Consider the following 112,510-nt stretch of genomic DNA (forward strand, 5'->3'; position numbering starts at 1 on the left):
GCTTCAGGACGACGGAACCGGCGGCGATGCGTGAGCAGCTGCCGACCTCGATGTTGCCGAGAACCTTGGCCCCTGCCCCGATCATCACGCCATCGCCGATCTTCGGGTGGCGGTCTGCCCCTTCCTTGCCGGTGCCGCCAAGCGTAACACCGTGCAGGATCGAGACGTTGTCGCCGATACGGGCCGTCTCGCCGACGACGAGACCCGTGGCATGATCAAGGAAGATGCCCTTGCCGATGCGTGCCGCCGGATTGATGTCCGTCTGGAACATGTTCGACGAGCGGCTCTGGAGGTAGAGTGCAAAATCCCGGCGGCCGTTGTTCCACAGCCAATGCGCCAGACGGTGGGTCTGGATGGCGTGGAAGCCCTTGAAATAGAGCACCGGCTCCAGGAACCGCGTGCAGGCGGGATCACGGTCATAGACCGCCTGAATGTCGACGCGCAGAATCGTCGACCATTCCGGCCAGTCCGCCATCATCGCCTCGAATGCCTGACGCAGGACGATCGCCGGCACGTCGGAGTGATCGAGCCGCTCGCAGATCCGGTAGATCACACAGTCCTCCAGAGAACGGTGGCTCAGCACCGTCGAGTGGAAGAAGGCTGCCAGCATGGGGTCACGATCGGCGGCCACGCGGGCTTCGTGCCGCAGGCTGTCCCAGATCGGATCCATGGACTTGACAGTTTCGGTCTTGAGGACGTCGTTGTGTGCGACCATTGCCGGTCTCCTCATTCGTCTTGGAGACACATTATATAGTCGAAGACCTGATGAACTCAAATGGGGGCCGCATGAAACAATCGAACAGCTTTGCCAAAGGCTTTATCAAGGCTTTCTGTGAGGCTGGAACGGGCCTGCTGGTGCTCGACAATCCACAACGAAAAAATGCGGTCACCGCGGCGATGTGGCGGGCCATCCCGGAGGCGATCCATTGGCTGCACGCCGATGCCGGCGCCCGCGTCATCGTGCTAACCGGCAGCGGCGCAACCGATTTCTCAGCCGGCGCAGACATTTCGGAATTTACCGAATTACGCAAGGATGCACAGACCGCCCGGATCTACGAGGCCTCGAACAGCCGCGCCTTCGCCGCCGTCCGTGAGGCACCGCTGCCCGTAATCGCCGCGATCCGCGGCATCTGCTATGGTGGCGGCTTCGGGCTTGCGGCAGCTGCGGATCTCAGGCTCGCCTCCTCGGATGCGGTCTTTGCCGTGCCGGCCGCAAGGCTCGGCCTCGCCTACCCAGCCGATGCGGTGCAGGATTTCGTCCGTGGCCTCGGAAGCCAGATGGCACGACGCGCCCTCTTCACCGGAGCCGCGATGAAAGCCCCGGAGCTTCTCAATTGCGGCTTCCTGTCGGAGATGACGGAAGCGGATCAGCTTGAACAAAGGGCGCAGATCCTGGCGGATACGATTGCGGCCAATGCGCCCCTGTCGCTGCGGGCCTCGAAGCTTGCGCTGCGCGCTGTCGAGCAGGCGGACCAAGACCTGCTGCGCGAGGCAGAGATCATCGGTACGCTTACCTTCGAGAGTGAAGATTACCGCGAGGGGCGTGCGGCCTTTGCCGAACGCCGGCGACCGATCTTTACCGGGCGCTGACGGTCAGCGGCTTTCCAGCTCGGAATAGAAATCAAGCGCCGCCTTCTTGAACACCCTGTCGCCGACGGCCAGCATGTGGTCGCGGTTCGGAATGTCGAGCGCCAGGGCTCTCGGCATCAGTTCGGCGAGTTCATGGGGCGAGCCGGCGATATCGTCCTTCGTGCCGACACCGATCAGGGTCGGGATGTCGACCCTGGCGATATCCTGACGGCTGACGAGGTCGCGAGACGTGCGGATGCAGGCTGCGAGCGCCAGACGATCCGATTTGGTCTGGTCGGCAAAGGTGCGGAACATCCGGCCTCGCTCATGGGTAACATCATCAAGCGAAGGTGCGAGCAGCGCATCGGCGATCGGATCCCAGTCGCCAACACCGTCGCACATGCCGATGCCCAGACCACCGAAGACCAGCGAGCGGACGCGATCGGGGTGCTCGACGGCGAGAAAGGCGGAAATGCGGGCCCCCATGGAGTATCCCATCACATGGGCATCCGCGATGCCGAGATGGGTCAGCAGCGCCGCAGCATCGCCTGCCATGGAGGTCGGATGATAGGCTTCGGGGTCATGCGGCTTGGCACTTGCGCCATGACCGCGATTATCGATCGCGATCACCCGGTAACCGGCATCGCCAAGCGTGCGCAGCCAGCCTGGATAGACCCAGTTGACGCTCGCCGATGAGGCAAACCCATGGATGAGAAGAATCGGTTCTCCGGCCGGGTCACCATCGTCGAAATAGGCGAGGTCCAGCCCATCATTGCGGAAACGGGAGAACGGCGGCGCGTCGAGATTTATCGATCAGTCCTTGTGAGCACGGGTCGGCAACCATAGCCATCAGGACCGTGACATCAATTGCCGCAGGCCGATTTTCTGTGGTTTTTGGCAGTCTGCGGCTCTACACTTTTGCCAAGGACGGCGCTAATGTCCGCGCCAAGTCGCAAAGCAGTCTCGGAGCACATCATGGCCGGCCATACCATTCCCCATTTCCAGAACGACGGCGGTCACCGCGTGATCGAGGTCGGCGTGAAGGAATTCATGTGCACTGGCGCCTCTGTGCCGTTCGACCACCCGCATATCTTCATCGACATGGGACACGACAACGAAAAGGTCTGCTCCTACTGCTCGACGCTCTACCGCTACAATCCGAGCCTGAAGGCCGAACAGACCAACCCGCCGGGCTGCGTCTTCCACATCAAGGCGGCGTGACCGCGGCGTCACGATCGGCATAAATCATGTCCATCAAGCACGCCGCCATCGTCGGAGCCGGGGTGGCGGGCCTGACTGCTGCCCTGTCGCTTGCGCGCAAGGGCATATCCTCCGACATCATCGAGCAGGCACCGCAGCTCGGCGAAGTGGGCGCCGGCCTGCAACTTTCGCCGAACGCAACCCGCGTGCTCGACGCGCTCGGTGTGCTGAGCGAGCTTCAGCGTCACTGGTTGGAGCCCAAGTCGATCAGCCTCGTCTCGGGCAGAGATCTTCGAACGCTGACATCCGTTCCGGCAGGCGACTTTGCCAGGCAGCGCTGGGGTCACCCCTATGGCGTTCTGCATCGCTCGTCGCTTCAGCAAGGGCTTCTGCGCGCCGTCCTCAACCAACCGCTCTGCCGCATGCATCTTGGACATCGCATCCAAGGTACGGGAGCTGATGCCCTCGCCTCGATTACCGGACGCATGCCCGATCTTGTCATTGGGGCCGACGGCGCGTGGTCCGTCAGCCGTGAAGCAATCGTCGGCAGCCCCACGGTCAGCTTTTCAGGCAACATCGCCTGGCGCTTCACGATCAGCCAGGCTGCAGCACCCGCGTTTCTGTCGACGACAGGCGTGACGGCCTATCTGGGGCCGAGCGCACATCTTGTCTGCTATCCCCTCAGAGAGATCGGCGGCTTCAATCTGGTTGCCATTGCCGCCGGCACGAGGAGTGACGAAAGCTGGGCCATTGATGCCGATGCGGCTCGGCGCGCCATGTTGCTAGAGCAATTTTCCGGATGGCACCGCGATATCCGGATCATTCTTGCGGGTGCGGAACGGCCGACCTTCTGGCCTCTTTATCAGGCCTCTGACGGCAACTGGCACAATGGACGCGACACCGTCCTGATTGGGGATGCGGCCCATGCAATGATGCCGTTTTCAGCGCAAGGGGCGGCGATGGCGATCGAGGATGCGTTTTCGCTCGCAAACCATGTCGCCAAAGCTCCCCTGCCCTCAGCACTTGCTGCGTTTTCAACCGAGCGCAAGGCCCGCGCAGCAAAAGTAAAAGCGCGTGGCGAGTTTAACCGCTTCGCCTATCATGCGCGGGGGCCGGTCAGGCTCGGTCGCGACATCGTGCTGTCTCTTCGGTCGCCGGAGGCCCTGGCCGCCGATCTCGACTGGCTTTATGGCCACCGGATCGACGGCTGACCCACGTCGTTGTCAGACGGCTGAAGCGGCCGCGAAGCCCCGTTCGAGATCCGCCAAGATATCCTCGACATTCTCCAGTCCGATCTGCAGGCGGATCACAGCGCCATCGGTCGGTCCCTTGCGGATCTTGCGATCCTCCAGATTGACCAGAACTGCCAGACTTTCGTAGCCGCCCCAAGACCAGCCGAGACCAAACAGCTTGAGAGCATCCAGGAAGGCATGGGCCCTAGGCTTGATCTTGTCCGGCGATGCGGCAGGCAGGACGAAGGAGAAAACGCCACTTGCGCCCTTGAAGTCACGCTTCCAGATGTCGTGGCCCGGGAAGCTTTCCAGCGCCGGATGCAGCACGCGCGCCACGTCCTTGCGGGCTTCCAGCCAGTGCGCGACGGCAAGCGCGCTCTTGTAGTGGTGGTCCAGGCGCATGCCCATGGTGCGCAGGCCGCGCAGGATCTGGTAGCTGTCATCGGGAGAACCGCAGATCCCAAGCGTGATATTGGCCTCTTTCAGAACTGGCCAGTGCTTCGCATTGGCCGAAACCGTGCCCATCAGAATATCAGAATGGCCTGAGGGATATTTGGTAGCGGCATGGATCGAGATGTCGGCTCCGAAATCCAGTGCCCGGAAATAGAGCGGCGTGGCCCAGGTGTTGTCGATCGTCACCACGCAATCATGTTTGTGGGCCGCATCGGAAATGGCCCTGATATCCTGCATTTCCATCGTGTTCGAGCCTGGTGCCTCGGTATGCACGAGCTTGGTGTTCGGGCGGATCAGGCGTTCGATCTCGGAGCCGATCTCGGGATCGTAGTATTCGACCTCGACACCGAGGCGGGTCAGCATCGTGTCGCAGAAATGGCGGCAGGGCGAATAGACGGAATCGACGATCAGCGCGTGATCGCCCGAGGACAGGAATGCAAGGAAAGGCACCGTAATTGCTGCAAGCCCTGACGGAACCAGGATCGTGCCGGCAGAACCTTCCAGTTCATCAATGGCGCTGCAGAGAGCATCCGTCGTCGGGGTGCCGCGCGTTCCATAGGTATATCGCTGGCTGCGCGTCTCCATGGCCCGTGCATTCGGGAAAAGCACTGTCGAGGCGTGCACGACCGGCGGATTGACGAAGCCGTGATAGTCGGTCGGATCATAGCCGATATGGCACAGCTTCGTGTTGGTGCCGGCGTCGGCCAGCCAGTCTTTCGATTTGCTCATGGATTCAGGTTCCTAACGCATGCTTCCCGAGGGTTTTGGCCGCTGTCGAGAGGCTGGTCAAGTTGCACAATCGTGTGATCGGGCGGCGCATGTCTTGCTGAAGACGGCCCTCGCCACTGTTAAAAAGCCGTCATTTTCATCATTTCAGGGCAAAAACCACACATTTTTGCCTATTTGGAGGGCGTTTTTGGCAAAATCGCGCTTTTGTGGCCATTCTGCGGCATAAAGACTTGACCGTACCGGCATTTGCGAATGAGATATGAAGGCTCGCACCGGGAGGCCGCGAGCCGACGTGCGCTGCTTGATTTCGGCAGGTGGCCGTCGCTGGCATACAACAAGAGAAAAAAGGTTGGGAAAAATGAACAACAAGTTCCTGTCAGCCGCCATCGGCGCTGCGGTCCTGGGTTTTGGTGCGTCCGCAGCTTCGGCCGCGACGCTTGACGACGTGAAGGCCAAGGGTTTCGTCCAGTGCGGCGTGAACACGGGTCTCGCTGGCTTCGCTTCGCCGGATGCCGCTGGCAACTGGACCGGTTTCGACGTCGATTACTGCAAGGCTGTAGCTGCTGCCGTTTTCGGTGACGCTACCAAGGTCAAGTACACGCCGACCACGGCTCAGAGCCGCTTCACCGCGCTCCAGTCCGGCGAAGTCGATATGCTTGCCCGTAACACCACCTGGACCATCAGCCGCGACACCGCCCTCGGCTTTAACTTCCGCACCGTCAACTACTATGACGGTCAGGGCTTCATGGTTCCGAAGAGCCTGAACGTCTCGTCCGCTCTGGAACTCTCCGGCGCTGCTGTCTGCGTTCAGTCCGGCACCACGACCGAACTGAACCTCGCCGACTACTTCAAGGCCAACAACCTTGAATACAAGCCGGTCGTTTTCGAAAAGCTTGAAGAAGTCAACGCCGCCTATCAGGCTGGTCGTTGCGACGTTTACACGACCGACCAGTCGGGCCTGTATTCGCTGCGTCTGACGCTCACCAACCCGGACGAGCATGTGATTCTGCCGGAAATCATCTCGAAGGAGCCGCTTGGTCCGGCCGTTCGTCAGGGTGACGACCAGTGGTTCGACATCGTTTCCTGGACTCATTACGCGCTGGTGCAGGCTGAAGAATTCGGCATCACCCAGGCCAATGTCGATGAAATCAAGTCGACCACGACCAACCCTGATATAAAGCGCTTCCTCGGCGCTGAAGCCGACACCAAGATCGGTACCGACCTCGGCCTGACCAATGACTGGGCCTACAACATCATCAAGGGCGTCGGTAACTACGGCGAAGTCTTCGAGCGCAACATCGGCGTAAACACCCCGCTCAAGATCGAGCGCGGTGTGAACGCCCTGTGGACCAAGGGCGGCCTGCAGTACGCACCGCCGATCCGCTAAGCGCGGTCGGACCTTTGCGAGGCGGCGAAAGCCGCCTCGCGCTTTATAAAGACCACGTGATCAGATCGGCACGTGCGCTGTGGTCAGCAGCGAAACTAAGAGAATGCCGGCTGCTTCAAAAACAATAACAGTTTAGGGCTCATAGAAGCCTCGGGGATTTGGCACAGCATGACAGATCACGCCACCAGTTTGCCTGCCGAAAGGCGGAGCTTTGGCTCGCTGATCTACGATCCGAAAGCAAGATCCATCTTCTTTCAGGTCGCTACGATCGCCGTCATGACGTTCATCGTCTGGACAATTGCGAACAACACCATCGAAAACCTGGCTCGCAGCAATACCGCCACGGGCTATGACTTCCTCAACGGCCGCGCCGGTTTCGACATCGGTCAGAGTCTCATCGCCTACACGGCAGACTCGACTTACGGTCGCGCCATTCTGGTGGGTCTCCTCAACACCATTCTGGTGGCTGTGACGGGTATCATCACGGCGACCGTGATCGGGTTTATCATCGGTATCGGCCGACTGTCGCGCAACTGGCTGATCGCGAAGCTCTGCACCGTCTATGTCGAAGCGTTCCGCAATCTGCCGCCGCTGCTCGTCATCTTCTTCTGGTATTCGGGCGTGCTTGCGACGCTGCCGCAGCCGCGCGACTCGCTTGAGTTGCCGTTCTCGACTTTCCTCAACAATCGCGGCCTCGCCTTTCCGAAGCCGATCTGGGGCGAAGGCGCAGGCCTCATTCCGATTGCTCTGATCGTGGCTGTCATCGCCACCGTGATCATTGCCCGCTGGGCAAAGGCGCGGCAGATGCGCACCGGTCAGATCTTCCCGATCGGTTGGGTTGCCGCAGGTCTGATCATCGGCCTGCCCGTGCTTGCTTTCCTTGCAGCCGGCTCGCCGCTGACCTTCGACTATCCGGTCGCAAGCCGCTTCAACATGTCCGGCGGCGCCGTGATCGCGCCGGAGTTTGTTGCGCTCTATCTCGCTCTGTCCTTCTACACCGCAGCCTTCATCGCGGAAATCATCCGCGCCGGCATCAAGGGGGTCTATAAGGGGCAGACAGAGGCTGCTGCAGCACTGGGGCTCCAGCCGTCGACCACGACCCGTCTGGTGGTTGTGCCGCAGGCGATGCGCATCATCATTCCGCCGCTCACCAGCCAGTATCTGAACCTGACGAAGAATTCTTCGCTCGGCGTGGCTGTCGGTTTCCCAGAACTGGTCTCGACCGGCGGTACCACCTTGAACCAGACCGGCCAGGCGATTGAAATCGTCTCGATCTGGCTCGTCGTCTATCTCTCCATCAGCATTGTGACCTCGCTCTTCATGAACTGGTTCAATGCCAAGATGGCTCTGGTGGAGCGTTGATCATGGCACGTGATTTGACCTATATCCGCCAGGAAATGCTGGCTCCCCTTCCGCCTCCAACCTCCGATGCGAGCATCGGTGGCTGGATCCGCAAGAACCTTCTTGCCACACCGAAGGATGTTGTCCTGACCATCCTCGGCTTGGCGGTGCTTGCGCTGATCCTGCCCGGGGCGCTCAACTTCCTCTTCTTCGACGCCGTGTGGTACGGCGCCGATCGTGCCGTCTGCGCCACGATAGCGCAGGGCGGCACCCAGCCGGATGGCTGGAAAGGTGCCTGCTGGGCTTTCGTTGAAAACCGTTTCTCGCAATTCATCTTCGGGCGCTATCCTCTTGAGGAACGCTGGCGCGTTATCCTTGTTGGCGTGATGTTCGTGGCACTGCTCGTGCCACTGCTGATCCCGAAGGCACCGCGCAAGGGGCTGAACGCACTCCTGCTGTTCATCATCTTCCCGGTCGTCGCCTTCTTCCTGCTGCATGGCGGGTTCGGCCTTGCGATCGTCGAAACCCCGCTCTGGGGCGGCCTGATGGTGACGCTGATCCTGTCCTTTGTCGGTATCGCCGTGTCGCTGCCGCTCGGCATCCTTCTGGCGCTCGGACGGCGTTCGGACATGCCGGTGATCAAGGTGATCTGCGTTACCTTCATCGAAGTCGTGCGTGGCGTGCCGCTGATCACCGTTCTCTTCATGGCGAACGTGATGCTGCCGCTCTTCATGCCGACCGGCTGGACGATCGACAACTTCCTGCGCGCGCTGGTGGGTGTTTCGCTCTTTGCTTCGGCCTATATGGCGGAAGTGGTGCGCGGCGGTCTGCAGGCGATTCCGAAGGGCCAGTATGAGGGCGCGGATTCGCTCGGCCTCTCCTACTGGCAGAAGACCCGGCTGATCATCCTGCCGCAGGCGATCAAGCTGGTCATTCCGGGGATCGTCAACACCTTCATCGGCCTGTTCAAGGATACGTCGCTCGTGTCGATCATCGGCATGTTCGATCTCCTCGGCATCGTCCGCCTCAACTTCACCGATGCCAGCTGGGCTACGCCCGTGACGCCGCTCACGGGTCTGATCTTCGCCGGCTTCGTATTCTGGATCTTCTGCTTCGGCATGTCGCGCTACTCCGCCTTCATGGAGCGGCACCTCGACACCGGTCACAAGCGATAAGAACAAGGGGAAAAACCATGGCTGAAGCCACCTCGAAGAAAATGGCCGTCTCCGACACCGATGTCGCGGTCGAAATCATCAACATGAACAAGTGGTATGGGGACTTCCACGTCCTGCGCGACGTCAACCTCAAGGTGATGAAGGGCGAGCGCATCGTCATCGCCGGTCCCTCCGGCTCCGGCAAGTCGACCATGATCCGCTGCATCAACCGCCTGGAAGAACACCAGGCTGGCAACATCATCGTCGACGGGATCGAACTCACCAACGACCTGAAGAAGATCGATGAAGTGCGCCGCGAAGTCGGCATGGTGTTCCAGCACTTCAACCTGTTCCCGCACCTGACCATCCTGGAAAACTGCACGCTGGCCCCGATCTGGGTCCGCAAGATGCCGAAAAAGGATGCCGAGGAAATCGCGATGCACTTCCTGAAGCGCGTCAAGATCCCGGAACAGGCCAACAAGTATCCCGGCCAGCTGTCCGGCGGCCAGCAGCAGCGTGTGGCGATCGCCCGTGCGCTCTGCATGAAGCCGAAGATCATGCTGTTCGACGAGCCGACCTCGGCGCTCGATCCGGAAATGGTCAAGGAAGTGCTCGACACCATGGTGGGTCTCGCCGAGGAAGGCATGACCATGCTCTGCGTCACCCATGAAATGGGCTTTGCCCGCCAGGTCGCGAACCGCGTCATCTTCATGGACCAGGGCCAGATCGTCGAACAGAACTCGCCGGCCGAGTTCTTCGACAATCCGCAGCACGAGCGCACCAAGCTCTTCCTCAGCCAGATCCTGCACTAGGCGTCGTCAGACTGACGGTCGACATGACAAAGAGCCCGCCGCGACAACGCGGCGGGCTCTTTCGCTTGGACCGAGAATTGCGATCAGGGGCACCAGCTCTGCTGACGGGCCATGCGTGGCTTGGCAAGCCCTTCGGACACCAGGATCGATCCCAGCGAACGACCGTTGCGGGTCGCAACCCGCATCACGCCCGGCCCATTGCTTGAGGCCTGAGCCTTCAGGGTTTCGAGATCGAACCGCCCGGAACTCAAGAGATCCTTCAGCCGCACCTTGGCGGCGAAGCCACGATCGCGCTCCTGCTGGCAGGCAGCGGCTTCGGTGCGCGGGGCGGCAATGTCAGCCAGCACGATCTTCGTCTTTTTATACCAGAAGGTGTCGCCGCTCATGACGCAGTTGTCGAGGCCGGACGTGCCGCAGAAATAGAACTTTCCGGAGAAGTTCTCGCCTGTGAGCGCCGCCGTCTCGGTCTCTGCCGCTTGAGGCCTGGCGGCGGGGACGGCTGCCCTGGCGATGCCGATATCCGCCGGGGGCACGGGTGCCCTAGCGGTCTGTTCGGGCGGTCGTGTCTGTGCGGGCTGCGACTTTTCGCGCTCGGCCTCAGAGTTGCGCTGGGTTTCCTGTGCCGTCATGCTCTCATGCGACAGAAGGGGAACGAGTTCCTTGAGCACGACGGCGCGGTTGTCATACAGTGCGATCCCGCCGGCAACGACGGCCAGCACGACCAGCCAGGCTGTCATGCCCTGACCGCCGGATGACCGGCTCGACTTGCGGCGTTTGGCAGGGGCGCGGCGGGAAGAAGCGGTGCGACTGGACATGGTTAACCTCTCGTGAGCGGCATCATGACGCGCAAGGGTTTCCGAAAGGTTGGCAGGGAGACAGTTTTCGGAGGATGCCACCGCTGTCCTGGAATGATCCACATGAAAAGGGCGAGATGCTTGGCGGTTGCCCTCCCCGGTCTACAAAAGCCGCACGCCATCAGCCATGGCGAAACTGGCTCCTTGCAGGCAGATCTGCGCGCTGCCGCTAAAGGCTTTGCAGCTCGCAAAATGCGACATGCGGGGAATAATCAGGTGTTAGATCAGAAGGGTGACCAAATAGTAAGCCGCCCCAACTGTAAATGACATTGCCTTTGCCAGCTCGTCGTAGCTGACCGTGGACCGTGATTTCAGAAAGTCGAGGACCCAGATGTACATCGAGAAATTAGCACCCGGATTGTACATACTGGAATGAACGGAATTCGCTCGGTGGGGATAGGCAATAGTCCAGCAACCAGAGGCTTATGCCCTTGCCTCATCGCCGTCTGCTACGGCAGGCCAACACTCGAACCTTCATTCGATAGTGAATCTATGATGTGGTCGACGTTGCTCCTCGTGAACCATTCGTCTGGATCGAACGCGCCGGTGCCGCCCCAAAGCTGCATGAAAGGCACCACCAAGCGTCTCAAGGTTCCGAAATAGTCGTCGATCAAGTCTGAACGCTTCACCGTCAGACGTGTAGGAAATCTGTCTGACGCCGCTCGAAGTCCACAGTGAACCCGAAGGCCATAATCAAAGCCTCGGCCGAGCAGTCGGCCTTCTAATCCCCTGTGATCAGTGAAAATTGCCACAGTTGCAGCAGACGGTAGCTGTTCAATTGTAAGACGCACATGCACCAGAAGGGAGTGTAGGCGCATAAAGACTTGAGTAGACGTGAGAAAAGGGTTCTCCGTCTTATGGCGCAAGCGATTGTAGTCCTCTTTATAACTCTTGCAGATCACGAAAACTGAGTTCCCGTATGCGTGCCAGTAGTCAAATGACCCGAAGTAGACTCCTCGATCATCTATTCGCAAGCCTTCCACGCCTGTGAAGTCGCGACCAGCAATCGACCAAAGACGGCTGCGAGGTGCTGCGTCAGAGTTAGGAAAGACGATGAAGTGGTGCCAACCAAAGTGAGCGAGGTTCTGCATCCCATCGCTCGCGGTCCGCAATACCTTATGCGGGCTTTCAAGCGTCACGTGGCTGAAGTCATCTGCCAACAGAGCGTAGCCTAATACTACGTGGTTTTGATCAATGGTTCCAATTTGCTGATCGCTTTCGGATGATCCCAGCCGCAACGCTTTGATCTGGTCGACGAAGTCCTGTCTTGTTGCTTCAGAAAGTGCGTCAATGAGGTTCCAGTCAGGCTCCGGGTTCTCCGGCACCTTTCCAGTGGTAGATGACGCCAAAGCTTTAAGGACGGCATCTGTGACGGCTTCGGTGATTGCTTTCGTCATCGCCTGGGTGCGTGACAGGTGATCTTCTTCAGCTTCCTGGACGGCTTCCCGATCACGGTGCCGCATGCAGCGCTTCAACAGATTGTCCCATTGGAGTGGGGTTTCAATCTTCTTCGACTCGGGTCCAACGCTTCGGATGTAAACCTGGAAGAAGCTGTTCTCATCTTTTGCCATGATAGGCACCACGCCGTGAGGCGGCACGTGCACAACTGGGTAGGTGACGCCATTCTTGTACTCCGTGAAGCGGACTTCACATTGAATCGGAGGTTCAAGCCGAGTTTTGAGGAGATTGTGGATGGCATCCGACTTGTAGTGGTCGAGACCCCAGTCATCTGATGGCGGCATGGGCTCTCCGTCATCAGTTACGCCAAAATATAACCGACCGCCGCCGTGGTTCGCCATCGCGGCAACATGGCGCGCAATCTTGCCCTGGCCGTCCTTATTGCTCCTGGAGATGTCCATCCAGGCTTTGAATTCGACATGCAGCTTTTCACTGCGGTGCCTCAAGTCCTGCTCCATCTGATCGATGTCGGTCAAAACAGACATTCGGCCATATCTCCAGCATTCAACACGATGCAAAGAAGATGAGCCAGACGAGCGGTGAACCTCAATAGGCGACCACGGCAATCACCAGCGAAATGCAACGCATATAATCTGAAGAACTGATCAATCTTACCCAAGCCTACCAGGCGACAAGTCTCATGCAGTCCGGAGGAAGTGGTTATTTGACAAATCACACCAACGCTAAGCGGTCTCATCGCGCGAGATCAGCCCACTTAATTGGGAATTTCTTTATTCCGCTTAAATTGAGGTTTGTCCGCTCGGATGTGAAGCTCGAAAAGAATGGCGATCCCTGTAGGGCTCGAACCTACGACCTAGTGCTTAGAAGGCACTTGCTCTATCCAGCTGAGCTAAGGGACCGTCTTTGCGCCGCTTGAGACGGCGAGAACAGGATCAGTGCGTCCAGGGCTGCAGGCGATTGTAGCGGAAGTTGTCGGTGTAGGAGACAACCTGGCGCTTGGCTTCCTTCGGCAGGATCACCCGGTATTCGATGCCCTCGCGCTTGGCATAGGCTTCGGCCTGCTCGAGCGTTTCGAAGGTGAGCTTGATCTGTTGGCGGGTGTCGCCCGAGGTGGTGTAGCCCATCATCGGGTCGATCTTGCGCGGCGCGGACTGGTCGAATTCCAGGACCCAGAGATGGGTCTTTGCCTTGCCGGACTGCATGGCGGTTTTCGCGGGGCGGTAGATCTTCGCAGACATGGGTCTCATCCATCTCCAAGACTTCGCGGCATGATCTGCCGCACACTTCCGGGCCGCCGCATGCGGTGACCTTTGATTGCTGGTCGGAGTGGAGAGATTCGAACTCCCGACCCTCTGGTCCCAAACCAGATGCGCTACCAGACTGCGCTACACTCCGCTCCAGCAATGCAGCCGGAATACACGGTTCACCTTGCACCCGCAACAGTAAAAAAGCGGTTTTCCGGGCGCTGATTTTTCAGGCGAAACCCGGCAGGGCGGGCTGCGGGTCACTTTGGTAGATCAAGTGGCAGGACCAGGCGTGCGGTTTGGTCGAGGCCAAGCTCTGCCGCATGGCCACCGCGAATTTCGAGCACGTAGCGCACCGGTTCGCCCGATGCCACGATCGATTCGGACAGCGGCGTGGTGCGCTCTGCGATCCGTACGATTCGACCGGTCTCGTCGATAAAGATCATGTCGAGCGATTCGGGCGTGTTGGCCATCCACATGGTCACCATGCGGGTTTCGCCGAAATCGAACAGTATGCCCGTGCGATCGGGCAGCGCCGGACGCTCCATGAGCCCCCTCGCCCGCTGCTCGGCCGAGAGCGCCCATTCCACGTCGAAAGTGATCGTCTGTCCCGATGCCGTCTGAAAGGCGAGTTGCCCCCGTTCGAAGACAACCTCGGCGCTCGCGGAGACCGCAAGGTTCAAAAACACGAAAAGCGCCATCACGGCGCTTTTCATCATGATCGAGAAACGGGCCATCAATTCAGTGCGCCCGAACCGCGGGACCGGGATTGTCCGGGTGAATTTCCGCCGCCATCAGGCCCTTGTCGCCAGGTCCGAAGCGGACCAGCACGGTCTGGCCGGGGCGCAGTTCCGTCAGGCCGAAGCGGCGCAGCGTCTCCATGTGGACGAAGATGTCCTCCGTGCCTTCGCCGCGGGTGAGGAAGCCGAAGCCCTTGGTGCGATTGAACCATTTGACGAGAGCCCGTTCCAGGCCGCTGGTCGGCGTCACCTGCACATGGGTGCGCACCGGCGGCATTTGCGACGGGTGGATCGCGGTCGACTGGTCCATCGACAGAATGCGGAAGGCCTGGTAGCCACGGTCACGCTTCTGGATAAGCGCCACGATGCGCGTGCCCTCGAGAATAGTCTGGTAGCCGTCCCGGCGCAGGCAAGTCACGTGCAGGAGGACATCCTGCATGCCGTTGTCGGGAACGATGAAACCGAAGCCCTTGGCCACGTCGAACCATTTGACGACGCCGGTGATCTCGATCAGATCGACGGCTTCGCCGGACAGTTCCTCGAACTCGCCGAGCCCTTTCGATGACATCCTGTCCGCCATTTCCCCAAGCCCCTCGAAAACGCGTCACATTGCTCAGTTAACTGATTCTTGAGATTCAGATTAACATTTGGTCAACGGATCTGCGCAAGTCCTAGTTTTACATTTCACCAATTGCTTTTGCACCGCAGCCTTGCTCGAAGCTGACTGCTGTTCCATATCGTCCGGGTCAAAGGAGAACACCCATGCGCTACCTACACACCATGGTCCGAGTGAAGGATCTTGAGGCTTCCCTGCACTTCTATTGCGAGCTTTTCGGCCTGACCGAAATCCGCCGCTATGAAAACGAGAAGGGCCGCTTCACGCTGGTCTTCCTGACCGCGGAGAAAGATCTCGACAAGGCCAAGGCCGATATGTCTCCCTGCCTGGAGCTCACCTATAACTGGGATACGGAAGATTACACCGGCGGCCGCAATTTCGGCCACCTCGCCTATGAGGTCGACGACATCTATGCGATCTGCCAGAAGCTGATGGACAATGGCGTGACCATCAACCGACCGCCGCGCGACGGCCACATGGCCTTTGTCCGCTCGCCGGACGGCATCTCGATCGAGATCCTGCAGAAGGGCGAGCACCTCGCGCCGGCCGAGCCCTGGGCCTCGATGCCGAATACCGGCGCCTGGTAAAGAGCACCGCTTCGCGCAAGTTTGCGCGCCTAGTCTCCGCATGAAACGAGGGTCGCCCCGGCGGCCCTTTTTCTTGCCCGGCAAGCGACCGACGGAGACTGGACATGACCCGCATTTCCCAACCACGCAGGCCATCGCTCGGCATTCTTGCCGTCATGGGCGGCGTGCTTCTCGCGTCCTGCCAGACCAGCGCCGACGAAGTCCTGTCGTTCGGCGAGAACGCGCCTTCGGAAGAGGCCGCTGCGCCCGCCGGGAAACGGGCATTCCGAGACCCTTATGTGGTTGCCGTTTCGGGACAGGTGGCCGACACATCCGGCACGGCACCGTCCCAGATCGAGACGGATCCGCCACGGCTGAAGCGCCAGCCCGTGCCAATGGCGGCTGCCTATTCGGACATTGCCGAACCGCCGCCGGAAGTGCTGGCCCTGCAGCAGCAGGCAGGCCAGGGACCGAGCCAGGGACTGGCGCAGGCGCAGGCGCCTGCCCAAGCCCAAGTGGCCGCCAATCTCGGCGAGCTGACCATGCAGCCGACGACGGTCACGCCCGGAAGCAATAGCCTGTTCTCCGCCGCGCAGAGAACACAAGCGGCGACGGCCGTCGATCCCGCTGCCGCCCAACAGGTTGCCGCAGCCCCGGGGGGGCAGCGCGGCAGTCTCGTGCCCAGCGAGATGCCGACGCTCGGCGTCAATGCCATGCGCAAGAGCCTTTTCAGCCCGTCACCCGAGCAGCAGATGCTGATGCAGCAACAGGCTCTTGAGGAGCAGGCGCGCGCAGCAGCGGATAGCTCCCTGCCTTTGACAGAATCAGCGGCGATCGACACCGAGGAGCCGGTGCTGAAGCGACTGTCTGACCCGCGACCAAAGCGTAAGATGCTGGCCCTGCGTGAGCCCGGTGGCTCTGTGCCCGAAAGCGTGCAACTGACACCCGATCAGCTCGCGGCCATGGGCGCGGTCGAGGAGCCGGATCCGGCTGAACCGCTTCCCGCCGAAGAGCTTGCAGCGGCAGTCGAGGGCGGCCAGTCCAAGAAGCGCTGGCTGCCTTCGCTTTCCGATCTGCTGAAGGGCGGCAAGAAGAACGCAGACGTGGCGGCCTCGCCCTGAATTCAGGCCAGAGCTGCGCGACAAGTTACTCCAAACATTGGGTTTCCTGTGATTTCCGTGTGCATCTGAGCGCCTGTCACAAAATCTGCATGAAAGGTCAAAAAGCCGCTTGCGGTCTTGGAACAGCCTGACTATAAGGGCGCCACGAAGCAGACGCGCCCTTCGTCTATCGGTTAGGACACCAGATTTTCATTCTGGGAAGAGGGGTTCGACTCCCCTAGGGCGTGCCACTTCGTTTCACTTTCCCACGACATTTTGGTTCCATGCACTTCGGTATCACCGGGTAGGTCAGCGTGTTTTCTGCTGCCAGCTTGGCGGCTCGATTTTTCTCATGAAGATCGTCAAATTTCCGCTTGCGGTCACCTGAGTGCCTGACTATAAGGGCGCCACCGAAGCGCACGCGCCCTTCGTCTATCGGTTAGGACACCAGATTTTCATTCTGGGAAGAGGGGTTCGACTCCCCTAGGGCGTGCCACTTCGATCTCTCCCAAACAGTTCGGAACCTGTAGATAAACAAGCGCCAAGTGCTTGTTTGCATTTACAATCCTGCCTGACGGCAAGCCTGTGGAAAAAATCGACTGAGGGGGCCGATGGCCTCTTGCACTCGGGGCAGGTTCCAGCCATAAGGGCCCCACCGAAGCGCACGCGCCCTTCGTCTATCGGTTAGGACACCAGATTTTCATTCTGGGAAGAGGGGTTCGACTCCCCTAGGGCGTGCCACTTCGATCTCCCCGACAACAGGTCAGATCGTCTGCCTCACGGCGCCTTTGCGGCGTCCATGACGCGGAATTGCACACGCCGGTTCCCCTGCCAGTGGTCGGCGCTCAGCGTGCCCGCGACATGCACCTGGTTGCCGCGATTGTTCATCAGGAAATGGCCAAGATCGGTTTCGGCGGCGCGGAAGGCGATTCCATCCAGGCGACTGCCGTCCATGCCTTCGAGCGTGATCTTGATATGGGTCGTCCCAACGGGACGGGCGTCCTTCAACCGGTGCAGCGGCACGGCGAAGATCGGCTGCGGATGACCGGAGCCATAGGGGCCGGCCGCCTCCAGCTGATCGACGAGCGCAAGCGTCGCGCCGGAGGCGCCGATCGCGCCATCGATCTTCAGCGTCTGGTTGGCCGCGAGTGCGGCAACCTGCACGGAGGCCTGCTCTTCGAAGAAGCCGCGGAGACGACCGAGATTGGCACGCTCGACCGTCAGGCCCGCCGCCATGGCATGGCCGCCGCCCTTGACCAGAAGGCCTTCGTCAACGGCCGCGCGCACCATCCGGCCCATGTCGAAGCCGTTGATCGAACGGCCCGAACCGGTTCCCTTGCCAAGCGGGTCGAAGGCGATCGCGAAGGCCGGACGCTTGAATTTCTCCTTCAGCCGCGCGGCCAGCAGGCCGACGATTCCCGGATGCCAGTTTTCCTTGGCGGTGACGATGACGGCGGCGCGCTCGCCGGTGCCATATTCGGCCATGGCTTCGGCTTCGGCTTCCGCCAGCATGACCGCTTCCATCGCCTGACGCTCGCGGTTCAACTCATCGAGCTTGGTGGCGATCTGGTCAGCCTCCGCCGCATCGTCGAGTGTCAGCAAACGACTTCCGAGGGCAGCATCGCCGATACGTCCGCCGGCATTGATTCTCGGGCCAACGAGGAAGCCGAAATGATAGGGCGTCACGGGACCACCAATCCCGGCCACGCGCAACAGCGAGGCGAGACCGGCATTGTTCTGGTGGCGCGCGGCAATCAAGCCTTTGGTGACATAGGCACGGTTGAGGCCCTTGAGCGGCACGACATCGCAGACGGTCGCAAGTGCCACGAGATCGAGCCAGGCGAGCAGGTCCAGCGACCGGGCATGCGGATGGCCCGCCTCGCGCAGAACACGCAGCGTCGCCACCAGCACCATGAAGACGACGCCGGCAGCGCAGAGATGCCCCTGCCCCGACAGATCGTCCTCCCGGTTCGGGTTGACCAGCGCATGGCAGACCGGCATTTCGTGGCCCATCTGGTGGTGGTCGATGACGACAACATCAACCCCGCGTCGCTCGGCAGCACCCAGCGCTTCGATACTGGTCGAACCGCAGTCCACGGTGATCAGAAGGTTTGCGCCGCGCTCTATCAACTGGTCGATGGCCGCCGCGTTCGGGCCGTAGCCTTCGAAGATGCGGTCGGGAATGTAGATTTCGGCCTCAACGCCGAAATGATGCAGGAAACGGTACATCAGCGCGGACGACGCAGCGCCGTCGACATCATAGTCTCCGAAGATCGCGACGCGCTGCTTGCGGTCGATCGCTTCGACAATGCGGGCTGCGGCCGCGTCGCAATCGGTCAGCTTGGATGGATCGGGCATCAGATTGCGGATGGTCGGATCGAGGAAAGCCGGCGCCTCATCGACGCCAACGCCCCGGCCCGCAAGCACGCGGGCGACCAGTTCCGGAATCCCGTGCAACTGGCTAATGGCGAGTGCCCGGTTCTGGCCCGCCTGATCGGTGCGGGACATCCAGCGCTGGCCACTTGCGGATTGCTCGACGCCCAGAAAGGCGCGGATTACGGGATCTACCGGTTCGGTCGACATGACTGCTCTTTGCACGTGTGCAGGCGCTCATGCCCGCACCACAGGATCGGCGGCGACTGAACCGCCCTGCCCCGTTCTATTATACGGATCGAAGAAAATCACCAGAGACAGGATCGAACCTGTATCAACCGGTAGAACCCGGGCTCAAGACATCAGCCAGGCCACAAGCGCAAAAGGAATCGTCATGACGGCTGTGAAAACCACCAGCAAAACCCAATCCGACTGGGTTTCCAGCGAAACGCTGCGCGCGACCGGCTCGCTTGCACGGCTGTGCTGCAGCTGGTCTCCATCCTCCTGAGTGCCCTCTGCCAAGTCGGCCCAGGACACGCTGTTCTCGCCAACTCCCATCGAAGAGCTCCTCCCCAAGAACCCGATCGTGGCGGCAGACTACGCCTGCCTTAGACTTTTGGCGAGAGAACAAACATAGAGTTTTTGCAAATTGTCAGCTGAATAACGCCAAATGGCCGCCGCTTGATCCAGCGACGACCTTCCGAAACCTTGAAACCCCTGAATTTCCTCAGGTCTTGGGCCGCTCGATGCGGATGACCTGAGGCTCGCCGATGAGATAGCCCTCGCCCTTGATCGCTCCGACGGCCTTGCGAACGGCACTCTCCATCGTTGCGTGGGTGACGAGGATGATCGTCTGCGGGCGGTCCGGCGAGACCGGCTGCTTCGAATGCTGGACGATCGATTCGAGCGAAATCGCGTTCTCTGCCATTCTTGCAGCGATGCTGGCGAAGACGCCGGTGCGGTCCTGGACCGTGAGCCGGATGAAATAGCCGCCTTCATGGCTCTGCATCTCGGCTTGGCGATAGGGCTCGAGCAGATGGGCGGGACGACCGAGGACCGGCACTTCTTGCGCACCCGGACGGCTTTTGGCGATATCGGTGATATCGCCGAGCACGGCAGAGGCCGTGGCATTGCCACCGGCTCCAGGGCCGACCATCAGCAATTCGCCGAGAATGTCGGATTCGAGCGCCACCGCATTGGTCACGCCATCGACTTGGGCAATCACGCTGTCGAGTGGCACCATTGTCGGATGGACGCGCTGCTCGATGCCGCTTTCGGTCTTCTGGGCAACACCGAGGAGCTTGATGCGATAGCCAAGATCGGCCGCCGCATGAATGTCCTCGATCGAGATATTGGTAATGCCTTCGAGATAGATCTTGTCTGCCGAGATCTCGCAGCCGAAGGCCAGCGTCGTCAGGATCGACAGCTTGTGGGCGGTGTCATTGCCCTCGATGTCGAAGCTCGGATCGGCTTCGGCGTAACCGAGGCGCTGGGCTTCCTTCAAGCAGTCGGCAAAGGACAGGCCCTCACGCTCCATCCGCGTCAGGATGTAATTGCAGGTGCCGTTCATGATCCCATAGATGCGGGAAAAATTGTTGCCAGTGAGCGATTCGCGCAGCGTCTTGATCACGGGGATGCCGCCAGCAACTGCCGCCTCGTAGTTGAGCAAGCGCCCCTTTTCCTCGGCGAGCTTGGCGAGTTCGACGCCGTGACGCGACAGAAGTGCCTTGTTGGCGGTGACAACATGCAGACCGCGCACGAGAGCCGCACGGACCGACTGCTCGGCAGCCCCTTCGGCACCACCGACGAGCTCGACGAAGACGTCGATATCGGCTTCTCTCGCCATCTCCACCGGATCCGCATACCAGGCAATGCCATCCATCAGGATGCCGCGATCCTTGGAGGCATCGCGGGCGGAGACGGCCGTCACCGTGATCGGGCGGCCGCAGGCGACGGTGAGCGCATTGGCACGGGTCTGGAGGATACGAACAAGCGAGGCACCGACGGTGCCGAGACCCGCCACGCCGATTTTAAGGGCATTTGCCATGAGGCATTCCTGACGTCATCGAAAAGGAAGTGAGGCGGTCCTGACCGGACCGCCCGGCGCTCAACGTGGGCTCAACGGTGGGCGTTGAGCGAAATCACGTTGTGCATCGTCTCGTCGGCCGTCGACAGGAACTTCTTGATGTTGCGGGCGGCCTGGCGGATCCGGTGCTCATTCTCGACGAGGGCGAGGCGGACATATTCGTCACCCATTTCGCCAAAGCCAATGCCCGGCGCCACAGCCACATCGGCCTTCTCGACGAGCAGCTTGGAGAATTCGAGGCTGCCGAGATGGCGGAACTTTTCCGGGATCTTCGCCCAGGCGAACATGGTGGCGGCCGGCGGCGGCACTTCGAAGCCGGCCTTGCCGAAGCTTTCGACCATGACATCACGGCGGCGATGATAGACACTACGAACTTCCGCGATATCGGAACCATCGCCGTTCAGCGCGTGGGTTGCGGCCACCTGGATCGGCGTGAAGGCGCCGTAGTCCAGGTAGGACTTGACGCGGGTCAGCGCCGAGATCAGCCGCTCGTTGCCGACGGCGAAGCCCATGCGCCAGCCGGGCATGGAGAAGGTTTTCGACATCGAGGTAAACTCGACGGTGCAGTCGATGGCGCCCGGGACTTCGAGCACCGACGGCGGCGGATCGCCATCGAAGTAGATTTCCGAATAGGCGAGGTCCGAGAGCACGATGATGTCGTGCTTTTTCGCGAATGCGATGACGTCCTTGTAGAAATCGAGGCTCGCGACGCGTGCCGTCGGGTTCGACGGATAGTTGATGATCAGCGCCAGAGGCTTCGGTATCGAATGCTTCACGGCGCGTTCGAGTGGCGGGAAGAAGGTTTCGTCCGGCTCGATCGAGATCGAACGGATGACACCGCCGGTCATCAGGAAGCCGAAGGCATGGATCGGATAGGTCGGGTTCGGGCACAGGATGACGTCACCGGGTGCGGTGATCGCCTGCGCCATGTTGGCGAAGCCTTCCTTGGAGCCGAGGGTGGCGACAACCTGCGTGTCGGGATTGAGCTTCACGTTGAAGCGACGGGCGTAATAGGCCGCCTGGGCGCGGCGCAGGCCCGGAATGCCCTTGGACGAGGAGTAACGATGGGTGCGCGGGTCCTGAACGACTTCGCAAAGCTTGTCGACGATCGCCTGCGGCGTCGGAAGATCGGGATTGCCCATGCCAAGGTCGATGATGTCGGCCCCACCGGCTCGCGCGCTCGCCTTCAAACGGTTGACCTGTTCGAAAACGTAGGGCGGCAAGCGCCGGACTTTGTGAAACTCTTCCATCTTCAACCCCTGAAACCGCGCGGATGATAACCGCGGCAGGCGCGCTCGTTTTCCCAGTGATCACCCGCATCGCAACGAGGCGCGAAACCGAATGCGCGTGATGATATTCCAATCGAAGCGCTCGCAGGAAAATTTGTCGCAAATCCGGCTGCAAGCCCTGAATCGCCGACGAAATTTTATGTCAAAAACGCCCCGGTTGCTTTGCGAAAAAATCGCCGCCAGTGCAAGCCTTAATTGGCGATCTGGGCCTGCGTTTCGGCCCCATGCTGCGCCGCAAGCTTGCGCAATTCCGCAAGCCTTGCCTGATACTCGGCTTCGCTGATGGTGCCGGCCGAGCGCGCGGCGCCAAGCGACGTCAACTGGGCCTGCAGGGCGATTGCCTCTTCATTGCTCATCTGCACGTTCGCGGCACTGAGCGATCCCCCAAAATTCGGGTAGCCGTCGCGATAGGTCGAGCGCGCCTGCGCCGTATCCGGGTTGTCCGGATCTTCCACATTCACCTGCAGGGCTGTCGGAACCGACGCGACCTCAGCCGTTGCCGGTGTGGTCGACTGGCAGCCCGTGCCCGCCATCAGCGCGACGACTGCGGCGGCAAGCGCCTGCCCCGAAAGACCCGAGAAACTGAACTTCTTGTGCACCATGGCCCCGACCGCCCGCGTTCACGCGGAAAACTGACATTCCTCAAGGGCGCAATCATCCATCCTCTTCGAAAGACTATGCGCCAATCGCTGGAACTTGTAGTCGTTTTCATGCAGGATAGGCAAACACAAAAGACGCCAGAACAATCCTGGGGAGGACGGCATGGACAGGACGCGGGAAGAAGCCGAAGCGAATGCCGCGTTCGATCCGAAGCTGATCGAGCCCTACATCATAAAAGATCCGCAGGCGCTGACCATCAACGCCGCCAAGGCACTTGAGAACCTCGGCAAGGCTGCCTCCGTCTGGCTGAAACCCCGCGAGACCGGGGAAATCGTCGATCCTGTCTCAGAACCCGTAGCCGAAATGGTCAAGACCATGGGCAAGGTCGCGGAATACTGGATGTCGGACCCAAAGCGCACGCTGGAGGCCCAGACGCATCTGCTCAATGCCGTGTTCGGCGTCTGGAGCCGGTCGCTGGCGCGATTCGCGACGCCGGAACAGGCGGTCAGCGATCCCCTTCCGAAGGATAAGCGCTTCTCCGACGAGGACTGGGAGCGCAATCCCTTCTTCGATTTCCTGCGCCAGACCTATCTCGTCTTGTCGCAATGGGCCGAGAAGATGGTCAATGATGCCGGCGGGCTCGACGAGCACACGCGGCACAAGGCCGATTTCTACATGCGGCAGATCACAGCGGCGCTGTCGCCGGCCAATTTCGTCGCCACCAATCCGCAGCTCTACAAGGAGACCGTGCAGAGCAGCGGTGCAAACCTCGTCAAGGGCATGCAGATGCTGGCCGAAGACATCGCCGCTGGCGGTGGCGATCTTCGCATCCGGCAGACAGACACCAGCAAATTCGCCGTCGGCGAAAACATGGCGATCACGCCGGGCAAGGTGATCGCGCAGAGCGATGTCTGCGAGGTCATCCAGTATGAGGCAACGACCGAGACGGTGCTGAAGCGCCCTCTCCTGATCTGCCCGCCCTGGATCAACAAGTTCTATATTCTCGACCTCAATCCGCAGAAGAGCTTCATCAAGTGGTGTGTCGACCAGGGCCAAACGGTCTTCGTGATCTCTTGGGTGAATCCGGACGAACGCCACGCGGACAAGGACTGGGAATCCTATATCCGCGAGGGTATCGATTTCGCACTCGACACCGTGGAGAAGGCTACCGGTGAACGCGAAGTGAATGCTGTCGGCTACTGCGTCGGCGGCACGCTGCTTGCGGCGGCACTCGCTCTTCACGCTCAGGAGAAGAACAAGCGCATCGTCAGCGCCACGCTCTTCACCACCCAGGTGGACTTTACCTATGCCGGTGACCTCAAGGTCTTCGTCGACGAGGGGCAATTGCGCAGCCTGGAAGAGCGGATGCACGAGACCGGCTATCTCGACGGCTCGAAGATGGCGGCGGCCTTCAACATGCTGCGCGCCTCGGAGCTGATCTGGCCCTATTTCGTCAACAACTACCTGAAGGGCCAGGATCCGATGCCCTTCGATCTGCTTTACTGGAACTCGGATTCGACCCGCATGGCGGCGGCCAATCACTCCTTCTACCTGCGCAATTGCTACCTCAACAACACGCTGAGCCAGGGGAAGATGGAGCTTGCCGGAAAGCGTTTGTCGCTGAAGGACGTGAAGATCCCGATCTACAATCTGGCGACCAAGGAAGACCACATCGCGCCGGCAAAGTCCGTCTTCGTCGGCAGCAGCCTTTTCGGCGGGCCGGTCGATTATGTCGTCTCCGGCTCGGGTCACATCGCCGGTGTCGTCAATCCGCCGGACAAGCAGAAGTATCAGTACTGGACCAACGGGGCCGTCAGCGGCACCTACGAGGAGTGGATGGCGAACGCCAAGGAGACGCCGGGATCCTGGTGGCCGCACTGGCAGGTCTGGATCGAGAAGCTGGACGACGAACGGGTGCCTGCCCGCAAGCCGGGCGGCGAGGCGCTGAACGCGATTGCGGACGCGCCCGGGCGTTATGTGCTTGCCCGGGTCTGAGCACAGCGCCCACGCCGGATGATCTTCTCCCCGCCCCTGATCCCCGCGCGGCTCGTGCGCCGCTACAAGCGGTTCCTGTTCGACGCCATCCTCGAAGACGGCAGCGAGATCACCGGCTTTTGCCCGAACACCGGCTCGATGCGGGGTTTGACCGAACCGGGATCGCAGATCTGGCTGTCGCGCCATGATGCCGCCAGCCGGAAATATGCTTATGCGCTGGAACTGGTCGAAGCCGATGGCACCGTGGTCGGGGTGAACACGGCGCTTCCCAATCGCCTTGCCGAGGAGGCGATCCTCGCCGGGCTCGTGCCACAGCTCGATGGCTTCCAGACGCTGAAGCGCGAGCAGCGCTACGGCCGCAATTCTCGCATCGACATCCTGCTCGAAGACGAGGGCAAGGGCAGCGTGCATGTCGAGGTGAAGAATGTGCATTTCATTCGCGCGCCGGGCCTAGTCGAGTTTCCGGACAGTGTGACGAGCCGTGGCGCCAAGCATCTCGACGAGATGGGCGATCTGGTCGAAGCGGGAAGAAGGGCGGCAATGCTCTTCGTTGTCCAGCGCGCGGATTGCGATCGGCTGAAGATCTGCACCGATCTCGACCCTGCCTATGGCCGAGCCTTCACGCGAGCAATTGCACGCGGCGTGGAGGCCTATGCCATCAGATGCGCGCTCGACCGCTTCAAAATCGTAGCCGAAAGCCTCATCCCGATAGACGAAGACGGTCTGCGTGCTTTATGAACGGCCAGGATCCTAGATTAGACGTTTCGAAAGCCACCCTATGGTCACCTATATCGACGCGGCGACTGCGCCGCTGAAAAACACCGGCGCGATCCGGCTTTATGGCGCAGACGATTTCGAAGGCATGCGCCGGGCCTGTCAGCTGACCGCCCGCTGCCTCGATGCCCTCGTGCCGATGGTGAAGCCGGGCGTGACGACGGCGGCGATCGACAAATTCGTCTTCGAATTCGGCGCCGACCATGGCGCCCTGCCCGCGACACTGAACTATCGCGGCTACAAGTATTCCGTCTGCACTTCGATCAACCATGTGGTCTGTCACGGCATGCCGGACGACAAGCCACTGCGCGATGGCGATATCGTCAATATCGACGTAACCTTCCTGCTCGACGGCTGGCACGGCGATTCGAGCCGCATGTATCCGGTTGGCCAGATCAAGCGTGCTGCCGAACGCCTGATGGAAGTGACTTATGAATGCCTGATGCGCGGCATTGCCGCTGTGCGCCCCGGCGCCCGCACCGGCGCCATCGGCGAAGCGATCCAGACCTATGCGGAAGCCGAGCGTTGCTCGGTCGTGCGCGATTTCTGCGGCCATGGCGTCGGGCGCCTGTTCCATGACAGCCCGAACATCCTGCATTACGGCAAGGCGAATGAAGGCCCGGAACTGCGCGAAGGCATGATCTTCACCATCGAACCGATGATCAATCTCGGGAAGCCGCATGTAAAGGTGCTCTCGGATGGCTGGACTGCGGTCACCCGCGACCGGTCGCTGACGGCACAATATGAGCACACCGTCGGCGTGACGGCGACAGGCTGCGAGATCTTCACCCTCTCGCCAGCAGGCCTGGACCGTCCCGGCCTCGCCTGAGGCCGGCGGCAAGGTACCTCTTTCCGCAACTTGAACTTGCGCGCGGCGGCAGTCGTGTCACTATATCCGTGCGGCCTTGCGGCCGTTCGACCATGACGGTCAGGATTGGGGTGGCATGACGGGCAAGCTTCCATTCGCAGACGGTTCTGCACGCGGGCAAGGTGTGATGGCAGACGAGGCGGGCGACCTTTTCGGTTCGCCAGGGGCCCCTGCAGTCGATGACTTCCACGATGTCGATGAACGCAGCTTCTTTGCCGAGCAGCCAACACGCGACACGAATATCGCCAAGGCGGCATCGACGCGGGCCGCCATGCAGCCGGAGGCGCATTATCTGGGTCATCGCGAGAGACTGCGCAACCGCTTCCGTGAGGGCGGCGAGACAGCGCTTGCCGACTACGAGATCCTCGAACTCTTGCTCTTCCGGCTCATTCCGCGTCGCGACACCAAGCCGATCGCCAAGGCGCTGCTCGCCCGCTTCCAGACGCTTGCTGGCGTGCTCGGTGCACCGCCTGCCCTCCTGCAGGAGGTCAAGGGCGTGGGCGAGACCGTGGCGATCGATCTCAAGCTGATCGCCAGTGTCGCGCAACGCATGCTGAAAAGCGAATTGCGCGAAAAACAGGTGCTCTCCTCCTGGTCGGCCGTCATCGACTATTGCCATGCCGCCATGGCCTACGAGACCACGGAACAGTTCCGCATTCTCTTCCTCGACAAGCGCAACGTGCTTATTGCGGATGAGATCCAGGGACGCGGCACGGTGGACCATACGCCCGTCTATCCACGCGAGGTGGTCAAACGGGCGCTTGAACTGTCGGCGACCGCAATCATCCTCGTCCACAACCATCCAAGTGGTGACCCGACACCGTCGCGTGCGGATATCGACATGACGCGCACGATCGTCGAGACGGCGAAGCCGCTCGGCATCACCGTCCATGACCACATCATCATCGGCAAGGACGGCCATGCGAGCCTCAAGGGCCTGCGGCTGATCTGACTGAGCTGCTGCGATCGGCACCCTGCCGGCGCTTTGGCGACAACTCTCCTTCACATTCGTCTGTGATAACGAAACGGTGACGTTGCCCTGTCATACTGGCTATGGAAAATGTGCACTGCAGCATGGCAGCAGGCGAATCAGAGGCACCTCATGAACCAGTATGACTTTGTCGTAATTGGCAGCGGACCGGCAGGACGCCGCGCGGCGATCCAGGCGGCCAAGCTGGAAAAGAAGGTTCTCGTCATCGAAAAGGGCACGCGTGTCGGTGGCGTATCGGTTCATACCGGTACGATCCCTTCCAAGACCCTGCGCGAAACGGCGCTCAACCTCACCGGCTGGCGCGAGCGCGGTTTTTATGGTCGCAGCTACCGCGTGAAGCAGGAAATCAGCGCCGATGACCTCCGCCGCCGCCTGTTGATCACGCTCGACCACGAGGTCGAAGTGCTTGAACACCAGTTTTCCCGCAACCGCGTGCACCAGATGCGCGGCAAGGCGCATTTCCTCGATCCGCAGACCCTTGAAGTCGTCAAGGAGGACGGGGAAGTCGTGCATGTGCAGGCAAAATCCGTTCTGCTGGCTGTCGGGACGCGCCCGTTCAAGCCGACGCACATTCCCTTCGACGGCGTCAGCATCATCGACAGCGACGAAATTTTGGAAATCAAGGAGCTGCCGCGCTCGATGATCGTCATCGGCGCCGGCGTCATCGGCATCGAATATGCGACGATCTTCTCGGCGCTCGATACCGTCGTCACGGTGGTGGAGCCGCGCGACACGATGCTCGATTTCATCGACAAGGAAATCGTCGAGGACTTCACCTATCAGCTGCGCGACCGCAACATGAAGCTGATCTTCGGCCAGACGGTCGAGGGGGTCGAAAAAGTCGACGGCAAGTGCCGCGTGACGCTGAAGAACGGGCGTGTGCTGACTTCGGAAATGGTGCTTTTCGCCGCCGGTCGTGTTGGCGCAACCGACACGCTGAACCTTCAGGCTGCGGGGCTCGAAGCCGACAATCGCGGTCGGCTGAAGGTGAACCCGGACACTTTCCAGACCTCCGTCACGAACATCTATGCCGCCGGCGACGTGGTCGGTTTCCCATCGCTCGCCTCCACCTCGATGGAACAGGGCCGTATCGCCGCCCGCCATGCGGTTGGGGCGCCGGCGCATGATCCACCGCAGTATTTCCCCTATGGCATCTATGCGGTGCCGGAGATTTCGACCTGTGGACTGACCGAAGAAGAGGTCATCCAGCGCGGGATCCCCTATGAAACCGGGATCGCGCATTTCCGCGAGACCTCGCGCGGCCATATCATGGGCCTCGACAGCGGCATGCTGAAGATGATCTTCTCCTTGAAGACGCGCCGCCTGCTCGGCGTGCATATCGTGGGCGAAGGGGCAACCGAACTGGTGCATATCGGCCAGGCGGTCCTCAACCTCAAGGGTACCGTCGAGTACTTCGTCGAAAACACCTTCAATTATCCGACGCTCGCCGAAGCCTACAAGATTGCCGGGCTCGACGCCTGGAACCGGATGGGCGAGCTGAAGGTGGAGAAGGCAGAACGCCGGGCCGCGGAGTGACATTTCAGGTCCCAGCCCGTCGGTTCTAAGGCGAGACGAAGCGTTGCCCAGCTGCTAATGAGGCAACTCCTTCGCAGAGCTTCGAGTCGCCCATGTCCTCGTCTTTCCGCCAGATTGCGGCCAGGCCGCAACTGGTCCTCCTGTCGATCATGATCTTCGTGCAAGGCTGCGCCTATGGCGCGACCCTGCCCTATCTCGGCGTGACGGCCATCGGGGCGCTCGGCATGAGCGACCAGGCCTATTCCGCACTGACGGTGGTCGCCTCGATCATGACAGTCACCATCAGCGTCTCGCTCGGGATCCTCTCTGATGGCATGAGCGATCGCCGCCGGATGATCGCGCTTCTGGGGATTGCGGGTACGATCGGCTATGGCGCGATTTTTCTCTTTCCGACCATCCCGGTCTTCGTCATCGCCACCGCTTGCGTCATTCCCTTTGCCCAGGCGGTGCATTCGCTGCTCTTTGCCTCCGCTCGGATCGAGACGGCGGATCTGTCGCAGCAGGACGCAGCAGCGGTCAACACGGTCGTGCGCGCCTTCATGTCGGCGTCCTGGGTTGTGATGCCGGCGATCCTTGGCCTCGTCCTTGCGCAATCGGCAAACATGATTGGCGCGTGGGGCGCGGCGGCGACTTGCACTTTGTTGATCGCCACGGCGTCTGTTCTTCTCCTTGCGCCACCGAAGGAACAGAAACAGGCTGGAGGCACCAGTGGTGCAGCATTCCGTGAGGCTCTGCGTGAACTGATCAGGGCTGACATGCTGGTGCGGATGATCGCGATGGCCGCCGTGACCGGAACGACACGGCTCGCTGGCACCATATGGCCGCTCATTCTGACGCTCGAACTGGGCGGCTCCACCCGGGATGTCGGGTTCATTGCCGCGCTCATCGCCTTCATCGAGATCCCCTTCATGCTGATCGCAGCGTCGCTCCTGAAGCGTTTCAGCCTGCTCGTGCTGATCGTGGCTTCAGCACTGCTCTACGGCCTGCACATGGTGGGGTTCGCCTTCGCTAGCGAGCCCTGGCATTTCTACGCACTTGCTCTGCCGGGCGCTGCCACCGCAGCTGCGCTTCTCTCGCTGCCGATCACCTATTTCCAGGATCTCTTTCCGAGACGGCCGGGTCTCGGGACGGCCTTCATGCCGATCAATGCCTTTCTCGGCAATGCCGTCAGTGCTGCCACTTTTGCTGTGGGCGCGCACTTCTTCGGCTATTCCGGCACAGCCTGGCTCGGCCTTGCCCTGGCAATCGTCGGCGTCGCGGGCCTTCTGGCCGTCGACCGTTCACGACACAAGCACGGCTAGGAATTTCGCGTTAGAAATCGAGCCGTTCTCCGTCTTCCGGTATCAACAGGCGTTTCGTGGCCAGGGCCTGCTTGGCCGCCGTGGCGCGAATGTCGGCGCGGGAAACGGTTGCATGATCGACCGCATCGAGATGGGTAACAATGACCGTCGCATCGCCCGCCTGCCGGAGCGTTTTCATGACCATCGCCGCATCCATGACCACCGGACCTTTGCCGTTCCAAAGCGCGCCACAGCCATGGATCACAACGATGTCAGGCCGTTCACCCGCCAGCACGAACTCGACCTCCGGACAGAGGATGGTATCGCCCGCCCAATAGAGTGTCGGTTCGGATGGTGCGCTGATCAGAAAACCTGACACCTCCCCCATGTCTTCCAGCACCTCCGGCGGACCATGGCGGCCGTCGGTGGTCCTGATCGTGACATCACCGATGCGGATTGCGTCACCAATGGCCCGAACATCCTCAAAGCCCATGGCCTTGATCGCATCTCGATCCCGAGCATGGCACAGAATGGGCATGGATCTGGCCAGTCGCGTCTGAGCGACCTCGTCGAAGTGGTCGGAATGGAGATGCGAGACGAGCACCGCGTCTATGCCATCGAGAATCTCTTCGACCGGGCAAGGCAGATCGACAAGCGGTGACGGACCGCGTCCAGAATAGCTTTTGCCTGCCCCCTTGGCCGCGAGCCAGGGATCGATCAGCAACCGGATGCTGGCGAGTTCGACAGTCAGCGTCGCACTTCTGATCAGCCTGATCTGCATCGCGTCCTCCACTCCCAAACATGAAAAAGCCGCCCCGGAGGACGGCTTTCTCTGAAATTCAACCGGAAGCCCGAGATTACTCGGCGTCGCCTTCGGCGGCCTTCTTCTTCGGAGCTGCCTTCTTCTTCGGAGCGGCTTCTTCGCCTTCGGCAGCGTCGTCAGCCTTGGCAGCAGCCTTCTTCTTCGGGGCAGCCTTCTTGGCGGACTTTTCGCCTTCTTCGGCGTCGTCAGCCAGCAGCTCTTCCTTCGTTACCTTCTTGTCGGTGACGGAGACTTCAGCGAGCAGCTTGTCGATGACCTTCTCTTCGAAGATCGGCGCGCGCAGCGAAGCGGCAGCACCCGGGGTGTTGCGGAAGAAGTCGAGGATCTGCTTTTCCTGGCCCGGGAACTGCTGCAGCTGGGCGAAGAGCGAACGCTGCATTTCTTCTTCGGTCACTTCGATGCCGGCCTTTTCGCCGATCTCGGAGAGAACGAGGCCGAGGCGAACGCGACGCTCGGCGAGCGCGCGGTATTCTTCGCGAGCGGCTTCTTCGGTCGTGTCCTCGTCAGCAAAGGTCTTGCCGGACTGGGCGAGATCGGTGTTGATCTGGCGCCAGATGTTTTCGAACTCGGCGTCGATCAGCTTGGAGGGCGACTCGAACTTGTAGAGCGTGTCCAGCTGGTCGAGGATCTGACGCTTGACCTTCTGGCGGGTGACGTTGCCGTACTGGCTTTCGATCTGGCCGCGTACGATTTCCTTCAGCTTTTCAACCGATTCGACGCCGAGCTTGGTGGCCAGTTCGTCATTGATTTCGGTTTTGGCCGGGGCAGCGACTTCCTTGACGGTGATATCGAAGGTTGCTTCCTTGCCGGCGAGGTTGGCCGCCGGATAGTCGGCCGGGAAGGTTACGGTGATGACCTTTTCGTCACCGGCCTTCAGACCAACGAGCTGCTCTTCGAAGCCCGGGATGAAGCGGTTGGAGCCGAGAACGAGTTCTGCATCTTCGTCCTTGCCGCCATCGAAGGGAACGCCGTCGACCTTGCCGAGGTAGTCCATGGTGACGCGGTCGCCATCGGCAGCCTTGCCCTTCTTGGTTTCGAAGGTACGGGCGCTTTCAGCGATCTTTTCGATCTGCTCGTTGATCTCGTCTTCCGAGACTTCGACGACTTCGCGGGTGACCTTGATGCCATCGACCGACTTCAGTTCGATTGCCGGGATGATTTCGTAGGAGAGCGTGAACTCCAGGTCAGCCTGAGCCGACAGGATCTTTTCCGCTTCCTTCTCGTCCTCGGTCATGACGATTTCCGGCTGCGTCGCCGACTTTTCGCCGCGCTCGGAGAGGATTGCCGAGGGCTTGTCGCGGATGATCTCGTTGACGAGTTCAGCCATGATCGACTTGCCATACATCTTCTTGACATGGGAGGTCGGCACCTTGCCCGGGCGGAAGCCGTTGATGCGGACCTTGTCCTTCACCTCGGCCAGACGCTCGTTCATGCGCTGTTCCATGTCCTTGGCCGGAATGACGACCTTGATTTCGCGCTTCAGCCCTTCAGCGAGCGTTTCGATAACCTGCATGTTCTTACCTTCATGTCGTGGCGGCCGTGCTCGGACAGCCGGTGGTTTTCTCTGAGCACGACGCCGGAATTGATTTTCCCGGACGTGGCTGCGTCGCAATTCGTCAACAATCTGCCAAGCAAAACGGCGCCGGACTGACGGGAGCCACACCTCGGTGCTTCTCTCATCGATCCCGCGCGGCTTAGCTGGTGCGGGTAGAGAGACTTGAACTCCCACGCCTTGCGGCACCAGAACCTAAATCTGGCGTGTCTACCAATTTCACCATACCCGCGTCCAAAAGCGCATGCTGCCTTCGCGCATGGCCCCTCCGGAGCGCGCGTCTCTATAACACCCGTTTTCCCCCACGCAAAGGAAAAATGACAGTGTTGCAGGCCCCGCCGGACAGGCTTCACAGGCTTTGCAACGAGAGAATGGCGCCGCTCAGTAGAGCGGCTCCTCATAGAGCGGCTCGCCGTCCAGCATCAGGGCGCGAATCTGTGCCTGGCCGTCTTCGGAGACCCGGGCGGCAACCGAGACACGCCCCTCATTGCGGCCGTCCTCGATCGGCTTGCCCTCACCTTCCGGGACATAAAAGCGCTCTATGCCAAAGGGCACGGTCAGATTTCCGGCATTTTCCCATTCCCAGCCATAGATCGTGATCGGCTGTGAGATGAGGACAACGCTGCCGTCTTCTGCCGCCAGCGGATCGAAGGACGCCTGGGAGACGATCCAGAAGCCATCCGTCCCGGGCGTCAGGCGCACATTGAGCCTCGCCACCTCGCCGTCCTGCGGTCGGGTGCCGGCGATCGAGGTCGTTGAAATGTTCGAGATTTCATAGGTGAGGATGACATAGTCACCGCGCAGGAGATCGCGCGGGTCGACGGGGACCGTCTTCAGGAGGACTTCCGTTCCGGATCTGAGAATAGATGCCCTGCCCTCGATCATATAGCCGAGGATGGAAGTCTGGACGAGAGCGACGGCCAGGGCGACGGCGGCAAAGGGTTTCGTGGCGATCATGACTTCACCTCTGCGGCGGGACGCGAAAAACGCTTCTCAAGACGGATGACAACAAAGGCCAGCAGAGCGACCACCAGACCGGACAGCAGGAAGAAGGCAGATGTGCCAAGGATGCTGTCGATCGTCTCATAGGACAGGTAGAGTATCTCTGCGGCAAAGGCGCCGTAGGCGAGGAAGCGGACGGCGCCATTGTCCCGGCCGTCGAGCGCGATCGCCGCGATCGAGAGCGCCAGCACCATCACACCCAGAGCTGCCGTCGTGACCGCTTCAAGCGCACTTCCCTGGAAATAGGCGAAGCCGCTGAAGGCCATCACCAGGGCATAGAAGCTGCCGGAGGCGCCAAGCCGGCGATGCAGTGCCGCCAGGGGAGAGGCCGGCAGCGTCAGAGCCAGGAAGACCAAGGTGCCGGCCATGGCGACTGCGAATGCATAGAGCTCGCTGCGATCGAGGATCGTCGTCCACCAGATCCAGGCGACAAGCAGACTGTAGCCGAAGTGCTTCGCCCGGTTTGCGCCCGTCCAATAGGCAAGACCGAAGATCGCTGCCGCACCCGCCAGCGGCCACCAGGCCCAGAGGCCGTGGCTGGCGAGGTCCCAGCCGAAACTGTCGAAGCCGGCGGCAAAGGTTGCCAGCGACAGCACACCCGTCGCGACCGCGAGCGCCCCGGAGCGGAAGAGTGCCGCGGATATGGCCGTCATGACGAACCAGAGGAACATCGCGGAAAAAGTATCGCCCGAGAGGTGGTAAGCTTGACCGATCAGCGCGATCGCCCCTCCGAAGGCCGCCGCGCCCAAGACCAGCGATGCAGCCGCCAACCGGTTGGCATCCTGCGAGCGCGCAATCAGCGCGGCGATATGGAAGATCCAGATCAGGGCAATAATGCCGACGACCTTGACCAGGCGTGGTATCAGTTCCCAGTTGGCCGCAATCAGCATCAGAAGGGAGGCCGCGATCAATACGGCCGCAAACATCGACAGGACACTGCCGATGCTGAAGCGCGCGCCCCGCTGATCAACATCCGCCAGCAGCCGTTCAGCTGTCGCCAGATCGATCATTCCGCGTCCGACCCAGTCGTCCAGGTCACGTTTCAGCCTACCCCGATACATGTCTTAGTCCCCGTTATTCTCACCGCAATCTGAAACGGCAGGACTGGAAAGACAAGCGGAAGCCGGAACCTTGGCAGGGGGCATCATCGGCCCATGCAAGAACCGCATGCCTTCCATGCTCATTTTGCACTGCACAAACTCGTAAGTGTCACCTATATTCATATTCAACAGAGCGACGGAACTTCTGGCGCTTCTTCTTCGACCCGCTTACTCCTCCTCCCAAAGCGGGATCGATTGACCAACGACACTCCTCCTCCCAGTCGTTGGTCTGCAAAAATGACGCTCACCGGACCTCCTCCCCCGGTGGGCGTTATTTTTTTGCTTTACTCTTCCCCAACAGATCCATGACCGAAACCGCCGGCCATCAATGCCCGTTCAATTGGCGCTGTTTCGCCGCGTGCAAACGCACAAAAAATCATCAATTAACAAAGCGTTAAATCGATTGATATGCGCACAGCGCATGGGTGCTCTGCCGCATTATGCCTTCAATCGTTTCGCGATGCAGCATATATTCCAGTCATCGAATTCAGAGACGCGGCCCACGGCGGGGCCCAACCCAGAGGTAGACCCACATGAACATCGCTCGCTCGCTCAACAACTGGCGCAAGTACCGTCAGACCGTCACCGAACTCGGCCGCATGTCGGACCGCGAACTGCGTGACCTCGGCATCGGCCGCGAAGACATCCGTCGCGTTGCCCGTCACGCCGTCAACGGCTGATCGGTACCGACTTCGGTCGGATCCAAAATAGAAAACCCCGGATCTCCTCCCAGATCCGGGGTTTTTCTTTGTCTGCTAAGCAGTGCTGCTCAGTCTTCGCGAACGGCAACGATCACGTCGTGGATTAGCTTCAACACAGCCGGCGCATCGATCGCAGTGCAGATCTTCTGGCTCGGCAGGTCACCATCCCAATCGGAAGGACCAAAGCCACGGCCATCCGGCTTCTGGATCGTCTGGCCGTCGGCAATGCCGCCGCAGACGACGCGGATCACTCCGCTGCGGGTCTTGAAGAGTTCCGGTGCCACGACATAGACGCAGGCGCAGCTGTCATGCACGACCATGCCGTCGTCGACCAGGCCCTCGTAGAAATCGATGTAGAACTGCGAGAGGTCGAAGAGCAGGCGCGCGCGGCTGGTGCCGGCGGCGTCCCGGATGTCGGCGAGCTGGCTGCGCGTCATCACGGTCTGCATGGTGACATCGAGACCGACGACGACCACCGGCCAGCGGGCGGTCATCACGACGTCGGCTGCTTCCGGGTCGCCATGAATATTGGCTTCGGCTGCCGGCGTCACATTGCCGTTGACGTCGAAGGCGCCGCCCATGATGACGATCTCCTTGACGAGATTGACGATCTCCGGGTCTTCCTTCAGCGCGTTGGCAAGATTGGTCATGCGACCGACGGCGACGATCGTCACCTCGCCCGGATTGGCACGGACGGTGTCGACGATGAAGCGATGGGCAGGCCGCGGATCGGGATGTACATCCGTCACCTCGGGCACGCCGATATTGCCGAGGCCGTCATCGCCATGAATGAATTTCGGCGGCTCGTGGCTGACACGATGCGGGATGAAGGTTTCGCCAGCCCCGCGAGAGACGGGCGCGTCAATCTTCCATTCGCGCTTCAAGAACAGCGCGTTGCGCGTGGTCACATCGATCTCGGCATTGCCGAAGACCGTGGTGATTCCGAGGAGGTCGATCTCCGGATGATGGTGCAGGAAGAGGAGCGCCATGGCGTCGTCGACGCCCGGATCCGTATCGAAGATGACCTTATACATGGGAGAAGTCCTTTTCTTGTTGTTGTTGATCGGCGTCCGCCGGGCGGGCGCGACGATAGACCCGAAGCGTGACGACGGGAAGACGGGCGATCAGGCGCCCGCCTTCTTCTTTTTCCCGACATTGCGCAGGACATGGCTAAAGTCGGAATTGTAGAGATCGCTGTCGCGGAATTCGACATGACCGAAGACCTTGCCGACCATGATCAGGGCGGTCCGCGTGATCTTCGCCTTGCGCACCTCCTCCGCCATGTCCTTCAGGGTCGTGCGGATGAAGAGTTCATCCGGCCAGGTGGAGCGATAGGCAATCACAACAGGGCAATCCTCGCCATAATAGGGCGTCAGCGTATCGCGGATATGGGTGAGGTTGCGGATCGACAGATGGATCGCAAGCGTCGCTCTCGATTTTCCGAGGATTTCCAGCGTCTCGAATTCCGGCATCGAGGAGGCCTTCATCTCGGTGCGGGTGACGATCACCGTCTGGGCGATCTCCGGCAAAGTGAGCTCGGTCTTCAGCCGTGCTGCTGTCGCGGCGAAGGCCGGTACGCCGGGGACGACGTCGTAGGGAATGCCGAGCGCATCGAGGCGGCGCATCTGTTCGGCGATCGCGCCGTAGATCGAGGGATCACCGGAATGTACCCGGGCGACGTCCTCGCCGCGCGCATGCGCCGCCTCGATCTCGGCAATGATCTCGTCGAGATGCATGGGAGCCGTATCCTTGACGAGTGCACCTTCGGGTGCCGCCTCGACGATCTCCTCCGGCACCAGCGAGCCGGCATAAAGGCAGATCGGGCAGCGCTCGATGAGCCTGAGGCCGCGTACTGTGATCAGATCGGGGGCTCCGGGGCCTGCGCCGATGAAATAGACGGTCATGCTGCTCTCCTTAACGTTGCGGGAGCGTTACCCCCCTCTGCCCTGCCGGGCATCTCCCCCTCAAGGGGGGAGATCGGCACTGGGCATAGAATGCGCCAACGAGCCGATCTTGAATCTGCGTGAAATGCATCAACCTGAACCGAGCGCTCATGAGAACGCGGCGGTGGCCGTCGTCCAATCTCCCCCCTTGAGGGGGAGATGGCCGGCAGGCCAGAGGGGGGTACCAAGCAGAGGGAGACGACGGCGAAGGGCATGCTCACGCCTTCATCCCCGTATCGGCCTTCCCGGAATATCCGCGCGGTGTGTAAACCCAGGTCTTGCCGTCGCCGGTGGTCACCGTCCGGCTCTCCGACGAGCCGACCACCACGACGGTCAGCATGTCGACATCGTCGACGTTCAATTCGCCCAGCGGCACGGTGCGGACGTTTTCGCCCTCGCGGCCGAGATTGGTGGCGAGGATGACGGGGGTCGTGGCCGGGCGATATTTCAACAATTCATCGCGGGCATATGCGAGCTGCGTGCGGCGCTTCATCGAGACGGGATTGTAGAAGGCAATGACAAAATCGCCCTCGCCCGCCGCCTTCACCCGGCGCTGGATATGTTCCCAGGGGGTCAGAAGGTCTGAGAGCGATATGGTGCAGAAATCGTGGCCGAGCGGCGCGCCGATCCGTGCAGCGGCGGCCTGGAGTGCAGAAATGCCCGGCGAGACCTGCACTTCGATGCGGCTCGCGCCATCGGTGATGCCGCCCTTGTCGAATAGCTCGAAGACCAGCGTCGCCATGGCATATATGCCCGCATCGCCGGAGCAGACCAGGGCCACCGTCTTTCCCTCACCGGCCAGCTCCATGGCATGCACGACGCGGGCTTCTTCCTTGCCGAGATCGAAATCGTGGCGGGTCTTGCCATCGGCAAGCGGGCCGAGCAGGTCGAGATAGAGCGAATAACCGACGAGATCGGTGGAGGCAGCGACCATGCGCGACACTTCAGGCGAGCGCCAGCCTTCCGAGCCCGGGCCAATGCCGACGACGAAAAGCGTGCCACGGGCGCGGCCTGTTGTCTTCGGGTCGACGATATCAGCGGCCCTCGCAATCGCGGCTGTGGCCCCCTTGGACTTGATCTTTTCGACAACGAGTTCGCCCGACGCGCCGACGGCCGCAAGCGCTGCCCCTTCGGCCACGCCATGGCAGCCGACTTCGGCAAAGACGACCTCGGACGGGTTCTTCAGACGCGGCGCCTCGGCTTCGAGCGTAGATGCCGTGAAGAAGCGGGCCGGCACGCCGAAATGGGCGGCCACCGCATGGATCGCTGTCTCGTCTGCCTTCAGGTCGATCGAGCAGATGGCGGCAAGGCTTTCCCTCGCGAAACCACCCTTTGCGAGCGCTTCCTCAGCAAGCACGATCGCTTCTTCGGGCTTTGCATGCCGCTCGCAGCCCATGCCGAGCACCAGCGTCTTCGGGTGATAGACGAGTTCCAGCTCGCCTGCGGTCTTCTGTTGGTCGGTCACGGAGAGCGTCACGCGGGCCTCTTGTTGGAATGGAAGTCTTGATTGGGTGAGCCAGGCGGCGGTCCCCCCTCTCCCCGCCTGCGGGGAGAGGGTTGGGGTGAAGGGCAGGTCATGCGTGCCGGGCTGCTGCAGCCCCTCATCCGCCCTTCGGGCACCTTCTCCCCGCAGGCGGGGAGAGGGAAGGTCGAGCCGCACGCCCGCCCCCGCGACAAGCTCCGCCATAACGGCCTTGGCGCACTCGGGATTGGCAAGCACATAACCATCAGGCGGTTGATCGAGCGCCACGCCGAACTTGAGATCGCCGGCTGTGGTGATGGCGGCATGGGCTCCAATCGCGGAGGCAATCTGCCTAGCCAAATCATTGGCGCCGTGGTGTCCCCCGAGCAGCGGTACGACCGAGGAGCCATCCTCGGCCACAGCGAGTACCGGCGGTTCCGAGTGTTTGTCCGACAGCAGCGGAGCAAGCAGCCGGATCAAAGCGCCGGAGGCCATGACGGCGACGATCGGTCGACCGGCAGCAAAGAGCGCCTGCACATGGTCTTTGGCAGAGACAAAACGAACATCCGCCTCCACGACGCGCGAGGCGGCGCCATGCAGCTCGCCCCCGATGTCCTGCGCAATGCTACGGCCCAACGAAGCGGCTAATGCGCTCAGGATGACGACGGCGGGTGTGGCCGGGGATGCGGAGACAGGCGTCATGCGGCCCCGCTTCCAAGCTTTTTCGCGAGTGCCGGATGCCAGCGCTCGTCACCCTTGTAGATCAGGATCATCGAGAAATAGGGGGCGGTGTCCTCTGCCACATCGGCGAGCGGTGTCAGCTTCTGTTCGGCAAGGCTGACGCGCTCCGCATATCCGGCCTGGGCGGTCAGTCCGAGGCTTTCGATCAGCGCTCGGATACGGGCGAAATGCCGGCCGAGCTTGATGATTGCGACAGCACCCGACACCTCGATGCGGGCTGCAAGCTCTTGATCCGAGAGAGGACCCGGCAGTACGGTCAGCACGTCGTTGCGGGCAGCGAGCGGCCGTCCGAGGCCGGCGGCCGCCGCCATCATAGAGGAAACGCCGGGCACGACCTCTGTCGGATAACGATCGGCGAGCCGCTCGAAGAGATACATGAAGGAGCCGTAGAAGAAGGGGTCCCCCTCGCAGAGCACGGCCACATCAGATCCGGCGTCGAGATGATGCGACAGCGTCTCAGCAGCCTGCGTATAGATGTCCTGTGCCGGAAAGCGCTCGACACGCATCGGCACGATGATCGGCACTTCAAGCTGGGCGGCGGTCAAATACGGAGCCGCAATCTGGCGGGCAAAGCTCGGTCCGGTATCGGGCGCCGGATAGGCGACCACAGGGCAGCTGGTCAGGATGCGATGTGCCTTCAGGGTCAGCAGTTCCGGATCGCCGGGCCCGAGCCCCAGGCCATAGAGTTTACCGGTCATGTAAGCTGCTCCTTGCTTGGCACTTTGCCCCTCATCCCCCTGCCGGGACCTTCTCCCCGTGAACGGGGAGAAGGGGGCACGACGCCAGCCACGATGGCCTTCTCCCCGCATGCGGGGAGAAGGTGGCGGCAGCCGGATGAGGGGCAGCGGTTCAAACTCATGCCCCCTCTCCCTTCACGACCGTCCACATCGTCACCGACATCAGCGACTTCCAGCCACAATAGCGCCCGACCGGGGCCGCGCGCGCCACCTGAATTCGGCTCAGCTCTCCGCCATGGCGGCTGCGAAGATCGACGAGTTTGGCCTCACCTTCGATCGTCACCGCATTGGCGACCAGCCGGCCGCCGGGGGCAAGCGCTGCCCAGCAGGCCTCGAACAATCCCTCACCGCTGATACCGCCGCCGATGAAGATCACATCCGGGGTCTTCAAGCCGGCAAGCACCGCCGGCGCCTCACCTTCGACCACATCGAGGTCGGGCACGCCAAGAATTTCGGCATTGGCGCGGATCATTGCCAGCCGCTCGGGCTTCGCCTCGATCGCGATCGCTTTGGTACCCATGCCAGATCGCATCCATTCAATCGCAATCGAACCGCAGCCGGCGCCGACATCCCAGAGGCGGGCATTCGGAAAGGGCGCAAGCTGGGCGAGCGTTGCCGCGCGGATCTCGCGTTTGGTCAGCTGCCCGTCATGGCGAAAGGCCTCATCAGGCAGGCCCGGTACGGGCGCCAGTAGCGGGCCGTCGGCAGCGCAGTCGATCGCCAGCGTATTGAAATCCGAGATATCAGGGCAGGTCTCGGCCATTTCCACCGCCGTCATCCGGAGGATACGCTCTTGCGTGCCGCCCATATGTTCGAGCACATGCAGAACGGAAGCGCCGAAGCCGCGCTCGGCGAGCAGCACGGCAGCGGCCTGCACGGTGGAGGCGTCTGAGGTCAGCGCCAGGATGCGGGCGCGCGGCATGACGTGTCGGTTGAGGAAAGCGAGCGGACGGCCATGCAGCGAGATCTGCGTTACCGATTGCAGCGGCCAGCCGAGCCGGGCGGCGGCGAGCGAGAAGGCTGACGGGCTCGGAAGCACGAACATTTCCTCGGCGGCCACATAACGCCGGAGTGTCGCGCCAATGCCGAAATGCATGGGGTCACCGGTGGCGAGCACCGTGACCGGCGTGCCGCGCAGTTTCAGGATCTCGGCCAGCGTCTCGCGGAAGCCCGCGCCCCAGGTGAGGACGCGTTTCAGATCCGGCAGGCTCGATCCGTCGATGACCGCATCCAGCCGCTCGCCGATGACGAGCGTTTCCGCCTGCCAGACGATCGCCTGCGCCTCGGGAGTGAGGCTTTCCAGCCCGTTGTCGCCGATGCCGATGATGGTGAGCCAGGGTGTGTGGGACGCGTCAGACATTGGTGCCGAGCCCTCCCGCCAGTGCATTGACGGCGGCCGAGGCCATGGCCGAACCGCCCCGGCGACCGCGCACTGCGATATAGGGAATGCCCCTGGAGTTCGCGATCAATTCGTCCTTGCTTTCGGCGGCACCCACGAAGCCGACGGGAAAACCGAGGATGATCGCCGGCTTCGGCGCGCCGGCGTCGATGCGTTCCAGCAAACGGAATAGCGCCGTCGGCGCGTTGCCGATTGCGACAACTGCGCCGGCGAGATGCTCGTCCCAGAGATCGACCTGTGCGGCCGAGCGGGTGTTGCCGATTTCGTCCGCCTTCGGCCGTACGCGCTCGTCGTTCAGGAGGCAGAGGATCTGGTTTTCGACCGGCAGCAGGCGGCGAATGATGCCGTGGCGAACCATCTCGACATCGACAAGAACCGGGGCACCCTTTTCAAGTGCTGCGGCACCGGCCTCGAAGGCGCCTTCGGACCACCTGATATCATCGGCGAGATCGACCATGCCGCAGGCATGGATGAGGCGGATGACAAGCGGCTGGAAGACCGTGGGGAAACGGTCGAGAGCAGCTTCCTCGCGGATGGTGGCGAAGGACTGGCGGTAGATTTCGGCGGGGTCGCGGATGTAGTCGAGGGGCGACGTCATCGGGGATACCCCCCTCTGTCGCTGCGCGACATCTCCCCCACACGGGGGGAGAGTGGGGTGTGCCGTGTGGCCGCGTCAGTGACAGCCGTTACAGCGCTAGATTGAGCCTGAGACATATTCCTTTTGCCAAGAGCGTCAACGGAGGTCTCGGCGGCCACCGCAGCCTGCTCTCCCCCCTTGTGGGGGAGATGGCCGGCAGGCCAGAGGGGGGTATCCCCACCCGCGATCTCCAGTTCCCGATGCCCGATCCCGAGCACCCAGCCCTCTTCCGCGATCGATATCGCGACCTCCTCGTCTGATAACATTGGCGGTCGATCCAGCAGCGTCGCAAGCCGGCCATCCGCATCGAAGCGGGCAAAGGCCTCGGCGACGGTGCGAACCTGCGCCTGGTCCTTCACCTCGTCCTCAGCGGCCAGCGTAAAGAGCGAGGGGTAGATCTCAGCGAAAACAACGGGCTTGTCGAAAGCCTTGGCGAAACCTGTCTCGAAAGGCCAGACGGCGATGTGCTCGCCATGGCCGCTCTCGTCGAGGAAGCGAGACAGCCTGTTAATGCCGAGCAATGTCTGGCTGCCGACGGAACCATTGTAGGTCAGTTGCCAGACGGATTTCGCCCCCTTGGCGAACTGCTCCGAGCGGCGGAAGGCAAGCGGAGCCTCTGTCGGTGCAGGCGGCTTCTTGTCGGAGAGATCGGCATAGACATGCTGATGTGGCCGTCCCCAGAAGCGCGGCTCGCCGGAAAAATGCTTGGCGTTCCAGCGAGAGGCGAGATCGAAGCGGTTGTTGCGGTTATCCTCGCCATCCTCGATTTCGTCCGCGATCTTGCGCCACAGGTTACGCCAGTGTGGCTCCCCCGTCAGCCGCTCTGCGGTGCCGGCCGGATAGCCGAATGCGAAGTCGAAGCCGCAAAGCAGGCGTTGGCCTTCAGCGACCGCTGCGCTGACCACGGCCTCAAGCCGATGAATGAAGGCGTGGCGGGTCGAAAAATTCTCGATCCACTCGATCGCATGACCATCGCCCTCGCGCCGGGCGAGGCACGCCCAGAGCGAGTTCTTGCCGGTGACCGGTTGCCCGGCCCCGGACCAGTCGACGATCAGGATGCGATCGAAGAGCGGCATTACTTTTTCTTCTGCATCGACTTCGGCCCCAGCGGATGATCCGCATGCGGATAAGGCGCGTGGTGGTGATGGTGATCGTGGCCATGCGCATGGCCATGGTCATGCGCGTGATCATGACCGTGATCGTGACCATGATGATGGTGGCCGTGATCATGGTCATCATGGTGGTGATGGTGCCCATGGTCGTGCGCATGGGCGTGATTATGATCGTGCCCATGATCATGGTCGTGGTGGCCGCAGCCACAGTTCGGTCCATGCTCGTGATGCGCGGCCTTGCCCGAGGACGGGGCGTCCATGACGGCTTGCAGCTCGGCATCCGGCGTCTTGTCCTTCAGCGCCGCATACTTACCGCCGAGGGTAAAGGACGGCGCATAGTCGAAGGCCTCAGCGACCGGGACGGGCTTCAGCGGCGCCGGCTCGGCATGGCTGTGCACCGGCGTCCAGGGCAGACCATGCTCGCGGCAGAAATCGGGGTCGCGGCAGGAGGCATCGCAATCGCCCTTGCAGGGACAGTTTTCCAGGCCGCCGCCGATGCCTTCGACATGGTGGTGGTGGCTTTCCTGCGGCTGGCCGACATCCGCTTCGAAGCCGAGCACCTGTTCGCGATACTTACACATCTGGCAGTTCATCACGGCCGCGCCTTCGAGTATTTCCTTGACGCGATCCTGGAAGGCGTCGAGCACCAGCGGGTGGTCGTTCAAATAGCTCGCCTTGACGAACTGGATCTCCGGATGCCGCGCTGCGACCTCGTCGGTATAGCTGTAGATGCGCTTCACCAAAACGCCAGTGAAGAGGAAATAGGGGAAGACGACGATACGCTTGTAGCCCAGCTTGGCGGCATGGGTCAGGCCCGGTTCGACCAGCGGAAAGGTCACGCCCGAATAGCAGGTTTCGCCCCAGCCGAAGCCCATGCCTTCCCAGAGCATGCGCATGACCTTGGTGGCGTTGGAATTGGCATCCGGATCGGACGAGCCGCGACCGACGACCATCAACAGCGTCTCGTGTTTGTCGACGAAACCGAGAGTTTCGTTCGCCTCGTCGACTGCCGTCTGAATACGGTCGCCGGCGGCACGGATCATCTTCAGGTCAATGCCGAGCTTCGCGGCCGTAATTGATGACGACATCCTTGTGCTGCGCCTGATAGGTGTTGAGCACCGAGGGGATGTCGTTCTTGGCGTGGCCTGCGGCAAACAGCATGCCGGGGACCGCCAGCACGCGGGTCACCCCCTGTTCGCGCAGGCTGTCGAGACCGGCAGAAATCACCGGGTTGCAGAATTCGAGATAGCCATATTCGACCGGCATGTCGGGATTGCGGGCGCGCAGCGCTTCCGCGATCACGGCGAATTCCTTCGCCGCGTTCTGATTGCGGCTGCCGTGGCCGCAGACCATGATTCCGAGTTTTTCCGCCATGATACAAGGCCTCCCTGCTTCGTTTTTCTTTCTGTACGAAGCGCCGGACTTATCGCGCCTTTCGGCACGGTCCATGGCCTTTGGGACAGCTCCGGAATTGGCCCCCGGATTGGGTCGGCCGCACCGGACTATTTCCAGCCTGTCGAACAGGCGCCGTCGCACATTACCACGAGCTTTATCGAAGGCTTACCCAGTGGTCAAACCGGATTGCGGCGCTTTGTGTGACGGAAGCGCCAGTCCACAGAATGTCCCGTGTGCGACCCGCGCGACATGGCGTGCAAGGTTGCGTCGCCGAGGCGATTGGTCCACAACAACGCACCTTCCCTGCCCGCGTGCAAAACCTCACTTGAGTCTCTCTGTGGTCGATCTCGCATTTCAAGCCTTGCTGCTGCTTTTCCTCGCTGCCTTTATCGCCGGCTTCATCGATTCGATTGCGGGCGGTGGCGGGCTGATCACCATCCCCGCCATGCTGATCGCGGGCATTCCGCCGCTGGAAACGCTCGGCACGAACAAGCTGCAGTCGATGTTCGGTGCGGGATCGGCGACCATCGCCTATGCGCGGAAGGGCCACGTGGACCTGAAGAAGCAACTGCCGATGGCAGCCACGGCGGTGATCGGCGGTGGGCTTGGCGCCGTGGTCGCGAGCTTCGTGCCAGCCGCCGTGCTGCGCGCCTTCATGCCCTTTCTGCTAGTCGCGATTGCGCTCTATTTCGCGCTGAAGCCGAACCTCTCCGATGTCGACAGCCACCAGCGCATGACACCCTTCATGTTCGGCCTGACCTTCGTGCCGATGATCGGCTTTTATGACGGCGTCTTCGGCCCGGGCACCGGCTCCTTCTACATGCTCGCCTTCGTCTCACTCGCCGGCTTCGGCATGCTGAAAGCGACAGCGCATACGAAGCTCCTGAATTTCGGCTCGAATGTCGGCGCCTTCCTCGTCTTCGTCGCCGGCGGCGTCGTGCTCTGGAAGATCGGTTTCCTGATGGGCATCGGCCAGTTCCTCGGCGCCCAGACTGGCTCGAGGCTCGCGATGAAAAACGGCGCGCGGCTGATCAAGCCGCTGCTGGTGATCACCTGCGTGGCGCTGGCAATCCGCCTTCTCGCCGACCCGACCAATCCGATCCGGGTTTGGATCGGGGTTTGATCGATCAGTACTCCACCCCGATCTGTGCCTTGATGCCGGAGCGGAACGGATGCTTCACCAGTTCCATCTCCGTCACGAGATCGGCAAGTTCGATCAGCTCATCCTTGGCGTTGCGGCCGGTCAGCACGACATGGGTCATCGGAGGCTTTTCGGTCGCGAGGAATTCCAGCACTTCGGCGAGATCGATGTAGTCGTAACGGATCGCAATATTGACCTCGTCGAGCAGTACCATGGAGTTGGCCGGATCGCGGATCAGCTCCTTTGCCTTTTCCCAGGCCGCTTTCGCCATGGCGATGTCGCGCGCCTTGTCCTGGGTCTCCCAGGTGAAGCCCTCGCCCATGGTGTGGAATTCGCAGAGATCCGAGAAGTGCTTCAGGATCAGGTCGCGCTCGCCGGTCGACATCGCCCCCTTGATGAACTGGACCACGGCGCATTTCTTGCCATGGGCAATGTGGCGGAAGATCATGCCGAAGGCAGCCGAGGACTTGCCCTTGCCCTTGCCGGTATGAACGATGATCAGGCCCTTCTCGCCGGTCTTGGTGGCCATGATCTTGTCGCGGGCGGCCTTCTTCTTGGCCATCTTTTCCGCATGGCGGGCGAGATCGCTCTCGGCGGTTTCGATGTTTGGGTCGTCGCTCATAGCCGCACTTCCTTCAAATCCCTGGAGCCGACAGCGGCCAGCTCCTCAAGTGTAAATTTTGCCGAATTGCTCTTCGGCGTCCACAGGCCGCGCTCGATCGCCTCGATCAGGCGGTCTGCGAGCTCCTTTTGCGCCGGGGCATTCTTCTCGGCCATGAAATCGCGCACGCGCTCATCGAGAATGAAGGCCTGGTAGACGGCCTCGAAATGGTGGTCGCGGACCGCACCCGTCGTCGCTGCGAAGGCGAACATGTAGTCGACGGTGGCGGTGATCTCGAAGGCGCCCTTGTAGCCGTGGCGCATGACGCCCTCGATCCACTTCGGATTGACCACGCGGGCGCGCACGACGCGGCCGATCTCCTCCTCAAGGCTGCGGATGACGGGTTTTTCCGGCCGCGAATGGTCGTTGTGATAGACCTTGGGCCTCACACCCGCGACATGTTCGATCGCCGCCGTCATGCCGCCCTCGAACTGGTAGTAGTCGTCGCTGTCGAGCAGGTCGTGTTCGCGATTGTCCTGGTTCTGCACCACGGCCTGGATCGAGCGCAGGCGTTCCTCGAACAGGCCGCGCTCAGCCTTGCCCTCCTCGCCCGCACCATAGGCGTAGCCACCCCAGACGAGATAACTCTCGGCGAGATCAGCGCGGTCGGTCCAACCCTTCTCGTCGATCAGGGCCTGCAGGCCCGCGCCATAGGCACCGGGCTTGGAGCCGAAGACACGGTAGCGGGCGCGGCGGGCGGCTTGTTTTTCGTCCAGCCCCTCGGCCTTGAGGCTGTCGGTTTCGGCCCTCACCCTCGCTACGATCGGATTATCCCCTTCGTCTTCATCAAGCGCGGCCACGGCCCTTACCGCCTTGTCGAAGAGCGCGATCTGTTCGGGGAAGGCATCGCGGAAGAAGCCGGAGATGCGCAGCGTGACATCGACACGCGGGCGCCCGAGCACGGCTTGCGGGATCACCTCGAAGCCGGTGACGCGGCGTGAGGCCATGTCCCAGAGCGGCTTGACGCCGATCAGCGCGAGGGCCTGGGCGATATCATCGCCGCCGGTGCGCATGTTCGACGTGCCCCAGGCGGTGATGCCGAAGGAGGTAGGCCATTCGCCATGATCCTGCACGTAGCGCTGGATCAAGAGCTCGGCGGATTTCCTGCCGAGTTCGTAAGCCGCCGGTGTCGGCACGGCGCGGCTGTCGACGGAGTAGAAATTGCGGCCCGTCGGCAGCACGTCCGGCCTCCCGCGCGTCGGGGCGCCGGAGGGTCCGGGGGGCACGAAATGACCGGAGAGGCCCTTCAGCAGGCCTTCGATCTCGCCCGCACCGGATCTGACGACGGCAGGTTTCAGGCGGGTTTCGATCTCGGCGAGGACGGCGCGGGTGCGTGGCCAGTGATCTGGGCATCGGATATCACCGCAAACGAGTTTGGCGGCGAGCAGTTCAATGCGTTCAACAGTATCGCCAGCCGTACGCCAGGGGGCATCGATGAGATCGGCAAGGATCGCAGGTTTTGCCCCGGACCAGGGGGCGGACATGATGCAGTCGAGGGGGTCGAATGATTTTGGCGGCGTGCCTGGGATACTCCCCTCTGCCCTACCGGGCATCTCCCCCTCAAGGGGGGAGATGGGGGAGGTTGGCGCTCTGCCTTCCTCCGCGTCTGCGGAGGTGGATGAAAGTGCGGATGCGGATGCGGATGCGGATGCGGAGATCATCGGCAGCTGAGGCGTCTTTGCCAAGACTGCGAAATCCGCCGACATCGGCGTTCTGCCGATCTCCCCCCTTGAGGGGGAGATGGCCGGCAGGCCAGAGGGGGGTAACTCATCCCTCAGCACTTGCGGCTTACCCCCCTCTGTCAGCTTCGCTGACATCTCCCCCACAGGGTGGGAGAACAAACCAAGATCCCCCGCGATTGCCCGCTGCAAACTCGCGTCACCGCCCTCGCCCTGGCCGCGTGGCACACGCGCCAGCGCGACGACGAGATCGGTCAGCAACCGCCCCTCGGGTGCGAGCCCGAAGATGTGCAGCCCGTCGCGGATCTGCATTTCCTTGAGGTCGCAGAGATAGGCGTCTAGCTTTTCCAGCGCCTGATCTTCCGCCTCGTCCTTGGCGATGCCGGCATCTTGGTCGAGGCCGATATCGGCGATCAGCTCCAGGATCTGCTTCTTCAAGAGCACCAAACGGCGCGGATCGCCGCCCGAGGCTTCGTAATACTCGTCGACCAGCGCTTCGAGATCCTTGAGCGGCCCATAGCTTTCGGCCCGCGTCAGCGGAGGCGTCAGGTGGTCGATGATGACGGCGGAGCTGCGGCGTTTGGCCTGCGTGCCCTCGCCGGGGTCGTTGACGATGAAGGGATAGAGATGCGGGAGCGGTCCAAAGACCGCCTCGGGGAAACAGGTCTCCGACAGGGCCAGGGCCTTGCCCGGCAGCCATTCGAGATTGCCGTGTTTGCCCATATGGATGACGGCCTGAGCGCCGAATTCCCGCCTCAGGAAAGCGTAGAAGGCAAGATAGCCATGCGGCGGCACGAGATCGGGGGAATGGTAGGTTTCCTTGGGATCGATATTGTAGCCACGGGCGGGCTGGATGCCGATCATCAGCTTGCCGAAGCGCATCAGCGGCAGCGCGAAGGCGCCGTCGACATGGAAGGGATCGGCTTCCGGAGCACCCCAGCGTGCAGCCGCGCGCTCCTGAACCTCTTTGGGAAGATCCTCGAAGAACTTTATGTAATCGCTAACGGAAATACGTTCGCGAATGACCCGTCCGGCATTGGCCGCATTCGTCGGACCGGCCATCAGCGCTTGCATCAGCGCGTCGCCGTCAGCGGGCAGATCGGCAATGTCATAGCCCGCGTCGCGCATGGCGTGCATGACCTCGACGGTACCGGCTGGCGTGTCCAGTCCGACCCCGTTGCCGAGACGCCCGTCGCGGTTCGGGTAATTGGCCATGATCAACGCCACGCGGCGCTCCGCAGGCTGGGTTGCGCGGAGCTTCGCCCAGTTGGCGGCAAGTTCCGCGACGAAGCGCATGCGGCCGGCATCCGGCTCGTGGCTGACGAGATTGGCCTCGACCCGCTCGTCGAACCGCGCCTTCGATTTAAAGGAAACGGCGCGCGTCAGTAGGCGGCCATCGACTTCCGGCAGGGCGACACTCATTGCCAGATCGCGGGCGCTGAGGCCCTGGCTCGAGCCCTCCCAGGTGGCGCGCGGCGAGGATGAGAAGATCGCCTGCAGGACGACAGCACCCATCTCGTCGAGCACGGTCGAAGGCTTTTCGGCGCCCGGCGTCGAGACGGCAAAGCCTGTCGTGTTGATGACCACCGCCGGCGGGAAGCGGGTGAAGATGGCGCGCAGCGTGTCGACGGAGACCTGATCCTTGAGGCTGGAGACGAAGACCGGCAGAGGAGTGAGGCCCTCGGCCTTCAAGGCTTCCACCATGGCCTCGACGGGTGCCGTTTCGCCACTCTGGACGAGGGCACGGTAAAAGCAGAGAGGGGTTACATTCCCTCTCCCCGCCTGCGGGGAGAGGGTCAGGGTGAGGGGCTGGGCTTGCGCTGAGATTTGCCCCTCATCCGCCCTTTGGGCACCTTCTCCCCGTGAACGGGGAGAAGGGAACGCCAGCCTCTCCCATTCCTCAACCCCGATTACGCCCCTGCTCGGCCACCAAATACCGGCCTTCAACAGCGGACGTGCAGGCTCCGGCCGGTCGGCGCCACTGAGCAAGGCCTCGGCATAGGCGACGAAAGCGGATGCATTCCCCGCCCCACCTTCGGTCAAATAGGTCCAGAGAGCCTGGCGATCGTCATCCCCGCAGGCCTGGAAGGGTGCAAGCCCCTCGTCCGGCTTGTCGTCACCGGGCAGCACGACGATTGCTCCGCCGCTGCGACGGGCGCAAGCATGCAGCGCCTCCAGCGCATAGTGGAAGTAGCTCGCCCCACCCAGCGCCCTGACCACGATCAGCCGCGCATGGCGTGCCGTGCGCTCGATATAGGTATCGACCGACATCGGGTGCTTCAGGGTCATCAGGCTGGCGAGCCGCCAGGGCAGCGCTTCTCCGCCCCTCGCTTCAACGGCTGCGGCAATTGCCGCCAGCTCCGTGTCCGCCGCCGAGAGAAACAGCACGTCCCCCGGCGTCTGGCCAAGATCGATCGCCTCGTCGCCGTCGCTGATCGATCCCTTCTGGGCTAGGAGGAGATGCATGACGGCTCCCGACGAATATTCTTTGACCGGCTGGTGGTCAGAGGTTGGGATACCCCCCTCTGCGCCCTGAGCCCGTCGAAGGGCGGGCATCTCCCCCTCAAGGGGGGAGATCGGAAGCCGGAGATGTCGCGCACCTCCGGAAAGCCTTTAGCTGCAACAGCCCTGGATGTCGGGCCACGAAAAGTCGATGACGTGAGCAAAAACCCTGGCCGCCGGATGTCAGTTTGTCCGGGAACCGCCAAGCGCGCGCCGATCCGATCTCCCCCCTTGAGGGGGAGATGGCCGGCAGGCCAGAGGGGGGTAGCAACGCATGCCATCGCTAAACCGTTTCTCAACCCGCCGCCGCCTGCACGTCCTCGACCACGGCGCCGAAATCCCATTCATGCAGGCCGATCACCACAAGCCGCGTCTCGCGCTTCTCGGCTGATGTCCAGGGACGGTCGAAATAGGTGTCGATGCGGGTGCCGACGGCCTGGATGACGAGGCGCATCGGCTTCCCGGGCACGTCGATGAAGCCCTTCAGGCGCAGGATGTCGTGCTTCTCGATGACCGGCTTCAGGCGGTCGACGAACTCCGCCGGGTCCTTGATCGCGCCGAGCTTCAGGACGAAGCTTTCGAACTCGTCGTGGTCATGATGATGGTCGTGGTCTTCGCCCGAGGCATGGAGTGCCTCGTGCTCCAGCTCGTGATGTGACTTGCGGTTTTCGATGTCGTCTTCGGTGCTGGCGCCGATCCCGAGCAGCACGAGTGAAGGCACTTCGCCATTCTTCGCCTCGATCATCGAAGGCTTGCGGCTGGTGCGGCCTGTGACTTCTGCACGCACCGCGGCGATGCCGGCAGCGTCGAGCAGGTCGGTCTTATTGAGCACGATGAGGTCGGCGCAGGTCAGCTGGTCCTCGAACAGCTCCTCGATCGGGCTTTCGTGGTCGAGATTGTCGTCCTCGGCGCGCTGGGCAGCGACCGCGTCATGATCATCGGCGAAACGACCGGCGGCAACAGCCGCGCTGTCGACCACGGTGACAACGCCATCGACCGTGACGCGGGTGCGGATGTCAGGCCAGTTGAAGGCGGCGACCAGCGGCTGTGGCAGCGCCAGACCCGAGGTCTCGATGACGATATGGTCGGGCTTCACGTCGCGGTCGAGCAGCTTCTGCATGGTCGGCACGAAGTCGTCGGCCACCGTGCAGCAGATGCAGCCATTGGTGAGCTCGATGATGTCGTCCTCGGTGCAATTCTCGGCGCCGCAGCCCTTCAGTACATCGCCATCGACGCCGAGATCACCGAACTCGTTGATAATGAGCGCGATCTTCTTGCCGCCGGCATTCATCAGCATGTTGCGGATGATGGTGGTCTTGCCCGCGCCGAGAAAGCCGGTGATGACGGTGGCGGGGATCTTCTGCTGCAACATGGTTCAACCCTTCATTTTCAGCGGCAATCCGGCCGCAACGAAATAGACGTCTGCCGCTTGAGCGGCGATGGCTTGGTGGAGACGGCCGGCATGGTCGCGGAAGGCGCGGGCCATCTTGTTTTCGGGCACGATGCCGAGGCCGACCTCGTTGGAGACGAAGATGACGGTGGCCTGGAGTTCCCCGAGACTGGCCGCCAGTGCCGCGCCGTCCGCGTCGACATCACTGCCCTCCTCCATCATCAGATTGGTGACCCAGAGCGTCAGGCAATCGACGAGGATGACGCGACCGGGCTGGTCCAGCGCCTTCAGCGCGCCGACGAGATCGACGGGCTCCTCATGGGTCGTCCAGCCATCATCTGCGCGGTCGGCCTTGTGGGTCTCGATGCGGGCACGCATTTCTTCGTCCCAGGCGCGGCCAGTGGCGAGGTAAAACCTGTCAAAGCCGGTATCGCGGGCCAATCCCTCGGCAAAGCGTGACTTGCCCGAGCGGGCGCCACCGAGAACCAGGATGGATCGGGAATGGGATGCGGTCATGGGTTGCCATGACCTTCGACCGCGCGCAGACGGTCTGTGGCGCATGCCTTCAGCATGCACGAAAGATCAAACGATGCCCGGCTCCAAAAAACGGACCGGCACCGTCGGGTCGACAAGGACCCGCGGATGCAAGACGTCGCCACGACAACCTCCGTGCTGGCAACGGGGAAACCTCCCCAGTGTGGGCACCATGCCCGTGGATGGCAGGTCTCCTGGCTCGCAGGTCGTGGTCTTCGAAAGGACCGTCGGGTTCTCCTCGCCTTCCCAGGGTTTGCGACAACACGAAAGAGCGGACGATTCGTAGAGAAAGAGGCGTCCTGCCCCGGCTGATCGTGTTGCCACCCCAGTGGCTTTTCCGCTTTGCCGTTTTCGATCGGCCGGTCGCACCCTGCGACCCGTCACCACCTGAAACGGCAGAGCGGATGGAGAACCCTCGCTGCAATACAGTCGCGGGGTCGGCTGCGTTCCGCGTGCCCGGTTGGGGTCCACGCCTTCGCATTCCCTTTTGCTCTCCGGACAACATCTCTGCCGTCCGGAAACCATCCATCACGAGGATTAGGCCGAGGTCGGGCCCAAGTCAATCACGGCTGCGGCGCACGCATGCGTCATTGCGCCCGGGCATGGCTCAAGGGGTCGCCGGGCAGGTCGGCGTCACGGCGGGGTCACAGTCTGGTCGAAGGCGAATGGTGCCGACGGCTCCCTGTTCGACCGGTGTACCCTTGCCGACATCGGCGGCTCGACGGGCAGGCTGTGGCGGTGCAGCGGGGCTGACGGTCGGCGTTTCCGCAACCGGAGGAGCTGCCATTTCCTGCGGCGGCGGTGCGGGCGTGGGCGGCACGGCAACGACAACAGGCTTTTGTGGCTGAGGCACTGACGGGGTGGTGGCGGCGCGCGCATCAGGAGCCGAAGAAGCCGGCGCGGTCACCGGCGGCGGATCTGAAGCAAGCCGTGTCGACACGGTCCGGGGCGACAGCGACTTGCGGATGCGCGGCGTGGTCAAGGAGAAGGCGAAGCGAATGCGGGCGGCAATCTCTTCCGCAAGGGCGTGGCGGGCCCAGCGCGGGTCGTCGGTCGGGCTGTTGACCCGGAAACTTCCCTTGGCCACCGGCTCGCCGGTTTCGACCGAAACGGCCGTCACGGTGAAGTCAGCCTGGGCGAGACGGCGACGGGCGCCCTCGCCAAAGCCGAGACGATCGATCTTCACGAGCAGAACAACACGCTCGGCGCCCTGCGGAGCCCGGGTCGCAGCGATGGCGGAGGAAACACGACGGTCCACGCTCTCCAGCAGTTCAAGGGGAACCCGCGCATCGGCCATCACCGTGACGTTGCGGACGAAATAGACCAGAGGTCGATCGATGCTGCGTCCCTGGAAAAGCGTACAGGAGCCCAGCAGCATGGTCAGGCTCAAGGCAAAGGCGATGCGAAGGCTCTGCGCAAACATGACGACCCCGGACAGGTGATTCTCGACCTGTCCGACAATTCGCCATGTATGGTTAGTGGATGGTTAACTTTGCGACTGGATCGCGTGGAACAGCGCTGCGGCCGAGGCATATTCACCGTACCTGGCCTCTCGGCGCGCTTCGGCCTCGGCATCGGATCCCCAATGCTCGATCGTCCAGTCCTCATCGAGATGGGCAAGCGTCCAGACCTCATCGAGATCGAAGGCGCCTTCGGCAAATGCGAGTGTCAGCACCGCCGAGCCGGTGAGCGTGGTCACCACGTTCAGGCAGGAAATCCGGAACGGATCGCGATAACGCTCAAGGGCGCGGGCATAGGCAGCGACCGCTTCCTGTGGCTGCTCCTGATGCATCACGCCCTCAACGAGGAAGAAGCGGGTGCCATGCGCCGTGGCAGCCCATGACAAGACGGGATCCCAGCGGGCCGACTGGCGGTCGATCAGTTCCTTCGGGCCGTCGGCGCGGTAGCAGAGCAGATCCGTGCCGGCAAAACGCACGATCTCGGCAAAGACCTCGTCCAGGCTATTGGTCACCGCGTCGATCGCCGTATTGGCGAGCTTGGTGACCGGCATGGTTGCCGGGTCGATGTGTTCGCCCTGCCCGGCCCATTCGGCCACGACGAGTTCGGCTGCCTCGCGGGTCGGCAGCGTCAGCAGGTTCTTGGCAGGGGTCTTGACCGGCTTGCCGTCGAGCGTGATCGAGAAGCCATCCTCGCGCGCCTCGATCCCGACGCTCTCGTAGAAGCGCTTCGGCAGCGGTCGCTTCATCTGGATCTGCGCCCGGCGCACCGGGTCCTCATGACTGGGCTCCGGGATAAAGGTCCCGAAGATGTCCTGGCTGAGTTCGTCGCGCATCAAAGGCTCCTAGTGGATATAGGCCAGAAGGTCGGCGGGGCGTTCGACCACGGCATCGGCACCGGCCTTCCAGAGGTCGTCCGCCTTGGCATAGCCCCAGGACACGCCGATTGCGGTTGCACCGGCGGCCTTGGCCATCTGCATGTCGTAGATGGCATCGCCGATGACGATGGTCTCGCGCGGGGCGATGCCGGCCTCGTCACAGCATTCGGTCACCATGGCCGGATGCGGTTTGGACGGGCACTCGTCGGCCGTGCGGCAGAAGAGGAAATGGGGCTTCAGCCCATGGCCTTCAAGGATCATCTCCAGACCGCGGCGCGACTTGCCGGTGACGGCGCCGAGCCAGATGTCGTCGCGGGCGATCAGGGCGTCCAGGACATCGCGGATGCCATCGAACATGGTTTCGCCGAAACCGGAGTCGCGGCGGACATCGGCAAAGATCGCCTTGTAGTGCGCGGCCATGGCGACTGCCTCGTCGTCGGCATGCGGCTTGCCATCCATGCGGGCGATCGCGATGTCGAGCGTCAGGCCGATGATCGACTTGGTCGTCTCAAGTGCCGGTTCCGGCTTGCCGAAAGCAATGAAGGTGTGGCGCATGACTTCATGGATCAGGCCGGCGCTGTCGACCAGCGTGCCGTCGCAATCGAAGAGAACAAGCTTCATTCGGCGTCCCTGTCCCCATCCGCCTGGTCGAAACCCAGCAGGTTCCAGCTCTGCACCATGTGCGGCGACAGCGGCGCCGTTACCTTGAGGCGTCCGCCATTCGGATGTGGCAGGTCGATATGCCGGGCATGCAGATGCAGCCGCTTCTGGATACCGCCGGGGAAATCCCAGTTGTGGTCGTCGATGAAATATTTGGGATCACCGATGATCGGGTGACCGATATGCAGCGCATGAACGCGCAGCTGGTGGGTACGACCGGTGTATGGCTCCATCTCCAGCCAGGCGAGGTTCTGGGCGGCCGTATCGATGACACGGTAGTAGGAGACGGCGTGGTCCGCCCCCTCCTCGCCATGCTTGCAGACGCGCATCCGGTCGCCTTCGTCGGTCTGGTCCTTGGTGAGCCAGGTCGAGATCTTGTCCTCGTGCTTGCGCGGCACACCCTTCACCAGCGACCAGTAGACCTTCTTGGTATCGCGCTCGCGGAAGGCCGCCGTCAGCTTCTGGGCGGCGCCGCGCGTGCGGGCAACGACAAGAACGCCCGAGGTGTCACGGTCAAGGCGATGCACGAGGCGCGGCTTCTCGCCCTTCCGGCTCGTCCAGGCTTCCAGCATCTTGTCGATATGGCGGGTCAGGCCCGAGCCACCCTGCACGGCAAGGCCGGCGGGCTTGTTCAAGACGAAGACCTTTTCGTCCTCGTGCAGCAGCATGCGCGACAGAAGTTCGTGGTCGTCGCCGTGTTTCAGATCGTGGCTTGCGATCGGGCCGGTCTTCTTGGCGTCGACATCCATGGGCGGAACGCGCACGACCTGGCCGGGCTGAACGCGGGCGTCGGTCTTTACGCGACCGCCGTCGACGCGCACCTGGCCGGAGCGCAGAAGCTTCTGGAGCGCGCCGAAGCCAAGACCCGGATAATGGATCTTGAACCAACGGTCGAGCCGCATGCCGGCCTCGTCGGCCTCCACGGTGATATGTTCGATGCCTGCCATGAGGATACTTTCTACTCGGGTTCTCCACCCACTTATCCCGTGCCTTTAGTAGATTTCGGGCGGAAAGGGAAAGCCGAAATGCGCAGATGCGTTTCAGAACAGGCTGCGTCCGAGGGCAAGTCCACCGAAAGCGGCGGCCAGCGAGAGAACAACGCTCGCAAAGACATAGGCAAAGGCGGTCAAGCCCTCACCGCGTTCGAAGAGCGCCATCGTATCGAGCGAGAAGGACGAAAAGGTGGTGAAACCGCCCAGGAAACCGACGACAAGGAGGAGGCGAAGTTCCAGGGGCGCGGAAAACTTCCGGGCAATCATCTCTGTCAGAAGTCCGATCACAAAAGAACCGACGATGTTGACGGTGATCGTGCCCCAGGGAAAGGCTGGGCCGAGCAGGCGGGTCATGGCAATCCCCGTCAGATAACGCGCCACGGACCCCGCCGCACCGCCGGCGGCAACGAGCAGGATGTTGAACATGGAAACCTCCGGCTTGAACAGCCCTCTCAGCCGTTCAAGCCGGTCCAGGCCGCCGCGTCAACCCTTGGCCGACGCTAGAAACTCCGTCACGAAAGCGGACAGAGCCGTCCAGTCGGTGAATTCGTGATCTCTGGACACATCCGTGGGCGCGTTTTCATGCTCGGCCATACGCCGGATGATCCAGCGTTTGAAGAAATCATATTCGGTATAGCGCAGCGCTCCGGCTGCGTGATGGATCATGCCGGGCTTCCAGCCGCTCTCCTGCAGCAGCGTATCGGGGAAATGCGTCGCCTCCTCCCGCTCCTCCTCGAACTCGCTGCGGATCAGCATGGATACCGAAACGAAGGCGGAGGGAATGCTGTTGAGCCAGGTTGCCTCCTGGCGCACGAAGGCGGCGAAGGCCGCCGGATAGCGCGCCGCGTGGACGGGGGCGCAGAGGATCGCCGCCTCGGGATGGCCAAGCGTATATTCTCCGCCCGACGTGATATCAAAGAGAAGGGCTCTGTGCCCGGCCGCTTCGATTGTCGACGCGACCGCTTCGGCGATCTTGCGCGTCTGACCTTCGATCGTCGCGTAACCCACAAGTACGATCATCTGCCCGTTCCTCCCTTGCTTTGTATTTATCCTGCAAGACAGGGGCGGGCCACGCCTTGATCTGGCGCAAAACAGGGCTTTTTTTCGTTCACGTCCGATCAAATCTAGTTTTATTCAATTTTTCTCATTCGACTTAAAGATGCATAGATACCCGTGGTTTATGCTAATATCGTTACATAGTATCTGGAAACGCCCATGACACAGGTTGTCACAGTCTCTGCCCATACTGCGGCCTACGCAATGGAACCGGTGAAGCCGCCACAGCGCGTATCCCGCGCTACCTATGTGGAGGAACACACGCGTTTGCTCGCCCAGCAGGCGGCGCAAAGCGAAGATCTCCGGCTAAGGGCTATGGTGAACGTCGTCCAGCCCCCGGCGCTCGCCCTTTATTTCCTCACCTCGACGCAACAGCAGTTCGAGCAAGCGACGCTGAAGGAAACAATCGAGGCCTACAAGAACTCAGTCGCCTGAGAAGCTGATCCCGACGGCAAAGAAAAAACCGCGACCGGTGACGGCCGCGGTTTCGTGTTTCATGGACTGACGATCTGGATCAGTTGCCTCGTGCCGGACCGACCGGAAGCACCACGTCCACTGCACCGGCCTTTTCGAAGGTCAACGTGACATTGACGCTTGCACCTTCCTTGAACGGCTCGGCAACCTTGTAGAACATCAGATGCAGACCGCCCGGCTTCAGCTCAACCGTCTGACCGGCAGGGATGGCGATGCCGTCGTTCAGCTGACGCATCTTCATGACGTCGCCTTCCATGGCCATCTCGTGCAGCTGCACCTCACCGGCCTGCGCCGAGGTCGCCGAGACGAGCTTGTCGTCCGCTCCGCCCTTGTTGGCGATGGTAATAAAGCCGCCGCCAACAGGCTGACCGGGCAACATCGCCCTGGTGAAGCCTGCTGTCAGCTCAAGATCGCCGGCCGTAACCGTCTCGAAGCCTCCGGGATTGGTGGCTGCCATATGATCGCCATGGCCGGAATGATCTCCATGGGCACCATGAGCGCCGTGACCGTCGGCTGCGGCCTGCTCGGCGGGGGCACCGTGACCGGCATGCCCGCCGTGTGCCCCATGGCCGCCATGCGCGTCGCCTTCAGCAGCGACAAGCTTGAGGACGGGTGCCGGCCCGTCGAGATCATGCGGATCCTGACCAGGGGCTGCCACCTGGTCCCAGGCCACCTTGGCGTCGGCGCCGCAGAGCTGGACCGTCGGGAAGGCAAGACCTACCGCCGGATCGCCGGCTGCAACCTTACCGTAGACGACAAACGTGTCGTAGAAATTGTCCGGCAGTTCGCCGTTCTTGAAACGGATTTCGATCGGACCGGATTTCACGGCCTTGCCATGGTTGTCATAGCTGTTCTGGTAGTCGCCGGTGATCACTTCCACTTCCCAGCCGGGCTTCGGCATCGGCTTGGCGGAGATGAAGCCTTCCGGCAGCTTGATCTGGACTTCATTGGTCGCCTTGCCGTCGCAGCCATGCGGCACCTGCAGGGTCGCAGCGACGTAGGAGCCGATCTTGGCAGGCTGGTTGGCGAAGGTGGCGTGGGCAAATACTGCGGTCGTCGAAGCGAGCGTGGCGACGGTCGTCGCGAGAATGAGCTTGGTTATCATGGGTGCGTCTCCTTGCCGCGGTCCTTCTTGGCCGTCGGCAGTCTTGTGTCTCTGTTGAAAGCTGAATGCGATCAGGCAGAGAGCGGCGGACCGCGAAGACGCGGATGCTCCAGGAGATGGCCCGAACCATGGACCGATTCGGAGGGATCGATAACACCGAGGCTTTCAAACCGATCGATCAGCCAGGACTGGTCGGGCGGTTCGGGCAGGAGAACGGCACCCGCCAGCCGGCAGGCGTCGCAATCGGCCACCGGCGTGGCGTGCTTTTGCCCCTGATCGGCAATGCAAAGGTCGGCAAAGCTGCCATCCGGCAGCGCATAGGCAGCCGACTGTGTGTCGGCGGCAAGTGCGGCCGGGCTGCGGTGGCCAAAACCGATCGAAAGGAAGACCATGGCGCAGAAGACGCGCAAAATGATCATCGCTGGTCTGGCTTTCGGTTTCATCCTTGCCCTCTTTTCCTCCGATCCTTTATCGCGACGGCGTGATCAAGCCAAGTGGCGAGATGCCGCGCCAGGCGAACAACCGTCGGGATGCTTGCGCTGCCGCAAACACGACGCCTGAGCGACAATTATTTGTTTGGGAGCGACGCGGGCTCTTGCCAAGCCACCCCCCTGCCGGATAATGCCATAACACCTTGTTGGGAGAAGCCGGTTCATTCCGGTGCCGAAGGAGCAACCGCCCCGGAAACTCTCAGGCAAAAGGACCACAAGGCGTCGACTGCACTCTGGAGAGAGGCCCGTTTCCAAAGCGGGCCGAGCCGAAGGGATAACAATCTCAGGCACAAGGACAGAGGGGGCTCATGAACCGGCACAACCGTGCCCTGATGTGAGCGAGCGCGCGAGCGCGAACCCGGAGGCGACGTCTTGGACGATCAGACCCAACTGAAACGCACCCCCCTTTATGATTTCCATGTGTCGCTCGGCGCCAAGATGGTGCCCTTTGCCGGCTACGACATGCCGGTGCAATATCCGGCGGGCGTGCTGAAGGAACATCTGCACACCCGCGCCGCCGCTGGTCTCTTCGACGTTTCCCATATGGGCCAGGTCGAACTCGCCGCCGCCTCCGGCGTTTATGAGGACGCGGCCAAGGCCCTGGAAACGCTCGTCCCCGTCGATATCCTCGGCCTTAAGGACGGTCGCCAGCGCTATGGTTTCTTCACCGACGAGAATGGCGGCATCCTCGACGATCTGATGATTTCGCGGCTGGGCGAACGGCTGCTGGTCGTCGTCAATGCCGGCTGCAAGGATGCCGATATCGCGCATCTCAGGGCGAAGCTTCCTGCTGGCGTTCAGGTTCTCGTGCATGACGACCGGGCGCTGCTCGCCCTCCAGGGCCCCAAGGCTGAAGCCGTGCTTGCGGCGATCAATGCTGATGTCACCGCCATGAAGTTCATGGATGTTCGCGCGCTCGACCTCGGCGACATCCCTGCCCTCGTCTCTCGCACCGGCTATTCTGGCGAAGACGGCTTCGAGATCTCGGTTCCGGCTGACCGCGCCACGGACCTTGCAAAGACGCTACTCGACCAGCCGGACTGTCAGCCAATCGGGCTTGGGGCGCGTGATTCGCTCCGCCTCGAAGCCGGCCTTTGCCTCTACGGCAACGACATCGACACCACGACCTCGCCGGTCGAAGCCTCGATCGAATGGGGCATCCAGAAGGTTCGTCGCTCTGCCGGCGCCCGCGAAGGCGGCTTTCCGGGTGCAAGCCGCATCCTCGGCGAACTGGAGAATGGCGTTTCCCGCCGCCGCGTCGGGTTGAAGCCCGAGGGCAAGGCCCCGGTGCGCCCGCCGGCAAAACTCTTCGCCGACGCAGAAGGCAAAACGGAGATCGGTCACGTCTCCTCGGGCGGCTTCGGTCCGAGCGTCGAAGGCCCTGTTGCCATGGGCTACGTGCCGACCGCCATGGCCGAACCCGGCACCCAGGTTTTTGCGGAGGTACGCGGCAAGTTCTTGGCCCTGACCGTCACCGCCCTCCCTTTCGTTACACCCACTTACAAACGCTAAAAAAATCTCCGGAGAGAACTCATGTTGAAATTTACCGCTGAACACGAATGGCTGAAGATCGAAGGCGATATCGCGACCGTTGGCATCACCACCCATGCCGCCGGCCAGCTCGGCGATCTCGTCTTCGTCGAACTGCCGGAAGAAGGGTCCAGCTTCAAAAAGGACGGCACCGCCGCAACCGTCGAATCGGTCAAGGCAGCCTCCGACGTCTACTGCCCCCTCGATGGCGAAGTGGTCGAAATCAACCAGGCGATCGTCGACGATCCGTCTCTGGTGAACTCCGACCCGGAAGGTGCTGCCTGGTTCTTCAAGCTGAAGCTCGCCAATCCCGCTGACGCCGATGCCCTGCTCGACGAAGCCGCCTATAAGGAGTTGATCGCCTGATGACGACCGAATTCCAGTTCACGGATTACGATCCCTACGACTTCGCCAACCGACGCCATATCGGCCCCTCGCCGGCCGAGATGACGGATATGCTGAAGGTGATCGGCTATCACTCGCTCGACGAGCTGATCGATGCCACCGTCCCCGGGTCGATCCGCCAGAAGGTGCCGCTCACCTGGGGTGCGGCGATGACCGAGCGCGAGGCGCTCGACAAGCTGCGCGAGACGGCCAACAAGAACAAGGTCCTGACCTCGCTGATCGGCCAGGGCTATTACGGTACGATCACGCCGCCGGTCATCCAGCGCAACATCCTGGAAAACCCGGCCTGGTACACGGCCTATACACCCTACCAGCCGGAAATCTCTCAAGGGCGTCTTGAGGCGCTTCTGAACTACCAGACCATGGTGACGGATCTGACCGGTCTCGACGTCGCCAATGCGTCGCTGCTGGACGAGGCAACCGCTGCCGCCGAAGCCATGGCGCTCTGCCAGCGCAGCGCCAAGACCAAGGCCACCGGCTTCTTCGTCGACAAGGACTGCCACCCGCAGACCATCGCCGTCATCCAGACCCGTGCCGAGCCGCTCGGCTGGACGGTCACCGTCGGCGACCCCTTCACCGACCTCGATCCGACGGAAGTCTTTGGCGCGATCTTCCAGTATCCGGGTACGCATGGCCATGTGCGCGACTTCTCCGGCCTGATCGCCCGCCTGCACCAGACCGGCGCACTCGCTGCCGTCGCTGCCGACATTCTCGCACTGCTGCTCCTGAAATCACCAGGCGAAATGGGCGCAGACATCGCCATCGGTTCGACCCAGCGCTTCGGCGTTCCCATGGGTTATGGCGGCCCGCATGCCGCCTATATGGCGGTCAAGGATGCGATCAAGCGCTCCATGCCCGGTCGCCTTGTCGGCGTCTCCGTCGATGCGCGCGGCAACCGCGCCTATCGCCTGAGCCTCCAGACCCGCGAACAGCATATCCGCCGCGAAAAGGCGACGTCGAACATCTGCACCGCGCAGGTTCTGCTCGCCGTCATGGCCTCGATGTATGCCGTCTTCCATGGACCGAAGGGCCTGAAGGCGATTGCCCAGCAGGTGCATCAAAAGACGGTCATCCTGGCCAAGGGGCTGGAAAAGCTCGGCTACAAGGTCGAGCCGGAAACCTTCTTCGACACGATCACTGTCGAGGTTGGCCACATGCAGGGCCTCGTGATGCGGGCGGCCGTTGCGGAAGGCGTGAACCTGCGCAAGGTCGGCGAGACAAAGGTCGGCATCGCGCTCGACGAGCGCACCCGCCCCGCCGTGCTTGAAGCCGTCTGGCGCGCCTTTGGCGGCAATTTCAAGGTCGAGGATTTCTCGGCCGACTACCGCCTGCCGACGGATCTGCTGCGCACCAGCGAGTATCTGACGCATCCGATCTTCCACATGAACCGCGCGGAAAGCGAGATGACCCGCTACATCCGCCGGCTTTCCGACCGCGACCTCGCGCTCGACCGGGCGATGATCCCGCTCGGTTCCTGCACGATGAAGCTGAACGCGACAGCGGAGATGCTGCCGATCACCTGGCCGGAATTCTCCGACATCCATCCCTTCGTCCCGGCCGATCAGGCGCTGGGTTACAAGGAGATGATCGACGATCTCTCGGAAAAGCTCTGCGCGGTCACCGGCTATGACGCGATCTCGATGCAGCCGAATTCGGGTGCCCAGGGCGAATATGCTGGTCTTCTCACGATCCGCGCCTATCACCTGTCGCGGGGCGACACGCATCGCACCGTCTGCCTGATCCCGACGTCTGCGCACGGCACCAACCCGGCATCCGCCCAGATGGTCGGCATGACTGTCGTGCCGGTCAAGTCGAAGGACAATGGCGACGTCGATCTCGACGACTTCCGCGCCAAGGCCGAAGAACATGCGGCCAATCTCTCGTGCTGCATGATCACCTATCCCTCGACGCATGGCGTGTTCGAGGAAACGGTGCGCGAGATCTGCGAGATCACGCATCAGCATGGTGGCCAGGTCTATCTCGACGGGGCCAACATGAATGCCATGGTCGGCGTCTCCCGTCCCGGCGACATCGGCTCTGACGTTTCCCACCTCAACCTGCACAAGACCTTCTGCATTCCGCATGGCGGCGGCGGTCCGGGCATGGGACCGATCGGGGTCAAGGCGCATCTCGCGCCCTTTCTGCCGGGCCATGTCGTCACCGATGGTCGTCCGGGTGCTGTCTCGGCCGGCCCCTATGGTTCGCCATCGATCCTGCCGATCAGCTGGTCTTACTGCCTGATGATGGGTGGAGAAGGTCTGACCCAGGCGACCAAGGTCGCGATCCTCAACGCCAACTATATCGCGGCACGGCTCAAAGGTGCCTATGACGTGCTCTATACGTCGGCCTCGGGTCGCGTGGCGCATGAATGCATCATCGACACCCGTCCGCTGCAGGCCTCTGCCGGCGTCACCGTCGACGATGTGGCGAAACGCCTGATCGACTGCGGCTTCCATGCGCCCACCATGAGCTGGCCGGTGGCGGGTACGCTGATGATCGAGCCGACGGAATCGGAGACCAAGGCCGAAATCGACCGTTTCTGCGAGGCGATGCTGGCGATCCGCGAGGAAGCCCGCGATATCGAGGAAGGCCGGATGGACAAGGCCAACAATCCGCTAAAGAACGCACCGCATACGGTGGAGGACCTCGTGGGCAAATGGGATCGCCCCTATAGCCGCGAACAGGCCTGCTACCCGCCGGGCGCCTTCCGCGTGGACAAGTACTGGTCCTCGGTCAACCGCGTCGACAATGTCTATGGCGACCGGAACCTCGTGTGCACTTGCCCGCCGATGGAGGCCTATGCGGAAGCGGCCGAATAACGGTTTGCCGCATTGAACGACTGGGAGGCGTCGCCTGAAAGCGGCGCCTCTTTTCTTTGTGCCCTTCGCTGCCAGGTCATCGCGGCACAATCTCCCGAAGCTCAGCGCATCCCGGTTTGCTTTGGCCCAGGGCGGTCCCACGCTCAGAGAGAGGGCACTGTCCCAGAAGCAGACAGCTCGCTTGAGATCCCGAACAGTTTGGAAACCATCGTCATTCGGGAAGTGCTAACCGGCTTCGACTATTCTGCCCAGGCAACCACGATATGGGCAGGACCGCATGAGCATTTCCGCCATCATGGGCATTTCACTGTCAGGCATGCAGGCGCAACAGACGCGCCTTTCCACGACGGCCAACAACATCGCCAACGCGGTCACGCCCTCCTATGACCGGCTGGAAACACAGTTCACCGGTTCCAAGCCCGGTGGCGTGACGGCCTCGGTTGGGCCATCCGGCGACACGACCTTCGACGACACCTCGAATGTTGATCTCGCCTCGGAAATGCTGTCGCTGGTCGAGACGGAAATCGGCTTCAAGGCCAATGCCGCCGTTTGGGAAACTGGCGCCGACATCTGGGACGTGCTGCTCAGCATCAAGCGAGACTGATTCGTTGATGTTCCTTCGCTGACGGTCTGGCCTCCGCCGTCAGGAGCCGGTCCCGATCTCCGCAGAAGGGATCGCTGCCGCATACGTCCCACCTCAGCTTTTTTTGGGCTATCGCGCCATTCGTGAGCAAAAGTAAAGCCATGACGCCAATCATCGGTTGAAATAACTTTCGCCTGCGGGAACAGTTGAACGGCGGAATCAGACTGCACCGAGGGCACGATGGACGATCAGGCGCTGAATCAACTCAGGACAGATCTTCTGGCCGCAAAGCCCGGCGACGTGCAGCGGCTCAAAAGCCTATTCGATCACAGGCTGACCCAGGCGCTCGCGACCGTCATACCGAGCGGCTATGTCGAGGATTGCCTGTTCCAGATTGTGGAGGCACTGGAGAAAATCGAGGCCAACCCCAGCGATGAACTGAAGCTTCGGTCGTATCTATTGGGGGCGATCGAGGCGTTGCGCGACGAACTCCATCTTTGCGACGTCGATATGGATCTGCGTCAGGCCGCCGTCGGCTTCTGACGCACTGTTCTTGCGGACACCGCCGGTCCGCCGGCGATTCAATCCATCAGCAGCCGCCAGCGACACCATCTGAAGAAGATGATCGATAAACAGGACGTCGTCGCTTAAGGGTTCCTTCTGCGATACGCCCCTGATGATCTCCCGAAGACTGCGGACCTGATCCTCGACGATCGAGCGCACGTAGACGTCGGACGATGGGATTTGGCCATCCGTCATGTCATTCTCCTGCCGTTCTTGAACAGAAATTCGCTCCCGACGGGTACTCGACGAATGCCCGACATGAACGCTGCGATGGAGCGAAGGGGCTTCCGGACGTCGGTTCGAAACCGCGCCTATAGCTCGCCCTCTGATATCTATGGATCAACGGCAGATCGATCACCGTATTGCGACCGAACGGACCGATCTCGCGGGCGTCGGTATGGCGACAAGTCCGCCTCACCAACCGTTCGGGCAACGACCCACGACGAAAGCGACCGCTTTCCGCCATGAGCTCGTCATGATTATCCCGAACGGCTGCGCCACAGATCGACCAAAGCATTCACACCCCCAAAAATACCGGGATGAGAGTGCGGCATCAGCACCAAAGCCAACATAGGCAGTTCTGCCTATTTATCTGATTATACCAAGCCTGATCGATTCGGCGATCAGTTGCGCGCGATTTACAGAGTTCAACTTACGGCTTGCAGATGCAATTTCGTGCTGAACCGTTTTCTCTGAAATTCCAAGGATTTGGCCAATTTCCCAATTGGTTTTTCCTGCCGAACACCACAGGATCACCTCGCGTTCACGCGGGGTCACCTTTGCCACAGCAGCGGCATTGCGGTCGCTGGTGTCCGCCATGAATGCGCGCAACCTATTGTGCGCATAGATTGAGACGATGTGCAGCGCACCACGTTGCTCATGGGACAGATCGACCTTGCTGGCACCGAAGGTCACGATCGCCTGAAAGCCACCGACAGAGTGAAGCGGCACGCTATAGCCGTCCATCATGCCGAACTCGGTGGCCTCGTTCATGACCCGCTTGGCCGCCCGGGTCAGGGGTTGGTCGGCCAAGGCCTCCGACCAGACGAAAGCCTCGCTCGTCATTTTGGTGCGATGGATGACCGGATCAACATGGACGTAGTTTTCTTCGACATAGCGCTCGAACCAACCCTCCGGCCAGGCATTCAACATGAAGTAGGGATCAATACGTTCGTTCGGCAACGGGATTCCGGAGACGGCAAAACAATCCATGCCGAACGCGCGCGCTACTTTGCCCAAGCTGTCCAAAACCTCGCCTTTGTCGCGGGCCCGCGATGATTCGGCGATAAAATCGAACATTGCGTTCGCTGCTGCCTGCCTGTCTGACATCCACACCTCGTCATGGCCACCTGTCACATCAGTCGAAAAGACTAACATGAGCAAGCGGTATCCGATTTGATAAACATTGGATTTCGTGGGGAATTTCAGGACAGCGCTAACTTGACCACCGGCGAAAGGCACCGCGCCGCAATCTCTTTATGAAGCAGTGGCGGCCAAATTGCCCGTTCACTCTCCGCCGATCACGTAGCTGCGTTCGCTCGTGGTCGACAGGGCGATCATGGTTTCGCTGCGGGCAATCAGCCGCTCGCCCTTGAGATCGGCAAGAAATGTCTCGATACCAGTCAGGTCAGCGGTGCGGATCTTCAACATGTAGGACCAGCCACCCGTCACGTGATGACATTCCAGCACGGCGGGGTGTGATTCGGCATAGTCGCGGAAGGCAACCTGCTCGGTGTCCTGCGGCAGCGTCACCAGCATGAAGGCCGTGATCGGCAGGCCAACAGCCGCAGGGTCCACTTCCAGCGTGAAGCGCCTGATGGCGCCTGACGCGACAAGGCGGCGAATGCGTTCATTGACGGCGGACGGAGAAAGCCCTACCACATCGCCTATGCTTGCGAGCGAGCGGCGGGCATCCTCAGCCAACAAATCGATAATCTTGCGGTCACTTGTATCCATGGCCGCAGTTTATTTGTGTAAATCGATATTCCGCAAGATATTTTTTCGTATTTCAGCAGAAAATACGTAAACGAAGCTGCTAACGAGTCGCATCACTTCTCGAAACACCACAAATCTCATTGCCGATCAGGCCGTTGCTGCCTGACGCTGCTTGGCGAGTTCGGAGAGATCCGCCGCTTTCAGTTCGACCGATTCGCCGCAACCGCAGGCCGAGGTCTGATTGGGATTGTGGAAGGTGAAGCCGGAGCGCAGCGTCGTCGTCTCGAATCCCATTTCCGTGCCCAAGAGATAGAGAACGGCAGCGGGGTCGATCCAAACGGACGCGCCATCCTTCTCGATGCGGTCATCCCTCGGGTTTGGCTCCTTCACCAGATCGATGGTGTATTCCATCCCGGCGCAGCCACCCTTCTTGATGCCCACCCTGATACCCTTGGCATCGGGACCGGAATTCTCAACGATCGCCCTGACGCGCGCGGCAGCCGCATCGCTCATGGTCATTACCTGAAAGCCCATCGGCAAAGTCTCCAACAACAACCGGGTTCAAGGTCCGGCGTTTCTGCTCCGCAATGTAAGGGAGGCGCCTCGTCGGTTCAATAGCTTAGGCGGGCACCCGGCCCCAGGGGGCAGTGCTTTGCGAACATGCCCGATGCTTGATGATGATCAATCCTTGAGCACGACAGGCTCACCCGAAAAACTTGATCTTTATCAGAAGCTTGAAACGCGCCTTTGCATGGCGCTCCCCTCGATCGCGATCAAAAATATTGCAGCGCACAGCACAAAGGGATGCAAAGGCGGGCAAAGGTCGGCGAAATCCGTTGAAATTTTGACCATTCGGTAAATTAATTCCTCTGGGCCATCATAAGGTACTGTTTCAATTGCGCTTTCTAGACTGGCACGGTGTTTGCTTTATTCTCTGCGACACAAAGAAGGGCGCCCGGCGCGCCTCCAGAAGCGGAGAACGAAAAATGGAAATCGGCGTCTTTATCCCGATCGGCAACAATGGCTGGCTCCTTTCGGAGAATGCCCCGCAATACAAGCCGACATTCGAACTCAACAAGGCGATCACGCTGAAAGCCGAAGAATACGGCTTCGACTTCGCGCTTTCGATGATCAAGCTGCGCGGCTTTGGCGGCAAGACGGAATTCTGGGACTATAACCTGGAGAGCTTCACGCTGATGGCCGGCCTCGCCGCCGTCACCTCGAAGATCAAGCTCTTCGGCACCGCTGCCACGCTGATCATGCCGCCGGCGATCGTCGCGCGCATGGCCACCACGATCGATTCGATTTCCGGTGGGCGCTTCGGCGTCAATCTGGTCACCGGCTGGCAGCGCCCCGAATACAGCCAGATGGGTCTCTGGCCCGGCGACGACTATTTCTCCGACCGCTACGAATATCTCAGCGAATACACGACCGTCCTGAAAGACCTGCTGACAACAGGCCAGTCCGATCTCAAGGGCAAGCATTTCCAGATGGATGATTGCCGGATGAAGCCGATCCCGGAAGGCGAGGTAAAGCTGATCTGCGCCGGCTCGTCGAATGCCGGCATGGATTTTTCCGCGAAGTTCGCCGACTACAGCTTCTGCTTCGGTGTCGGGGTCAATACGCCGAAGGCTTTTGCCCCGACCAATGAACGCTTGCTCGCCGCGACCGCAAAGACCGGCCGCGAGGTGCGCTCCTTTGTGCTGACCATGGTTCTGGCCGAAGAAACCACCGAAGAAGCTTTTGCCAAGTGGGAGCACTACAAGGCTGGTGCCGACGAGGAAGCCATCAAGTGGCTCGGCCTGCAGAGTGCCGCCGACACCAAGTCAGGCTCCGACACCAATGTACGGCACATGTCGAACCCGGTGTCTGCCGTCAATATCAACATGGGCACGCTGATCGGCTCCTATGCGGAAGTCGCCGCCATGCTTGACGAGATGAGCGAAGTCCCCGGCACCGGTGGCGTGATGCTGACCTTCGACGACTTCCTCGAGGGCATTGAGAAGTTCGGCAAATACGTGCAGCCGCTGATGAAGAGCCGCGCCCATGTCACCCAGATGCTGGAGGCCGCCGAATGAGCGAGGCCGTTGTTGCAGGCTATCAGCCGCGCCCGGAGCTGACAAAGAGCGTCACGCTTCCCGCACGCCCCGAGCCGATCACGCTGAAGCCGTCTGAAACGGCGGTCGTCGTCGTCGACATGCAGAATGCCTATTCGACCGAAGGCGGTTACGTCGATCTCGCCGGCTTCGACATTTCAGGCGCCAAGGGCACGATTGCCAACATCAAGAAGACGCTGGATACGGCGCGTGAAGCGGGCGTTCTGGTCGTCTATTTCCAGAACGGCTGGGATCCTGATTATGTCGAGGCCGGCGGCCCCGGTTCGCCCAACTGGCACAAGTCGAATGCGCTCAAAACCATGCGCAAACGTCCCGAACTGCAGGGTCAGCTGCTCGCCAAGGGCACCTGGGACTATGCGATCGTCGACGAACTCCAGCCGCAGCCCGGTGACATCCTGGTGCCGAAGAGCCGCTATTCCGGCTTCTTCAACACGAATATGGACAGTGTGCTCAGAGCCCGCGGCATCCGCAACCTCGTCTTCGTCGGCATTGCCACCAATGTCTGCGTCGAAAGCTCGCTGCGCGATGCCTTCCACCTCGAATATTTCGGCGTGATGCTCGAGGACGCGACCCATCACCTCGGCCCCGACTTCATCCAGCAGGCGACCGTCTACAATGTCGAAAAATTCTTCGGCTGGGTCGCGACCGTCAAAGACTTCTGCGGCGCGATCGGACAGGCAGCGCCTGCCGATGCAGCCGAGTGATCATCAACATTCCAACAAGATCTCATTGAACCAGGAGAGTGTGAGAATGCCCAAGACCATCGTCGTTCCGGAAGGCACCCAGAAGCCGATCGCCCCCTATTCGCCCGGCGCCCTTGCCGATGGCGTGCTCTATGTCTCGGGGACCCTTCCCTTCGACAAGAACAACGACGTCGTGCATGTCGGCGACGCAGCCGCCCAGACGCGCCATGTGCTGGAAACCATCAAGTCCGTGATCGAGACCGCCGGCGGCACGATGGAAGACGTGACCATGAACCACATCTTCGTCACCGACTGGGCCAATTACCAGGCCGTCAACAAGGTCTATGCCGAATATTTCCCGGGCGACAAGCCGGCGCGCTACTGCGTGCAGTGCGGTCTGGTGAAGCCGGACGCGCTGGTGGAAATCGCCACGGTCGCGCATATCGGGACGAAGTGAGCGGCGGTTGGGTTGGAGGGCGGATTACCCCCCTCTGGCCTGCCGGCCATCTCCCCCTCAAGGGGTGAGATCGGAAAACCGCTGATCTCGGCACTCCTCTCAGAGCTCGGTGCTCATCGCCTCCCCATAGAGATCTCCAATGATGGCAGGACGCTACCGCTCGTCGATCTCCCCCCTTGAGGGGGAGATGTCCGGCAGGACAGAGGGGGGCACCAACGGCAAACACGCTGAAAGCAAACACGCATGCATTATGACATCCACGGCCTCACCTCCCCCGATGCGCCAACCATCCTGCTCTCGTCAGGCCTCGGCGGTTCGGGCGGCTTTTGGGCACCGCAGATCACTGCCCTCTCAGAGCGGTTCCGCGTCATCACCTATGACCATCGCGGCTGCGGCAAGACCGGCGGCGCGGTGCCCGAGGTTGGCGGCATTTCGGCCATGGCCGATGACGTGCTTGAGATCGTCGAGACGCTGAAGCTCAAGAGTTTCCATTTCATGGGTCATGCACTGGGCGGCCTGATCGGGCTGGATCTGGCGCTGCGCCGGCCGGAGCTGATCGAAAGCCTCGTGCTGATCAATGCGTGGAGCAAGGCGGATCCGCATTCCGGGCGCTGCTTCGACGTGCGCATCGCGCTTCTCGAAAACGCCGGTGTCGAGGCCTTCGTCAAGGCACAGCCGCTCTTCCTCTATCCCGCTATCTACATGGCAAACAATCCGGAGAAGATGGCGGCAGAAGAGGCGCATGCGCTCGCCCATTTCCAGGGTCGCGACAACATCCTACGACGCATCGCGGCGCTGCGCGCCTTCGATATCGACAACCGCCTCGGCGAGATCCAGACGCCGACGCTTGTCATCGCCACCCGCGACGACCTGCTCGTCCCCTATTCCCGTTCCCTGCGCCTCGCCGAAGGGCTGCCGAACGCAAATCTCGTGCTCACCGTCGCCGGCGGACATGCCGTCAACGTCACCTATCCGCAAACATTCAACAGCGCGGTGATCGACTTCCTGTCGACCCTCGAACACGCCTGAAGGAATTGCCCATGCTGGCCACCAAGACCATCGCACCTGTCGCATCTGCACCGGAAACCACCTCGCCGGAAAAGAGTGCTACCTATCGCAACGGCATGGCTCGGCTTGCCGCCGCCGTCACCATCGTCACAACCGATGGCCCCGCCGGACGCGCCGGCTTTGCAGCGACTGCCGTCACCAGCGTCTCCGACAATCCGCCGACGCTGCTCGTCTGCCTCAACAAGGGATCTTCCGCCTATCCTGCCGTCAGCACCAACGGGTTCGTCACGGTCAACGCGCTCTCGGCAGAACACGAGCCTGTCAGCCGGCTCTTCGGTGGCAAGACGCCGGTCGAGGAGCGCTTTGCCGCCGCCACCTGGGAGACGACGCCGTTGGGCACGCCGCGCCTGGTCGATGCGCTGGTCTCGTTTGAATGCCGGATCACAGAAGTGCATGACGGCAGCACCCATGACGTATTGTTCTGCGAGGTTCTCGACGTCACCACCCGCGAGGGCGGCCAGGCGCTCGTCTATTTCGACCGGGCCTATCGTACGGTCTAAGCATCTGTACCGAAACGCAAAACGGCCCGCGAATGGCGGGCCGTTTCGTTGGTTGCCTAATTCTCTCAATACCAGCCGACAGCGACCTGCGCCTCTTCGGACATGCGGTCCGGCGTCCACGGCGGGTCAAAGCTCATTTCCACTTCAACGCCCGACACACCTTCGACCGAACCGACGGCATTTTCGACCCAGCCCGGCATTTCGCCGGCAACCGGGCAACCGGGGGCAGTCAGGGTCATGACGATCTTCACCGTGCGGTCATCCTCGATGTCGATCTTGTAGATCAGCCCGAGTTCGAAGATGTCGGCCGGGATTTCCGGATCATAGACGGTCTTCAGCGCCGCGACGATATCGTCGGAGAGGCGGGCGACCTCTTCCGGCGGGATCGCCGTGTTTATGATGCCTTCGCGGACATCGGGCTTGGTTTCGGTGTCACTCATGGTGTTCATTCCTCAGGCGAAGAAGCTGCGGGCGTAATCCAGAGCGTCCGCCAGCGCATCGACTTCTTCCCGTGTGTTATAAAGGCCGAACGACGCCCGGCAAGTGGAGGTCACGCCGAAACGTGCCAGAAGCGGCTGGGCGCAATGGGTCCCGGCACGAACGGCAACGCCGCGACGGTCGATCATGGTGGAGACGTCATGGGCATGGATGCCGGCAAGCTCGAAGGAGAAAATCGCCCCCTTGCCGGGCGCGTTGCCGATGATGCGCAGCGAATTGATCGCCGACAGACGCTCATGCGCATAGGCGCGCAGGCTTTCCTCATGCGCTGCAATCGCCGGGCGGCCAAGGCTTTCCATATAGTCCAACGCATAGCCCAGACCGATCGCCTGGATGATCGGCGGCGTGCCGGCCTCGAAGCGATGCGGCGGCTCGTTATAGGTTACGCGGTCTTCGGCCACCTCGATGATCATCTCGCCACCGCCCATGAAGGGGTCCATATCCTTCAAGCGGTCCATTTTGCCCCAGAGCACGCCGATGCCCGAGGGACCGTAGAGCTTGTGGCCGGTCACGGCATACCAATCGCAACCGAGATCCTGGACATCGACCGGCATGTGAACGGCGCCTTGGCTGCCATCGACCATGACCGCAATGCCACGCTCATGCGCAATGCGGCAGATCTCCTTGATCGGCACGACGGTTCCAAGCGCGTTGGACATATGGGTGATCGCGATCAGCTTGGTGCGCTCGGTCAGGCAGCCGACAAAGGCCTCCATGTCGAAGGCACCTTCGTCGGTCACCGGGGCCCAGACGAGCTTGGCGCCCTTGCGTTCCCGCAGGAAATGCCAGGGCACGATGTTGGAGTGATGCTCCATGATCGAGAGTACAATCTCGTCGCCCTCGCCGATGTGCTTCATGCCCCAGCCATAGGCGACCGTGTTGATCGCTTCGGTCGAGGACTTGGTGAAGATCACCTCGTCAATCGAAGGGGCATTCAGGAAGCGGCGCACCTTCTCGCGCGCCGCTTCATAGGCGTCCGTCGCGGCATTGGACAGGAAATGCAGGCCACGATGCACATTCGCATATTCGTTAGAGTATGCATGGCTGATCGCGTCGATCACCTGCCGCGGCTTCTGGGCCGAGGCGGCATTGTCGAGATAGACCAGCTTCTTGCCGTAAACCTCGCGCGACAGGATCGGGAAATCCCGTCTGACGGCTTCAACGTCGTAACCTGTCCGTGCCGCGATCGTGTCAGCCATGATGCTCCAGCCAGTCGGTGATGATCTCTTCCAGGGCCTCGACGAGCGGCTCGTTTTCGAGCTCCTCGACGATTTCGGCGACGAAGCCGTTGATCAGCAGGGCGCGGGCCTTCTTCTCCGGAATGCCACGCGACATCAGGTAGTAGAGATGGCTCTTGACGATGTCGGCGACCGTCGCGCCATGGGCGCACTGCACGTCATCGGCGAAGATTTCCAACTCGGGCTTCACCGAGAATTCGGCATCGTCGGACATCAGCAGCGTGTTGCAGGCCATGCGCGCGTCGGTCTTCTGGGCATCCGGAGCAACGCGGATCATGCCCTGGAACACACCCTTGGCGCGATCGAAGACGACGTTGCGGATGATTTCCGTCGAAGTCGTGTTCGGGACGTTATGGCCGAGCGTCATGGTAACGTCGGTATGGGTGTCACCGCCCAGAAGGTTGACTCCGCGCAGCATGAAGTCGGAGCCTTCGCCCGCCGTCTTCACATGCACTTCCTGACGCACCAACTTGCCGCCGGCATTGACGATGAAGAGACGGAACTTGGCGTCCGTGCCAAGCTCGACGCGGATCTGGCCGAGATGCGTGTCGGCATCGCCTTCGCCCTGCAGGATCACCCAGGTGATCTCAGCACCCTCGCCGAGCTTCAGATCGGCGACGACAGAGGCAAGGGCTGCCGAACCGCTCTGGCCGACATGGCGCTCGATGACGGTTGCCTTGGAACCTTTGCCGAAACGGGCCGGAAACCGCAGATGCAGCTGGCCGGCTGCATGCACCGACTGCAGTTCGATCGGCGCTTCGATGTCGGCGTCTTCGGCAACCTCGAGCATAAATCCGTCGCGCACGAAAGCCCCGTTCAGGCGGCCGATCGTGTCGTCACCGTTGAAGGCGGTCAGGCCTTCGGCAGCGTCACCGTTCGTCAGCGCGTCACGATAGAGCGAAACGGAAAGGCCTTCCGGCAGGGATGCCGGCGCCTGGGCAACACCCTGCAGCACGTTGAGCACGGCGGCACCCGAAACCAGCGGATTGACCGCCTTGGCCACAGCCTGGGGCTCTTCGGCCGGAAGGGCGCGCAGCAGCGCCTTGAGGTCCGTGTAGTGGAAGGTCTCGACGCGGCGCGTCGGCAGACCCTGGCGCTTCAGCGCGTCGAAGAGGCCATCGCGCTTCAGCAGCACGGCGCCATCGCCGGGCAAGCTGCCGATCTGGTTGGTATAGGCGTCGATGATCTGGGTCTCGGCTGCGGTGAGCCGGTTGGCCGCTTGCAATGTCATCGTTGCAACTCCTTCAAACTCGGCCCGAACTCAGGCAGCCTGCCCCGTGATGTCGGCATAGCCGTTCGCTTCCAGATCAAGCGCCAGCGACTTGTCGCCGGACTTGATGATCTGGCCCTTGTAGAGGACATGGACGGTGTCCGGCACGATGTAGTCGAGCAGGCGCTGATAGTGGGTAATGACAACAGTTGCGCGGTCCGGACGCTTCAGAGCGTTGACGCCATCGGCGACGATCTTGAGAGCGTCGATGTCGAGGCCCGAGTCGGTCTCGTCGAGGATGCAGAGCTTCGGTTCGAGCAGCGCCATCTGCAAGATTTCGGCGCGCTTCTTCTCGCCGCCGGAGAAGCCGACATTGAGCGGGCGCTTCAGCATGTCAGGATTGATCTTCAGCTCGGCAGCGGCCTCCTTGACGCGGCGCATGAAGTCCGGCGTCGTCAGCTCGTCCTCGCCACGCGCCTTGCGCTGCGAGTTCATCGCGACCTTGAGGAACTGCATGGTGGCCACGCCCGGGATTTCGACCGGATACTGGAAGGCGAGGAAGATGCCCTTGGCAGCGCGCTCAGCCGGGTCGAGTTCGAGGATGCTCTCGCCGTTATAGAGGATATCGCCTTCGGTGACTTCATAGTCTTCGCGGCCCGACAGGATGTAGGACAGCGTCGACTTGCCGGAGCCGTTCGGGCCCATGATGGCGGCCACTTCGCCGGCCTTCACGGTCAGGTTCAGGCCGCGGATGATTTCGGTGCCGTCTTCGGCGATGCGGGCATGGAGATTGCGAATTTCAAGCATGTCTGTGTTCCTGTCCATCGGGCGGTTCAAGGGCCGCCTGTCGTTTCCTGTTGCGCCGCTGGGGCGCCTGTTCAATTCCGTCATCCTCGGGCTCGTCCCGAGGCTGTAGCGACCCATGACCCGGTCATGGCCCGCGAGGCACGGTCTCAGCCCTCGCTCAGCTCTAGCCGCTTTTCGATACGTTCGAGACGAAGTTTCAGCTCCGCAATCTCGCCGTCTTGTCGAGCCTCGTCCGTCATGAAGCCAGCAAGATACTGCTTCATGGCGCGCATCTCGGAACGCATGCCGACCATCTCTTCCTTCAGGGAAGAGATGTCCGTCCGCATGACCCTCAGATGTTCGAGGATGAGGTTCTCGACCTTCTCGTTCATCAGCCGACCGAACCCTCGAGCGAGATGTTGATCAGCTTCTGGGCTTCAACCGCAAATTCCATCGGCAGCTGCTGGATAACGTCGCGGACGAAGCCGTTGACGATGAGCGCGATCGCCTCTTCTTCCGGGATGCCGCGCTGCATGGCGTAGAACTTCTGGTCCTCGGAGATCTTCGAGGTCGTCGCCTCGTGCTCCACCTTGGCTGTCGAGTTCTTCACCTCGATATAGGGCACGGTATGCGCGCCGCAGGTGTCGCCGATCAGGAGCGAATCGCAATTGGTGAAGTTGCGGGCGTTTTCCGCCTTGCGGTGCATCGAGACCTGGCCGCGATAGGTGTTCTGCGACACGCCGGCCGAGATACCCTTGGAGATGATCCGGCTCTTGGTGTTCTTGCCGAGATGGATCATCTTGGTGCCGCTATCGACCTGCTGATGACCGTTGGAGACGGCGATCGAGTAGAACTCGCCCTGGCTGTCATCGCCGCGCAGAATGCAGGACGGGTACTTCCAGGTAATCGCGGAGCCGGTCTCGACCTGCGTCCAGGAGATCTTCGAACGCGCACCACGGCAATCGCCGCGCTTGGTGACGAAGTTGTAGATGCCGCCCTTGCCGTCCTTGTCGCCGGGATACCAGTTCTGGACGGTCGAATACTTGATCTCGGCATCATCAAGCGCCACAAGTTCGACCACGGCTGCATGCAGCTGGTTTTCGTCGCGCTGCGGTGCCGTGCAGCCTTCGAGATAGGAGACGTAGGCGCCTTCCTCGGCAATGATCAGCGTGCGCTCGAACTGGCCGGTGTTCTTCTCGTTGATGCGGAAATAGGTCGACAATTCCATCGGGCAGCGAACGCCCTTCGGAATGTAGACGAAGGAACCGTCGGTGAAGACGGCGCAGTTCAGCGTCGCATAATAGTTGTCGGTGACCGGAACGACCGAGCCGAGATACTTCTTCACCAGCTCGGGATGTTCGCGGATCGCTTCCGAGATCGACATGAAGATCACGCCGGCCTTCTTCAGCTCTTCCTTGAAGGTGGTGACAACGGAGACCGAATCGAACACCGCGTCGACCGCGATCTTGGAGGACTGGACGCCCGCCAGCATTTCCTGCTCTTTCAGCGGAATGCCGAGCTTCTCATAGACCTTCAGGAGTTCCGGGTCGACTTCGTCGAGCGACTTCGGACCGGCAGCCGTCTTGGGTGCCGCGTAGTAGTAGATGTCGTTGAAGTCGATCTTCGGATAATCGACGCGCGCCCAGCTGGGCTCGACCATCGTCAGCCAGCGCCTGTAGGCGTCGAGGCGCCATTCAAGCATCCATTCCGGCTCGTTCTTCTTTGCCGAGATGAAGCGGACAATGTCTTCCGACAGGCCCTTCGGGGCTTTGTCGACTTCGATCGTGGTTTCAAAACCGTACTTGTACTGGTCGACGTCGATCTGGCGGACCTGATCGATCGTTTCCTGCACAGCAGCCATGGTCGTTCTCCAATCTTGCCGGGCCAAATTCCGGCAGCTTGTTAACGTTGGGCGGTGACCCGCCATACATAAGGTTCCCGAGCCATCATTTCACCCCTCTTGGCAAGGGAAAAACGACGTCTGGCCCGGTTTTTCGCCGCCTCAGGCGGCCTGCCCCGCCGGTTTGCGGCGGGCAGCAATCTTTGCAAAGGCGCCCAAAAAGCGATCGACGTCGCTTTCCGTCGTATCAGGGCCGATCGACAGGCGAAGCGCCCCGGTCGCAGCATCTTCGCCCATGGCGGTCAGCACGTGGCTTGCACCCACCTTGCCCGATGAGCAGGCGGCACCGGCCGACAAAGCCACGCCTTCGAGATCGAAGGCGATCTGCCCGGTCTCTGCCTTCAGCCCCGGCAGATGGAAGAAGCTCGTATTGCCGACACGCGCTTCACCTCGTCCGTAGATCACGGTGTCCGGCGCCACCGACAGCATGGCTTGCTCAGCCCGATCGCGAAGTGCAGACACATGCGCATTGCGCTCAACCAGGCCCGCCGCCATTTCGCGCGCAGCAGCACCAAAGCCCGCGATCGCCGCGAGATTTTCCGTACCGGCGCGATGCCCCTTCTCCTGGCCACCACCACGCACCAGAGGTTCCGGCATCAAGGTCTCGCCACGCGACACCAACGCACCGATACCCTTGGGGCCACCCAGCTTGTGGGCCGAGAGGATCAGGAAATCAGCGCCGAGTTCAGAGATCGACAGAGGAATGCGCCCTGCCGCCTGCACGGCATCCACCACCAGCAGCCCACCTGATTTCTTTACGACGGCGGAGATCTCCTGGATTGGCTGGATAATGCCGGTTTCATTGTTGACCAGCATCACTGCGACCAAAGGCAGCCCATCTGCGGGATCATGTGAAGCAAGAGCGGCGGCAAGCGCATCGAGATCGACAAGACCCGAACGGGCAACCGGCACTTCCGTCACATGATCAGCGGCAAAGCGTCCGCCGGCTCTGACAGCCGGATGCTCGATCGCGGAAACGTAGAGCCGACCGAGCGAAACACGCGACTTGCCCATGCGGTAAACCGGCGACAGCATGTGATTGGCGGCTTCGGTCGCGCTTGCGGTGAAGGTCACATGCGCCGGCTCGGCAGCGACGAGGTGCGCCACCTCGCGGCGCGCCTTCTCGATCACGGCCCGGGCTGCCCGCCCCTCGGCATGCACGGAAGACGGGTTGCCGGGCATGGCGAGCGCATCAAGCATGGCATCGCGCGCCGCGCCCATCAGGGGCGCGGTGGCGTTCCAGTCGAGATAGATGCGCTCAACGGCCATCCTCAGTTCGGACTCCCTTACATCAGGCGGTGCATTTTCCTTGAAATTTCCGCCGGGCTTGCCTTATGACACCTTCACCCCGGATGCGACGCCATCCAGTTTCGAACGGTTCTAAACTTCGTTCTAGAAAAGCTGACTGACGCCGTCAAGTCAGCTTTCTAATTTGATGTTGACGAACCGCAAAAATGTCAGGGACCGGAACCTAATGCCCGAAGTGATTTTCAACGGCCCCGCGGGTCGTCTCGAAGGCCGTTATCAGCCCTCCAAGGAAAAGAGCGCGCCGATCGCGATCATCCTTCATCCGCACCCGCAATTCGGCGGGACGATGAACAACCAGATCGTCTACCAGCTGTTCTACATGTTCCAGAAGCGCGGCTTCACCACGCTTCGCTTCAACTTCCGCGGCATCGGCCGCAGCCAGGGTGAATTCGACCATGGCGCCGGCGAGCTGTCGGATGCGGCGTCTGCCCTCGACTGGGTGCAGAGCCTGCATCCGGATTCGAAGAGCTGCTGGGTGGCCGGCTACTCCTTCGGCTCGTGGATCGGCATGCAGCTTTTGATGCGTCGCCCTGAGATCGAAGGCTTCATGTCGATCGCGCCGCAGCCGAACATCTACGACTTCTCTTTCCTCGCCCCCTGCCCGTCATCCGGCCTGATCATCAACGGCGACAGCGATAAGGTAGCCCCGGAGAAGGACGTCATCGGCCTCGTCGACAAGCTGAAGACGCAGAAGGGTATCCTGATCACCCACAAGACGGTGCCGGGTGCCAACCACTTCTTCAACGGCCAGGTGGAAACGCTGATGGCAGAATGCGAAGACTATCTCGACCGTCGCCTCGACGGCGAACTGGTTCCCGAACCCGCCGCCAAGCGGATCCGGTAACATGATCCGGATCGTGGCCGATACAAATGTGCTGGTCAGCGCTTGTATCGGCCAGGGTCCTGCCTCGAATGTCAGGGACTTCATCGGTGGCGACCTGAGGTTTGACCACATCGAGGTCATAGAGCCCGCCAACTTGATTGAGGAGCTCAAGCTATGAGAGCAGTCACGATCAACCTACCTGAGCCGCTGGACGCACAGATCGAACAGCTGGCACAGGAGAACGGCCTAACTCTGAGCGATTTTCTGGTTGAGGTCAGCAAGGACATTATCCGGCAAGACGAGGCCCGCAAGCGCTTCCATGAACGCGCAGAGCGCGGCAAGGACAAGATCGACGCTGCCCTCGCATTGCTCCAACGTGACTAGCCTCCAATCCGGATTTCAGACTGCGATTTTGAATGACCTCACCCCTCACATTTGACGCCGTCGGCCTCGCAGGCGGTGGCAACCGATGCTACTGGCAAAGCGGCTTCCTGAAAGCCTTCAGCGAGCATCAGCCGCTAAATCCGCGTTTCTATGTCGCCGTTTCGGCCAGCGCCTATCACGGCGCGATGCATCTTGCTGGCGTCGGCGACCGTGTCAGGGCGTCCGCCTTCGCCTTTGCCGAACAGGGCCACCGCGGTGTTGATTGGGGGGCGCTTCGGCGGCGGGAATCGCCGCTCGTGGTGGGCAAGCTCTTCCGGCAACTGCTCGCAGACGCGTTCGGCGAGCAAGAACTCGCCACGCTCAAGGCGGCACCGCCGATGTTGATCCAGCTCTCCGGCCTGCCGGACTGGATGCCCGGTGCGCTCGGCGCCCTCGGCTCGATCGGCGCATACCAGATCGAAAAGCTTCTGACCGACGGCACCCATTCCAAGGCGGGCCTCAGGATGAAATTGCGCCCTACCTGGATTTCGACGCACAATTGCGACTATCCCGGCGAACTCGTCGATGCGCTGATGGCCACCTCGTCCGTGCCACCCTTCATGCCGGTCGGTCGTGTCAGGGGTCGCGCCTATCTCGATGGCGGGCTCGTCGACAATCCGCCGCTGATGAAGCTCACGGAAGTCGAAGCGAAGGGCTGGAAGACACTGCTTCTGACCACCCGCTTTGGCCGCAAGCCGCCGTCCGCGCCCAATCGCGTGGTGGTCGGCCCGAGCGAAGACATCCCGGTCGGCAAGTTCTCCGTCGGTGACGCCCCCGGCATCCGCCATGCCTATGAAGTGGGCTTGCGGGATGGGCTTGCCTTTGCGAGATCCGCATAATCGGCACGGTTCATCTCAAAGAAGCGGCAGAGCTCCCCTCGCACGGAGCGGATGCCGATGTCCCGGAAACCTGTCTTTTCGAGGATGTGTAACGAGGCCGCGTTGTCGACATGCGCCATAGCCTCCAGCCGTTGTCCGATCTCGGCCTCGAAGAACCACCCCACCAGAGCGCTGGCGATGTCGCTCGCGTAACCCTTGCCCCAGTTGGACTGGACGATCGAATAGGCAAGTTGATGGACCTGCGCGTCCTCATACCAACTGATGCCGGCGCGCCCGACGAACTCAGAGCCATCGGCCGCCAACAGCTTCAAAGTGGAGCAGCCATGGCGGTGAAAGCCTGTCCGCCACCCAGCCAGTCGCTCTCGTGCGTAGTGCCGATCCCAGGGCTTGCCGTGCCCGACATAGGCGCTGGTCTCCGGCGTACCGTGCAATTCGACAAGACGCTCTTCGTCACCATCCAACCACCGCGTCAGCATCAGGCGCGGCGTGCGCAACAACGCCGACGGTGCAAGTACGCCACCGCTCACCGGCTGCTGAACCCCTGTCGTCCCCGGAAAGGTCAGCGCAAGCCCCCGCGCCGAGCGCACGGCCAGATAGGCCCAGGCCTCCGCCTCCATGGCGTCGCCATCAAAGCCCGCCTGCTCGGCGGTCACCACCCTTGCTCCCTGTTCGCCAGCGAGGCGCACCAGATCCGCCATGATCGTCCGGTTCAGGCGCCCCCCGCCGCAGATCACGTAGGTCTTCGGCGGGCTCGGCAGATGGCCTGCGGATTTGAGGATCGCAGCCGCCGAGACAAAAGCGAGTGTGCGGGCGCCGTCCGACAGTTCGGCCTCGTGGCCTTCAGGCGGACGAAAATCGTTGCGGTCGAGCGAGCGGCGCTTGGTTCCGGTGAAAAAGGGATTGTCGAGATAGCGCTCGGCAAGCGCCACCATGACCGAACCTTCGGACGCAATTCGACCTCCGTCGTCATAGGGGATACCGGCATGGGTCTCGACCCATTGATCGATCAGCGTATTTCCGGGTCCGCTGTCGAAGCCGGTGATCGTGCCTTCGCGGTCGAGGAAGGTCAGGTTCGAAATGCCACCAATATTGACGAAACAGACCGGCCAGTCCTCTGCCGGGATCTGGTGCGCCAGCGCCTGGTGATAGACCGGCACCAGTGGGGCGCCCTGCCCGCCATGGATCATGTCATTGGCGCGCATGTCATAGACGACGTCGATGCCGGTTTCGGCTGCCAGCAGCGGCCCGTCGCCCAGTTGGACGGTGAGCGCCTCATCCGGTCGGTGCAGCACCGTCTGGCCATGGAAGCCGATGAGGTCGATCTGCTCGGGCTTCAGCTGCTGCTGCCGCAGGAAAAGCGCGACCGCTTCTGCATGACGTAGAGTCAGGTCCCTCTCCATACGTGAGAGGTCATCAGGACGTTCGTCGCGGTGCCTGATAGCCTTGGCATCTTCCAGCGCCCGCTTCAGCCGGTCGCGGAAGGCTGGCTCGTAGGGAACAGACAGAAAGCCGCCGCGCTCAACGATTGCCTCGCCATCGGTGCGAACCAGCGCCACATCGATGCCATCCATCGAGGTGCCGCTCATCAACCCGATCGCCGTCCTGATTTCCGCCATTTGCCACCTGATTCGACTGCCACTCACGCCGGACATTCATGACCGAGACGGGTGCACAATTCAAAAAACAATGCTAAAGCCCGCGCGGATTTTAAAGTGTGCCACCGAAAGACCAGAGAAACCGAAAGCAACAGCGTCATGACGAAGTTCAAGTCCGATTTCCTCCGCATCCTCTCCGAGCGCGGCTTCATTCATCAGATGTCCGATGAAACGGGGCTCGACGACCTGCTCGCCAAGGAAAGCGTGACGGCCTATATCGGCTATGACCCGACGGCATCCAGCCTGCATGTCGGTCATCTGATGCAGATCATGATGCTGCGCTGGTTCCAAGCCACCGGCCACCAGCCGATCTCGCTGATGGGCGGCGGTACCGGCATGGTCGGCGACCCCTCCTTCAAGGAGGAAGCGCGCAAGCTGATGACTATCGAGACGATCGAGGAGAACATCGCCTCGATCAAGCGCTGCTTCTCGCATTATCTCGACTACGAGAAGGGTCCGAAGGGCGGCGCCCTGATGATCAACAATGCCGAATGGCTGCGCCCCTTGAACTATCTCGAGTTCCTGCGCGATGTCGGCCGGCATTTCTCGGTCAACCGCATGCTCTCCTTCGACAGCGTCAAGACGCGCCTCGACCGCGAGCAGTCGCTGTCCTTCCTCGAATTCAACTACATGATCCTGCAGGCCTACGACTTCGTCGAGCTGAACCAGCGCTACGGCTGCCGGCTGCAGATGGGCGGTTCCGACCAGTGGGGCAACATCATCAACGGCATCGATCTCGGCCACCGCATGGGCACGCCGCAGCTCTATGCGCTGACGGCACCGCTGCTCACCACCTCGTCGGGTGCCAAGATGGGCAAGTCGGCCTCGGGTGCCGTGTGGCTCAATGCCGACCTCTTGCCGGTCTATGACTTCTGGCAGTACTGGCGCAACACCGAGGATGCCGATGTCGTACGCTTCCTCAAGCTGTTCACCATCCTGCCGATGGACGAGATCGCCCGTCTCGCAGCGCTTGGCGGATCCGAAATCAACGAAGCCAAGAAGATCCTCGCCACGGAAGTGACGACGCTGCTGCATGGCCGCGACGCCGCCGAACAGGCTGCCGAAACGGCGCGCAAGACCTTCGAGGAAGGTGCGCTCGCCGATACGCTGCCGACGGTCGAAGTGGCAGCCGCCGAGCTTGAAGCCGGCATCGGCCTGCTCGCCCTGATCGTCAAGGCAGGCCTTGCCGCCTCCAACGGCGAAGCCCGTCGCCACGTCCAGGGCGGTGCGGTGAAGATCAACGATGCCGGTGTTTCGGATGAGCGCATGGCTGTCGGCAGTGCACAGCTCACCGGAGACGGCGTGATCAAGCTGTCGCTCGGCAAGAAGAAGCACATTCTGATCAAGCCTGTCTGATCCCCGATCAGTCGATCCAGACCTCTGCGAAAAGCCCGCAAATGCGGGCTTTTCTGCATTTATAAACGGCCATTAACCCATGGCGCGTTTTTGACCAGCCCTTCAGGCCTGCCACATATCACGGCAACATCATGCACAAATGCATAGCAGTCGCACATTATTTGCACTGCACAATCTTGTTTTACACCTGTATAAGAAGCCCAATCGCTGATGCGGGAACGACCGCAAGATCAGCCACAAAGTTTGACCGAGGAAACGACCATGAACCCGATCCGCATTGCCAAGAACTGGATGAGCTACCGCCGCACGATGGCTGAACTGGGCAACCTGTCCCAGCAGACCCTCAACGACATCGGCATCACCCGCTACGAAATCCGCAACATCGCTTCGCGCTCCTTCCGTTAATCGGAACGCACGCAAAGCAGCCTGTCAGACGGCACCGCATGGTGCCGTTTTTGATTCCGCCGTCACGATTGTGATCGCAAGCCGCACGGCCATCCTCCGCACCCGATGGACCTTGCGCCGCGAGGCGTGATATGGAGCCGCCCATGACAAACAGCTCCTTCTCCCCCATTCATATCATCGGCGGCGGCCTCGCCGGCTCTGAAGCTGCCTGGCAGGTTGCACAATCCGGCGTTCCGGTGATCCTGCACGAGATGCGCGGCGTGCGCGGCACGGATGCGCACAAGACCGACGGCCTTGCCGAACTGGTCTGCTCCAATTCCTTCCGCTCCGATGACGCGACCTCGAATGCCGTCGGCGTCATCCATGCGGAAATGCGGCTGGCGAATTCGCTGATCATGGCCTGTGCCGACAAGCATCAGGTGCCGGCCGGTGGCGCGCTCGCCGTCGACCGTGACGGGTTTTCCGATGCGGTAACCGCCGCCATCCACCAGCACCCGATGATCACTGTCGTACGTGAAGAAGTCACCGGCCTGCCGCCGGAGGATTGGGACCTCGCGATCATCGCGACAGGTCCCCTCACCTCGCCAGCGCTTGCCGAGGCGATCCGGGAGAAGACAGGCAAGGATGCACTGGCCTTTTTCGATGCCATCGCGCCGATCGTGCATACCGACAGCATCAACATGGACATCTGCTGGTACCAGTCGCGCTACGACAAGGTCGGGCCCGGCGGCACGGGCAAGGACTATATCAACTGCCCGCTCGATGAGGCCCAGTACAATGCATTCGTCGACGCGCTGATTGCCGGCGACGCCGTCGGCTTCAAGGAATGGGAAGGCACGCCCTATTTCGACGGCTGCCTGCCGATCGAGGTGATGGCCGAGCGTGGCCGCGAGACGCTGCGGCACGGGCCGATGAAACCAATGGGCCTCACCAACGCCCATAACCCGACCGTCAAGCCCTATGCGGTCGTGCAGCTGCGCCAGGACAACGCACTCGGCACGCTCTACAACATGGTCGGTTTCCAGACCAAGCTGCGCTATGGCGCGCAGGCGGAGATCTTCCGGATGATTCCGGGCCTGGAGAATGCCGAATTCGCCCGTCTCGGCGGCCTGCATCGCAATACCTATATCCACTCCCCGACGCTGCTCGACCAGAGCCTGCAGCTGAAGGCCCGTCCGGGCCTGCGCTTTGCCGGCCAGATCACAGGCTGCGAAGGGTATGTGGAAAGCGCCTCGATCGGCCTGCTTGCCGGCCGTTTCGCAGCAGCGCAGCGCAAGGGCGAGACACCGAGCATTCCGCCCGCCACCACAGCGCTCGGTTCACTGCTCAACCACATCACCGGCGGCCACATCGTCTCCGACGAGGAACCGGGCAAGCGGTCCTTCCAGCCGATGAACATCAATTTCGGGCTTTTCCCGGAGCTGGAACCCGGCTCGATCGTCAAGCCGGAGGGCATCAAGCGCTTCCGCGGCAAGGACAAGACGATCATGAAGCGGCAGCTGATTGCAGCGCGCGCGCTCGAACACTGCAAGACCTGGCTTGGCGCCGCCTGAGGGCAGCGTCAGCTCGCCGTGCCCGATGCCGTATCCGGCTCGCGATCGGCATGGCTGATGAAATTGCCGAGCAACCACAGGGACACCTCCGCTGCCGTTGCCTGGTTCGAGAAGGTGAATTCGCCGTTATGGGACGGGGCGTCGAGAAATTCGACGGCGATCCCCTTGCCGTTCGCCAAGGCGCGGACGCGCACGGTTCCAGGCTCGATCAGGTGGCAGACGAAATGGTTGCGCAGGCTGCGCATGAAGCCGGCCTTGTTGTCGTGCAGACGCACGAAAACGGCTTTTCCATCGGCCGTGGCATGCAGACTGCGGATCGCCTCCTGCGGAAAGGCACGACCGAATTCGAGAAGGGCCAGCCCTGCATCCTGAAAACCTTCATCTTCCTGGCGCACCAGGCGCGACGAGATATAGGCCAGAGCAAGAATCAACGCGAAGACGATACCCCAGGTCACCATTGCTCGATCTCGCCTCCTTTTCCGCGCAGTCTACTGCAAATGCTGCTAGCAGGCGAGCCTTGCGTGAGCGTGACGACTGAAAAGCCTTACAGACGGCCGGTGACCAGGAGCTTCATCATCGATAGCTGCCTGCGCCACTGTGGAGGACGAATGTCCTGCGTGAAACTGGCTGCGCCGAGTTTTGTGGCGTGAGTCAGGACGGGCTCGGCGAGCGTCACCGGCAGATAGGCCGCAAGCAGGCTCTTGGGGAGCGGGCCGGCTGCGCGCGCCTTGCGCAGGTGATCGAGGCCGAAGCCGGCAAAGGCCTGGACTGCCGCACCCAGACGCGGGTCATCCGTCGCCGAGAGAAACGCGTCCCGATCAAGCCCAACGGAACTGAGGATCTGCATGGGAAGGTAGAGCTGCCCCCTCAAGCGATGGATCGGCATCAGCAGGATCGCACCAGCCACGGCCAATGCGACACCGGCATGTCCTGCGATCTCGGCGACACCCTTAGAGGCCTCGGCATCGAGCACAAGGGAGGCAAGCTGAATCAGAGCCGCAGCCGTTTCGCCCGCGTATCCCTCGAACATCGCGGTCGTTTCCATCGGGTCGTCGTAGAGATCGAAGATCCTCGCATCGGCCATGGAGACAAGCGGCGCCACCGGGAGCCGCCAGGTCTCCACAGCGCAGAGCAGTTCGGCGGCCACGGGATTACCGGAGGTTTCACCATGCGCGGCGCCCTGCAGCAGGTCCCGCCAATACTGCAGCCGAACTTCGCCCGGAAGCGGTTCGCGCACGACATCGCGAACACGAGCGATTTCAGCATTGTAGGCATAGAGAGCGACGACGGCCGCACGCCGATCCCCGGGTGTCAGGAGGCTCGCAAGATAGCGATCGCGATCCGTCTCCTGCAGCGTCCGCAGGCACAGCGCCTCATTGTCCGACGGAAACTCGCTCACGGTGCACCTTTCAGGGACAGAGTCAGACAGCGATCAAAGCGGCGGCAACCGGACGTTGCTCAGCCAGCATGATGTTATACGTGCGGATTGCAGCACCGGTTCCCATCGGGTCTGTGGCGATGCCCTTTGCCTTCAGAGCGGCCCTGAGGTCCGGATCAGCAAGGCGGAGCTGTCGGCCTGTGCCCAGGAGAAGAAATTCGATGCCTGTCTCAGCGAAAACGCGCGCCAGCGATGCCTGCGTTATCGGCTCTTCCTCGGTCTGCTCCCAGCCATAAACGCCTGACGGAAGCAGCAGCAGCGAGCCCCGATGCGACATATCTGCAAAGCGGAAGCCGCCGTTGCCGTAGCTGTCGATGCCGGGCCGCCCCGGGAAATGGGCGTCACGAATGGTGACGCCCTTGTCGCCGAAGCCGAAGACCATCGGATCAGGCTCCCGCCTTGGCTGGCATCTTTTCGCCCTCGGCATCATCCTGCTGGAAGGTTTCCGGACGCAGTTTGAAGGCGATCAGGACCGGACCGGCGATGTAGATCGACGAGAAGGTGCCGATCAAGACGCCCGCCAGCATGGCGAAGGTGAAGGACGCAATGACTTCCCCGCCGAACATATAGAGCGCTCCGAGGGCCAGCATGGTGCTGCCTGCGGTGAGTACCGTACGCGACAGTGTCTGGTTGATCGATTCGTCGATCAACACCTCGAGCGGCATCTTCTTGTAACGCCTCAGGTTTTCTCGCATTCGGTCATAGACGACGACGGTGTCGTTCAACGAGTAGCCGATAATCGTCAGGATTGCAGCGATACTGGTCAGATTGAACTCGATCCCTGTCAGGACGAAAAGCCCGAGCGTGAAGACGACGTCGTGCAAGGTCGCAATGATCGCTCCCAGCGCAAACTGCCATTCGAAGCGGAACCAGATGTAGACCAGGATGCCGAAGAGGGCAGCGGCCACACCGACGGTGGCAGAGAAGGTCAGATCGCTGGAGACCGAAGGTCCGACCACTTCAACGCGGCGGAAGTCATACTCGGCTTCCAGTTCGCCACGCACCTTGCTAAGCGCCGACTGCTCGGCGTTCTCTCCGCCATCCTGGGCCTGCAGGCGGATCAAGGCACTGGACTCATCACCAAAGCCCTGTGCCTGAACTTCTCCCAGGTTCAACTGGCTCAAGCGCTCGCGAATATCGGACAGATCCGCCGTTCCGTCTCGAGCCTGGACCTCGATGATCGAACCACCCTTGAAGTCGATGCCGAGGTTCATGCCCAAGGTGGCAAATCCGATCAGCGAGGCGACCGAGATGATGGCTGCCAGTCCGAAATTAAATTTGCGCGCCGCCATGAAGCGGATGTTGCGGCTGTCGAAGAAACCCGTGCGTACCCCCTTGGGAATGTGCTTCGGGCGCTTCCAGCGGTACCAGAACGCCATCAGCCAGAAGGTCAGCGTGAAGGCGGTGAAGACCGTCGTGACGATACCGACCGAGAGCGTCACGGCAAAGCCGCGGACAGGGCCGGATCCAAGGAAGAACAGAACCACGGCGGCGATCAGCGTCGTCAGGTTCGCATCGACGATCGTCGCGAAGGCCTTCTTGAAGCCGATGTCGATCGCCTGAATCAATGGCCGACCGTTCTTCGCCTCCTCTCGGATGCGTTCATAGATGAGAACGTTGGAGTCAACCGCCATACCCATCGTCAGCACAATACCGGCTATACCCGGCAGGGTCAGCGTCGATCCGAGCAGCGACAGCGCGGCGAGGATCAGGGCAATGTTCACGGCCAGCGCGATATTCGCCATGACGCCGAACGTACCGTAGAAGGCCAGCATGAAAAGCACGACGGCGATGCCGCCGATGATGCTGGCAGTGACGCCGGCATTGATCGAATCCTGTCCAAGGCCCGGTCCGACCGTGCGTTCTTCCACGACCGTCAGCGTTGCCGGAAGGGCACCGGCGCGCAGCAGAACAGCAAGGTCGTTTGCGCCCTCAACCGAGAAGTTGCCGGAGATCTGGCCGGAACCGCCAATGATGGGTTCGCGGATCACGGGGGCGGAAATCACCTGATTGTCGAGCACGATGGCAAAGGGTTTGCCGACATTTTCCTGGGTCGCCTGGGCGAAACGCTGCGCGCCGCGACTGTCGAAGCGGAAACTGACGACCGGCTCGCTGGTGCGCTGATCAAAGGAGGCCTGGGCATCGACGAGGTTTTCGCCGGAAATAAGGGCACGGCGTTCGATCAGATAGGGCACCGCCGGATCGTCGGTGGAATAGAGCACTTCCGACTGCGGCGGCGGACGGTTGTTGATCGCCTCGGTCACCGGCATGGTCGTATCGACCATGTGGAAGGACAGCTTTGCCGTCTGGTTCAGCAGGGCCTTCAGGCGCTGCGGATCGGTCAGACCAGGGACCTGGACGATGATGCGGTCTTCACCCTGGCGCTGGATCAGAGGCTCGGTCGTGCCGAGTTCGTCAACGCGTCGGCGGACGACTTCCATCGACTGCGTCACCGCAGAGGAAACGCGATAGTCAATACCGGCATCCGTCAGGGTCAAACGCAGCAGGCCGTCCTCGGCCTCTTCAAGCGCGACTTCCGTGACAGTCCCGCCCGTAAGACCGCCGACACTCACCGGATCGGTCAGTGGACGAAGCGCTTCGATGGCGGCCGGCACCTGTGCGACATCGGTGATGCGCACCTGGATCTGCTGACCCACACCCGAGAGACCGGTGTAGCGAATGCCGGCCTCACGCAACTGAGTGCGCGCGTCGCCCACGATGGTCTCAAGACGCTCTTTGACGATGTCCTGGCGCTCGAGCTTCAGCATGATGTGCGAGCCGCCCTGCAGGTCGAGGCCGAGCGTCACCTTGTGTGCGGGGAACCACGAGGGAAATGCTTCCAGTTCCTCGTCCGTGAAGGCATTGGGCAAAGCGACAAGAACGCCGAGCGCGACGGTCAACCAGATGAACAATGTCTTCCAGCGGGAAATGTAAAGCATGGAACTCTCGGATCAGGGTATCGGAAAATGGCAAAGGCCGGCGCGAGGCCGGCCCAGCGGGATCAGGCGGCGGTTTCGGTCTTGACCGGTTCGCCCTTGACGCGGACTTCCGCCACATATTGGCGCATCGCACGAACCTTCACGCCTTCGGCGATTTCGAGTTCGAGTTCCTTGTCGTCGATCACCTTGGTGACCTTGGCGACGATGCCACCGCCCATGATGACCTGGTCGCCACGACGGATGGCCGAGAGGGTCTCTTCACGCTTCTTCATCTGCTGGCGCTGCGGACGGATCAGGAAGAAATACCACACCACCATCAGCGGTGCGAAGAGCAGCAGCATTTCCAGTCCGGACCCCATGGCGCTCGGAGCAGCAGCGGCGTCCTGGGCAAAGGCCTGCGTGATAAACATGTATGACTCCCTCTTGAAGCGTATTGGTAGAGCCGCGCGGCCCCCTCGTCAGGTCGCCGGAATATAGTGAGAGAGCCCGTGAATGCAACAGAAACAGCGCCGAGGCGTACCATTTTCGAGCCCCCTACCCTTTATGCGCTGAATTCTGCGTGATACCGCCCGACGCAAGGGTTCCCGATCCCGACCGGACGACGAGGAGGATGACGATGGACGATCAGACCATGAGCGCACTTCTGGCGGAAGTGAAGCGTCTCGCCGAGGCCGTGGAGCGGCTCGCGGGGCCGCCACCAGCCGTCAATGACTGGCAGGCCGCCGACTGTTTCGTCTGGGCTCCGGCACGCCTGCATCTCCAGCCGGTCAAGCGGCCGAACCGCGTGGAACTGGGCCTGATCCGGGGTGTTGATCATGTGCGCGATATCCTGCACGAGAACACCTTGCGCTTCGCCCAGGGCTTTCCGGCCAACAACGTGCTGCTCTGGGGCGCACGCGGCATGGGCAAGTCCTCGCTGGTCAAGGCGGTGCATGCCGACATCGTCAGGACCAATGGCATTGCGCTCAAACTCGTTGAGGTTCATCGCGAGGATATCGCAACGCTTCCCGCACTCCTGGACATTATCAAGGATGCACCACAGCGCATCGTCGTGTTCTGCGATGACCTGTCCTTCGACCATGATGACACCGCCTACAAATCGCTCAAGGCAGCCCTCGATGGTGGCGTTGAAGGCCGGCCGGACAATGTGTTGTTCTACGCGACGTCCAACCGCCGGCACCTGCTGCCGCGCCACATGATGGAAAACGAGCAATCGACGGCGATCAATCCGTCGGAAGCGGTGGAAGAGAAGGTCTCGCTATCGGACCGTTTCGGCCTGTGGCTCGGTTTTCACAAGTGCAGCCAGGACGACTATCTGACGATGATCGACGGTTATGCAGCGCATTTCGCCCTGCCGCTGCCGCGTGAACAACTGCATCACGAGGCACTCGAATGGGCAACCACCCGTGGCGGTCGCTCGGGTCGTGTCGCCTGGCAATACATCCAGGACCTCGCTGGCAGGCTCAGGGTCTCAACCGATCGTCGGTAAAGCCAAATTCACGCAGAAACAGAAAGGCCCGAAGCGCGAGCTCCGGGCCTTTTCACTGACCTGGTACGCAATACTCTATTCCAGGTAAGTGATGGGGTTGACCGGTGCCGCGTCCTTGCGGACTTCGAAATGCAGCATCGGACGCTTGACGTTGCCGGTCATGCCGGAGGTCGCGATTGTCTGGCCGCGCTGGACCTTCTGGCCGCGCTGGACCGAAAGGCTGTCGGCATGGCCATAGACGGTTACCTTGCCGTCGTCGTGACGGACGAGTACCGTGTTGCCGAGTTCTTTCAGGCCGTTGCCGGCATAGATGACCACGCCGTTCTCGGCGGCCTTGATCGGCGTGCCCTGCGGCACGGAGATTGCGATACCATCGCTGCGCTTGCCGTCGATATTGGCACCGAAATTGGCGATCACGGCGCCGCGCACCGGCCAGCGATACTTGCCGATCCCTGTCAGCTCCGGAGCTGCGGTCTCCGGCTTGGCGGCAGCCACTTCCGTCACCGACTTGGTGGCAGTCGGCGCCTTGTATTCGGCTGGCTGGGCATTGGCAGGTACTGACGCGGTCTTTACCGGATCGGCAGCTGGTGCGGCCGGCGCCTGAGCGACCGCAGGCGCTGCGGCACCCCGGGCGGGTATGGCCAGCGCCTGACCGATCCGGATATTGCCGGTAGACAGGCCGTTCGCCTTCTTCAGCTCATCGACGGAAACGCCATTGGCCTTGGCGATTCGCACCAGTGAGTCGCCAGGCTTGACGATATAGGAACCGGCGCCGCCAGCAGCGTCTGGCTTGCCCGTTGCGGTCGAAGCCGCCGCCTGCTGCTTGTCGCGCGGGGTCGGCACATTCGGCAGAACGGCAACGTTCTGCTGCTGATCCCCCGGAAGCACCGGTTTGCGGCCATCTGCGGGAAGACCAGAGGCATCAGCGGCGGCGCGCGCTGGATTGGGACCACCAAAGGTGGGGATGATGACGAGCTGCCCCGGAGCCGCATCGGTGGGCTGCGTCAGTCCGTTGGCCTTCAAGATTTCTCTCTGCGGCACACCATAGCGGTCTGCCAGTGTGGCGATCGTTTCGCCGGGACGCAGCGTGACGCGGGCGGCGCCAGCGGTGGACCAACCGCCCTGCCTCGGCGTCGATCCGGTGGTCGCAGGCTCGGCGAGGACCTGGCCGGAATTGGCCGACGCCATCTGGCCGGACGGCTGCTGCGGCGCTGCCGGGAAAGGCTGCGACAGAGCGGCGGCCCGTTCGGAGTTGTTGTTGGAGGCAGCGGGAGGAAGCCCGGGGGCGGCAAGCTCGGACCGCTGCACGGATGCAGGCATGCTTGCTGCACGGGCAGAGGCCGGCGCCTCGTAAGCAGGGCTTGCCGGCATCGGCTGCGCCATCGCCTGATTCTGGCCATACATGCCGCCACCGCCAATGTTTTCGGCAGGGATCGGCGGCTGATTGCGCAGCGCAGATTGGCGGGGGATAGACGCCGTCGTCAGATTGTCCGTGGAGAAAACCGAGCTGAAGCGCGAGGCGTCGGAACTGCAGCCAGCCGCAGTGCCGGCCAGAAGGAGCGCACCGCATACACGAGCGATAGGCAATCCAGCTTTCGGCGATACACTTTTACGCATGACTCGACCCACATATGACACAACTTGATGTGGGTTCATTAAAGCGCGTTAGTATTACCGGTCGGTTAACCCCGTGGATTCGTTGTGAACGAATTCGACGATACGCATATAAAAGATGCAAATGCGGCCAGCCGCGACACTGGCCTGCGAGCCAGTCAGAGATGCTGGGCGATCTTCGGCTGCAAGGGCAGGAAGGGAACCTCGAACAGATCCTCGCGCTCGAACCGGCTGCCCGTTTTGGTCAGGCGGACCATGATACAGCGCTCGTCGTCCAACATCAGCGGTGCCAGCAGCATGCCGCCGGATACGAGTTGTTCGGCATAGAAGCGTGGCATGGACGGATAGGCGGCAGTCGAGATGATTCGGTCAAAGGTCCCCTCGCCCGGCAATCCATTGGAACCATCGACCTGACGCAGGATGACGTTGCGAATCGACAGCTGCTCCAACCGCCGTTGGGCACTTGCAATCAACGTCTTGTATCGCTCAATGGAAATCACCCGCTCCGCTAAACGGCCCAGCACCGCCGTTGCGAAACCACTGCCCGTGCCGATCTCCAGGACTCGGTGGCCAGGCTTCACTTGGAGGAGCGAGAGGATCCGCACGGCAAGATCCGCCCCCTCCATGAACTGACCGCATTCGATCGGGATGGACCGGCTCGAATAGGCATTCTGGGCATATTCGGGCGGAACGAAGCTCGAGCGTGGTGTCTGCTCGACGGCGGTCAGGAGGTCGAGATTGGTGATGCCTTCGGCACGCAGCCGCAACACCAGGGCCGCAAAGCCCTCCCGCTCGACCAAAGCCGATCTCACACCGCGTCCCCTTCGCCGAGTGCAGCCGCAACCATGTCCTGAACCGCGTAGTCCGTCATGTCGAGCTTCAGCGGCGTCACGGAAATCTTCTTCTCGCGCAAGGCATGGATGTCCGTTCCAGCGCGGAAATTGCCCTTGCGGTCGCCGAATCGCAGCCAGAAATAAGGCAGCCCGCGTCCGTCCTGGCGCTCTTCGACCGAAAGCCCGAATTCGAGCTTGCCTTGCGACGTCACCTCGATGCCCTGCACTTCACCCGGCTCGCAGTTGGGGAAGTTCAGGTTGAGGAAGGTGCCCGGCGGCAGGTCGATCTTGGAGAGTTTCCTCAGCAGATCCGGCGCGAGCGTTTCGGCCACATGCCACGGGATGGGCGAACCCGCTTCGTAGCTATAGGCCTGGCTGAGCGCAAAGGAGCGAACGCCGTGGACGGTGCCTTCAATCGCGCCAGCCACGGTGCCGGAATAGGTCACGTCATCCGCCATGTTGGCACCGGCATTGACGCCCGAGAGCACCAGGTCAGGCTTGCGATCCAGCACCTTGCGGATCGCCATGATGACGCAATCGGTCGGCGTGCCGCGCAACGCGAACTTCTGATGTCCCACTTCACGTAAGCGAAGCGGCTCCGACAGTGTCAGCGAATGCGCAAGACCGCTCTGGTCGGTCTCGGGCGCCACAATCCAGACATCGTCGGAGAGTTCGCGGGCGATCCGCTCCAGGGAGGCGAGCCCGGGAGCGTGGATACCGTCATCATTGGTCAGCAGAATACGCATGGTCACTCCGGTTGCGGCGTGATCAGGCCGCCTTCTCGATTTTCTTGATGCCGCCCATGTAGGGCAGCAGCACGTCCGGCACGGTGATGGAGCCATCTTCGTTGAGATAGTTCTCCATGACCGCGATCAGGCAGCGGCCGACCGCCGTCCCCGAGCCGTTCAGCGTATGCACGAAGGTCGTGCCCTTGCCGTCCTTGTTGCGGTAGCGGGCATTCATGCGCCGCGCCTGGAAATCGCCGCAGACCGAGCAGGACGAGATCTCACGATAGGTGTTCTGTCCCGGCAGCCAGACCTCGAGGTCGTAGGTCTTGCGGGCGCCGAAGCCCATGTCACCGGTGCATAGCGTCATGGTGCGGAAATGCAGGCCGAGGCGCTTGAGCACTTCCTCCGCGCACGCGGTCATGCGCTCGTGCTCGGCAATCGAGCTTTCCGCATCGGTGATCGAAACAAGTTCGCATTTCCAGAACTGGTGCTGGCGCAGCATGCCGCGCGTGTCGCGGCCGGCAGAACCTGCTTCCGAGCGGAAGGATGGGGTGAGCGCGGTAAAACGCAGCGGCAGCTTTTCCTGGTCGAGGATTTCGCCGGAGACGAGGTTAGTCAGTGTCACTTCCGCCGTCGGGATCAACCAGCGGCCATCCGTCGTCTTGAACAGGTCTTCCGCGAACTTCGGCAGCTGGCCGGTGCCATACATGGCATCGTCGCGCACCATCAGCGGCGAGGAAACTTCGGTATAGCCGTGTTCGGTCGTGTGCAGATCAAGCATGAACTGGCCGAGCGCACGCTCGAGGCGGGCCAACTGGCTCGTCAGTACGGTGAAGCGCGAACCGGAAAGCTTGGCGGCCCGCTCGAAATCCATATAGCCGAGGCCTTCGCCGATTTCGAAGTGCTCAAACGGCTTGTGGTTCCAGGTAGGCTTTTGTCCCACGACACGGGCAACGACATTGTCGTGCTCGTCCTTGCCGGAGGGCACGTCGTCGAGCGGGATGTTCGGGATGCGCGAGAGAGCATCGGTGAGCTCTGCCGTGAGCTGGCGCTCTTCCTCTTCGGCGGCCGGCAGCGTGTCCTTGAGCGAAGCTACCTCCGCCTTCAGCTTCTCGGCGAGCTCCATGTTCTTGGCCGCCATGGCGGCGCCGATTTCCTTGGAGGCCGAGTTGCGGCGCGACTGCATGTCCTGCATCGACTGGGCAACGGCGCGGCGCTTCTGGTCGAGCGCGATCAGGGATGCCGACAGCGGTTCGGCCCCGCGCTTGGCAAGGGCTGCATCCAGAGCTTCGGGATTTTCACGGATCCACTTGATATCGAGCATCGTCGTTCCAGGTCTTCAAGTTCGACCGGGAGCGGAGTGGCCGGCGGCCAGGTCCGGCCCCATGTCTTGATGGGTTGAACGTGGCAGGACCAGCCGGCACGTCTCAGGTCTTCTCTGCGGAGCCGACCTCGGCGAGTTGCGTGCCCGCGCGGTTCTTTTCGATGAGTCGCGCCACATAGATCGCAACCTCGTAGAGAAGGATCGTCGGCAGTGCAAGACCGATCTGGGACAAGGGATCCGGCGGCGTGACGATCGCTGCGACAACGAAAGCGACGACGATGAAATACTTGCGCTTGTCCGCCAGCCACTGGCTTTCAAGCAGACCGACACGGACGAGAAGCGACGTCACCACCGGAAGCTGGAAGACCAGCCCGAAGGAGAAGATCAGCGTCATGATCAGGCTCAAATATTCCGAAACCCGCGGGAGAAGCGAAATCGCGACGCTTCCGTCTTCCGGCGCCTGCTGCATGGCCAGGAAGAACCACATGACCATGGGTGTGAACAGGAAATAGACGAGCGATGCGCCGAGCAAAAAGAGCAGCGGCGAGGCGATCAGGAATGGCAGGAAGGCCGCACGCTCGTTCTTGTAGAGACCGGGTGCCACGAATTTATAGACCTGCGATGCGATCACCGGGAAGGCCAGCACCATGGCGCAGAAGGCCGCCACTTTCACCTGGGTGAAGAAGAATTCCTGCGGCGCGGTGTAGATCAGCTCGGTCTTCGACACATCGAGACCGGCCCAGCCGACGGCCCACTTGTAGGGCACAACAAGCATGTTGAAGAGCGGCTTGGCAAAATAGAAGCAGACAATGAAGGCCACGAAGAAGGCGCCGAGCGCCCAGATAAGGCGCGAGCGCAGCTCGATCAGATGTTCGATCAGCGGCTGGGGCTTGTCTTCAATCTCGCCGCTCATGCGCGGTCCTCACTCTTCATCTTGCGCGTCTTGGGCGCTGCCTTGACCTTGATGTCGGCCGCCGGCGCAGGCTCTGCCGTCTTGGTTGCCGACGACTTGGCCCGCACGGCCTTGGCTTTCGGCGCTTCGGCCGCAGCTGCCGGCGCGGATTTTGGCGTCTTCGCTGCGGTTTTGGCCGGAGCAGCCGTCTTTGCCGCCGGTTTGCTGCCAGAGGCCTTTGATGCCTTGGCGGGCACAGCAGCGGCAGGCGCAGGACTTGCGGGCGCTGGCGCCGGAGCTGCGACAACGGGTGCGGGTGCGGATGCGGCTGTGGCAGCAACAGGCGTTGTGTCGACTGCCGCCGGAACAGGAGCCTGTGCCGGTGCCGTTCCAGCGGCCGGCGCAGACGGAACGGGCTGTGATGCCGTGGCAGGTTGCGCCGGCTGCTGTGCGACCGGCCTCAGTTCCTGCGGTGGCTCATCGAGGCCGAACGGCAATTCGGGCAGAATGGAGTTCTCTACCCCGTCGTCCTCGGCATCGGACTTCGGCTCGAAGCGGGTCGATCGCTCCAGGTCGGAACGGATGTCCTGCCCCATCTGACGCAGAGGATTGAGCGCCTCGCGGATGCTGTTGGCCGGATTGAGCGAGCGCACGTCATCGACGGATCGCTTGATATCGTCAAGCTCCGCCTCGCGCAGGGCTTCATCGAACTGGGCACGAAATTCGCCCGCCGTCTGGCGCAGCCGCTTGGTCATCTTGCCAAAGGCCCGGATCATCGGCGGCAGATCCTTCGGACCGACCACGACGATCAGGATGACGGCGATCACCAACAGCTCGGTCCAGCCAATATCCAGCATGCAAACGGGCTCCTGATGCCACGCAAGGGCGCCTCAAACCGGCGCCGGTCTTCCAAGAAATCAACGAAGAACGGGCAGCCGAAAGGGCCGCCCGTCCGATCAGCTGACGCCGATCACTTCACCTCGTCGGCCTTGTGCTCGACCGTCTTTGTCACCGTGGGCTGGGCATTCGAAGCGATTTCCGCCTCTTTTTCGTCTTCGTCGCTCATGCCCTTCTTGAAGCTCTTGATGCCCTTGGCAACGTCGCCCATCAGTTCCGGGATCTTGCCGCGGCCGAAGAGAAGCAGGACGATCGCCAGAACGATGATCCAGTGCCAAATGCTAAACGAACCCATGCCTGCCACTCCTTAGATTTTGGTTTCCCCGATGTAGGGGCTTTCCGCTGTCTTTTCAAACACCAAAATGTCCTTCGGCTCAACCGCAATCGTGACGTCGCGCACGCCGGGCGACAAGATGTCGGCCCGGATCCGGGCGCGGACCGGCCGCTCGGTGCCGGGAACGGCAAGGTCCAGCAGCTCGACGACGCCGAGGAAGCGGCGGGCAATGATGCGGGCCGGAATGGAGCCGCCGCTTTCACGGACGGCCAGACCCGACAGACGCACGGCAACTTCAACCTCGGCCCCTTCGGCAATCGCTCCGGAATCCGCAGCCCCCAAGGGGGTCTCGACGCGTCCGCCGCGCACGCGGCCCGAGAACTCGTTGATCTCGGAGAAGAAGGCGGCCGCGAAAATGTCCTTCGGGCGTCGGTAGAGATCGTCGGAGGTTCCGACCTGCACGAGCCGGCCGTTCTTGAGAAGCGCGATCCGGTCCGCCATGCGCATGGCCTCCTCCGCGTCGTGGGTGACGACGACGGCGGTCGCGCGGGTTTCACGAAGAATTGCGAGCGTGTCAGCACGCACGGTGTCCTTCAGACGCGAATCGAGACCGGAAAAGGGCTCGTCCATCAGGAGCACGCTTGGCCGGGGCGCCAGTGCCCGCGCCAGCGCCACACGCTGCTGCTCGCCACCTGAAAGGGCATGCGGAAACTTCTCGGCATAATGGGCAAGCCCTACCCGCTCCAGGGCGGCCATGGCTTCGGAGACCGCATCCTTGCGCGGCAGTGCGGTCAGGCCGAAGCGGACGTTGTCGAGCACGCACATATGCGGAAACAGGGCGAAGTCCTGGAACATCAGGCCGATGCCCCGCTTTTCCGGCGGCAGGAAGGTGTTGGAACCGGCGACCTCCCGGTCATTGATCAGCACGCGGCCGGACGCCTGGGCCTCAATGCCGGCGGCGATCCTGAGCAGGGTCGTCTTGCCGGAGCCGGAGGGGCCGAGAAGACACAGCACCTCGCCCGGCTCCGCCGTCAGCGAGACCCCACGGATCGTTTCCTTTCCGTGATAGCGATGATGAATGTCCTCGAAGGTGAGGCGCGCGGCAAAGGTCACGCCCGCCGTGCGCTGGCCGTCTCCATGCTGGATCTTCGCTGGGTTCATTCTGCCGTCCGCGCGGCTCAGACCGGATCATCGCGGACATCCAGACCGCAGACGAGCCGGCTGGGACCGGTCACCATTCAAAAAAAAGCTGACCCTATTCGTCTGCTTCACCGCCCGGAGTCAAGAGGCCGAGTTCCTCCAGATCAAGCTGGGTGATCGGATCTTCCTCCTCGGTCAGCTCGTCATGGCCCATGGGAAGCGGGATGTTGAAGTTCGCGGGGATGCGACCGGAGAGCAGCCCTGCCCCCTTCAACTCTTCGAGACCCGGCAGGTCGCGCAGCTCTTCCAAGCCGAAATGGTCGAGGAAATCCCGGGTCGTGCCGAGCGTCACGGGGCGGCCCGGCGAGCGGCGGCGGCCGCGAAAGCGTACCCAGCCGGCCTCCATCAGCACATCCAGCGTGCCCTTGGATGTCTGCACGCCTCTGATGTCCTCGATTTCGGCGCGGGTGACCGGCTGGTGATAGGCAATGATGGCCAGCACTTCGAGGGCGGCGCGCGAGAGCTTCTTGACCTCGGCCTCGTCGTTGCGGATCGCAAAGGAGAGATCGGCCGCCGTACGGAAGGCCCAGTGATCCTCGACTTGCACGAGATTGACGCCACGTGAAGCGTATTCCTCCTTCAACTGATGGAGGATTTCGCCGGCCGAAACACCGCGCGGCAGGCGCTCCTCGATGAAGGCGGTCGAAACAGGCTGGGCTGAGGCGAAGACCAGGGCTTCGGCGATCCTCAGCGCCTCGCGGCGGTCGAGTTCGGCGCGGAGCGATGCAGAATGACCGCCCTCCTCCGCGTCAACGCCATCTTCGGGCTCGAGATCGTCAATATCGGCCAAGGGCTTACTCCACCGCTTTCAGGGCCTCGGCCCTCGGGCCGCTGCGCATATAGATCGGCTGGAAGGCGCCCTCCTGGCGAATTTCGAGGCGGCCCTCGCGCACCAGTTCGAGAGAGGCGGCAAAGGCGCTGGCAATGGCGGTCACGCGCTCCTCGGGGCTCGGCAGGTAGCGGAGCAGGAAATGGTCGAGCGCCGTCCAGTCGGAGATTTCGCCGATCATCCGGGTGAGGATGCCGCGCGCATCGGAAAGCGACCAGACGCGGCGCTTCTCGATCGTGACCTGTGTGATCGCCTGGCGCTGGCGCAGCGCGGCATAGGCCGTCAGCAGGTCATACAGCGAGGCTTCATAGGCGCTGACGGACCGCGACGGCACATGTTCGGGGGCACCCCGCGCATGGACATCACGACCGAGACGGTTGCGGTTGATCAGCCGGGTCGCGGCCTCGCGCATGGCCTCCAGCCGTTTAAGGCGGAAGGCAAGCGTCGCAGCCATCTCCTCGCCTGAGGGCCCGTCATCCTTCGGCTGCTGCGGGATCAAAAGACGCGACTTGAGATAGGCGAGCCAGGCGGCCATGACGAGGTAGTCGGCGGCGAGTTCGATGCGGATGCGTCGCGCACTCTCGATGAACAACAGATATTGTTCGGCCAGCGCCAGCACCGAGATGCGGGCAAGATCAACCTTCTGGTTGCGGGCGAGATAAAGCAGAAGGTCGAGCGGACCTTCGAAGCCTGCGACATCGATCAGCAGTGCGGGGTCGCTTGCGGCCCTCTCCTCGGCATTGTCCTGCCAGAGGCTGTCCATCGGCGTCGGCGTCGGCGTCTCCCCCTGGGATGGCCGGTTCAAGATCGTCGGCTGGACCGGGCCGCGCGCCATCAGGCGACCGCCATCAGGCTGGCGAATTCGTCGCGCAGCGCCTGCTCATCGGCATTGTCCGGCTGGCCGAACGCCGCTTCCACGGAATCGGCGCGGGCGCGTGCCTTACCGGAGAGTTCCGACACGGCAGCCGCGACCCCTGTCATCTCGTCCATATGGCCATGGCAATGCAGGACGACGTCGAGGGCGGCGGCAATACGCACCGCCCGTTCGCCGATCGTGCCCTTGAGCGCATTCATCGAGATATCGTCGGACATCAGCAAGCCCTCAAAGCCGATCGCCTTGCGCACGATTTCCTCGGTGACGATCTTGGAGGTCGAGGCCGGGTGATCGGGGTCGATGTCGGTATACACGACATGGCAGCTCATGCCCATCAATTCGCTGGCGAGCGCCTTGAACGGCACGAAATCATGGGCCTCGAGTTCGGCACGCGGCACGGTGACGACAGGCAGTTCGTGATGGCTGTCGGCCATGCCGCGACCATGGCCGGGCATATGCTTCATCACGGGCAGAACACCCCCCGCCTTCAGGCCATCGGCAGCCGCCTGTCCCATCTTCGCGACCACATGCGGATCATTCGAATAGGCGCGATTGCCGATGACGTTGGAGGCGCCTTCGATTGGAACATCGAGCACCGGAAGGCAGTCGACATTGATGCCGAGGCGATAAAGATCGAAGGCATGCAGGCGCGACATCAGCCAGGCCGCGCGCAGGCCCTTCTCGGCGTTCAGATGGTAGAGCGCGCCGAGGTCGGCGCCGGAGGGATAACGCGGCGCGATCGGCTCGCGGATGCGCTGCACGCGTCCGCCTTCCTGATCGATCAGAACCGGCACATGGGCGGCCCCACCGACCGTGTCGCGCATCTCGGCGACAAGGTCCTTCACCTGCTCCGCTTCGCCGATATTGCGGCCGAACAAGATAAAGCCCCAGGGCTGCTCGTCGCGATAGAAGGCCTTCTCGTCGGCGGTGAGACGCTGACCGAGGCAACCGAGGATCATGGCTTTGGCGGGACGGGAATGTGCTGTCATGGGAAGACCATATCGAGGGGAAGGAAAAAGCCGAAGGGATCGGGTGAAAGCCAGAGAGGCTCATACACAGGAAAAGAGGCGGAACACGGGGTTCCGCCTCTCGATGGCTTGGGTATCGGGTCTGATATCAGCGCGAAACGAGGCAGCTACCGCCGGCGGCACGATACTGTTCGCAAAGTGCCACGGCTTCTTCCCGGGAGTCCGCGACGATGCGGACGCGGTAGAAGGTGCCCTTGCCGGGAATGTCGGCCTGACGGATTTCCCAGGGCTTGCCGCCCAGGACATTGCCGAACTTGGACGACAGGCTGCGGTAGCTTCGCTGGGCATCCGCCTCGGAGGGAAGCGACGCGATCTGGACGCCGAACCCGCCTGATGGCGCCGATGCTGCTGGCGCAGGCGCTGCGGCAGCCGGAGATGCTGCGGCGACTTCGGTCTGAGCGGCGGGCTCTGCCGGTGCGGGTGCAGCCGGCTGGCCCGGACGAAGGTTGCCCTGGTCGGTCACGGTGCCGACAACATTGACCGGCTGATCGGCCGGGCGGGTCGTCGGGATCGGCGCGCGCGGAGCTGATGCATCGACGGGGGCTGCGGGAGCCACAGTCTCGGCAGCAGCCTGCACGTCGGTCTGTGTTGCGGCGGCGGCGACGTTTGTCGGAGCCGGCGTGCTTGCCGGCGCTGCCGCGTCGGTCGCACCGCCCGGGGTCACCACACGGGTACCAACGGTCTGAACCGTATCATTCGTATTTGTCGTCGGCACGCTCGGTGGTGCCAGAACCGGCACTTCAGCGGCGGTCTGCTGCGGCGCTGCAGCAGCGGTTTCGATCGGCGCAGGAGCCGGGTCAGCGGGTGCTTCCTGAGCGACCAGCGTGCCATCGGGACGCACGATCATGGTGCGCACGCGGCGCGGCGTAATCGTTGCAGGGTCCTCCGCGGCAGCCTGTTGCGGTTGACCATCGGGCAGCAGACGCGGATCCTCGGTTTCGCCGACCGGCGTCGCCATGCTCTCGTTGCCACCTTCCATCGGAAGGGTCTCCGGGATCAGCGTCCGCTGGACGACGTCCACGGGCTCTTCTTCAGACGAGATCAGGCTCGGCTGCTGGGGATCTTCGACACCATTGCCGGCCACACGATCATAGACAGCCTTGTCCTGGTTCGGCACCGATTTGCCGCCCGGATCCTCCGGAACGATCTTCACCGGCGTATCGTCAGCCGCAATGACCACGGGCTCACCGCCGCTCAACGTGCCGACAGCGCCGCTGCCAAGCCAGGCATAGAGACCACCGGCCCCTGCAAGCAGCATGATCACTGCAGTGCCAGCCATCAGATAGGGTTTCACATGACGGAAGCGGAAACCACGCCCTTCGCCAGCGATCGTGATATGGCCACGGCGTTCCGGCTCAAAAGCACCGGGTGCCGTCATGGTGCTGCGGAAATCTTCCTCCAGCGCCTTTTCGAATGCATCATAATCGTCGAGCGGTGCTGCCGAGGCGCGGGTTGCGGGCGCTGCTGCCGGAGCAGCCATCGGAGCCACACGGCTTGTTGCAATCGGGGTTGCCTGCTTCGACACCGGCGCGGCCGGTTGCTCGAACAGCGTCGCCAACTCCGCATCGATATCGATGTCATAGTCGGACTGCGCGGCCTGTGGGGCCCGCGTCTCGGCGACCGGAACATCTGGCACGTCCAAACCGACCAGAGTTTCGACAAAATCATCCTGCTCGGAGATCTCGGAGGGATCGAAACCGAAATTGTCGGGAGCCGTCGCTGCGGGACGCATCGGCTCGCTCGCCGGGACGGGCGCCGCGGCGGCAGGCCTTGTCATGGGAGGCTGAAACCCCGCTGCTGCCACAGAAGGCGTCGGCGTATAGGCGGGCTGTACCGGTTCTGGACTATAGGATGAGGGCGAGATGGCCGGCTCGAACCGAACCGGCGCAGCGGCTGGGGCATAAACCGGCGCCGTTACGGATGCTGTCGGCTGCGCCACTGGCTTTTCGGGAGCGACATCAAGGTCCGAAAGATCAAGCTCGATATCATCTAGCTGCAGATCGAATTCCTGATCACGGAACGGATCAAAATCATCGTCCAAAGCCTTCGGCGCGGGAAACTGAGAAACGGAGGCTTCAACCTTGGGGGTGATTTCGACGTCTTCGTCGAGCGCCAGCTCGTCCAGGAAATCGAAACTGAAGTCAGGCTCATCGCGCTGCGGCGCGTTCGCCATCTGCACGGGAGCTGCTGTCGGAGCAACAGATACCGCACGCGGCTCCGGCATCGCGGGGCTGTCCACGCGGACTTCAAACGCGGGCACGGCGGCCGGCACGACCGGCTCCGGCTTCGCGTCGGCCGTTGGAATTGCCTCCACCGGACCTGCGGCCCAGTCGAAGCTCGCCTTGCCGAAATCCAGAACGGCGGGTGCTTGCGGGGCTACCACCTCCGGAAGTCTCGACGTACCAAAATCCTGGAGATTGAAATCAGAGCCAAGACGCGGCTCCACCGCCACCTCAGGCTCGGCACGACGAACCGGCTGGGCGGCAAAATTGGCAAGCGGAAGACGAAGACGGGGCGGCTCCGGCTGCACAGGCTGCTGCGGCGCGACGGGCATGGTCGGCCGAACATCCGCATCCGCCACCGCAAATTCCAGCTCGTCCGCCAGATCGAAGGAAATTTCCGGCTCGACGCGCGCCATGACCAGCATGTCACGCTGAGCGCGCTGCTCGTCGTGGTCAACCACAGCCAGGTCTGGACCTGCCACATCGTCATCACCATAGGACGAGACCGGCTCGGCATAGGCGACCGACTGAGCTTCATAGGCTGAGTGTTGCGCGGGCTCAAACGCAGGAGGCGCCGGCTCGAAGCGCGGCTCTTCACGACGCTGCGGAGGCTGATAAGCCTCAGCCTCAACGGCACGCGGAGCGACCGGCTCGGGCGCAGCGAGTGGCGGCGCATAGGAGGATGGAGACGGCGAAGCCTCGTAACCCTCGAATTCGCGGATCAACTCATCTTCGAGATTGAACTCTGCAGAGCCCATTTGCGGCGCCTGCGGCAGCGAGACGACGGGCTCGCGCTTCAGCGGCTGGTCGAAACCGACAATGCGGGCGAGCTCCGCCAACGGATCATCATCGGCGAAGTCGTCGCTGTGCGACCGAATGCTGTTTGCAGCCTGCTTCTGTACCATACCTGTTCCACTCACTCACGCGACTCAACGCCTGCCAGCGCAATGTGGGGAATTGGTGACGATACTATCGCATTTCGACCGGTGCTTCGGTGCCAGTAATGGCCAGTCCCGACTTCAACACGGAGGCGACAGCATGCACCAGCCCAAGCCTGGCGATGGTTAATTCTCTATGTTTATCGTTAACAAAGCGTAATTCGGGCGAGTCCTTGCCCTTATTCCAGTGAGCATGCAGCGAGCTTGCCAGATCATGCAGGTAGAATGCAAGTCGATGCGGCTCCTGCGACAGTGCTGCCGCCTCGATAATGCGGGGATATTCGGCAAGCTTCGCGACCAGCGACAGTTCCGTCGGGTCCTCGATCTGTCCCATGACGGCACCGGCGAGGTCGAGCGTCTCGACTTCGAGGTCCGGGAAGGCTTCCTTCGCCTGACGCAGGATCGACATGCAGCGGGCATGGGCATACTGCACGTAGAAGACCGGATTGTCCTTCGACTGCTCCGTCACCTTGGCGAAGTCGAAGTCGAGCGGCTCGGAATTCTTCCGGTAGAGCATCATGAAGCGCACCGAATCGCGGCCGACCTCCTCGACCACTTCACGCAGCGTGACGAAATCGCCCGAGCGCTTCGACATCTTCACCGGCTCGCCGTCGCGGTAGAGCTTGACCAGCTGGCAGAGCAGAACGGTGAGCTTCGACTTGCCTTCGGAGACGGCCCGATTGACGGCCTCGAGCCGCTTCACATAGCCGCCATGGTCGGCGCCGAGCACATAGATCATCTCGGAGAAGCCGCGGTCGAACTTGTCCTTGAAATAGGCCACGTCGGCGGCGAAATAGGTGTAGGAACCATCCGACTTCATCAGCGGTCGGTCGATATCGTCACCGACCTCCGTCGAGCGGAACAGGGTCTGCTCGCGATCTTCCCAGTCTTCCGGCAGCTGGCCCTTCGGCGGCGGCAGCGTGCCGCGATAGACATGGCCCTTGAAGGTCAAGTCGTTGATCGCCGTGCGGATCTTTGCGGCGTTATTGGCATGCAGTGTCCGCTCGGAGAAGAAGATGTCGTGATGGACGTTCAAGGTCGCCAGATCCTCGCGGATCATCGCCATCATCGCGTCGATGGCCTTGTCCTTGACGATGGCGAGCATCTCGTCTTCCGGCATGGTCAGGAGCTTTGTGCCGTATTCATCGGCCAGCGCCTTGCCCACGGGAACGAGATAGTCGCCCGGATAAAGGCCGGCGGGGATTTCGCCGATCGTCTCGCCCAGAGCCTCGCGGTAGCGCAGGAAGGCGGAGCGTGCGAGCACGTCGATCTGCGCGCCGGCATCGTTGATGTAGTATTCCTTGGTCACCTCGTAGCCGGCAAAGCCGAGCAAGTTGGCCAGCGTGTCGCCGACGACGGCGCCACGGCAATGGCCGACATGCATCGGACCGGTCGGATTGGCCGAGACATATTCGACATTGACCTTGTGGCCCTTGCCAACCGAAGAGCGTCCGAAATCCGTACCCTGCTGGATCATCGTGGCAAGCAGCCGCTGCCAGTAGGCGACCGAGAGACGGATGTTGATGAAGCCCGGACCGGCAACGCCGACCTCGGCGATATCAGGATCCTGCTTCAGCTTCTCGCCGATCAGGTCGGCCAGCGCGCGCGGGTTCATGCCCATGCCCTTGGCGAGTACCATCGCGGCATTGGTCGCAGCATCGCCATGGCTCGCGTCGCGCGGCGGTTCGACGACGATGCGGCTGAAGTCGAGGCTGTCGCGCTTCTCGCGCACCGCCTCGATCTCGTCGAGCGCTGCTTTGATCCGGATTTCGAAATCGGCGAAAAGGTTCATGGCATATCCCTGCGCGCCGGCGCTCAGCCCCGGCGTTTCCTTAAGAATTTCGTCGGGTGCCTATCGCAATTCGGGAGTCCGGTCAAACAGCTCGCGATGCGTACGCACCGCATAGGTGTCGGTCATGCCGGCGAGATAGTCGCCCACATGGCGGGCTTTCTGACCGTCATTGAGACCGGAAATGTGGTTCACCCAGAAGTGGCTTTTCATCAGCTTCGGGTCGGCCATGTAGGCATTGAAGAGATCGGTGACGATCTCGGCAGCGGCGGCGCGGATCCGCATGATGTCGGGATGGCGGTAGATGCGGCTGAACAAGAGCTTCTTGATCGCCTTGTCGGTCTCGGCCATCTGATCGGAGAAAGTGGCGATCGTCATCGAGGCTGCCCTGATATCCTCCACGCTCTGCGGCTCGACCTTTTTCAACCGCTCCTGTGCCACGGAAATCACGTCTTCGACCATCCGCGTGATCTGGCGGCGCATGATCTCGTGGGTGAACCTGTCAGGGTCGAGATGCGGATAACGATCGCGCACTTCCTTCATCAGGCCGGCAAGGAAGGGCACCTCCTCCAGCATGTCGAAAGTCAGATAGCCGGAGCGCAGGCCGTCATCGATATCATGGGTGTTGTAGGCAATGTCGTCTGCGATGGCGGCAACCTGGGCTTCGAGGCCGGCAAAGCTTGCCAGTTCCAGGTCATGGATCTCGCAATAATCGAGGATCGGCTGCGGAACAGGACCACGTGTCCCCTGCCCGTCTTTCGTCAGCAGCGGGCCATTGTGCTTGACCAGGCCTTCCAACGCTTCCCAGGTGAGGTTCAGCCCGTCGAAATCGGCATAGCGTCGCTCCAGCTTGGTGACGATGCGCAGCGACTGGGCATTGTGGTCGAAGCCGCCATAGGGCTTCAGCACCTCGTGCAGAGCATCCTCGCCGGTGTGGCCGAAGGGCGTGTGGCCGAAATCATGGACAAGCGCCACGCCTTCCGCCAGATCCTCGTCGAGCTTCAGGGCACGCGCCAGCGCCCGGGCGATCTGCGCCACCTCGATCGTGTGGGTGAGACGGGTACGATAGTGATCGCCATCAGGCCCGATGAAGACCTGGGTCTTGTGCTTCAGCCGGCGAAAGGCGGTCGTATGGACGATGCGGTCACGGTCACGCTGGAAATCGGAACGGGTGAGGCTTCCACCCTCCTCGAAGAGCCGGCCACGGCTTTTCCACGGATTGGTGGCATAAACCGCCCTCTCGCCGGTGCCGAAACCCAGTGCCGCTTGATCGATCGTCATGCGCGTGCCGCTTGCTCCCCATTGACGCAACTCGTGTGCCTTCATACCTATAGCGGACAAAGCCGCAAGGCGATGCGAGTTCCGAACCGGTTTCGGACCGCCACGCCGGATAAAAAATCGCGCTTTTGCGTGACAATGTGGTGATTTGCAGAGACTAAGACCGTTTTCACCGGGCCTTGAACCCGGCAGGAGGCCAAATGAGCACCGAAACCGTCACCCTTTCCGAAGCCGCTGCAAAGCGAATCGCGGCGATCGTTGCTGCCGAAGCCGACAAGCAGGCACTCCGCGTGTCGGTGGAAGGCGGAGGCTGTTCCGGCTTTTCCTACAAGTTCGACCTGGATGGCCAGCCCGCCGGCGACGACATCGTCATAGAGCGCGATGGCGCCACCGTGCTGATCGACCCGATGTCGATCATCTACATGGCCGGGTCCGAGATCGATTTCGTCGACAACCTGCTTGGCCAGTCCTTCCAGATCAAGAATCCCAATGCGGTGGCGAGCTGCGGCTGCGGCACCAGCTTCTCCGTGTGAGTGATGATGAAAATAGCCACCTGGAACATCAACGGCGTCAAGGCGCGCATCGAAAACCTGTGCCAGTGGCTTAAGGACAGTCAGCCCGACATCGTCTGCCTTCAGGAGATCAAGTCCGTCGACGAGGGTTTCCCACGCCTCGAGATCGAAGCGCTCGGCTATCATGTCGAGACCCATGGCCAGAAGGGCTTCAACGGGGTGGCGCTGCTCTCCAAGATCAAGCCCGACGAAGTCAATCGCGGCCTTCCAGGCGACGATACCGACGAACAGGCCCGTTTCATCGAGGGTGTCTTCTCGGTCGAAGGTGGCGTGGTACGCGTCGTCTCGCTCTACCTGCCGAACGGCAACCCCTCCGATGATCCGGTCAAGTATCCCTACAAGCTCGCCTGGATGGCGCGCCTTGAGGCCTTCGCACGTGACCGCATGGCGCTGGAGGAGCCGCTGATCCTGGCCGGCGACTACAATGTCATTCCCGAGCCCCATGACGCGAAGGACCCGAGCCAGTGGGTGACCGACGCACTGTTCCTGCCGCAGACGCGGGCTGCATTCCGGAGGCTGGAAAACCTCGGCTTCGTTGATGCCGTGCGCGCGACGAATGACGAGACGCCGCTGTTTTCCTTCTGGGATTATCAGGCCGGTGCCTGGCAGAAGAACAACGGCATCCGCATCGACCACCTGATGCTGTCGCCGGAAGCCTCTGACCGCCTGCGGTCGACCGCCATCGAAAAGCACGTACGCGCCTGGGAAAAGCCGTCCGACCACGTGCCGGTCGTGGGGCATTTCGCTTTCTGAAAGACTGAGTGGATATCAGACATGAAAATGGGCGCCGAGGCGCCCATTGTCGTATCCACCGTCTTAAGACCAATCAGTCGGCCTGTTCGTAGACCTGCGGCGCAAGTGCGACGGCCACGCGCCGATCATCCTCTGATGCCAGCGAGAAGGCGCGTTCCTGCAGCTCCTGCATCCAGGGACAATCCTTCGGATTGCAGCGATCGAGCGCGGCTGTCAGGAAGGCAAGACCGCGAACGGTCTGGCCTTCTTCGAACAACACGTTGCCAAAGACGGACATGGCGCCGGCATGGCCGCTCTTACGGGCCATGTTCAGCCACTTCTTGGCTTGCTGGACGTTCACGCCGCCGCCCTCGCCCGCCAGGATCATGCGCGCGAGCTGGAACTGCGCTTCCGGCACGCCGAAGGTCGAGGCTACCTGGAAGTAGATCTGCCGGGCCTGAGAGAGATCCGCCTTGACCGGGCTGTTGGGAATGCCTTGACGATAATAACGGGCAAGCGACAGGAGCGCGTTGACGAAAAAGCCGGTATCCGCAGAACCGGGCTCAACGCCCTGATTGGCGATTTCCGCGTAGATCTTAAAGGCCTCGAAGTCGTTTTCGACGACACCGTCACCGGCCGCATACATGTTGGCGAGCGCCCAGCGCGACCCCGTGTGGCCCTTCTCGGCTGCATAGCGATAGGCTTCGACGGCCTCTTCCTTCTGCCCCTTCTTGTAGGCATTGAAGCCGAACTTGAAGAGGTCGAAGGGACCGGACTCCTTGTTGACGCCGGTATTGATGTCAAAGGCGCGGGCGGACGGGCTTGATGACAGCAGAAAGGCTGCCGTCAGAAGCATTGCCGAAGTCTTCCAGTCACCGAGACGCATGGGTCCGCACAATTTCCAAGTCATGATGGACATCAGAAGCCGCGCCCCGCATTTTCGGCGAAGTCGGCTGCGCCCGATTTGAAGAATACAGTCAACCGATGAACAGACGGTTCATAATCGTTTTTCCGATCGGAGCTTCCATCCCGGCTCATTGTCGATTTTGTCAGCATAGCGAGCAGACTAGACTGGCTTTCCGGCAAGACCGGGGCGATCGACCGCGGTGCCTCCGTTTTTCCTTTTAAACAGTCTGGCCGCTTCCCAAAAGCGACCGAAGTCATTGCATTCAGCACCGAATTTTCGCCCCAGAGGCTCATGTGAAACTCTTAACGCCACCACCGGAAACAGCCCCCGCCGTTTCGTGCAACACCGGTGCTCTCCGTTTGTGGCGGGAAATGGACAAATTGGGCACACGCGCACCCCGCCGCGAAGGATAGATGGGCTGTTGCAGATTCATCACATTCTGGAAAGCTGAAAGACGGTTGCAAGGCTCGAAACGAAAGAAGCCCGGACAAGCCGGGCTTCAATCAAGTCTCAGCGTCGAAAGATCAGAAACGAACCTTCAGCGAGGTCGAAACTGCTGCTGCGAGGTCGGTGCCGAAGTCGTAGCTGGATCCGGCGCCATAGGTTTCGCCTGCCAAGACAACCCGGCCGGACGAACCAGACGTCAAAACACTCAATGCACCGGCAAGGCGCAACTCGACATTCTCAGTCGGCGTGTACGATACGCCAGTACCGAATGTCCAAGTGTCGGTCTGGAAGCCGAAGCCCTGCGACGTGCCGCGATCCCAGGTCAAGCTACCCGCGACGCTCCAATGATCGTTGATCTTGTGACCAACGCCACCAGACACCGCCCAACCATCCCGGTACCCCAGATCCAGGGTTGCCACCTCTTGGTTGTTCGCCCGGTTGAAGAAGCGAATCTTCTGAAGCTGGCTCCAATCGGTCCATTTCACGGAACCGAAAACCAGCCAGCCGGGCGCCACGCCGCTCTGCACCTTCATTTCCAACGAGTCTGGCATGTTCGCAGACCCGTAGACATTCTGCAGCGCTCCACCGGCAATGACGAGACGGGTGTCACGAGTGCCGGTGATGTCATCGAGCTTTACCTGGCTATTGTAGACGAGACTTGCGCGCAAAGCATATTCTTCAATCTCGTAGGCAGCGCCGATGCGCCAGCCGTAGCCGTCTCCTTCGAGATCAAGACGCCCAACACCCGTAAAGCCTGCCGCCGGAGCGGGGTTTCCGAG

General features: G+C 61.8%; 107 protein-coding genes, 6 tRNA genes, 2 pseudogenes and 2 riboswitches (2 of these 117 running past the window's edge). Of the genes and pseudogenes, 41 read left to right on the forward strand and 74 right to left on the reverse strand.

Annotated elements, in window-relative coordinates; genetic code table 11:
* Positions 1–715 carry the 5' portion of a serine O-acetyltransferase gene (gene cysE, locus AC1PUL_RS08330; RefSeq protein ID WP_480467786.1) on the reverse strand. Its footprint begins 110 nt before the window's first position, so 715 of the gene's 825 nt are visible here — the first part of the coding sequence; its start codon is at positions 713–715; its stop codon lies beyond the left edge, outside the window.
* A 71-nt stretch (positions 716–786) separates the two neighbouring features.
* Between cysE and AC1PUL_RS08335 the strand changes: the two genes are divergently transcribed.
* Positions 787–1,590: an enoyl-CoA hydratase-related protein gene (locus tag AC1PUL_RS08335; protein WP_480467788.1), complete on the forward strand. Its 804-nt coding sequence runs from the start codon at positions 787–789 to the stop codon at positions 1,588–1,590.
* A 3-nt stretch (positions 1,591–1,593) separates the two neighbouring features.
* Here the strand turns inward: AC1PUL_RS08335 and AC1PUL_RS08340 are convergent, their stop codons facing one another.
* On the reverse strand, positions 1,594–2,379 hold the full coding sequence (locus tag AC1PUL_RS08340; protein WP_480468537.1) for an alpha/beta fold hydrolase: 786 nt from the start codon (positions 2,377–2,379) through the stop codon (positions 1,594–1,596).
* A 165-nt stretch (positions 2,380–2,544) separates the two neighbouring features.
* Between AC1PUL_RS08340 and AC1PUL_RS08345 the strand changes: the two genes are divergently transcribed.
* Both AC1PUL_RS08345 and AC1PUL_RS08350 read left to right on the forward strand, forming a co-directional pair.
* Entirely contained in the window at positions 2,545–2,790 is a 246-nt protein-coding gene (locus AC1PUL_RS08345) for a zinc-finger domain-containing protein (protein ID WP_006728480.1), read from the forward strand.
* 26 nt (positions 2,791–2,816) lie between these two features.
* Complete coding sequence (locus AC1PUL_RS08350; protein ID WP_480467789.1) at positions 2,817–3,980, forward strand: FAD-dependent monooxygenase; 1,164 nt, start codon at positions 2,817–2,819, stop codon at positions 3,978–3,980.
* Positions 3,981–3,992: 12 nt separating this feature from the next.
* Here the strand turns inward: AC1PUL_RS08350 and AC1PUL_RS08355 are convergent, their stop codons facing one another.
* Positions 3,993–5,183, reverse strand: a complete 1,191-nt coding sequence (locus AC1PUL_RS08355; protein WP_480467790.1) for a cystathionine beta-lyase — start codon at positions 5,181–5,183, stop codon at positions 3,993–3,995.
* A gap of 358 nt (positions 5,184–5,541) precedes the next feature.
* On the opposite strand from AC1PUL_RS08355, the gene AC1PUL_RS08360 reads away from it, so the two are divergent.
* The 4 genes from AC1PUL_RS08360 (at position 5,542) to AC1PUL_RS08375 (ending at position 9,877) form a co-directional block, all read left to right on the forward strand.
* Positions 5,542–6,570, forward strand: a complete 1,029-nt coding sequence (locus AC1PUL_RS08360) for an amino acid ABC transporter substrate-binding protein (protein WP_480467792.1) — start codon at positions 5,542–5,544, stop codon at positions 6,568–6,570.
* A gap of 168 nt (positions 6,571–6,738) precedes the next feature.
* On the forward strand, positions 6,739–7,932 hold the full coding sequence (locus AC1PUL_RS08365; RefSeq protein WP_480467793.1) for an amino acid ABC transporter permease: 1,194 nt from the start codon (positions 6,739–6,741) through the stop codon (positions 7,930–7,932).
* A 2-nt stretch (positions 7,933–7,934) separates the two neighbouring features.
* Positions 7,935–9,086 carry an amino acid ABC transporter permease gene (locus AC1PUL_RS08370; protein ID WP_480467795.1) on the forward strand — a complete coding sequence of 384 codons (1,152 nt, stop codon included), beginning with the start codon at positions 7,935–7,937 and terminating at the stop codon, positions 9,084–9,086.
* 17 nt (positions 9,087–9,103) lie between these two features.
* Positions 9,104–9,877, forward strand: coding sequence for an amino acid ABC transporter ATP-binding protein (locus AC1PUL_RS08375; protein WP_298465151.1), 774 nt, complete (start codon positions 9,104–9,106; stop codon positions 9,875–9,877).
* Positions 9,878–9,960: 83 nt separating this feature from the next.
* On the opposite strand, the gene AC1PUL_RS08380 is transcribed toward AC1PUL_RS08375, so the two are convergent.
* From AC1PUL_RS08380 to AC1PUL_RS08410, 7 genes are all read right to left on the reverse strand, one after another.
* Positions 9,961–10,692: a nuclease gene (locus tag AC1PUL_RS08380; protein ID WP_480467798.1), complete on the reverse strand. Its 732-nt coding sequence runs from the start codon at positions 10,690–10,692 to the stop codon at positions 9,961–9,963.
* 488 nt (positions 10,693–11,180) lie between these two features.
* The gene (locus AC1PUL_RS08385; protein ID WP_480467799.1) at positions 11,181–12,674 is read right to left on the reverse strand and encodes an AlbA family DNA-binding domain-containing protein; all 1,494 of its coding nucleotides are present in this window, start codon (positions 12,672–12,674) and stop codon (positions 11,181–11,183) included.
* Positions 12,675–12,972: 298 nt separating this feature from the next.
* Positions 12,973–13,049, reverse strand: a tRNA-Arg gene (locus tag AC1PUL_RS08390).
* Between the two features lie 33 nt (positions 13,050–13,082).
* On the reverse strand, positions 13,083–13,388 hold the full coding sequence (locus AC1PUL_RS08395) for an ETC complex I subunit (RefSeq protein WP_480467801.1): 306 nt from the start codon (positions 13,386–13,388) through the stop codon (positions 13,083–13,085).
* 80 nt (positions 13,389–13,468) lie between these two features.
* A tRNA-Pro gene (locus AC1PUL_RS08400) sits at positions 13,469–13,545 on the reverse strand.
* Positions 13,546–13,654: 109 nt separating this feature from the next.
* Positions 13,655–14,131, reverse strand: a complete 477-nt coding sequence (locus tag AC1PUL_RS08405; RefSeq protein ID WP_480467802.1) for a DUF192 domain-containing protein — start codon at positions 14,129–14,131, stop codon at positions 13,655–13,657.
* Between the two features lie 4 nt (positions 14,132–14,135).
* Complete coding sequence (locus tag AC1PUL_RS08410) at positions 14,136–14,714, reverse strand: cold-shock protein (protein ID WP_480467804.1); 579 nt, start codon at positions 14,712–14,714, stop codon at positions 14,136–14,138.
* Positions 14,715–14,896: 182 nt separating this feature from the next.
* Here AC1PUL_RS08410 and gloA point away from each other — a divergent pair, with 182 nt between their 5' ends.
* The 5 genes from gloA (at position 14,897) to AC1PUL_RS08435 (ending at position 17,157) form a co-directional block, all read left to right on the forward strand.
* Entirely contained in the window at positions 14,897–15,337 is a 441-nt protein-coding gene (gene gloA, locus AC1PUL_RS08415) for a lactoylglutathione lyase (RefSeq protein WP_480467806.1), read from the forward strand.
* Positions 15,338–15,441: 104 nt separating this feature from the next.
* A complete protein-coding gene (locus AC1PUL_RS08420) occupies positions 15,442–16,437 on the forward strand; it encodes a hypothetical protein (RefSeq protein ID WP_480467808.1) in 996 nt (331 codons plus the stop codon).
* Positions 16,438–16,592: 155 nt separating this feature from the next.
* Positions 16,593–16,667, forward strand: a tRNA-Glu gene (locus AC1PUL_RS08425).
* A gap of 170 nt (positions 16,668–16,837) precedes the next feature.
* Positions 16,838–16,912 (forward strand) — tRNA-Glu (locus tag AC1PUL_RS08430).
* Between the two features lie 170 nt (positions 16,913–17,082).
* Positions 17,083–17,157 (forward strand) — tRNA-Glu (locus AC1PUL_RS08435).
* 36 nt (positions 17,158–17,193) lie between these two features.
* On the opposite strand, the gene recJ is transcribed toward AC1PUL_RS08435, so the two are convergent.
* The 5 genes from recJ to AC1PUL_RS08460 all read right to left on the reverse strand — a co-directional run bounded on the left by recJ (position 17,194) and on the right by AC1PUL_RS08460 (position 22,766).
* Positions 17,194–18,999: a single-stranded-DNA-specific exonuclease RecJ gene (gene recJ, locus AC1PUL_RS08440; RefSeq protein WP_480467809.1), complete on the reverse strand. Its 1,806-nt coding sequence runs from the start codon at positions 18,997–18,999 to the stop codon at positions 17,194–17,196.
* A 144-nt stretch (positions 19,000–19,143) separates the two neighbouring features.
* Positions 19,144–19,347 (reverse strand): hypothetical protein, encoded by a 204-nt coding sequence (locus AC1PUL_RS08445; protein WP_166599409.1) that lies wholly within the window; start codon positions 19,345–19,347, stop codon positions 19,144–19,146.
* Positions 19,348–19,516: 169 nt separating this feature from the next.
* On the reverse strand, positions 19,517–20,836 hold the full coding sequence (locus AC1PUL_RS08450) for a homoserine dehydrogenase (RefSeq protein ID WP_480467811.1): 1,320 nt from the start codon (positions 20,834–20,836) through the stop codon (positions 19,517–19,519).
* A 71-nt stretch (positions 20,837–20,907) separates the two neighbouring features.
* Positions 20,908–22,125 carry an LL-diaminopimelate aminotransferase gene (locus AC1PUL_RS08455; RefSeq protein ID WP_480467812.1) on the reverse strand — a complete coding sequence of 406 codons (1,218 nt, stop codon included), beginning with the start codon at positions 22,123–22,125 and terminating at the stop codon, positions 20,908–20,910.
* A 230-nt stretch (positions 22,126–22,355) separates the two neighbouring features.
* Entirely contained in the window at positions 22,356–22,766 is a 411-nt protein-coding gene (locus AC1PUL_RS08460) for an SHOCT domain-containing protein (protein WP_480467814.1), read from the reverse strand.
* Positions 22,767–22,926: 160 nt separating this feature from the next.
* Here AC1PUL_RS08460 and AC1PUL_RS08465 point away from each other — a divergent pair, with 160 nt between their 5' ends.
* From AC1PUL_RS08465 to AC1PUL_RS08490, 6 genes are all read left to right on the forward strand, one after another.
* The gene (locus tag AC1PUL_RS08465; RefSeq protein WP_480467815.1) at positions 22,927–24,759 is read left to right on the forward strand and encodes a PHA/PHB synthase family protein; all 1,833 of its coding nucleotides are present in this window, start codon (positions 22,927–22,929) and stop codon (positions 24,757–24,759) included.
* An 18-nt stretch (positions 24,760–24,777) separates the two neighbouring features.
* Entirely contained in the window at positions 24,778–25,497 is a 720-nt protein-coding gene (gene sfsA, locus AC1PUL_RS08470) for a DNA/RNA nuclease SfsA (RefSeq protein ID WP_480467816.1), read from the forward strand.
* A gap of 40 nt (positions 25,498–25,537) precedes the next feature.
* Positions 25,538–26,362 (forward strand): type I methionyl aminopeptidase, encoded by an 825-nt coding sequence (gene map, locus AC1PUL_RS08475; protein WP_480467817.1) that lies wholly within the window; start codon positions 25,538–25,540, stop codon positions 26,360–26,362.
* 166 nt (positions 26,363–26,528) lie between these two features.
* Positions 26,529–27,353 (forward strand): RadC family protein, encoded by an 825-nt coding sequence (radC, locus tag AC1PUL_RS08480; RefSeq protein ID WP_480468538.1) that lies wholly within the window; start codon positions 26,529–26,531, stop codon positions 27,351–27,353.
* Positions 27,354–27,503: 150 nt separating this feature from the next.
* A complete protein-coding gene (gene sthA, locus AC1PUL_RS08485; RefSeq protein WP_480467818.1) occupies positions 27,504–28,928 on the forward strand; it encodes a Si-specific NAD(P)(+) transhydrogenase in 1,425 nt (474 codons plus the stop codon).
* A gap of 92 nt (positions 28,929–29,020) precedes the next feature.
* The gene (locus AC1PUL_RS08490) at positions 29,021–30,229 is read left to right on the forward strand and encodes an MFS transporter (protein ID WP_480467819.1); all 1,209 of its coding nucleotides are present in this window, start codon (positions 29,021–29,023) and stop codon (positions 30,227–30,229) included.
* Positions 30,230–30,239: 10 nt separating this feature from the next.
* Here AC1PUL_RS08490 and AC1PUL_RS08495 read toward each other — a convergent pair whose 3' ends face one another.
* The 5 genes from AC1PUL_RS08495 to AC1PUL_RS08515 all read right to left on the reverse strand — a co-directional run bounded on the left by AC1PUL_RS08495 (position 30,240) and on the right by AC1PUL_RS08515 (position 34,646).
* Positions 30,240–30,989, reverse strand: a complete 750-nt coding sequence (locus tag AC1PUL_RS08495) for an MBL fold metallo-hydrolase (protein ID WP_480467821.1) — start codon at positions 30,987–30,989, stop codon at positions 30,240–30,242.
* Positions 30,990–31,065: 76 nt separating this feature from the next.
* Positions 31,066–32,544 (reverse strand): trigger factor, encoded by a 1,479-nt coding sequence (gene tig, locus AC1PUL_RS08500; protein WP_298465099.1) that lies wholly within the window; start codon positions 32,542–32,544, stop codon positions 31,066–31,068.
* Positions 32,545–32,730: 186 nt separating this feature from the next.
* Positions 32,731–32,815 (reverse strand) — tRNA-Leu (locus AC1PUL_RS08505).
* Between the two features lie 149 nt (positions 32,816–32,964).
* Entirely contained in the window at positions 32,965–33,540 is a 576-nt protein-coding gene (locus tag AC1PUL_RS08510) for a GDYXXLXY domain-containing protein (protein WP_480467823.1), read from the reverse strand.
* On the reverse strand, positions 33,537–34,646 hold the full coding sequence (locus tag AC1PUL_RS08515; protein WP_480467825.1) for a DUF2157 domain-containing protein: 1,110 nt from the start codon (positions 34,644–34,646) through the stop codon (positions 33,537–33,539). The genes AC1PUL_RS08510 and AC1PUL_RS08515 overlap by 4 nt, the downstream gene beginning before the upstream one ends.
* 572 nt (positions 34,647–35,218) lie before the next feature.
* Here AC1PUL_RS08515 and AC1PUL_RS08520 point away from each other — a divergent pair.
* Positions 35,219–35,365, forward strand: coding sequence for a DUF1127 domain-containing protein (locus AC1PUL_RS08520; RefSeq protein ID WP_138288935.1), 147 nt, complete (start codon positions 35,219–35,221; stop codon positions 35,363–35,365).
* An 89-nt stretch (positions 35,366–35,454) separates the two neighbouring features.
* Here the strand turns inward: AC1PUL_RS08520 and AC1PUL_RS08525 are convergent, their stop codons facing one another.
* The 8 genes and pseudogenes from AC1PUL_RS08525 to AC1PUL_RS08560 form a co-directional block, all read right to left on the reverse strand.
* The gene (locus AC1PUL_RS08525; protein WP_480467828.1) at positions 35,455–36,420 is read right to left on the reverse strand and encodes a nucleoside hydrolase; all 966 of its coding nucleotides are present in this window, start codon (positions 36,418–36,420) and stop codon (positions 35,455–35,457) included.
* Positions 36,421–36,510: 90 nt separating this feature from the next.
* Positions 36,511–37,290 (reverse strand): precorrin-4 C(11)-methyltransferase, encoded by a 780-nt coding sequence (gene cobM, locus AC1PUL_RS08530; RefSeq protein ID WP_480467830.1) that lies wholly within the window; start codon positions 37,288–37,290, stop codon positions 36,511–36,513.
* A 256-nt stretch (positions 37,291–37,546) separates the two neighbouring features.
* Positions 37,547–39,493, reverse strand: coding sequence for a precorrin-3B C(17)-methyltransferase (gene cobJ, locus AC1PUL_RS08535; protein WP_480467832.1), 1,947 nt, complete (start codon positions 39,491–39,493; stop codon positions 37,547–37,549).
* Positions 39,490–40,230: a precorrin-2 C(20)-methyltransferase gene (cobI, locus tag AC1PUL_RS08540; protein ID WP_480467833.1), complete on the reverse strand. Its 741-nt coding sequence runs from the start codon at positions 40,228–40,230 to the stop codon at positions 39,490–39,492. Before cobI ends, cobJ begins: the two co-directional genes overlap by 4 nt.
* A 157-nt stretch (positions 40,231–40,387) precedes the next feature.
* On the reverse strand, positions 40,388–41,629 hold the full coding sequence (gene cbiE, locus AC1PUL_RS08545) for a precorrin-6y C5,15-methyltransferase (decarboxylating) subunit CbiE (RefSeq protein ID WP_480467834.1): 1,242 nt from the start codon (positions 41,627–41,629) through the stop codon (positions 40,388–40,390).
* Positions 41,622–42,266, reverse strand: a complete 645-nt coding sequence (locus AC1PUL_RS08550) for a precorrin-8X methylmutase (protein WP_480467836.1) — start codon at positions 42,264–42,266, stop codon at positions 41,622–41,624. The genes cbiE and AC1PUL_RS08550 overlap by 8 nt, the downstream gene beginning before the upstream one ends.
* Complete coding sequence (locus tag AC1PUL_RS08555) at positions 42,263–43,381, reverse strand: hypothetical protein (RefSeq protein WP_480467837.1); 1,119 nt, start codon at positions 43,379–43,381, stop codon at positions 42,263–42,265. Before AC1PUL_RS08555 ends, AC1PUL_RS08550 begins: the two co-directional genes overlap by 4 nt.
* A pseudogene (locus AC1PUL_RS08560) lies at positions 43,381–44,791 on the reverse strand (sirohydrochlorin chelatase). The gene AC1PUL_RS08555 and the pseudogene AC1PUL_RS08560 overlap by 1 nt, the downstream one beginning before the upstream one ends.
* Before the next feature lie 358 nt (positions 44,792–45,149).
* Between AC1PUL_RS08560 and AC1PUL_RS08565 the strand changes: the two are divergent.
* Complete coding sequence (locus AC1PUL_RS08565; protein WP_480468539.1) at positions 45,150–45,935, forward strand: TSUP family transporter; 786 nt, start codon at positions 45,150–45,152, stop codon at positions 45,933–45,935.
* 4 nt (positions 45,936–45,939) lie between these two features.
* On the opposite strand, the gene cobO is transcribed toward AC1PUL_RS08565, so the two are convergent.
* From cobO to AC1PUL_RS08615, 10 genes are all read right to left on the reverse strand, one after another.
* Positions 45,940–46,575 carry a cob(I)yrinic acid a,c-diamide adenosyltransferase gene (gene cobO / locus AC1PUL_RS08570; RefSeq protein ID WP_480467838.1) on the reverse strand — a complete coding sequence of 212 codons (636 nt, stop codon included), beginning with the start codon at positions 46,573–46,575 and terminating at the stop codon, positions 45,940–45,942.
* Positions 46,572–50,759 carry a cobaltochelatase subunit CobN gene (cobN, locus tag AC1PUL_RS08575; protein ID WP_480467840.1) on the reverse strand — a complete coding sequence of 1,396 codons (4,188 nt, stop codon included), beginning with the start codon at positions 50,757–50,759 and terminating at the stop codon, positions 46,572–46,574. The genes cobO and cobN overlap by 4 nt, the downstream gene beginning before the upstream one ends.
* 331 nt (positions 50,760–51,090) lie before the next feature.
* A complete protein-coding gene (cobW, locus tag AC1PUL_RS08580; RefSeq protein WP_480467841.1) occupies positions 51,091–52,167 on the reverse strand; it encodes a cobalamin biosynthesis protein CobW in 1,077 nt (358 codons plus the stop codon).
* 3 nt (positions 52,168–52,170) lie between these two features.
* The gene (cobU, locus tag AC1PUL_RS08585; RefSeq protein WP_480467842.1) at positions 52,171–52,701 is read right to left on the reverse strand and encodes a bifunctional adenosylcobinamide kinase/adenosylcobinamide-phosphate guanylyltransferase; all 531 of its coding nucleotides are present in this window, start codon (positions 52,699–52,701) and stop codon (positions 52,171–52,173) included.
* A 185-nt stretch (positions 52,702–52,886) separates the two neighbouring features.
* Positions 52,887–53,260: riboswitch (cobalamin riboswitch) on the reverse strand.
* 66 nt (positions 53,261–53,326) lie between these two features.
* Positions 53,327–54,142: a hypothetical protein gene (locus tag AC1PUL_RS08590; protein ID WP_480467844.1), complete on the reverse strand. Its 816-nt coding sequence runs from the start codon at positions 54,140–54,142 to the stop codon at positions 53,327–53,329.
* Between the two features lie 63 nt (positions 54,143–54,205).
* Positions 54,206–55,012, reverse strand: coding sequence for an ATP12 family chaperone protein (locus AC1PUL_RS08595; RefSeq protein WP_480467845.1), 807 nt, complete (start codon positions 55,010–55,012; stop codon positions 54,206–54,208).
* A gap of 9 nt (positions 55,013–55,021) precedes the next feature.
* Entirely contained in the window at positions 55,022–55,675 is a 654-nt protein-coding gene (locus AC1PUL_RS08600) for an HAD-IA family hydrolase (RefSeq protein WP_480467847.1), read from the reverse strand.
* A complete protein-coding gene (locus AC1PUL_RS08605) occupies positions 55,672–56,661 on the reverse strand; it encodes an RluA family pseudouridine synthase (RefSeq protein ID WP_480467849.1) in 990 nt (329 codons plus the stop codon). Before AC1PUL_RS08605 ends, AC1PUL_RS08600 begins: the two co-directional genes overlap by 4 nt.
* Positions 56,662–56,754: 93 nt before the next feature.
* The gene (gene crcB, locus AC1PUL_RS08610) at positions 56,755–57,132 is read right to left on the reverse strand and encodes a fluoride efflux transporter CrcB (protein WP_480467850.1); all 378 of its coding nucleotides are present in this window, start codon (positions 57,130–57,132) and stop codon (positions 56,755–56,757) included.
* A 57-nt stretch (positions 57,133–57,189) separates the two neighbouring features.
* Entirely contained in the window at positions 57,190–57,726 is a 537-nt protein-coding gene (locus AC1PUL_RS08615) for a flavodoxin domain-containing protein (RefSeq protein ID WP_480467852.1), read from the reverse strand.
* A gap of 195 nt (positions 57,727–57,921) precedes the next feature.
* Here AC1PUL_RS08615 and AC1PUL_RS08620 point away from each other — a divergent pair, with 195 nt between their 5' ends.
* Positions 57,922–58,197 (forward strand): hypothetical protein, encoded by a 276-nt coding sequence (locus tag AC1PUL_RS08620; RefSeq protein WP_480467855.1) that lies wholly within the window; start codon positions 57,922–57,924, stop codon positions 58,195–58,197.
* Positions 58,198–58,276: 79 nt separating this feature from the next.
* Here AC1PUL_RS08620 and AC1PUL_RS08625 read toward each other — a convergent pair whose 3' ends face one another.
* Positions 58,277–59,341: a copper chaperone PCu(A)C domain-containing protein gene (locus tag AC1PUL_RS08625; RefSeq protein WP_480467857.1), complete on the reverse strand. Its 1,065-nt coding sequence runs from the start codon at positions 59,339–59,341 to the stop codon at positions 58,277–58,279.
* Positions 59,342–59,412: 71 nt separating this feature from the next.
* Positions 59,413–59,784 carry a hypothetical protein gene (locus tag AC1PUL_RS08630; RefSeq protein ID WP_480467859.1) on the reverse strand — a complete coding sequence of 124 codons (372 nt, stop codon included), beginning with the start codon at positions 59,782–59,784 and terminating at the stop codon, positions 59,413–59,415.
* Between the two features lie 184 nt (positions 59,785–59,968).
* Positions 59,969–60,057, forward strand: a riboswitch (glycine riboswitch).
* Positions 60,058–60,204: 147 nt separating this feature from the next.
* Here AC1PUL_RS08630 and gcvT point away from each other — a divergent pair.
* The 5 genes from gcvT (at position 60,205) to AC1PUL_RS08655 (ending at position 65,712) form a co-directional block, all read left to right on the forward strand.
* Positions 60,205–61,344 carry a glycine cleavage system aminomethyltransferase GcvT gene (gcvT, locus tag AC1PUL_RS08635; protein ID WP_480467860.1) on the forward strand — a complete coding sequence of 380 codons (1,140 nt, stop codon included), beginning with the start codon at positions 60,205–60,207 and terminating at the stop codon, positions 61,342–61,344.
* Positions 61,345–61,365: 21 nt separating this feature from the next.
* Positions 61,366–61,728 carry a glycine cleavage system protein GcvH gene (gcvH, locus tag AC1PUL_RS08640; RefSeq protein ID WP_480467862.1) on the forward strand — a complete coding sequence of 121 codons (363 nt, stop codon included), beginning with the start codon at positions 61,366–61,368 and terminating at the stop codon, positions 61,726–61,728.
* On the forward strand, positions 61,728–64,586 hold the full coding sequence (gene gcvP, locus AC1PUL_RS08645) for an aminomethyl-transferring glycine dehydrogenase (protein WP_480467865.1): 2,859 nt from the start codon (positions 61,728–61,730) through the stop codon (positions 64,584–64,586). Before gcvH ends, gcvP begins: the two co-directional genes overlap by 1 nt.
* A 277-nt stretch (positions 64,587–64,863) precedes the next feature.
* Positions 64,864–65,190 (forward strand): flagellar basal body protein, encoded by a 327-nt coding sequence (locus AC1PUL_RS08650; RefSeq protein ID WP_480467867.1) that lies wholly within the window; start codon positions 64,864–64,866, stop codon positions 65,188–65,190.
* A 219-nt stretch (positions 65,191–65,409) separates the two neighbouring features.
* The gene (locus tag AC1PUL_RS08655; RefSeq protein WP_480467869.1) at positions 65,410–65,712 is read left to right on the forward strand and encodes a hypothetical protein; all 303 of its coding nucleotides are present in this window, start codon (positions 65,410–65,412) and stop codon (positions 65,710–65,712) included.
* A 609-nt stretch (positions 65,713–66,321) separates the two neighbouring features.
* Here the strand turns inward: AC1PUL_RS08655 and AC1PUL_RS08660 are convergent.
* The 3 genes from AC1PUL_RS08660 to sufA all read right to left on the reverse strand — a co-directional run bounded on the left by AC1PUL_RS08660 (position 66,322) and on the right by sufA (position 68,202).
* On the reverse strand, positions 66,322–67,032 hold the full coding sequence (locus AC1PUL_RS08660; RefSeq protein WP_480467870.1) for a helix-turn-helix transcriptional regulator: 711 nt from the start codon (positions 67,030–67,032) through the stop codon (positions 66,322–66,324).
* Positions 67,033–67,239: 207 nt separating this feature from the next.
* Positions 67,240–67,689: an Lrp/AsnC family transcriptional regulator gene (locus tag AC1PUL_RS08665; RefSeq protein WP_480467872.1), complete on the reverse strand. Its 450-nt coding sequence runs from the start codon at positions 67,687–67,689 to the stop codon at positions 67,240–67,242.
* A 126-nt stretch (positions 67,690–67,815) separates the two neighbouring features.
* On the reverse strand, positions 67,816–68,202 hold the full coding sequence (sufA, locus tag AC1PUL_RS08670; RefSeq protein ID WP_298464989.1) for a Fe-S cluster assembly scaffold SufA: 387 nt from the start codon (positions 68,200–68,202) through the stop codon (positions 67,816–67,818).
* A 452-nt stretch (positions 68,203–68,654) separates the two neighbouring features.
* Between sufA and rutA the strand changes: the two genes are divergently transcribed.
* The 5 genes from rutA to AC1PUL_RS08695 all read left to right on the forward strand — a co-directional run bounded on the left by rutA (position 68,655) and on the right by AC1PUL_RS08695 (position 72,493).
* On the forward strand, positions 68,655–69,746 hold the full coding sequence (gene rutA / locus AC1PUL_RS08675; protein ID WP_480467875.1) for a pyrimidine utilization protein A: 1,092 nt from the start codon (positions 68,655–68,657) through the stop codon (positions 69,744–69,746).
* Positions 69,743–70,489: a pyrimidine utilization protein B gene (gene rutB, locus AC1PUL_RS08680; RefSeq protein WP_480467877.1), complete on the forward strand. Its 747-nt coding sequence runs from the start codon at positions 69,743–69,745 to the stop codon at positions 70,487–70,489. Before rutA ends, rutB begins: the two co-directional genes overlap by 4 nt.
* Positions 70,490–70,535: 46 nt before the next feature.
* Complete coding sequence (rutC, locus tag AC1PUL_RS08685) at positions 70,536–70,925, forward strand: pyrimidine utilization protein C (RefSeq protein WP_480467879.1); 390 nt, start codon at positions 70,536–70,538, stop codon at positions 70,923–70,925.
* 243 nt (positions 70,926–71,168) lie between these two features.
* Complete coding sequence (gene rutD, locus AC1PUL_RS08690) at positions 71,169–71,954, forward strand: pyrimidine utilization protein D (RefSeq protein WP_480467880.1); 786 nt, start codon at positions 71,169–71,171, stop codon at positions 71,952–71,954.
* 14 nt (positions 71,955–71,968) lie between these two features.
* Complete coding sequence (locus AC1PUL_RS08695; protein ID WP_480468540.1) at positions 71,969–72,493, forward strand: flavin reductase; 525 nt, start codon at positions 71,969–71,971, stop codon at positions 72,491–72,493.
* A gap of 65 nt (positions 72,494–72,558) precedes the next feature.
* On the opposite strand, the gene AC1PUL_RS08700 is transcribed toward AC1PUL_RS08695, so the two are convergent.
* The 7 genes from AC1PUL_RS08700 to AC1PUL_RS08730 form a co-directional block, all read right to left on the reverse strand.
* Positions 72,559–72,933, reverse strand: coding sequence for an SUF system Fe-S cluster assembly protein (locus tag AC1PUL_RS08700; RefSeq protein WP_054160022.1), 375 nt, complete (start codon positions 72,931–72,933; stop codon positions 72,559–72,561).
* 12 nt (positions 72,934–72,945) lie between these two features.
* Positions 72,946–74,190: a cysteine desulfurase gene (locus AC1PUL_RS08705; protein ID WP_480467882.1), complete on the reverse strand. Its 1,245-nt coding sequence runs from the start codon at positions 74,188–74,190 to the stop codon at positions 72,946–72,948.
* Positions 74,183–75,460 carry a Fe-S cluster assembly protein SufD gene (sufD, locus tag AC1PUL_RS08710; protein WP_480467884.1) on the reverse strand — a complete coding sequence of 426 codons (1,278 nt, stop codon included), beginning with the start codon at positions 75,458–75,460 and terminating at the stop codon, positions 74,183–74,185. Before sufD ends, AC1PUL_RS08705 begins: the two co-directional genes overlap by 8 nt.
* A 30-nt stretch (positions 75,461–75,490) precedes the next feature.
* Complete coding sequence (gene sufC / locus AC1PUL_RS08715) at positions 75,491–76,246, reverse strand: Fe-S cluster assembly ATPase SufC (protein WP_138286194.1); 756 nt, start codon at positions 76,244–76,246, stop codon at positions 75,491–75,493.
* A 146-nt stretch (positions 76,247–76,392) separates the two neighbouring features.
* Positions 76,393–76,617 carry a hypothetical protein gene (locus tag AC1PUL_RS08720; protein WP_480467886.1) on the reverse strand — a complete coding sequence of 75 codons (225 nt, stop codon included), beginning with the start codon at positions 76,615–76,617 and terminating at the stop codon, positions 76,393–76,395.
* Positions 76,617–78,086, reverse strand: coding sequence for a Fe-S cluster assembly protein SufB (gene sufB, locus AC1PUL_RS08725; RefSeq protein WP_480467887.1), 1,470 nt, complete (start codon positions 78,084–78,086; stop codon positions 76,617–76,619). Before sufB ends, AC1PUL_RS08720 begins: the two co-directional genes overlap by 1 nt.
* A gap of 141 nt (positions 78,087–78,227) precedes the next feature.
* Positions 78,228–79,394 (reverse strand): cysteine desulfurase family protein, encoded by a 1,167-nt coding sequence (locus AC1PUL_RS08730; protein WP_480467888.1) that lies wholly within the window; start codon positions 79,392–79,394, stop codon positions 78,228–78,230.
* A 205-nt stretch (positions 79,395–79,599) separates the two neighbouring features.
* On the opposite strand from AC1PUL_RS08730, the gene AC1PUL_RS08735 reads away from it, so the two are divergent.
* The 4 genes from AC1PUL_RS08735 to AC1PUL_RS08750 are packed head-to-tail and all read left to right on the forward strand — an operon-like array spanning position 79,600 to position 81,518.
* A complete protein-coding gene (locus tag AC1PUL_RS08735) occupies positions 79,600–80,277 on the forward strand; it encodes an alpha/beta hydrolase (RefSeq protein WP_006728558.1) in 678 nt (225 codons plus the stop codon).
* 1 nt (position 80,278) lies between these two features.
* Entirely contained in the window at positions 80,279–80,434 is a 156-nt protein-coding gene (locus AC1PUL_RS08740; RefSeq protein ID WP_480467889.1) for a hypothetical protein, read from the forward strand.
* Positions 80,431–80,640 (forward strand): hypothetical protein, encoded by a 210-nt coding sequence (locus tag AC1PUL_RS08745; RefSeq protein WP_185810349.1) that lies wholly within the window; start codon positions 80,431–80,433, stop codon positions 80,638–80,640. Before AC1PUL_RS08740 ends, AC1PUL_RS08745 begins: the two co-directional genes overlap by 4 nt.
* Before the next feature lie 32 nt (positions 80,641–80,672).
* Positions 80,673–81,518: a patatin-like phospholipase family protein gene (locus AC1PUL_RS08750; RefSeq protein WP_480467891.1), complete on the forward strand. Its 846-nt coding sequence runs from the start codon at positions 80,673–80,675 to the stop codon at positions 81,516–81,518.
* Here AC1PUL_RS08750 and AC1PUL_RS08755 read toward each other — a convergent pair.
* Both AC1PUL_RS08755 and AC1PUL_RS08760 read right to left on the reverse strand, forming a co-directional pair.
* Entirely contained in the window at positions 81,470–81,994 is a 525-nt protein-coding gene (locus tag AC1PUL_RS08755; RefSeq protein WP_480468541.1) for a GNAT family N-acetyltransferase, read from the reverse strand. The genes AC1PUL_RS08750 and AC1PUL_RS08755 overlap by 49 nt on opposite strands.
* A 33-nt stretch (positions 81,995–82,027) precedes the next feature.
* Positions 82,028–83,134 (reverse strand): annotated as a pseudogene (locus tag AC1PUL_RS08760) (anhydro-N-acetylmuramic acid kinase); the annotation flags it as partial.
* Between the two features lie 138 nt (positions 83,135–83,272).
* Here AC1PUL_RS08760 and tyrS point away from each other — a divergent pair.
* The 3 genes from tyrS (at position 83,273) to trmFO (ending at position 86,487) form a co-directional block, all read left to right on the forward strand.
* Complete coding sequence (gene tyrS, locus AC1PUL_RS08765) at positions 83,273–84,529, forward strand: tyrosine--tRNA ligase (RefSeq protein ID WP_480467893.1); 1,257 nt, start codon at positions 83,273–83,275, stop codon at positions 84,527–84,529.
* Positions 84,530–84,790: 261 nt separating this feature from the next.
* Positions 84,791–84,934 carry a DUF1127 domain-containing protein gene (locus tag AC1PUL_RS08770; RefSeq protein WP_480467894.1) on the forward strand — a complete coding sequence of 48 codons (144 nt, stop codon included), beginning with the start codon at positions 84,791–84,793 and terminating at the stop codon, positions 84,932–84,934.
* A gap of 143 nt (positions 84,935–85,077) precedes the next feature.
* Positions 85,078–86,487 carry a methylenetetrahydrofolate--tRNA-(uracil(54)-C(5))-methyltransferase (FADH(2)-oxidizing) TrmFO gene (gene trmFO, locus AC1PUL_RS08775; protein WP_480467895.1) on the forward strand — a complete coding sequence of 470 codons (1,410 nt, stop codon included), beginning with the start codon at positions 85,078–85,080 and terminating at the stop codon, positions 86,485–86,487.
* Positions 86,488–86,495: 8 nt separating this feature from the next.
* Here trmFO and AC1PUL_RS08780 read toward each other — a convergent pair whose 3' ends face one another.
* The 5 genes from AC1PUL_RS08780 to yajC all read right to left on the reverse strand — a co-directional run bounded on the left by AC1PUL_RS08780 (position 86,496) and on the right by yajC (position 91,274).
* Complete coding sequence (locus tag AC1PUL_RS08780; RefSeq protein ID WP_480467896.1) at positions 86,496–86,945, reverse strand: hypothetical protein; 450 nt, start codon at positions 86,943–86,945, stop codon at positions 86,496–86,498.
* An 86-nt stretch (positions 86,946–87,031) separates the two neighbouring features.
* On the reverse strand, positions 87,032–87,886 hold the full coding sequence (locus tag AC1PUL_RS08785; protein WP_480467897.1) for a phytoene/squalene synthase family protein: 855 nt from the start codon (positions 87,884–87,886) through the stop codon (positions 87,032–87,034).
* Positions 87,887–87,908: 22 nt separating this feature from the next.
* Positions 87,909–88,307, reverse strand: coding sequence for an Mth938-like domain-containing protein (locus AC1PUL_RS08790; protein ID WP_480467899.1), 399 nt, complete (start codon positions 88,305–88,307; stop codon positions 87,909–87,911).
* A gap of 4 nt (positions 88,308–88,311) precedes the next feature.
* On the reverse strand, positions 88,312–90,864 hold the full coding sequence (gene secDF / locus AC1PUL_RS08795) for a protein translocase subunit SecDF (RefSeq protein ID WP_480467900.1): 2,553 nt from the start codon (positions 90,862–90,864) through the stop codon (positions 88,312–88,314).
* A gap of 62 nt (positions 90,865–90,926) precedes the next feature.
* The gene (gene yajC, locus AC1PUL_RS08800; protein WP_480467902.1) at positions 90,927–91,274 is read right to left on the reverse strand and encodes a preprotein translocase subunit YajC; all 348 of its coding nucleotides are present in this window, start codon (positions 91,272–91,274) and stop codon (positions 90,927–90,929) included.
* Positions 91,275–91,480: 206 nt separating this feature from the next.
* On the opposite strand from yajC, the gene AC1PUL_RS08805 reads away from it, so the two are divergent.
* Positions 91,481–92,353: an ATP-binding protein gene (locus tag AC1PUL_RS08805; protein ID WP_480467904.1), complete on the forward strand. Its 873-nt coding sequence runs from the start codon at positions 91,481–91,483 to the stop codon at positions 92,351–92,353.
* A gap of 75 nt (positions 92,354–92,428) precedes the next feature.
* On the opposite strand, the gene AC1PUL_RS08810 is transcribed toward AC1PUL_RS08805, so the two are convergent.
* The 14 genes from AC1PUL_RS08810 to AC1PUL_RS08875 form a co-directional block, all read right to left on the reverse strand.
* A complete protein-coding gene (locus AC1PUL_RS08810) occupies positions 92,429–93,970 on the reverse strand; it encodes a peptidoglycan DD-metalloendopeptidase family protein (protein WP_480467906.1) in 1,542 nt (513 codons plus the stop codon).
* Positions 93,971–94,125: 155 nt separating this feature from the next.
* Positions 94,126–94,779 (reverse strand): protein-L-isoaspartate(D-aspartate) O-methyltransferase, encoded by a 654-nt coding sequence (locus AC1PUL_RS08815; RefSeq protein ID WP_480467907.1) that lies wholly within the window; start codon positions 94,777–94,779, stop codon positions 94,126–94,128.
* Entirely contained in the window at positions 94,776–95,546 is a 771-nt protein-coding gene (gene surE / locus AC1PUL_RS08820; RefSeq protein WP_480467909.1) for a 5'/3'-nucleotidase SurE, read from the reverse strand. The genes AC1PUL_RS08815 and surE overlap by 4 nt, the downstream gene beginning before the upstream one ends.
* 22 nt (positions 95,547–95,568) lie before the next feature.
* Positions 95,569–96,852 carry a serine--tRNA ligase gene (gene serS / locus AC1PUL_RS08825; RefSeq protein WP_480467911.1) on the reverse strand — a complete coding sequence of 428 codons (1,284 nt, stop codon included), beginning with the start codon at positions 96,850–96,852 and terminating at the stop codon, positions 95,569–95,571.
* Between the two features lie 103 nt (positions 96,853–96,955).
* Positions 96,956–97,765 (reverse strand): twin-arginine translocase subunit TatC, encoded by an 810-nt coding sequence (tatC, locus tag AC1PUL_RS08830; RefSeq protein WP_480467913.1) that lies wholly within the window; start codon positions 97,763–97,765, stop codon positions 96,956–96,958.
* Entirely contained in the window at positions 97,762–98,601 is an 840-nt protein-coding gene (gene tatB / locus AC1PUL_RS08835; RefSeq protein WP_480467914.1) for a Sec-independent protein translocase protein TatB, read from the reverse strand. The genes tatC and tatB overlap by 4 nt, the downstream gene beginning before the upstream one ends.
* 113 nt (positions 98,602–98,714) lie before the next feature.
* A complete protein-coding gene (locus AC1PUL_RS08840) occupies positions 98,715–98,936 on the reverse strand; it encodes a twin-arginine translocase TatA/TatE family subunit (RefSeq protein ID WP_480467916.1) in 222 nt (73 codons plus the stop codon).
* Between the two features lie 12 nt (positions 98,937–98,948).
* Positions 98,949–100,076 (reverse strand): ABC transporter ATP-binding protein, encoded by a 1,128-nt coding sequence (locus tag AC1PUL_RS08845; RefSeq protein WP_480467917.1) that lies wholly within the window; start codon positions 100,074–100,076, stop codon positions 98,949–98,951.
* A 94-nt stretch (positions 100,077–100,170) separates the two neighbouring features.
* A complete protein-coding gene (scpB, locus tag AC1PUL_RS08850; protein WP_480468542.1) occupies positions 100,171–100,806 on the reverse strand; it encodes an SMC-Scp complex subunit ScpB in 636 nt (211 codons plus the stop codon).
* Positions 100,807–100,909: 103 nt separating this feature from the next.
* Positions 100,910–101,707: a segregation and condensation protein A gene (locus AC1PUL_RS08855; protein WP_480468543.1), complete on the reverse strand. Its 798-nt coding sequence runs from the start codon at positions 101,705–101,707 to the stop codon at positions 100,910–100,912.
* A 71-nt stretch (positions 101,708–101,778) separates the two neighbouring features.
* Positions 101,779–102,807, reverse strand: coding sequence for a beta-N-acetylhexosaminidase (gene nagZ / locus AC1PUL_RS08860; RefSeq protein ID WP_480467918.1), 1,029 nt, complete (start codon positions 102,805–102,807; stop codon positions 101,779–101,781).
* A gap of 127 nt (positions 102,808–102,934) precedes the next feature.
* Positions 102,935–105,973 (reverse strand): SPOR domain-containing protein, encoded by a 3,039-nt coding sequence (locus AC1PUL_RS08865; protein ID WP_480467920.1) that lies wholly within the window; start codon positions 105,971–105,973, stop codon positions 102,935–102,937.
* Between the two features lie 64 nt (positions 105,974–106,037).
* Positions 106,038–107,798: an arginine--tRNA ligase gene (argS, locus tag AC1PUL_RS08870; RefSeq protein ID WP_480467921.1), complete on the reverse strand. Its 1,761-nt coding sequence runs from the start codon at positions 107,796–107,798 to the stop codon at positions 106,038–106,040.
* Between the two features lie 60 nt (positions 107,799–107,858).
* The gene (locus AC1PUL_RS08875) at positions 107,859–109,076 is read right to left on the reverse strand and encodes a deoxyguanosinetriphosphate triphosphohydrolase (protein WP_480467923.1); all 1,218 of its coding nucleotides are present in this window, start codon (positions 109,074–109,076) and stop codon (positions 107,859–107,861) included.
* 197 nt (positions 109,077–109,273) lie between these two features.
* Between AC1PUL_RS08875 and erpA the strand changes: the two genes are divergently transcribed.
* Together erpA and xth are read left to right on the forward strand one after the other, a co-directional pair.
* The gene (gene erpA, locus AC1PUL_RS08880) at positions 109,274–109,606 is read left to right on the forward strand and encodes an iron-sulfur cluster insertion protein ErpA (RefSeq protein ID WP_480467924.1); all 333 of its coding nucleotides are present in this window, start codon (positions 109,274–109,276) and stop codon (positions 109,604–109,606) included.
* A 6-nt stretch (positions 109,607–109,612) separates the two neighbouring features.
* Positions 109,613–110,398, forward strand: a complete 786-nt coding sequence (gene xth, locus AC1PUL_RS08885; RefSeq protein ID WP_480467926.1) for an exodeoxyribonuclease III — start codon at positions 109,613–109,615, stop codon at positions 110,396–110,398.
* 73 nt (positions 110,399–110,471) lie between these two features.
* Here the strand turns inward: xth and exoR are convergent, their stop codons facing one another.
* From exoR to AC1PUL_RS08900, 3 genes are all read right to left on the reverse strand, one after another.
* Positions 110,472–111,233 carry an exopolysaccharide production regulator ExoR gene (exoR, locus tag AC1PUL_RS08890; protein WP_480468544.1) on the reverse strand — a complete coding sequence of 254 codons (762 nt, stop codon included), beginning with the start codon at positions 111,231–111,233 and terminating at the stop codon, positions 110,472–110,474.
* A gap of 62 nt (positions 111,234–111,295) precedes the next feature.
* Positions 111,296–111,577, reverse strand: coding sequence for a hypothetical protein (locus tag AC1PUL_RS08895; RefSeq protein ID WP_480467927.1), 282 nt, complete (start codon positions 111,575–111,577; stop codon positions 111,296–111,298).
* 231 nt (positions 111,578–111,808) lie between these two features.
* On the reverse strand, positions 111,809–112,510 hold the 3' portion of the coding sequence (locus AC1PUL_RS08900) for an OmpP1/FadL family transporter (protein WP_480467928.1). 504 nt of this gene lie beyond the right edge of the window; 702 of the gene's 1,206 nt are visible here — the last part of the coding sequence; its start codon lies beyond the right edge, outside the window; it ends in the stop codon at positions 111,809–111,811.

Source organism: Rhizobium sp. P43 (genome assembly GCF_056730705.1).

Excerpts from the sequence above, each read along its gene's own strand:
- tig (WP_298465099.1), bottom strand. The coding sequence starts at position 32,544 with ATGCAGGTTATCGAAACGCTCGCTGAAGGGCTGAAGCGCGAAATCAAG.
- AC1PUL_RS08605 (WP_480467849.1), bottom strand. The coding sequence starts at position 56,661 with ATGGCAGGCATCGAACATATCACCGTGGAGGCCGACGAGGCCGGCATG.
- AC1PUL_RS08335 (WP_480467788.1), top strand. The coding sequence starts at position 787 with ATGAAACAATCGAACAGCTTTGCCAAAGGCTTTATCAAGGCTTTCTGT.
- AC1PUL_RS08405 (WP_480467802.1), bottom strand. The coding sequence starts at position 14,131 with ATGGCCCGTTTCTCGATCATGATGAAAAGCGCCGTGATGGCGCTTTTC.
- AC1PUL_RS08625 (WP_480467857.1), bottom strand. The coding sequence starts at position 59,341 with ATGATAACCAAGCTCATTCTCGCGACGACCGTCGCCACGCTCGCTTCG.
- AC1PUL_RS08810 (WP_480467906.1), bottom strand. The coding sequence starts at position 93,970 with ATGCGTAAAAGTGTATCGCCGAAAGCTGGATTGCCTATCGCTCGTGTA.
- AC1PUL_RS08805 (WP_480467904.1), top strand. The coding sequence starts at position 91,481 with ATGGACGATCAGACCATGAGCGCACTTCTGGCGGAAGTGAAGCGTCTC.
- AC1PUL_RS08495 (WP_480467821.1), bottom strand. The coding sequence starts at position 30,989 with ATGCAGATCAGGCTGATCAGAAGTGCGACGCTGACTGTCGAACTCGCC.
- AC1PUL_RS08840 (WP_480467916.1), bottom strand. The coding sequence starts at position 98,936 with ATGGGTTCGTTTAGCATTTGGCACTGGATCATCGTTCTGGCGATCGTC.
- erpA (WP_480467924.1), top strand. The coding sequence starts at position 109,274 with ATGAGCACCGAAACCGTCACCCTTTCCGAAGCCGCTGCAAAGCGAATC.
- serS (WP_480467911.1), bottom strand. The coding sequence starts at position 96,852 with ATGCTCGATATCAAGTGGATCCGTGAAAATCCCGAAGCTCTGGATGCA.
- AC1PUL_RS08380 (WP_480467798.1), bottom strand. The coding sequence starts at position 10,692 with ATGTCCAGTCGCACCGCTTCTTCCCGCCGCGCCCCTGCCAAACGCCGC.
- AC1PUL_RS08755 (WP_480468541.1), bottom strand. The coding sequence starts at position 81,994 with ATGCTGACGCGGTGGTTGGATGGTGACGAAGAGCGTCTTGTCGAATTG.
- nagZ (WP_480467918.1), bottom strand. The coding sequence starts at position 102,807 with ATGACAGCACATTCCCGTCCCGCCAAAGCCATGATCCTCGGTTGCCTC.
- AC1PUL_RS08600 (WP_480467847.1), bottom strand. The coding sequence starts at position 55,675 with ATGAAGCTTGTTCTCTTCGATTGCGACGGCACGCTGGTCGACAGCGCC.
- AC1PUL_RS08450 (WP_480467811.1), bottom strand. The coding sequence starts at position 20,836 with ATGGCAAATGCCCTTAAAATCGGCGTGGCGGGTCTCGGCACCGTCGGT.
- tatC (WP_480467913.1), bottom strand. The coding sequence starts at position 97,765 with ATGAGCGGCGAGATTGAAGACAAGCCCCAGCCGCTGATCGAACATCTG.
- AC1PUL_RS08700 (WP_054160022.1), bottom strand. The coding sequence starts at position 72,933 with ATGAGTGACACCGAAACCAAGCCCGATGTCCGCGAAGGCATCATAAAC.
- AC1PUL_RS08720 (WP_480467886.1), bottom strand. The coding sequence starts at position 76,617 with ATGAACGAGAAGGTCGAGAACCTCATCCTCGAACATCTGAGGGTCATG.
- AC1PUL_RS08735 (WP_006728558.1), top strand. The coding sequence starts at position 79,600 with ATGCCCGAAGTGATTTTCAACGGCCCCGCGGGTCGTCTCGAAGGCCGT.
- AC1PUL_RS08355 (WP_480467790.1), bottom strand. The coding sequence starts at position 5,183 with ATGAGCAAATCGAAAGACTGGCTGGCCGACGCCGGCACCAACACGAAG.
- AC1PUL_RS08360 (WP_480467792.1), top strand. The coding sequence starts at position 5,542 with ATGAACAACAAGTTCCTGTCAGCCGCCATCGGCGCTGCGGTCCTGGGT.
- tatB (WP_480467914.1), bottom strand. The coding sequence starts at position 98,601 with ATGCTGGATATTGGCTGGACCGAGCTGTTGGTGATCGCCGTCATCCTG.
- AC1PUL_RS08660 (WP_480467870.1), bottom strand. The coding sequence starts at position 67,032 with ATGTTCGATTTTATCGCCGAATCATCGCGGGCCCGCGACAAAGGCGAG.
- sufA (WP_298464989.1), bottom strand. The coding sequence starts at position 68,202 with ATGGGCTTTCAGGTAATGACCATGAGCGATGCGGCTGCCGCGCGCGTC.
- AC1PUL_RS08730 (WP_480467888.1), bottom strand. The coding sequence starts at position 79,394 with ATGGCCGTTGAGCGCATCTATCTCGACTGGAACGCCACCGCGCCCCTG.
- cobI (WP_480467833.1), bottom strand. The coding sequence starts at position 40,230 with ATGACCGGTAAACTCTATGGCCTGGGGCTCGGGCCCGGCGATCCGGAA.
- cobM (WP_480467830.1), bottom strand. The coding sequence starts at position 37,290 with ATGACCGTCTATTTCATCGGCGCAGGCCCCGGAGCCCCCGATCTGATC.
- AC1PUL_RS08855 (WP_480468543.1), bottom strand. The coding sequence starts at position 101,707 with ATGGACAGCCTCTGGCAGGACAATGCCGAGGAGAGGGCCGCAAGCGAC.
- AC1PUL_RS08650 (WP_480467867.1), top strand. The coding sequence starts at position 64,864 with ATGAGCATTTCCGCCATCATGGGCATTTCACTGTCAGGCATGCAGGCG.
- map (WP_480467817.1), top strand. The coding sequence starts at position 25,538 with ATGGTCACCTATATCGACGCGGCGACTGCGCCGCTGAAAAACACCGGC.
- cobO (WP_480467838.1), bottom strand. The coding sequence starts at position 46,575 with ATGAGCGACGACCCAAACATCGAAACCGCCGAGAGCGATCTCGCCCGC.
- exoR (WP_480468544.1), bottom strand. The coding sequence starts at position 111,233 with ATGCTTCTGACGGCAGCCTTTCTGCTGTCATCAAGCCCGTCCGCCCGC.
- AC1PUL_RS08740 (WP_480467889.1), top strand. The coding sequence starts at position 80,279 with ATGATCCGGATCGTGGCCGATACAAATGTGCTGGTCAGCGCTTGTATC.
- argS (WP_480467921.1), bottom strand. The coding sequence starts at position 107,798 with ATGAACCTTTTCGCCGATTTCGAAATCCGGATCAAAGCAGCGCTCGAC.
- cobN (WP_480467840.1), bottom strand. The coding sequence starts at position 50,759 with ATGCATCTCCTCCTAGCCCAGAAGGGATCGATCAGCGACGGCGACGAG.
- AC1PUL_RS08895 (WP_480467927.1), bottom strand. The coding sequence starts at position 111,577 with ATGAGCCTCTGGGGCGAAAATTCGGTGCTGAATGCAATGACTTCGGTC.
- gloA (WP_480467806.1), top strand. The coding sequence starts at position 14,897 with ATGCGCTACCTACACACCATGGTCCGAGTGAAGGATCTTGAGGCTTCC.
- AC1PUL_RS08750 (WP_480467891.1), top strand. The coding sequence starts at position 80,673 with ATGACCTCACCCCTCACATTTGACGCCGTCGGCCTCGCAGGCGGTGGC.
- AC1PUL_RS08525 (WP_480467828.1), bottom strand. The coding sequence starts at position 36,420 with ATGTATAAGGTCATCTTCGATACGGATCCGGGCGTCGACGACGCCATG.
- crcB (WP_480467850.1), bottom strand. The coding sequence starts at position 57,132 with ATGTTCAACATCCTGCTCGTTGCCGCCGGCGGTGCGGCGGGGTCCGTG.
- cobW (WP_480467841.1), bottom strand. The coding sequence starts at position 52,167 with ATGTTGCAGCAGAAGATCCCCGCCACCGTCATCACCGGCTTTCTCGGC.
- rutB (WP_480467877.1), top strand. The coding sequence starts at position 69,743 with ATGAGCGAGGCCGTTGTTGCAGGCTATCAGCCGCGCCCGGAGCTGACA.
- cbiE (WP_480467834.1), bottom strand. The coding sequence starts at position 41,629 with ATGTCTGACGCGTCCCACACACCCTGGCTCACCATCATCGGCATCGGC.
- AC1PUL_RS08385 (WP_480467799.1), bottom strand. The coding sequence starts at position 12,674 with ATGTCTGTTTTGACCGACATCGATCAGATGGAGCAGGACTTGAGGCAC.
- sufD (WP_480467884.1), bottom strand. The coding sequence starts at position 75,460 with ATGACATTGCAAGCGGCCAACCGGCTCACCGCAGCCGAGACCCAGATC.
- AC1PUL_RS08595 (WP_480467845.1), bottom strand. The coding sequence starts at position 55,012 with ATGCGCGACGAACTCAGCCAGGACATCTTCGGGACCTTTATCCCGGAG.
- AC1PUL_RS08460 (WP_480467814.1), bottom strand. The coding sequence starts at position 22,766 with ATGGTGCACAAGAAGTTCAGTTTCTCGGGTCTTTCGGGGCAGGCGCTT.
- AC1PUL_RS08420 (WP_480467808.1), top strand. The coding sequence starts at position 15,442 with ATGACCCGCATTTCCCAACCACGCAGGCCATCGCTCGGCATTCTTGCC.
- AC1PUL_RS08445 (WP_166599409.1), bottom strand. The coding sequence starts at position 19,347 with ATGGGAGTTGGCGAGAACAGCGTGTCCTGGGCCGACTTGGCAGAGGGC.
- xth (WP_480467926.1), top strand. The coding sequence starts at position 109,613 with ATGAAAATAGCCACCTGGAACATCAACGGCGTCAAGGCGCGCATCGAA.
- radC (WP_480468538.1), top strand. The coding sequence starts at position 26,529 with ATGGCAGACGAGGCGGGCGACCTTTTCGGTTCGCCAGGGGCCCCTGCA.
- AC1PUL_RS08705 (WP_480467882.1), bottom strand. The coding sequence starts at position 74,190 with ATGGCTGACACGATCGCGGCACGGACAGGTTACGACGTTGAAGCCGTC.
- AC1PUL_RS08350 (WP_480467789.1), top strand. The coding sequence starts at position 2,817 with ATGTCCATCAAGCACGCCGCCATCGTCGGAGCCGGGGTGGCGGGCCTG.
- AC1PUL_RS08875 (WP_480467923.1), bottom strand. The coding sequence starts at position 109,076 with ATGACGATCGATCAAGCGGCACTGGGTTTCGGCACCGGCGAGAGGGCG.
- AC1PUL_RS08865 (WP_480467920.1), bottom strand. The coding sequence starts at position 105,973 with ATGGTACAGAAGCAGGCTGCAAACAGCATTCGGTCGCACAGCGACGAC.
- recJ (WP_480467809.1), bottom strand. The coding sequence starts at position 18,999 with ATGTCGACCGAACCGGTAGATCCCGTAATCCGCGCCTTTCTGGGCGTC.
- AC1PUL_RS08790 (WP_480467899.1), bottom strand. The coding sequence starts at position 88,307 with ATGGTCTTCGGCTTCGGCGACAAGGGCGTCACCATTCGTGACGCCCAT.
- AC1PUL_RS08745 (WP_185810349.1), top strand. The coding sequence starts at position 80,431 with ATGAGAGCAGTCACGATCAACCTACCTGAGCCGCTGGACGCACAGATC.
- surE (WP_480467909.1), bottom strand. The coding sequence starts at position 95,546 with ATGCGTATTCTGCTGACCAATGATGACGGTATCCACGCTCCCGGGCTC.
- sthA (WP_480467818.1), top strand. The coding sequence starts at position 27,504 with ATGAACCAGTATGACTTTGTCGTAATTGGCAGCGGACCGGCAGGACGC.
- yajC (WP_480467902.1), bottom strand. The coding sequence starts at position 91,274 with ATGTTTATCACGCAGGCCTTTGCCCAGGACGCCGCTGCTGCTCCGAGC.
- AC1PUL_RS08590 (WP_480467844.1), bottom strand. The coding sequence starts at position 54,142 with ATGTTTGCGCAGAGCCTTCGCATCGCCTTTGCCTTGAGCCTGACCATG.
- rutC (WP_480467879.1), top strand. The coding sequence starts at position 70,536 with ATGCCCAAGACCATCGTCGTTCCGGAAGGCACCCAGAAGCCGATCGCC.
- AC1PUL_RS08630 (WP_480467859.1), bottom strand. The coding sequence starts at position 59,784 with ATGAAACCGAAAGCCAGACCAGCGATGATCATTTTGCGCGTCTTCTGC.
- cobU (WP_480467842.1), bottom strand. The coding sequence starts at position 52,701 with ATGACCGCATCCCATTCCCGATCCATCCTGGTTCTCGGTGGCGCCCGC.
- rutA (WP_480467875.1), top strand. The coding sequence starts at position 68,655 with ATGGAAATCGGCGTCTTTATCCCGATCGGCAACAATGGCTGGCTCCTT.
- gcvP (WP_480467865.1), top strand. The coding sequence starts at position 61,728 with ATGACGACCGAATTCCAGTTCACGGATTACGATCCCTACGACTTCGCC.
- tyrS (WP_480467893.1), top strand. The coding sequence starts at position 83,273 with ATGACGAAGTTCAAGTCCGATTTCCTCCGCATCCTCTCCGAGCGCGGC.
- gcvH (WP_480467862.1), top strand. The coding sequence starts at position 61,366 with ATGTTGAAATTTACCGCTGAACACGAATGGCTGAAGATCGAAGGCGAT.
- AC1PUL_RS08410 (WP_480467804.1), bottom strand. The coding sequence starts at position 14,714 with ATGGCGGACAGGATGTCATCGAAAGGGCTCGGCGAGTTCGAGGAACTG.
- AC1PUL_RS08770 (WP_480467894.1), top strand. The coding sequence starts at position 84,791 with ATGAACCCGATCCGCATTGCCAAGAACTGGATGAGCTACCGCCGCACG.
- AC1PUL_RS08845 (WP_480467917.1), bottom strand. The coding sequence starts at position 100,076 with ATGAACCCAGCGAAGATCCAGCATGGAGACGGCCAGCGCACGGCGGGC.
- rutD (WP_480467880.1), top strand. The coding sequence starts at position 71,169 with ATGCATTATGACATCCACGGCCTCACCTCCCCCGATGCGCCAACCATC.
- AC1PUL_RS08655 (WP_480467869.1), top strand. The coding sequence starts at position 65,410 with ATGGACGATCAGGCGCTGAATCAACTCAGGACAGATCTTCTGGCCGCA.
- AC1PUL_RS08615 (WP_480467852.1), bottom strand. The coding sequence starts at position 57,726 with ATGATCGTACTTGTGGGTTACGCGACGATCGAAGGTCAGACGCGCAAG.
- AC1PUL_RS08345 (WP_006728480.1), top strand. The coding sequence starts at position 2,545 with ATGGCCGGCCATACCATTCCCCATTTCCAGAACGACGGCGGTCACCGC.
- AC1PUL_RS08375 (WP_298465151.1), top strand. The coding sequence starts at position 9,104 with ATGGCTGAAGCCACCTCGAAGAAAATGGCCGTCTCCGACACCGATGTC.
- AC1PUL_RS08555 (WP_480467837.1), bottom strand. The coding sequence starts at position 43,381 with ATGCCGCTCTTCGATCGCATCCTGATCGTCGACTGGTCCGGGGCCGGG.
- sufC (WP_138286194.1), bottom strand. The coding sequence starts at position 76,246 with ATGCTTGAAATTCGCAATCTCCATGCCCGCATCGCCGAAGACGGCACC.
- secDF (WP_480467900.1), bottom strand. The coding sequence starts at position 90,864 with ATGCTTTACATTTCCCGCTGGAAGACATTGTTCATCTGGTTGACCGTC.
- AC1PUL_RS08370 (WP_480467795.1), top strand. The coding sequence starts at position 7,935 with ATGGCACGTGATTTGACCTATATCCGCCAGGAAATGCTGGCTCCCCTT.
- AC1PUL_RS08465 (WP_480467815.1), top strand. The coding sequence starts at position 22,927 with ATGGACAGGACGCGGGAAGAAGCCGAAGCGAATGCCGCGTTCGATCCG.
- AC1PUL_RS08620 (WP_480467855.1), top strand. The coding sequence starts at position 57,922 with ATGACACAGGTTGTCACAGTCTCTGCCCATACTGCGGCCTACGCAATG.
- AC1PUL_RS08665 (WP_480467872.1), bottom strand. The coding sequence starts at position 67,689 with ATGGATACAAGTGACCGCAAGATTATCGATTTGTTGGCTGAGGATGCC.
- AC1PUL_RS08490 (WP_480467819.1), top strand. The coding sequence starts at position 29,021 with ATGTCCTCGTCTTTCCGCCAGATTGCGGCCAGGCCGCAACTGGTCCTC.
- AC1PUL_RS08365 (WP_480467793.1), top strand. The coding sequence starts at position 6,739 with ATGACAGATCACGCCACCAGTTTGCCTGCCGAAAGGCGGAGCTTTGGC.
- AC1PUL_RS08520 (WP_138288935.1), top strand. The coding sequence starts at position 35,219 with ATGAACATCGCTCGCTCGCTCAACAACTGGCGCAAGTACCGTCAGACC.
- cobJ (WP_480467832.1), bottom strand. The coding sequence starts at position 39,493 with ATGACGCCTGTCTCCGCATCCCCGGCCACACCCGCCGTCGTCATCCTG.
- trmFO (WP_480467895.1), top strand. The coding sequence starts at position 85,078 with ATGACAAACAGCTCCTTCTCCCCCATTCATATCATCGGCGGCGGCCTC.
- AC1PUL_RS08780 (WP_480467896.1), bottom strand. The coding sequence starts at position 86,945 with ATGGTGACCTGGGGTATCGTCTTCGCGTTGATTCTTGCTCTGGCCTAT.
- AC1PUL_RS08515 (WP_480467825.1), bottom strand. The coding sequence starts at position 34,646 with ATGTATCGGGGTAGGCTGAAACGTGACCTGGACGACTGGGTCGGACGC.
- AC1PUL_RS08455 (WP_480467812.1), bottom strand. The coding sequence starts at position 22,125 with ATGGAAGAGTTTCACAAAGTCCGGCGCTTGCCGCCCTACGTTTTCGAA.
- sufB (WP_480467887.1), bottom strand. The coding sequence starts at position 78,086 with ATGGCTGCTGTGCAGGAAACGATCGATCAGGTCCGCCAGATCGACGTC.
- AC1PUL_RS08550 (WP_480467836.1), bottom strand. The coding sequence starts at position 42,266 with ATGACGTCGCCCCTCGACTACATCCGCGACCCCGCCGAAATCTACCGC.
- sfsA (WP_480467816.1), top strand. The coding sequence starts at position 24,778 with ATGATCTTCTCCCCGCCCCTGATCCCCGCGCGGCTCGTGCGCCGCTAC.
- AC1PUL_RS08510 (WP_480467823.1), bottom strand. The coding sequence starts at position 33,540 with ATGATCGCCACGAAACCCTTTGCCGCCGTCGCCCTGGCCGTCGCTCTC.
- AC1PUL_RS08395 (WP_480467801.1), bottom strand. The coding sequence starts at position 13,388 with ATGTCTGCGAAGATCTACCGCCCCGCGAAAACCGCCATGCAGTCCGGC.